Consider the following 115,343-nt stretch of genomic DNA (forward strand, 5'->3'; position numbering starts at 1 on the left):
GTTTCCTGTGAGTCCAGATCTGTTTCGTCCTGTAAGCAGGAATACAGCATCAGACCAAAGGCAAGAAGTCCGACAAGGTAACAAACAGGTCGTTTGATTTTTTTTGTTTTCATGTTCTTAGATTCTAGTGAATAATTATTGTAGCTGATCTTCGAAAATCCTTCGTAATTCTCTATGCATTTCATAGGTTTCAAAACCGTATACTTTTACTTTTTCAGTAAGCACTTCATTGGCAAGTCGGTTTGCTTCAGAGATACGCTTTTGCTGATAGTACATGAGAGCTAACTTGTATCGTGCTTTCTGTCGGGAGGGTACCATAAAGTGAGCTGCCCAATAAGCTGTTTCAGCCTCTTTTATTTTGTCTGTACGTTGTAGAGCGTCGCCTTTAAGAATATAGGTATGTGTGCTTGGATATAATTGTTCCCAATAAGTGATCTTATCCAGTAAGATGCTGTCTCTCTGTGATTTGTAAAGAGTATGACAATAGTATGGCCAAAATATTGTTTCATTCTTCATTGCTGTTTCCAGCTGTGAAAGGCTCGTTATAATTTCTTCCGGTGATTGGCTGGAAGTACGATGGGATATTTGATATAACTCCCGGTGGCATTGAAATATTTTTATTAGTAGAGCTCCCTGTCCTGCTATGACAAGGAAAATGACTGCTTTCAGAAATATATATTTGTGAGGAAGTTGTTTAATTACACATTCTCTTTGTCTGTTGGACATTTCTGCCAGTGCTATAGTCATAACAGCCAGAATCGGGAAAGTCTGATCGGGATAAGAAAATAATCCACAGACAAGTCCGGCTATGTATATCGCCTGGGCGGATAAAGATTGTATCTCGCTTTTCTTATACGAGAAAATGCAATATAATATTCCAATATAAAGTAGCAATCCTGCAACTCCATATTCTACTGTCCAGCGTAAAGGTTCGTTGTAGACATAGTGGTTATTATCTGCTAACTGTTTTTCATATATGTTTCCTTCTTTTTTCAGATATTCACCTTGATAATGCATATAGTTGGCAGTAAAGCCATGAGGACCAAAGCCGGTAAAAGGCTTCTCTTTTATCATTTGTGCGGTAACTTTCCAGATCAGTATTCTTCCATCAGCTGAGGCCGGTTTGAACTGATATAGCAAGCACGAGAGTAGCGCAATTGTAATCAAGGTTGATATACCCCATCGAAAAGAGATTGAAAAGCGACAATAAATGGAATAGCTGATGATAGCCAATACTGCTATCCAGGCAGAACGACAGTGAGTAAGCCACAATATGGGCAGAGCTACAATACATGTAAGAAAACTTACTAAATAAGTATATTTATGGATGGTATCTGACTTGAAATGAGATAATACCACAATAGGAGCACTCAGTAACAAGCATAATATTCCGGCATAAATCGTAGGGTTTCCATAAGGACCTGTTAAATCAAAATGAGGATGATGGGAGGGAAGTATATGCAGTATTTGCATATAACCGATCATTGACAGAACTAAAATAGTTATGAGAATGATAGTATATAAGAGAGTGCCATTTAATCCTCCTGTCTGACGTATGCTCCAATATAGTATGATCAGAGCAAAACGGGCTAATCCGAGAAGGTTAGAGTTAGGAGGATAAAAGTATATGCTCCCTACCGCTATTAGAATGACTAACAAGTCTATAATAGTTAGTCGTTGAATGAATGGCTTAGTGGGATAGAAAGCTGCAATACCTATTACTGTCGCCAGGAACGTACAGGTAAACAAGAATGATTGATGAGGAACATCAGGTATTTCTTTGATCGGATGGAATAGCAAGCCTAATAAAAGGAAGCCGATAAGTAAGGATACTATATTTTTTCTGGTTACTGCCATCTTTGTTTTTAGGCTTAATTTTCATCATATTATATCAAATACTTCCTAACAATGGAATTGGTGTCAATAAAGCGAAAAGAGGAGACTATGTAAACCTCCTCTTTTCTTTAGAAGTTCCTAAAAACCTTGGCTCCTACCTTAAAACCTATTTATCTAACTTGGTTATTTTTACCCAGTCAATTTCCATGATGGCAGGTAAGTTGGCATCATCGATAGGACCTGCCCATGAGCCCGGTCTGTCTCCTCCTAATCCCATGTTCAGGATGAGATAGAATGAAGAATCTTTTGTGAACGGCCATTGCTTCATTTCTGCTTCATTCTCCAGTTTCAGGTTTGAGTAAGAGAAAGTCTCCTGTCCATTGACGAAGAAAGTCAGTTTGTCTTCGCTCCATTCTAAAGCGTAGATGTTCCAATCCTGATAATTGCAAGTTACTTGTGCGGTGTTGGACGGATCTTTGATGTTCAAATCATACGTGTAGTGAGTATGTATCGTATGATGGATCGCGGATTCCTGTTTCACATGTTCCATGATATCGATTTCTCCGCAATTCGGCCATCCGTCATAGATATATTTCTTCGGCATCATCCAGATAGCGGGGAATGCGCCATTGGGGTAACTGGTGATTTTGGCTTTTACTTCCACCCGTCCGAAGGTGAAGTCAAACTTACCTTGCGTTTCGATACCGCCGGCTTTGTATTCATCACCTATTTTTTCGGCTTTCAGTATAAGTCTGCCGTCTTTTACGTAAGCCTGGTCATAACTTTCGGACATTTCGTCGTTCCAGTCGGAGCCTGCTTTCTGGCAGAGTACCCATTTGGTCGGGTCCGGATTGCCGTCCACATCGAACTCGTCCATGAAGAGAACGTCCTTCATGGTGTCGTCAAACTTGGTCAGTACGATAGTATAGGTCGTTGTTTGATTGTCTTCGGTGGTGACGGTCACTGTCTGCTCTTTTTTCCAGTTGTGTACAAATGTTGCCGGGTCCGGTGAGATGGTGGCTCCATCGCTCATTAGCGTATAGTCTACGCCGGTGATGGTATTGGCATCCTCGATCGTACCGATTTCCACTCTGTGGGTTGTCTGGTCTATCTTCCCATGATAATAGGAAGTCGTATTCGCTGACACATTATTTACTGCTACGGCAAAATCAGTGAGCGGATATTTCTTTTCCGGAGTGATGTAATTGGTCTCATCATCCGAACAGGCAGCAGTGGAAAATCCGATGATTGCCATGTTCAGTATAAGTAATATTTTTCTTTTCATCATACTCTTTTCTTTTTATTGATTTTTGAGTTTGTTAGAAGCGATTGCCTGATTGGGGGAGTTCAGGCAATCACTATCCTTAGAGAATTAGTCTCCCCATACTAGTGGAGCGATGTATTCCCATTTAGTCAGTGTGGCACTGCCGCCAGAAATTGTCATCGAGAAATTACCACCATCTTTGGTATCCGAGAATGGTACTTTGTAAGTATCACTTGTACCATTAGCGTCTATCACACCGTCGCTGGTTGCTTTTCCTATGACTGTACCGTTGAGAATCCATTCCGAGTAAATCCATGATTGAGTTGGATCATTGGCATCTATAGCTTCGCGTATCTCGAATGATAATACGTTTGGCTTGCTGGTATCTACATCACGGCCGCTGTTCTCATTGTATACGTCACCGTTCCACGGTCTTGTACTTAATTGAGTCCGTTTGCTCAGAATATGGAAGCGAAGTTCTACGTCTCCTCCGTCAAATGCTTTTCCGCTCCAAGAGAAGAAAGTAGTCAGACTGGCGTCGCCAAGCGGTTCCCAATAGAAGCTGTAATGACCCGGCATTAAACCACCCGGTCCGTAGTAAGCACCGCTGATGGATCTGTTTACTTCAGTAACCACAGGTCTTTGTGGATTCGCTTGTTTAATCTTGATTGTCTTCATAAGCGGAGTAGCGCCTTCGGCAGCTTTGGTGCTCAGTACGATAATTCCGGTACGGACAGAAGAGCCTTCGTGTGCGTCTACGTTAATCACGATGTCGGCAGAACCGTCGAATGAAGTCTTTTCGAAGTGATACCAGGTATCATCCGCTTCGTTTTCTTTGGATACTTCCCATTCTGCATTCGATTCTACGTGGATGGTGAGTTGCTGAGCCTGTTCATACATAGCAAACCACTTACCGTTTTCCGGTGTATCTGGTGTCAGCAATACACCGTCTTGTATACATTGTACTTCTCTGGCTATTTTCCCGTGTCGGTCATAGATGGTTACAATACCGGTACGTTGTTCGCCTGTATTCGGTGAAGCGGTGACAGTAATTTCTCCGTTCATTTCGCCCGATGCTCCGGATTGGATGGAGAGCCAAACATCACCGTCTGTTACTTTAGCAGTCCATTTCTGATTGCTGAGTACGCTGAATGTTTCGCTGTTTCCTTCCTGGTCGATCATATCCACGCCTTCTACATTCAGGTAAGCAGTACCTTTCTGGGTCAGAACGAATCTTTTTCCGGTCCAGTAGTCACTTTTAATGTTGAGCGTGTCTATACGGTCGTCCAATTCAGTGTTTTCTTTGCAGGTAACAGTTACGGTGTAGGTCTCACCTGCCTCACCTGTACTGGGTGAGATGGTGTACCAATCATATTTTCCGAATACTTCCCACGGGTCAGTTGACTTGACCTGGAAGGAGACTGGTTCCGGATTTTTCGCTTCAACCAGATAGGAGTCTTCTACTCTATAGCGCAGGTCTACCCATTTCTCTGCTTCACTGTCATCGCAGCCCTGCAATAAAGAGAATGCAGGTAGCAATGTAGCGAGAGAAATGCCTGTAATTATTGATTTTCTGATATTTAATCTCATACTCTTGAATTTTAGGGTTCGGTTATTATTCTACTGGTTCCCATGTGATAGACTTCACGGTGAAATTGGAAGCTTTATTTGTGGTATGCATCCTGAAGTATACAGGTGCTCCCGGTTCGGTTGCATAAGGATCGGTTATGTTATTATCTAATACGGCAACCTCAACACCATCAATAATCAGTTTAAGAACTAATGCATTCGAATCTTCTTCTTTGTTGACAACAAGGAATTCAATCTTCTTCACTACATTCGTTTGTTCCGATGTCCAGGTAAATGTTTTCTGAGTCCAGTTTAAGCCTGAACCTCCACAAGTGAAGTTACTTTCTTTATTTGCGTAGAAATGCAAATGGAAGTTTGTATTTCCTGAGTTGGGCCACATATTAAACTCAATCCAATCTTCTCCGGTTAAATTGATAGATTCGAAATCGAATGCGAGACGTCCTTTTTTGAATAAATAGTTGGTGACTATTCCACTGCCATAGAGTGTCATGTAACCGGTTTCCTCATCCACAACATAGTTATCTGCTCCTCCTTCTTTCCAGAAAGCAGTACCCTGACTGATGTCGAACGTAATGCCGTCAAATCCGTCGATGACTTCTTTGGTCTTCATAATGATGTGGCCGACACGGTTTACCATCAGATTATTAGTCGTTGTTGTCGTTATTTTCAACTCTGTTTCACTCAGTGCCTCAGCTTTCAGCCAACTCTGATATTCCTTAGGAACTTCAACTTTCCATTCTTTGTTTGCGCGAATCAGTACAGTCTTTTCCATACCACTGCCTGTTCCGGGCATGCTGATTGTTGTACTTTCGGGATCTTCTTCCAGTTCAATGATCACTCCATTTTGAGTAATGGTAAAGGTGTATTCTTCAAACTCAGTTTTTATAGTCAGCGTGCCTGCTCTCTTGGCGCCTGCATTGGCGGGCAGCGTCACAGTTACGGTTTCTGCTATGGCATCTTCATTACCTGTACCGGATGTTTTGTCGATATTGGAAAGGAAAGCGGTGGAAGGAATGATTTCCCAAGCTTTGTTGGAAGCAATGGTAAAGGTGATGCTGCCGCCTTCTGTCGGTACCAGTTCATCGTAAGGAACCACCACCAGGTCTTCTTTCGAAGCCTGCTCGATAGTAACTACCTTGGTGCCTTCAACGCCTTCTGCCTTGATAGTCAGTTTGGCTGTACGTGCTTTCTTTCCTGTATTGTTTTCCATTGTCACCACAATCTCCGACACAAGTGAGCTGGCTGCACTCATCGAAGGAGTCGGCTTGCACCACTGCTGGTCACTTTCGATCGTCCAGGGAGTGTTGGAGCTGATGTTGAACACTACATTGCTTGGAGAAGTTGCCAAAGCAGTATAAGACTCCAGAGCATCTATCTGGATATTGAGAGGACCTTCCGGCTGTGAGTCGATGTCGAACTCCTGGCATGCTACAAAACTGAATGTGCACAGTGCAAGAATCAGTTGCATTAACGTGTTGCTATATAACTTTTTCATATATCTTTTAAATATTAGATTAGACAATTAATTACCATCCTGTGTTTTGAGGATTTAAGTTTGTATTCTTGTATAGTTCGCTTTGAGGGATCGGATACAGATACATGCAATCTCTCCAGTTACGGGTTTCGTAAAGGTTCTTGTAGAAGTTGAACGTACCGTCCGCCTGCTTCTCGATCTTTACTCCGTATAGTTCCCGCTGGGTAGTATCGGCAATCTTCCATCTCCGTACATCCCAGAAACGATGATCTTCGAAAGCAAACTCTACACGCCATTCATTGTACAGGCGTTCCATGAATTCATCTTTTCCCATGGAAGGAATCAACGGCATATCGGCATTCTTTCTCACTTCATTGATAGCCCACAGAGCAGAATACTTATAAGTCTCATCTGTGTAATTGACATCATTGAAAGCGTTGACCATAGATTCCGCATACGTTAGTAATGTTTCCGCATAGCGGTAAATCACCCAATGATGCTTGCTGACAGCTTCTTTACCCGGTTCAAAGCTAGTAGCTTCCTGAATGTACTTGCGCAGGAAGTATCCTGTCGGTGAACCGCCTTGTGATACGATTCCGTCGTCGGCGCCACCTTTGAAGGTTTCAATGGTGTAGTCTTTAAACGACATTCCGTTGGCAAGAATAGCGCGGTAGAAACGTTTGTCACGATTCTCATAAGGTGATTGCGGGTCAAATGCAGGGTCTTCGCAAACCCATCCTGTGTTTTCTAGGGTTACTTTGTAACCGTTGACTGTCTCGAATGCGTCCACAAGGTTTTGTGATGGGTAATTGCTGTATGGGATAAGACTGGAAGTGCGTGTTCCCGCAGTCATGCGAAGCGGGAGATTAAACATTTCGAAGTCCGAGTCATCACCATTGATCCTCATCAGTACAACTTCTTTTGAGTCGAGGTTGTTGGCACTCTCCTGGGGGTCGAGAGAGTAAAGCCCTGTGTTGATAATATCTATTGCTGCTTTGGCAGACTTTTTCCACAATTCGGTATCCATAGAAGGATTATGTAGCTTACTGGCAGCATATAGCAGTGCTTTTGACTTTACTGCCATTGCAAAGCCTTTGGTCACTCTGCCGATTTCTGCTCCCGGTTCGTTTACATAGCTGTCCGGCAAGTTATTGGCAGCGTCGTCGCATTCACTGACAATGAAGCTGATAACTTCGCTGAATGGTGTCTTGCCGATTGTATTGGCTTCCTCTTCAGTCAGTACTTCCAATGGCATGGCGATGTCACCGTAGCGGCGTGCCAGTTCAAAGAAGTAGTGTGCCCGCAGCACTCTGGCTTCGTAAGGGAAATATTTCAGCTGCTTCATCCAGTTTGTATATTGTCCGTCGTGCTCGTAGCGTGTGAAGTCCACTTGGGCAATCTCTGCTATAAAGCTGTTGGCAGCACGTATACCGCGATACAGGGTCCATGAATCGTCATAAGTTTTAATAGGCGACCAGTTACCGTTATTGGTATTCTGGATATTATCTGCATAGGCTCCGAATTCGCCGTCATCACTGGCACAGTCGCGCATGGAATATCTGTCTTCGGTGAAAATTCCGCCGGAGGTCGCAAACAGTTGGTAGCCTTGTGGCATGTATGAGTATACGTGGGTAAGCATTGATTTGCTTGTACCGAAATACTTGTACATGTCTTCTTTTGTCTTCAGGTTGTTCGTTTCATCGAAGTCAAGGTAGTTGCACGAAGCAAAGACCAACGAAGACAAAATGGTTAAGAGTATGTATTTGGTTCTCATAATGTTCATTTGTTACTTTGCATTAAAAATTAAGTTTGATACCTGCCCAATAACTTCTTGTCGACGGATAAGCGATGCCAAGTTGTTCCGGATCGGCAAAATGGATATTGTCTAATGAGAACAGATTGGTGCCTTGTACGAATACTTTCAGGTCGGCAAAGCGAGTCTGCGATTTCGGGAAAGTATAAGCTACCAATAGGTTACGCAGTTTCAGGAATGAACCGTCACGGTACCACAGTGAGCTGGCGCGATAGTTATTCAAGTTTTCTTGAGTAGTCAGTCTCGGCATGGTTGCATTGGTCTTATTCTCCGGTGTCCAGCTTATTTCTTCATTCAGGAATGTATTTGAAATGTTGCCATTGCTTACAAGTGGACTATAAAGCGGACTGTTGAGCAATGAAACAGTGACTCCGGTCATTCCCTGGAAATCAGCGGAAAGCTCCAGTCTCTTGTATGAGAAGTTCAGATTGAATCCGAAATAGAAGCGTGGAACAGATGAACCGAACATTTTCACAACGTCTTTCTCGTCGATGCGGTTGTCACCGTTCTGATCTTTGTATTTCACGTCACCGGGAGCTACGTCCGAGAAGGTTTGTTGCGGACTGTTGTTGATTTCCTGCTGGCTGTTGAAGAAGCCGATAGCTTCCAGGCCGTACATCTGTCCGATACGGTTGCCCTTGGTATACAAGTAGTCGTATTCTTGATATGCCTGGTTTACATTGACTACCTCTGTATTCAGATATGACATGCTAGCACCAATACCATAATGGAAATCACCGATCTTATCATTCCAACTCAAAGAAGCATCCACTCCTTTGTATTTATAGATTCCTTCGTTCACCTGACCTACTGTGATACCGATAATACCGGAAGTAGAATTGGCACCTGACACAAGTATATCCGAACGTTTTTCGTAGAAACCTTCTACTGTTGCATTCAAACGATTATCAAAAGCAGCGAGATCAAATCCGAAAGTCGCTTTCTGTGATTTTTCCGCTACCAGGCCGATAACCGGCAGATCGCCTTCACTGCCACCGGACTGTCCTCCGGCATTCACTCCGAAGTTATAACCGGCACCGCCGCTGCCATAAGACTGACGCCATAGTTCGTGGCTCAGATTGCCGTCCCATCCGGACAGACCGTAAGAGGCGCGAATCTTAAAGAGATTGATCGGTGTCACCTTTTCCATAAATGCTTCGTTGGAGACGATCCATGCAGCAGAAACGGCAGGATAGTTCGAGTATTTGTCTCCGTCGGGCAGGTAAGCTGATCCCGAGCGGTTGAATACGGCATTGAGGCTGTAACGGTTGTCGTAAGTATATGTGGCGTTCACCAGCACAGACTGATTCTTCTGAGAGTTGTTTCTGCCGTTTTTGACAACAGACTGCATATCATAAATCAATGCTCCTCCCACCTGATGTTTGCCAAAAGTGCGGTTATAATCCACCTTTGCCTGGAAATCGCTGCGTAGCATCAGTCTTTCGAAAGGTTGTGTATGTCCCAGTGTTTCGGAGTCTGTACCATAAATGGCAGGAGTTGTCACCAGTGTACCATCGCTGGTGATACTTGCATTGCTGTTCATGTAACGATACTCTTTATTGGTGGTTTCATTCATTCCTCCGATATTATCGAAAGAGACGGATGCTTCGGCTGCCAGCCCTTTGGTCAACGCACTTAAATCCTGACGGATGCTCAGGTCGGCGAGTAATGTTCCGTATACGTTACGGATGTGTCCGTAGTCTTTCAACAGAGCTACCGGATTACCGGTTCCGTACACAGAACTACCTCCATAAATGCCATTCTCATAACGAATGGGGAATGCAGCGGATGGAATGCCATAGATTTTGTTGAAAATAGCGCTGCGTCCATAGCGGGTACCTCTGAATTCTTTCAGTCTGCCTACAATGCCGGCTTTCAGCAATGTACTTTCCGTCACTTTTACGTCCAGATTGGTACGCACGGTCAGACGTGTGTCTGTCGGAGTAGTGTCGAAACGTGTATCTTCCGTGTTCTTCTTTAGCATAGAACGATCCCGGTAGTAGTCTACTACCGTGTAAAAACGGAACTTATCACTACCTCCGCTGAAAGACATTTTCAGGTTGTGTGTGAATCCGGTGTCGTTCAGTGTTTCATTCCACCAGTCTACATTCGGATAATCATACGGATAGATCCCTGTCCGGAAAGCATTCAGTTCCTGTGCATTGTAGCGTGCAGGCAGACCGTCTCCGCTTAATGCTGTATTGAGGGAATTCGCGTACGTATAGGCATCTGCAAAGTCCGGAGAGCGGAATTGGGTATTGACACCGAAATTATAGTCCACATTTACCTTCAGGCCATTGCTTATTCCGCGTTTGGTCGTGATCAGTACTACTCCATTCGCACCACGCATACCGTAGAGAGCTGCTGCCGCCGCATCTTTCAGAACGTAGCATGATTCGATTTCCATCGAAGTGATGTCACTGATATCACGTGGGAAACCATCAATTAATACTAGCGGGGCATTTCCGTGTATAGAGAGGGTGGATACGTTATCGGCTGACGAGCCTGTACCCTGATATACATTCAGACCTGCCACTTTTCCATACAAAGCTTTGCTGATATCTATGTACGGGGATTTTTCGAATGCGGAAGCATTGACTCCGTTGATAGAGTAACTGCTGGTCCGGGAAGATACGTTCATCTGGTAGCCGATGCTCAGTGTATCTGCCAGCTGCATTTCCGAAGCAGCTTTGGATGTCTGTGCATTCAGGGATACCGAACCTCCCAGGAGCAGAGTGATTAATATATAATTTATTTTATTCATTGTTCAAACGATATTAGTTAACGTGTCATTTACCAGCCCGGGTTTTGGGTCATTCCATATTGCTTGTTGATTTCCTCCTGAGGAATCGGAGCCAGATACCACTTGGTATCCCAGTTGGTAGCCCAGTAATGGTCTCCCAGTTCGATCTTCTCGAAGGTGAACTCAGTCGGATTGTTCAGGTCGTTACCTCTGCTTCTGAGTCCGTACAACTTCTTCTTGAAGTCGCTCTGACGGTCTCTGCGAACGAGGTCGAACCAGCGTACTTCTTCAAATCCTAATTCGAGTGCTCTTTCTCTCAGTACGGCTTCGAGGAACTGATCGTGATTCATCGTCTTGGAAAGTTCCGGCAGACCTACTCTCTTTCGTACATCGTTTACCATTTTGTAAGCTTCGTCGGTAGGGCGTCCGTTGACTTCGTTGAGTACTTCCGCATATCCCAGCATGATTTCCGCCAGACGGGTGTGTGACCATTGTACCGGACCTTCGCGGTCGTTGTTTTCCTGTAAAATGTACTTCATGATCAGGAATCCGCTACCGTCTTTGTAGTCGGCGTGGTTGATATAAACAGGAGCGGTTGTTCCGTTACAGTAGGTGTCTCCGGGACAAGCTACATTTTCATACAGACGCGGGTCGCGGGTGGGCACCATTTCGCCTTTTGTAAAGAACGGTTGCTTGGAGGGGGACTTCCAGTCGAAATTTGCCGGAAAATCAGTTCCGTCTTCCCACGGAAACATATCTACATAGTTCAATGTAGGGCCGCTGTAATAACGTTGGCCGATAAAGCTGCTGTGAACATCGGAGCCATATCCTTGCCGGGTAGAGATTAATATTTCTGTTCCGCCGCGGTTGTAGTAGGACTGACGATAGGCCAGACGTCTTGCCCGGTGCGTCTCTTCCGTAGGTTGAATCAGTTCGTATTCGTGCCGTTTTTGTAATTCTGTGAAAAAGGCTGCGCCTGCTTCGGCGGCATCTTTCCATCGTTGGTCGCTGTAATTTCCGTAACAGGTATATTCGTCTGCTTCCGGATGCCATTTGGTGTTTGAGTTGAAAGTCGGACTGGCTGCCCATTGCAATACCTTGAACTTTAATGCCATCGCTCCTGCCAGGGTCATACGTCCGTCATCTGCTTTCTCGGCTTTCCAGGCCAGATTGGAGTTGATGGCTTCGTTGAGCAATCCTACGATCTTCTCTACCGTTTCGGCAAAAGTGATACGGGGGAAATTCATTGTCTCGTTTACGTCTACATAGTGGTCCAGCCATGTCACACCGCCTACATATCTCAGCATTTCGAAATAGCAGAGGGAGATCAAAACTTTGGCTTCCGCGATCCGTTCACTTTTCTCGCTGGCTGTCATGTCGGGCACTTTCTCTACGTTCTCGATATATAACCAAGCGTAACGGATGGTGGTCCAGTCAGACTTGCTTCCATAACGGTAAGCAGAATTCTTTGGGACGTTGTTGGCACTGAGTGCTCCGTTGTAATAGAGCTTGACAGGCCCATCACTGATATTGTCACGGAAACTGTAACATAAGTCTGTGATTGATTCAAGTATGTTCACACCCAATTTGTAGTCAGAGCCGGTCGGTAGCCCATAAGGTAATCCGGTATATGCTTTGGTCAGCACCTTTTCGGCATTTATTTTCGAAGAGAACATTTCTTCGGTAGTCGCTCCGGAACTCTCAGGCTGGTCGCCCAGAAATTTATCCCCGAAGCTGATTTCAGAACAGGAGGAGGCTATCAGTACGCAACCCAATGCTATTCCGAGTCCTTTTATTATTCTATTCATACAGTCGTTTTTTAGAAGTTAAGATTTAAACCGAAGCTATATACTTTGATCAGCGGATAATCTCCGAATCGGTTAGGATCACTTTCCGGATCAAGATATTTAAGCGGTGAGAAGGTCAGCAGGTTGTAGCCGCTGAAGTTTAATCCGAGTGAGCTGAGGCCCAGTTTCTTCAGGAATTTCTTTCCGGTGATGGTATAACCGAAGCTCAGGCTCTTCAAGCGGAGATAGGAAGCATCCACCAACCAGAGGGTAGAGGGTTCGGAGTTCCAACTTTCCGATTCTTCCGACGGACGTGGATAAACAGCTCCCAGTTGGTTTTCCGGAGTCCAGCAACCGTCGTAGAAGTAAGTCAGCAAACCACGCTTTCCGGCATTCGTATAAGGGATACGGTATTCGATGTCATACATTCTGTTAACGTTCTTGGAACCCACCCATTGCATGGTGAAGTTGAATCCTTTCCAGTCGAATCCCATGTTCATGCCGAAAACGTATTCCGGACGGGTAGCATAACCTGCTACGCTCTTGTCATTACCGTCCACGATGTGGTCTCCGTTGAGGTCGGCGTACATGGCGTCACCCGGATATACCTTCTGATAAGGCTGAGGCAGTTCCGGCTTTAAGGTCAGTTCGCCGTCGGCTCCGGTGATGAAGTCGCTGTACTGATAGAGACGGATGTAGTTGTATACTCCGGTCTGGCGTCCGGTAGAGCCACCGGTCTGGTTCATATAAGAGAATTGCTTGGGCACTTCGTCCATATAGAGGATTTTGTTGCGTGCGAAAGAGACGTTGGCATCCACATTATAGGTGAAATCCTTTCCGATCTTATCGCGCCAGCCGAGAGAAACTTCGTAACCGTGGTTGTCTACCTTACCAATGTTCAGGTTAGGCAGTGCAGTTGCGATGATGCTTGGGGTCGATTCCGGAGAGATCAGAATGCCTGTGCGGTGTTCGATAAAGTAGTCGAAGGTAGCGGACAGGCGGCTGTTGAAGAACTTAAGATCAATACCGTAGTTCTGCTTGTCGGCTGTTTCCCAGGTTACTGCCGGGTTACCCATACGTGAGATGGCTGCTGCCGATTGGGAAATCGGATTGTCCACACCGAAGCTGTAACTGCCCGATGATCCCCATACGGCAGGCATGTACATAAAGCGTGAGTCTACTCCCTTGTCGTTACCTACACGTCCCCAAGATGCTCTGAGTTTTAGGTAGTCTACGATTTTCTGGTTTTCCATAAACTTCTCGGCAGTTGCGATCCATCCGGCAGAGAAGGAAGGGAATACACCGAAACGTGTGCTGCCCGGAGCAAAGTTCTCCGAACCGTTGTAGCCGACGTTTACGTCGAGCAGATATTTACTTTGATAGGCATAAGTAGCACGTCCTACCAATCCTACGTAGTTACGGGGCAGATAAGTGTAGCTGTCCGGATAATAGTTACGCGACTGATTGTAAAGGAACAGACCGGATATTCTGTGGTCGCCGAATGTACGGTCATAGTTGATACGTCCTTCCAGATACCAGTTCTGTCCGCGTCCGCTGCTTTCCGAGTAAGTGAGCGGAGTATCGCTGCCGCTGGGTACATAGATAAGTGATTTATCGTAGTCGGGATCGGTCTGCGACATCGTACCGTTGGTGTCAAAGTATGATTTGTAGTACACAGTCTGCGCTTCGATGGCGCCTCCCGTACGTACTTTTTCCAGTTTGAATTTATTGTCGTAAGCACCTTTCACGGAAACGCTCAGTCCCGGAGTGATAAAGTCCAGTTTCTGTGTGATGTCCAAATCCAGATTCAATGTCGTGTCATACGTTTGATTGTAACCTTGTCCGTAGAATACGAACATACCGTCACGCATCACTTCTCCCAGCGGAACCATATCTTTAGGAATCAGTGTACGTACTCCGTTGATAAATCCCGGTCCGGCAAACGGATGTGACCAGATCTGTGCGATTACCCAGGGGTTTTGGTCTTCTCCTGTACCCGAAACGACGCTGCGCGGTTCCTGTATCTTACCTAAAACACCACCGACACCGAGTTTCATCGAAGTGGTCTTGGTCAGATTGGCATCGATATTGGCGCGGTAGTTATAGCGGTTGTAACGATAGTTATTGTCGTACATTTGTCCGGGAAGTTCTTTCAGAAGTCCGTTCTGATAAGTATAACCTACTGAGATGAAGTATCGTACATTATCGCTACCGCCGGAGATATTTAGGTTGTTCTGGCTTTGAAGATAGATATTATTAAAAATATACTTCTTCCAGTCCATACTGGGATACATGATGGGGTCTGAGCCGGTGCGATAGGCTTCTACCTGTTCCGGAGTGAAGTATAACTTAGGATTCGTAACGTGGTCCATCTCCTGCTTCATATTCCAGAAGCGTGCAAACTCGTAACTTCCGGTCTGCTCTACCAGTGAGATGGGTTGTTGCAGACCCAGTTTGGTGCTGGCGGAAATCTGCGTTTTGCCTGCTTTACCTCTTCGGGTGGTGATCAATACAACGCCATTAGCACCTCTTACTCCGAATACAGCGGTGGAAGAGGCGTCTTTCAATACTGAAATACTTTCGATTTCGTTCGGGTCGATTTGTGAAAACTCACGTTCTATTCCGTCTACTAAAACCAGGGGCTTGGATTGTGAATCATTTAATGAACCGACACCACGTACGTAGATGGCAGCAGCATCTTTACCAGGCTGTCCGGTAGTCTGTACGGAAGATACACCCGGCAATGCTCCTGCGAGGAGGTTCGTGATACTTGTTGCCGGAGATTTGATCAGCTCTTTGTTGTCAATGGAGGAGACGGCACTGGTAAGCATGCGCTTGTCCTGATTACCGTAGGCGATAGCTACAACTTCCACTTCACCGAGGTTCTGTGCATCTTCTTTTAAGGAAACATTGATGATTGTTCTGTCTCCGACCACGATCTCCTGGGTTACATACCCGATAAAGGAAATGTTCAATACGGATTTTTTGCTTGGGGCGACGATCGTAAAGTTACCGTCAAAGTCTGTGATTGTCCCAATGCTCGTGCCTTTCACAGTCACATTAGCTCCGGGAACGCCTTCTTTGAGTGTTTCATCCGTTACTCTACCCTTAATTGTGATACCTTCCGGGGGCAAGGCATACATCAACGGTATGAATAAAAGAAACGTAACAAGAAAGCAGAATCTTAAATTGAGCGCGTTTCTCATACTGTTTAATTTGATAGGTTAATAATATATTTAGTTTATAGTTAGGTCAACCGGGTTGGGGGTGACTTTTATTCTCTTTATTCTCTCTTCAGTTTCTAAATATATCCTTTGCTTATGTGCAATAAGGTTAACTTCATTTATCTTTTAATGATGATGCAAAATTAGGGGTGATGTGAAAAATGGACGTGCAATATTCACCAAATTAGGTGCACAAATAGCTAGAAACACTATCTGTAACAAATGGGTAGACCTTGATACAAAATTATAGACGGAATGGAAAAGGAGGCTTTGTAAGGAACAATAAAAAAGCCCATCCTGTTATGTTGCACATAGGCAATAACAGGATGGGCATCTGATTGGTTCTTCTCTTTGGAGAATATGTCTTGTCTAGAAGCTGAAGCTTAATCCTCCCAGGAAGTTAAGACCTTCTGTAGGATAGCCCAGATAATACTGGTATTTCTTATTGAGGATATTATTAATCCGGGCATACACGGATACTCCTTTGAACACATTATAGCTGGCTCCGGCATGCAGGTCGCTGACTGCTGCGGCTTTAATGCCTTCTACCTTTGTGCGTCCGATATAATCGTAACCGAGATTGATATTCAGTCCTGTGATCGGGCGGAAGTCTGCGCTGAAATTAATTTCGCAGGCGGGTTTCATATACAGGCTGTATTTTTCTTTCGCATCCCAGTTACGGTAAGTTCCAGCAGCGGACAATGCAATGAGGTCTTTGTATTCATAGCTGATCTTCATACCAGCGTAGAAGTTGTTGGCATTGCTAAATTCCAGATTCAGATATTGATGTGCTGTGACCGGGGACGAGGAATTCCCTTCCTGAGCATCACCAGCAAGTGAGGGATCATAGTTGACAAATGTTTCTTCCTGCACCTCAAAGAAATCGTCTTTCAAATCCTGATAACCGCCATACAGATTAATCCATAATCCGGGATAAGGACTCGCTTTAAATCCTATTGCTGCATTCAGCTGTTCGTACGTATCGAGAATAGGGGCTGCCGGCAAGGCATAAGGACAGATCGTTTCCAGTCTGCGGAAATCGTTGACCAGTTTGCCTCCGGTAGCTTGCGCATAGAGTACGTAGCTGTCGGAGAAGATATACTGTGCTGTTACATCCGGAGACACGCGGAATGATTTACCGCTGCCGAATGAGAGATCTACATTGGCTCCTGCACGCAGATTCCAGCTGTCGCTGCTAAGTTTATAATGCGGATTCAGTGCCAGAGCGGTACGGTTCTCATATACCTGGAGGTCGTCAGCAAGTTTCAGGTCTTTATTGTAGATGAGATTACGCATGTCCAATCCGATGTTGATGCTCTGTTCGTCGCTGATAGCGCCGCTGATCAATCCTTTGGTATGCACTTGTGTTTCTCCGACTTTGTCATTGAAAAAGAAAGTGTTATTGTTCTGACGGTTGTACATCATCAGATTGGTTTCCGCTTCGAACTGTATGGGATAATTTTCATCTGTCGATTTTACTCCCAGATGGAAGTCTCCTGAAGTAAACTTCTGCTTGCCGGGCTGAACCGGAGAAAGGTTGAAATTGCTGAGTCCGAAATTAGCGGCGATGTTGAAATCTACCTTGTTGAACTGGTGGATATAATCGATATTCGCACGGGTACGGTAATAATAAGCGTTCCATTTCGTGTCTGCTTCCGGCATAGTCAGTTTGCCATCCATTCCGTCCATCTGAAAGCGGACGTTCAACTTGTCCCTGTCCGACAGACGGAACAGGTAATTGGCAAGGAGATCCAGATTACCGTAGTTTCCATATCCGGCGCGTATATATCCGGGCTTGCTGCCGGGCTGCACTTCCGTTCCTACATAGGGACGCATTAGGTCGGCAGGAATAGAGGTAGCCGGGAAGAAAGTAGTGGCATATTCCACTTCCTTTTTGCTGACGGTAGGTTCTTCCACTTTGGGCAGCACATTCACTTTGGAAGCATCCAGAATGTCGGGATTATATTCCTGTTCTACGACGACCGTGCGGTTCATGGTCGTATCTTTCGGCTGAGTATTCTGTGCCTGGAGGTTGAACGGCATCAGAAATGCCAGTGTAAAGCCTCCTGCTATATAAAGAGTTCGTTTCATACTTTTCAATCTTTACTTGTTTAGTTTCTTTAGTCTGTCTTCAATCATGCTCTCGATATCGTCATTGCCCTGGTAATTCTGTTGCAGACTCAGCAGATACTGGCGTGCGTCGAGGTCTTTACCCATAGCGACATATACGTCCGACAGGAGGACAAAGCTGCGTGCCAGCCAATAAGCGTGTGGCGTACTCTGTTCGATGTAGTTGAGCAGCTCTTTTTCTGCCGCCGCATATTCTTGGGCATCGTAAAGTGCTTGGGCAACCTGGTATTTAGCTTCGGCACCATAAGAATTGCGGGTATCCTTGGCCAGTTCGCGGAAATCATCCAATGCTTTCTTGTCCGCTTTCTGATTCTTATAAGCCTTCGCACGATAATAAAGAGCTTCGTTTTTCAGTTCCGGACTAAGCTTGGCTTCAGCCAGCACCTCGGTTGCTGCATGAATTGTTTCCACATCGTCTCTCAGCAGGAAGGCACAGCGCAGGATGCCGGTTTCGGCAAGCTGGCGGCGTTCTACATTGGTAGCTTTTTCTTTCAGCATCTTGTAGCTTGCCAGAGCTTCTGCCATCTGTTGCTGGTTGAACTGAACTTCCGCACGCATGATCAGCGCTTCTTCTGCGAATGGATTATTCGGATATTCAAGCAATTTTCCGGAGTGGAGGAGCACCATATCATAATTCTTCTGCTCATTTCCAATTTGGCAGAGGTAATAATGTGCATTCAGGCTAAATGCTCCTTCTGGGAAAGTTTGCAGATATTTATTAAGGCTGCTCTTGGCTTCTTCTGTTCTGCCACGTGCATAAATCTTTTCGGCAGCCGCATACGTAAGTGAGTCCTGTTCGCTGGCGTCAAAGCGGATGTGTCCCGGCATCGCATTGGCTAAAGCCGCAAATTCATCGATACGGTTCAAATCTACATAAATAGATTTCATATCGCGCATTGCCAGGCGGGCTTCTTCGCTGCCCGGATATTTCTCAATCACTTGTTTGTACGCATTGATTGCCTGGTCGAAGTTGCCGTTCTGATAATACAGCAAACCGATTTCAGCCGCAGCTTTCCGGCTGACGGGGCTTTCGGGATATTTCTCCAGCAATTCCTTGAAAGAGGTAATAGCTTGACCGTTGTTATCCATCAGTACATAAGAACGTCCTTTCTCGTAGATGGCATTCACTGCGTATGGAGAAGAAGGATATTTGCCGACCAGTCTGTTCAGAAGAGTGATCTTACCGGTATAGTCTTTCTGTAAACCGGATACCAGTGCCAGCTGATAGAATGAGTAATCGCCGGAAGGAGTATTCATTTGTTCGGCTTGCGAGTAGTAGTGCTTGGCTTCTTCAAAGTTGCGCACATTCAGATGACAGTCTCCGATACGGTTGTAGGCATCTGCAAGCGCTGTTCTGTTTTCGCCTTTTTCCAGTTGAATATACTTTTGGAAGTAATTGCTTGCCTGTGTATAGTCCTTACGATGGAAAGCAATGTATCCTAGGTTGTAGTTGGCGAGCGCATACATTTCATTATTGGGTTGCGTGGTCAGTTGCAGATAAGCGTTGAAATCGCGGGCGGCTTCCATCATCCGGTTGAGGCGGTAGTAAGATTCTCCGCACCAGTAATAAGCGTCCGCCTTTGTCTGGCGGTTGTACTGCCCGATGGCGATGGACTGGTTCAGATATTGGAGAGCCTGTTCAAAATTGGCATTGGCAAATGACTGTGTACCCAGTTGGAAGAGAATCTTTTGTTTGGCTTCCATGATCTGTGCACTCGGCTTGGCGATCCGTTCGATTGACTTTAAAGCAGCTTCGTAGCTGCGGGTATTCATATAAACTTCTACCAGATAGTTGCTTACTTTCTCGGCATACGGAGAAGTCGGGAATTCATTGAGGAATTTTTCAAAAGCAGTAACCGATTCACCGAAAGCGGAGTAGGACGTTTCGTGCAGGCAAAGTGCGTAGTTGTAAGCGGCCTGTTCCTTAATCTGCAGGTTGGCGTTGGAGGCGGCTGCCTGTTCGAACGCCATACGTGCCTTGTTTTTTTCTGCCAGTTGCAGGTAAGAGAGTCCCATGTGCAGGTAAGCATTCTGTGTCAGTGCGTCGTTGGCGGTTGTCACTTGTCCCAGCATTTCGGCTGCTTTGGAGTAGACTTTTGTCTGGTAATAGGAGAGTCCCAGCATATAAAGTGCATCCCGGCGGGGAGCGGAATGATCTCTGTCCAGATAGCCAGTGAATGCTTCCACTGCCTGGTGATATTGTCCGAAATGGTAGTAAGCGTCTCCCAGAATGCGGTACATCTCGGCAGCGTGCTCGTTGTTCGGATAGGCCGACAGGTAGTTTTGTGCTACGATCTGCGCCTTATCATAGTTCTTTTTGATAGCATAGATTTCTGCTATGTAGTAAGGTACGAGTTCTTTGTACTTCGGGTCGTCCTGCAAAGGAAGGAAGTCTTTCAACGCTTCATCATAACGCTTCTGAGTGTAGCGGATATAAGCGAGATAGTAACTACAGTCCTTTGCATATTTGGGGCTGCTGGCACGTAACGTTTCGAACCAGATGGCGGCTTCTTTCAGATTATCAGTCTTCATGTAGCAGGTTGCCAGTTGGTAGGTGCGGTCGTCGCGTTCTTCATTTCCCAGCAGATCGAGCCGGGTAGAATTGAAGAGTGCCAGGGCCTCATCATATTTCCCTTCGTAGAAGTAGCAGGAAGCCAGCAGTGAATAGATTCGGTTGGCGTAGGGAGTATCCGGATAACGGTCGAGGTACTTGCGCAGTAACTCGATGCGGTTTTTGTCTTTCAGTTCATAAGCTGAACTGACTAACATATATTCTGCGTCCTGAAGGAGACTTGCTGTTGGCTTTTGCTTTACAAATGCTTTCAATGCAGGTATGGCAGCTGCATAATTTTTTTCCTGGAAAAGCTCTTTCCCTTCTTTATAAAGGTTGACAGGAGAGGTTATCTTTTCGCTTGTCTGTGCGGAGATGGCAATTGGTGCACAACACAACAAGGTGCAGATAATTCGTGATATTCTTTTCTTCATAATCTAGTGTTTTGACAAAAATACGACTATATCTTCCAACGAAAACCCTTTGAAAGTTATTTTATAATCATTTAAATCTTTATGTAAATTATCTCTCATCCATTTTGAATCCGAAATACTTATTCTTTTGGGACTCTTTTTCATCTTCCTGATGAGAGTAATTAAGTCTGATGTTGAATTTCATGTGATTGTTGTTTTATAATTAATGGCGGTTACAAAGATAATACGAATCTTAGTATTTTCCTCATTTAAAACGTTTTCTGATACCCAAAAGTTTAGTGTCCCTTTTAGTTAACTGTGTTGAGCCAGAAACTGTACAAGTCCCCGCCGAATGGAATCCAGCCCGAAATCTTCCGGACGTATCTCTGATAATGGCAGGAAGAAAGAATCTGCCACGTCATCCATTGCCGAGAAATGGCTCATGTCTTTTACGGTACAGAGAAAGAACATATCGAGCGTATGAACGGGAAAGCCGGAATAGATATAAATGTTCGGCAGGGAGAACTGATAGGTCGCTTTTTCTACCTTCAATCCTGTTTCCTCCCATACTTCCCTGCTTACCCCTTCTTCTCCCGTTTCGTTCATGTCGATAAATCCTCCGGGAAGGTCGAGTGTCCCTTTGGCCGGTTCTTTGGCACGGCGACAGACCAGCAGTTCCTTCTTTTCATTCAGAATCAGTGCCACGGTAGCGGAAGACGGATTGAAATAATAAACAAAGCCGCAGGCTGTGCATTTCTTAGACTTCTCGTTGTTCACTTCGAAGTGCGGAGAACCGCATTCGGGACAGTACAGGAATTGGGCAAGAGGATGTTTCATCATAACTGATTTTGTATAATAGATTGTTTGCCGACAAAAATATAAAATCTTTTCTTCAGATATGGAATAATGTGATTACAAAATGCTAAATACCCCGTCTTATTAGTATCATTAATAACAATCATATACAAATTAAAAGAATCAGACTATGAATAACAAAATGAATATTCCTTTATCAGGAATTATTCCTCCGTTGGTAACTCCCTTGTTAGACGATGATGTGTTGGATGTGGAAGGTTTGCAAAGATTGATCGAACATCTGATAGCAGGGGGAGTACATGCTCTTTTTGTGTTGGGAACTACCGGTGAATCACAGAGCCTCAGTTATAAATTGAGGGTAGAAATGATTAAAAATACCTGCCGCATAGCGAAGGGACGGTTGCCGGTATTGGTATGTATTTCCGATACTTCGATTGTGGAGAGTGTGAACCTTGCCTGCCTTGCGGCAGATCATGGAGCCGATGCCGTCGTTTCTGCTCCTCCCTACTACTTTGCGACAGGTCAGCCCGAACTGATCGAGTTTTATGAGCATCTGCTGCCTCAGTTGCCGTTACCCTTGTTTCTGTATAATATGCCGACCCATACAAAGGTAAGCTTTGCACCGGCTACGATTCGGCGGATAGCGGAGAATCCCGGCGTGATCGGTTTTAAAGACAGTTCGGCAAATACGGTTTATTTCCAGTCGGTGATGTATGCCATGAAAGATAATCCGGATTTCTCGATGCTGGTGGGACCGGAAGAAATTATGGCGGAATCCGTACTGCTGGGGGCTCATGGCGGCGTAAACGGTGGTGCGAATATGTTCCCCGAATTGTATGTGAGCTTATACAACGCTGCGAAGAATGCAGATATGGAAGAAGTGAGACGTTTGCAGGAAAAAGTAATGCAAATCAGTGCTACGATATATACGGTAGGGCAACATGGGTCCAGTTACCTGAAAGGTCTGAAATGTGCTCTCAGTCTACTCGGAATATGCAGCGATTATGTGGCTGCGCCTTTCCATAAGTTCGAACAACGGGAAAGAGGAAAAATATGGAAGGCACTTCAAAATTTGGGAGTTGATGTAGTGCTCAGGTAATTAATTAAGAAAAAATGAACGGCTATGTCTATTCTCGACATTATTATCTTTTTATTCTTCACGGGGGGAGTTGTTGTCTTCGGCTGCTCTTTCTTCAACAAGAAACGTTCGTCGGAGGAATTTACTTCGGCAGGACGTTCCCTTCCGGGTTGGGTTGTGGGAATGTCTATTTTCGCAACGTATGTAAGTAGTATCAGTTATCTGGCTTATCCGGGCAAGGCCTATATGTCCGATTGGAATGCTTTTGTATTCAGCTTGTCCATTCCGATAGCCTCGTATTTTGCTGCTAAATACTTTGTACCCTTTTATCGTTCTATCGGAAGCGTATCGGCTTACAGCTTTCTGGAAGAACGCTTTGGACCCTGGGCGCGTGTATATGCGTCATCGTGTTATCTTTTGACGCAGGTTGCCCGGATGGGGTCTATTCTGTATCTGCTCGCGTTGCCTATGAATGCCCTGCTGGGATGGGATATCAAGATGATTATCGCAGTAACCAGCGTTGCCATTATTGCCTATTCAATGCTGGGTGGTCTGAAAGCTGTAATATGGACGGAGGCGATTCAGGGATTTATTCTGATTGGTGGTGCGGTTGTTTGTCTTTGTGTGCTGATGTTTAAGATGCCCGAAGAGCCTGCGCAGGTATTTCAGATAGCCGTTACTGACCAGGAATTCAGTTTGGGAAGTTTCGGCAGCAGCTTGACCGAGTCTACTTTTTGGGTATGCCTTATTTACGGTATATTTATCAATCTACAGAATTATGGTATCGATCAGAACTACGTACAGCGTTATCTGACGGCAAAAAGTGATAAACAGGCTAAGTTTTCCGCTCTCTTCGGAGGTTATTTATTTATTCCGGTTTCTGCGGTATTCTTTATGATAGGTACGGCATTGTATGCATATTACAAGACGTTTCCGGAACTGCTTCCGGCAGGGGTCGAGGGGGATGCGGTCTTTCCCTATTTTATTGTACATGCGCTTCCGACCGGACTTACCGGATTATTGATCGCCTCCATTTTTGCGGCGGGAATGAGTACGGTGGCTACAAGCATTACAAGTTCGGCTACCATCATTCTGACGGACTATTATGCCCGTTATATAAATAAGAAACCGACAGAAAAACAATCAGTGAGAGCCTTGTATGTTTCGAATGTACTGATCGGAATCATCGGTATTTTCGTAGCGCTGGCATTTCTGAATGTAGAGAGTGCGCTGGATGCCTGGTGGGCTTTGTCCTCCATCTTCAGCGGTGGTATGCTGGGACTCTTCCTGTTGGGGTATATTTCAAAGAAGGCGCGGAATGTTGACGCCGTTTTGGGAGTGATCTGTGGAATTATCGTTGTCGTCTGGATGAGCTTGTCTCCTATCTTCTTTAAGGATGGTTTCATGAGCGAATATGCAAGCCCGTTTCATGCTAACCTGACCATTGTCTTCGGAACCATCGTTATCTTTCTGGCAGGCTTTCTCAGTATGCGTTTGCTGAAAACAAAGAAGTAGAAGAAGGCAGCTTCACTGACAGGCATATTGGTTTCATCTATTATCCGATAGAATTATTCGATTGGACTTTTTTTGCAAAGGCGGGGTTTCCGCCTTTATCTTTGCATCAGAAACAAAAAACAAAACGATGTTTCTGACGTTATAAGTCAAATCAATTAATAACAATAAAAGCAATAAAGAGTATGGAACCAATTTTAAATTCTCAACTTCCTGAATTCAGTGTTCAGGCTTTTCAAAACGGAGCTTTCAAGACAGTAACCAACAACGACCTGAAAGGTAAATGGGCAATCCTTTTCTTCTACCCTGCAGACTTTACATTTGTATGTCCGACAGAATTGGTAGATATGGCTGACAAATATGCTCAGTTCCAGGAAATGGGTGTGGAAATCTACTCGGTAAGTACTGACTCGCATTTCGTACACAAAGCCTGGCATGATGCTTCCGAAAGTATCCGTAAGATCAAATACCCGATGCTGGCAGACCCGACAGGCGCTTTGAGCCGTGCACTGGGTGTATATATCGAAGAAGAAGGTATGGCTTACCGCGGTACATTCGTAGTAAACCCGGAAGGAAAGATTAAAGTGGTGGAACTGAATGATAACAATATTGGTCGTGACGCCAGCGAATTGCTTCGCAAAGTAGAAGCCGCACAGTTTGTGGCTACTCACGACGGAGAAGTTTGCCCGGCTAAATGGAAGAAGGGCGAATCTACTCTGAAGCCAAGCATTGACCTTGTCGGTAAGATTTGATAGATCTTGATAATGTGTGTGAAGGGCCGGTAACGGAGACGCTGCCGGCCCTTCTTTTAAAAGAATGAAAGGAGAAAGAGAGATGTTAGAACCTGCATTAAAAGAACAACTGAAGGGTATTTTTGCCGGATTGGAGGCTGACTTTACCTTTGATATATCCGTATCAGCCAGTCATGAAAGCCGTGCCGAATTGCTGGAATTGCTGAGCGATGTAGCCGAATGTTCCGATCACATCACTTGTATGGTAAATGAAGGAAGCGGACTTAAATTTACGATAGGAAAGAATGGTAAACCTACAGGAATTACTTTCCGTGCTATCCCCAACGGACATGAGTTTACTTCTTTATTACTCGCCATCCTGAATCTGGACGGTAAGGGAAAGAATTTTCCGGATGAGGCTGTCTGCAACCGTGTGAAAGCCTTGAAGGGTCCGATACACTTAGTGACCTATGTCTCACTGACTTGCACCAACTGTCCGGATGTAGTTCAGGCATTGAATGCAATGACCACACTGAATCCTTCCATTACTCATGAAATGGTTGACGGTGCACTGTATCAGGATGAAGTGGATGCCTTGAAGATACAAGGCGTGCCTTCTGTATTTGCCGATGGGAAACTGCTTCATGTAGGTCGTGGCGAATTTGGCGAATTGCTTGCTAAACTGGAAGCGCAATACGGTATTGATGAAACCAAGGTGGAGACGGAAGTGAAGGAATACGATGTTATCGTAGCCGGTGGCGGTCCTGCCGGAGTATCAGCAGCCATCTATTCTGCCCGTAAAGGCTTGCGCGTGGCGATTGTTGCCGAGCGTGTCGGCGGACAGGTGAAAGAGACGGTAGGCATTGAGAATCTGATTTCGGTTCCCGAAACAACAGGAAGCGAACTTGCCGATAATCTGAAAACGCATCTTCTGCGTTATCCTGTTGATTTGTTGGAACAGCGTAAGATAGAAAAGGTAGAACTTGCCGGAAAAGATAAACTGGTAACTACTTTCGTAGGAGAGAAATTCATTGCTCCTGCATTGATTATCGCTACAGGTGCAAGCTGGCGAAAACTGAATGTTCCCGGCGAGAACGATTATATCGGGCGTGGAGTCGCTTTCTGTCCTCATTGCGACGGTCCTTTCTATAAAGGAAAGCAGGTTGCGGTAGTGGGCGGTGGAAACTCCGGCATCGAGGCAGCCATTGACTTGGCAGGTATCTGTTCTAAAGTCACCGTCTTTGAATTTATGGATGAACTGAAAGCGGATAATGTCCTTCAGGAAAGACTTAAATCTCTGCCGAATGTGGAAGTATTCGTGAGTTCGCAAACGACAGAAGTAATCGGTAATGGCGATAAACTGACAGCCTTGCGCATCAAAGACCGTAAGACGGAAGAAGAACGTTTGGTAGAACTGGACGGAGTATTCGTGCAGATCGGACTTTCCGCCAATAGCAGCGTTTTCCGTGATATTGTGGAAACAAACCGACCGGGTGAAATCGTTATCGATGCGCATTGCCGTACCAATGTGACGGGAATCTATGCAGCCGGAGACGTATCGACCGTACCTTACAAACAGATTATTATTTCTATGGGCGAAGGTGCGAAAGCTGCCCTTTCTGCCTTTGATGACCGCGTGCGGGGCATCATCTGATAAAATAGATTATTTATACATTTCCCCTCATGTATAAGTAATGGCCACAGAGATTGTAAAAAGTCTCTTGTGGCTTTTATTTTTTTCTTACCTTTGTGATTCTAATATTTAACCCCCAATGAGAAACATGAAAAAGATATTCTTACTGATTTCCGCGATCTTGTTAATTGTTCCGGTGCAGGCTCAGCATACGTTGAGACTGATGACCTATAACATCAAAAATGCAACAGGCATGGATGGTGTCTGTGACTTCCAGCGTATTGCAAATGTGATTAATAACGCTTCTCCCGATGTGGTAGCTGTGCAGGAAGTAGACAGCGTGACCAATCGGAGTAATCAGAAATATGTATTAGGTGAGATAGCCGAGCGGACACAGATGTATGCCTGCTTTGCTCCAGCTATAGATTATGATGGCGGAAAATACGGAATCGGTCTGCTGTCAAAGAAAGCTCCGCTTCACTTGCAGGCTATAGCTTTGCCCGGCAGGGAAGAAGCCCGTGCATTGATCTTAGCGGAGTTTGAAGATTATATTTACTGTTGCACTCATTTATCCCTTACGGAAGAAGACCGGATGAAGTCATTGGAGATTCTGAAAACTTTTGCTGCTTCCTATAAAAAGCCTCTTTTTTTGGCAGGAGACATGAATGCGGAGCCGGAATCGGATTTTATCAAAGAGTTGCAGAAAGAATTTCGGATACTCTCTAATCCCAAACAACACACTTTTCCTGCTCCCGCCCCAAAGGAGACTATTGATTACGTGGCGGCTTTTAAGCAGAATGATAAAGGATTTGCCGTCGTCTCTTCGGAAGTGGTGAATGAACCTGTAGCATCCGATCATCGCCCTATTGTTGTGGAACTGCGCACTGCCGAAAAGGCGGATAAGATATTCCGTACTAAACCCTATTTGCAGAATCCGGTTGGAAATGGAATGACCGTGATGTGGGAAACCACTGTTCCTGCTTATTGTTGGGTAGAATACGGTACGGATACGACTCAATTAAAGCGTGCGCGTACTATTGTTGACGGACAGGTAGTCTGCAATAACAAGTTACATAAAATACGGCTGGATGATTTGCAGCCCGGTCAAAAGTATTATTATCGTGTCTGTTCACAAGAAATGTTGCTTTATCAGGCATATAAGAAAGTTTTCGGAAATACTGCCCGTTCTGCTTTCAGTGAATTTACTCTGCCTGTAACCGGTACGGATTCTTTTACTGCTGTTGTGTTCAATGACCTGCATCAGCATACCCATACCTTCCGGGCTTTGTGCAGGCAAATTCAGGATATTGACTATGATTTTGTTGTTTTCAACGGTGATTGTGTAGACGACCCGGCAAGTCATGATCAGGCAACTGCCTTTATCAGTGAACTGACCGAAGGAATGAACGGAGATTGTATCCCGACTTTCTTTATGCGGGGGAATCACGAAATCCGGAACGCCTATTCTATCGGTTTGCGTGACCATTTTGATTATGTAGGTGACAAGACTTATGGCTCTTTCAACTGGGGAGATACCCGTATTGTCATGCTGGACTGTGGAGAAGACAAAACAGACGATCATTGGGTCTATTATGATTTGAATGATTTCACCCAGTTACGTAATGAACAGGTCGGTTTTCTGAAGAAAGAACTGGCTGCCAAAGAATTTAAGAAAGCGAAGAAACGTATCCTTCTGCACCATATCCCTCTTTATGGTAATGATGGAAAGAATCTTTGTACTGAACTATGGACTAAGCTGCTGGAAAAAGCTCCTTTTGATATCTGTCTGAATGCTCATACTCATAAGTATGCTTATCACCCGAAAGGTGAATTGGGGAATCATTTTCCGGTTGTTATAGGTGGAGGATATAAGATGGAGGGTGCTACCGTGATGATTCTTGAGAAGAGGAAAGAAGAACTCAGAGTCAGGGTGTTGGATGCAAAGGGAGAAACTTTGCTGGATATAACGGTCTGAATAATGTATATGATAGTTTGAATCATAGAATTGAATTTCACCCCAAAAGTTTAGTTTCTAACTTTTGGGGTGATTCTTTTTATATTGATAATACCTAATAGTTCCTTTACCTCTTTTTTATTTTAGCTTCCTCCTGAGATGACAATGAATGTCAGGCCCAAAATGAATAATATAAACATGACTCCCAAAAGTCTGTTTGTCGCTTTGGAGCTACCGGTAAATTCTTTCCAGATGAAAACACCCCAAAGGGCAGCAATCATCGGTGCTCCTTGTCCAAGTGCATAAGAAATGGCTGCTCCCGCTTTTCCTGCGGCAATGTAGCTTAATGCCGTACCTAATCCCCAGATGCATCCTCCGAGAATTCCGACCATGTGTGTACTTGCTTTTCCGGCAAAGTATTCCTTGTAAGTGACGGGTAGACCAACGAACGGACGCTTCATCACAAGTGTATTGAAGAGGAAGTTGCTTAGGAAGATTCCGATAGCAAAGATGAAGAATGCAGTATAAGGAGTTGCCATTCCGGTTGTCGGTGATTCAAAGTTGTTCAAATCCATGGCAGCGGCGACAAACCGGTAAAAGAATGACATCAGTATACCGGCAATAGCAGCAAGAATAATTCCCTTTTTGCTGTTATTGGTTCCCGCCTTTTGATTCTTACCGGCTGCAATACCGTTGCAAATGATGGCGATAACAATCAGTACGACTCCTGTGAATAGCCAGAACGGATCTCCTTTGGGGGAGCTGAAATAATTAATGAATACTCCTAATACCAATGCCAGTCCTACTCCCAATGGAAAAGCTACTGCCATTCCGGCAATGGATACTGAGGCGGAAAGGAGAATATTGGAAGCATTGAAAATAGCTCCTCCGATAAGTGCACTGGCAATATATGCCGCTTCCACTTGTTGGATGTCTTCCAGAAAACCTCTTCCCGAATCTCCGAAACTTCCTAGTGTGAATACCAGAAGTAGGGCGAACAGCAAGATGCCGATGGTGTAGTCCCAATAATAAAGTTCATAACGCCAATTCTTACTGGCCAGTTTTTGGGTATTTCCCCACGATCCCCAGCATATCATTGTGATAAAGCAGAAGATAATAGCTAAGGTGTAACTATTGACTATATACATAATGATTTTTTTTTAAGATTTCAATTCTCTTTTCCTGTCACTTGTCTTATAAGTGCGTTGCGGGTTGCCCGAATATTTTCTTCCCCTTGAATAGTGAGATATTGGTGTTTACCGCTTTCAGAAGGAGAAAAAATACTTTGTCCGATACTGTCTATGGTGATTGTTCCCTTCTCGGATAAATTGAAATAATTATTCCCCGGTTCTATGGCTTGTAGCACGGATGTCAAATCCCATGTTTCTCTGTCATATGGCATTTCCTGATATATTTTATATGATACGCACAGAGGATGTTTATAACTGCCGGCAAAATCATTTAATATACTTTGATGAGGATATCGAATTTTGTTTCCTAGTTCCCATCCGCTGGCAATAATTGGAGTAGGCCATTCTTTGAAAGTAATTTGGGCTGCATTCAGATCATTAACAATGTTCCATTCAGGGAAGTCGAATTCATTACCATAGAGTCCTCCCATGACAGATAGTAATTTTACCTTTTGTGCTACCAAGGCTTTTCCATCCAGCTCGCTGTATTCATCTGCTTCCGAGATAAGCAAACGGGCTAGATTTGTTTCCGGGCCTAAGGCTATAAATACCACAGAATGATCTTCTTGCTCTGCCAGCAATTTACGCAACAGTTTATATCCTTCCGGAATATGATCTTTTAGGCTTCTTTTTGGATGTAATATTTTATTGTTGTCAATAATAGTATCCAGCGTTTGGCGGAGATAATGTCCGTCGTCTGTATTCATCCCATTATAAGCATAACCTAAAGGTATGTCGTATTTGTCGTTGAAACGACAATAAGCGTCAATATATTCCAGTGAATAAGGATTACACTTGCTTATAGTGATACCTAGCAAATCAATTTTTCCTTTTTTCTCATAATTAAGCAGCATTTGCATGGCTAAAACATCATCGATATCATTTCCAACATCCGTGTCGAGTATGACAGGAATTGCAGAAGTAGTCTCTTTTTGTTGTGCACAGGAACAGAATAAAGAGACGGTTATTAGAATGATTGCTATATATTTGAACATATCTTGGGTTTTTATAAGTTATTTCCAATATTCTCAATTGTATTGCTGGTTAATGATTGTTGCGAGGAATAATTTACTTTATAAAGTACGCCTCCTTTAGCATGGAGAGTCTGATTTTCTAAAGTTGCAGTTCCTTCTTTGGTAAATGTGCCATTTACATCATATCTTCCGGAAATGGTTTCTCCAAATTTACCATTCTCTAGTTTGAATTGAGAGTCATTCAAACTATAAATCAGTAAATAATTGTGCATATCTAATACGAAACCTAAAGAAGCATTATTTGTCTGGAATGTGATTTGTGCTCCAGTAGTACATATTAGTTGTTCTAATTTGTCTTTTGGCTGATTATCGTTAATATTAAATGCTGCAAAGTTCTCCGGTTTTACTTTGGCAACATCTATATAAGCTGCCGCCAAGCCTTTTATGAGACTACGAGTAGGAGGTGTAAAATCTTTTTCTTGTAAATCCCATGTATAAATTCCGTGGTCAATTTGGTCCGGTTCGGTGGTGTTGTTGATAAAGAAGTTACTGGTAGCCAAATCGTAAATATCATAGCCTCCTCCTAATGCGAAAGATGTCAAGATAAGACTCGGACTGTTTGCATAACTACCTTTGTTCTCGGCAACCAGCGCATAATTTCCTGCAATTGATGCGTATGCCATGACTTCATTTTTGAGATGTTTAACATTATCTTTATAAGCATCAACGCCAATGAAATCAATGCCTTGAAGATCGAATACATCTTTGGGGCGAGCATTAGTTGCCTCTGGAAATGGATTAATACCATCACCGTAAATTAGATTGACACGAGTTACTACTCTGTAAGAACTGTTTTTTACAGCTTTTCCTACAGTATTTAATGCATTTGTGATCATTGTCCAGGCCTTCTCTTTGCTTAGAGGGGTCCCATCCCGATATTTTAAATCTTTTTGGTCGATTCTCCAGCGCATTAACGCATCAGGTTCATTATGGATCTGAGCTGATATAACGGGGTGCTTGTCTCCATTTTGAGAATCCCAGTATCGGATGTGGTTAAATAAGGCGGTGATGGCTTTGGTTTCTCTCTCCAGTATCCATTCATCATCAAGAATCATGGTGTATTGATAACCATAATAGTTCCAAAAATTTCCTTCATCATTCCGGCTGAGCCTTTTGTTATATTCTTGAAGCACATATTGAGGTATCAGGTAGGAGAATGAATCTCCTACCATATTCGTACTGAACCAAAGTAATTCCATTTTCAAATTATACTTGTTGACGAACTGCAAGATTGAGTTTACGATACTATAATCGTACTTGTTTTCTTTAGGCTCTACCATATTCCATGAAATTGGAATTTGCACACAATTTAGTCCCAGTTCCTGAGCTTTCTTGAAGTAGTTTTCCACTTCATTAATAGTCATCTTGTCACAATTGAGAAGGGCATCAAGGCGTATTTGTGCACCAAGAAACGGAAAAGGTTTACCGTCAACAGAAACATATGTTTTGTTGTTTTCAGTCACTAGTTTACTTACTTCTATTTGAGAAAGTATTGGTTCGACGTATGTTTCATTATTATTGTCAGAACAAGCTGTTGCGAATAATGAAAAGAAAACCAGTGCGTAAGTTAGTATTATCATTCTTTTATACATAATTGGTCTTTGTTAAATTAGTAGATTATTGGATTATTGCGGGGTTCCTCCTCCTGTCATAGGCCAGCCCGGATTCTGATAGATAGGAGAAGAATCCAAATCACCTCCGGATGAAGTAACCAGAAAATGTTCTGCTGCTATCGGATCGAGATAGTGTGCCATATTCCATTTATAGCCGTTGTAAACAATGTTATTGGCTGTGATGTGATAAGGAGCAAGATAAGTACTGAAGCTACGTGGTGAAACATTTTCTCCTTCTTTAAGAATGGAGTTGCCGTTAGAATCTTTATACCAGTCCCAGCCATACATTTCCTGCCATAAATTCATTCCTAGGATATGGTAGGGTTTGGTAATCATCTGGTCCATTGAACGCCATCTATGTAAGTCCATGCTACGTAAACCTTCCGCCATCAACTCACATCTTCGTTCACGGCGGATATTATAACGTGTGGCATCAATAATTTCTCCGCCGGAATATGCCCCCCAATCAGTTTCTGCTTCTTTTGACATATCTGTAAGCCTGATTGTTTTGGTATAGTCCTCATCAATGCCGGCTCTGCGACGAATCGCTTTCCAGTACTTTTCTGCATAGGAGTCGAGTGAACCATGCAATTCATAATAAGCTTCTATATAGTTGAGATAGGCTTCGGCTGTACGGAATATGATAGAACCGACAATACTTTGAGTGTTATTTGTGTATTTCCCGTCAGGGTTTAATCCTTTGCGTAAGGCATAGCCTGTATTGTACTTTTCTGTAACAGAAGAGGCGGTTATATTGGGTCCCCATTCTTCTACTACCCCATGATCTCCTGCCTGAGTATGCAAATTTTTCTGTCCTGGCTTTTTGATGAAGATGTCTGCACGGGTATCCCTGTTTTTAGTGATATGAATGATATTATTATCTCCCCAATAAGATGAGTTTTCATCTGCCCACATCAGGGATGCATAAATAGGTTCTCCATTTTTAAGAATAAAGGCGTCAATCATGCTTTTAGTAGTGCCTACTCCATTGTTGCCGACACATCCGTATTGACAAACTTCATTTGCCACTCCTAATCCTGTGTTGTAGCGCCTCCATAAAAGTACTTCATTGTATTTCTCCATGTCAATATCGCAGAACATACTGAAATAAGGATTTTCAGGTTCCGAAGAAGTTTGTGGGAATACTCCTGTATTGGCAGTTAATATATTATATTTTTCTGCTATGATTTGTGCCGCTTTAATAGCTTCATCAAAGAAGAACTCTGATTCTTTTTCAATACTTCCGGATTTAAATGAGTAATTAGCATTATAATCTTTATTTGCTCCCGGCCATCCCGGTCCATTGGGTACAAAAGCTGTTCCTTTAAAATTCTTCAGCCATGAGCCTTCGTAAAGTGCGACCCTTGACTTGAGAAGGATAGCGCAGTCTTTGCTTAGCCGGTTCTTACCTCCGGAAGGAGCTATGTTTTGCATCATTTCTATAGCTTTGTCCAGATCAGATAAGATAAATCTGGCTACTTCATTTCGGGGGGCTCGTTTGCTGATTTCTATCAGAGCTTCACGTTCATTAGGATAAGTTTTAGTAATAATAGGAAAGTCGCCTAATGATTTTAATCTTTCAAAATACATGAAAGCTCTGAAGAAATACATTTCTCCGATATAGTGTTTGATATTGGTCGTGTTTCCGACAATGGCATTGTTTTCATACGATGGAAGCACATTTTCAAAGAAATAATTGCATCGGTAAATATCAGCGAAATACCATGAGCCTCCTTCTTGTCCTACTTTCCAGTATCCGGGTGCATACATTACGTTAGGTTGCATACCGGCCATATTATCTGTGTTATTGTCAATTTCAAAAGTTCCATATCCATAGGTGCCATGAGTAGGTAGCACTTGATATTGATCAGTAGCAAAAGCTGCAATATTACTTTCTGTTGTCAGATATTCATTTGGAGAAAGTTGATCAAGAGGTTCTTGATTTAGGAAATCATTGCAACTTGTCAAAAAGAGCACTCCGCTCAATAAGGTTGATATCGTAAGTCTTTTCATAATATCCTGTTTTTAGAATGTGACATTTAATCCAAAAGAGAATGTTCGGGATAGTGGGTAAACGTTTCCGTGTCCCCAACTACCGCCTTCGATTGATTCGGGGTCGAAGAAGTCAATAAGGCTCGTAATGGTGAACAAGTTTTCACCGGATGCGAATATCCTAAGGTGCTGCATTCCCATTTTTTGTACGATGTTGTGTGGCAAGCTATATCCTATCTGCAGATTCTTCAGACGTAGATAAGATGCATCTTGTAAATATTTAGTTTGTGATTGCTGGTTTTTATCGGTGTTGAATAAGGGTCTTGGATAGTAGGAATTCAGATTCGTTCCCAATGGACTGGCTTCGTCATTTCGGAAATAATCATCGTGTCCTTTTAGTGCTGTGGAAAACCAGGGCCCTTGTCTACCGTTTGCACCCCAGAAGTAGTAACTACCCTGAAAATAATCTCTTTTCAATGTTCCTTGCCAGAACATTCTGATATCGAATCCTTTCCAATCGGCGGCTAATTCCAGTCCTACATTATATCGGGGCGTGGAGTTACCTATTCTTTTTAAATCACCGTGATCTTGTAAGGTGCGGCTTCCGGCATCAATTTTTCCGTCTTCATTCAGATCTTTATACATAATGTCTCCGGCTTTCCAGTCTTGTCCGAGATTACTTTGTCCACCGTTGATTAATCTTCCGATGTGTTCGGCCATTTCCTGGTCAGATTGTGCAATGCCTATCGTTTCATATCCCCATATTTCACCCACGTATTTTCCGGCATAAAATCCATCTATCAGTCCGGAAGGATTTGAATAACGAGTAATCTTGGTACGACTGTCGGCAAGTGTAAAGCGGGCACTATAATTCAATCCATTATTTAACCGGTCTTTCCACATTAGTTCCAGTTCCCATCCGAATGTTTTAAGATTTGTATTATTGGAACTGGGAACGGCTGTTCCAAGGACTACAGGCAATTTCTCCGAAGGGCCGACCATATCGTCAGTTTTACGAATGTAATAATCAAAAGAGCCGGTTAGCCGATTGTTAAACAGGCCAAAGTCAACTCCGGCATTCCATGTACGGATTTTCTCCCAGGAGAGATTATAGCTGACGAGTGAAGGTGCCCAGGCAATATTGGCTAATGTTCCGTCAATGATCCATGATCCTGTTCCTGTACCGATTGTAGAATAAGTCGGATATAAAGAAGATGTATTTTGGTTACCCAAACTACCATAAGAGGCTCTGACCTTAAATGTGTTGACAACTTTGCTGACAGGCAGGAAGAATTTTTCTCTGGCTATGTTCCAGCCTACTGATGCGGAAGGGAAAAATCCCCAACGACTGTCACTACGAAATCGTGAGGAACCGTCATAGCGTAGATTTACTTCCAGAAGATATTTTTCCAGGTAATCATAATTCAATCTGCCGAAGAATCCGGCGGTAGCCCATCTGTTGTGTCCACCTGCTACATTCGGAGCAACTTTTTGGTTATTTGAATCCATTCCGGTAGAAGTGTTGATAGTCGGTTTTCCCGGATAAATGACTCCTAGCTTCTCAGCAGCTATATCTTTATAATTATTTTGTTCGGCTTGAAACCCGAAAAGAACTTTCATATTATGTGATTTTGCAAAGGTCTTTGCATAATCTGTATAGAGATTTACATTAAAATAATCGCTGGCATAAGTGCCTTCATGTACTTGGGAATCGTTATTCCATGTATTGCCCTTAGTCTTTCCGTCAACACCTGTCTGATGAACAGTTAAGTAATCCCAGTGTGAATATTGTGTATTGTATCGATAGCTTAAATCTCCAATCAGTCGCCACCCTTTGATAGGTTCTACCGTTATATTCAGTTGTTGGTAGAGCCAAGTGTTTCGTTCTTGTTTTTCACCTCCGTTTTGCATTTGGAGCACATGGTCGTCATATAGAATACCATTTGGGTCATAGAGAGGTTTGGTAGGCCAACATTGGCGTCCGATTTCGGCAAAAAAACTTTCATTAAGATGTGTCGGCTGTACATAGTCACTTCTGATAAAGCGAGTATTGAATCCGACTGATACTATTTTTGATAATTGTGCGTTGATTTTTGCAGATGCAGTATATCTGTTTGAGTATTCATCTCCGATTCTGAGCTCTCCATCCTGACCTAAATAGTTCGCTGATAAATAGTATTGTATTTTGTCTGTCCCGCCAGTAACGCTGATATTGTGCTCGTGTGCAAAGACATTGTCTTTGAAAAAATAGTCATAATAATCAATATTATCATTTCCTTGTGAATATCCGTCTGCCCATAACGAAGGATTATTGGGCACGGGGATGGTAGAATCGGTAATCTTGCCGGCCATATAGTCTTTGATGCGGTTTATCCTTTCTTCCGAGACCCAGTTGTAAGGTCCCCATCCGGAATTGGCAGCTGCATCATTATAGTATAAGGAGAACGTGTAAGAGTCTAATGAAGAAGGCATGTTGATAGGGCTACTTACACGAAAACTGTTGTTGTAGTTAACTTGCGCTTTACCGGCCTTTCCTTTCTTGGTCGTTACTAAGATTACTCCGAATGGCGCTCTGGAACCATAAATAGAAGAAGCTGCCGCATCTTTCAGAACTGAAATAGATTCTATATCCTGCGGATTAATGGAATAAATATCTCCTTCCATACCATCTATCAAGACTAGGGCACTTCCTGTAGAACCTTCTCCGATAGTTCCGACTCCACGTACATTGATCGATTGTTTCTGATTGAGACCTCCTCCCTGATTGCTATAAATATTCAAACCGGGAACCTGTCCTTGTAATGCCTGGACTGCATTGGATACAGGGATTGCTTCGAAGGCTTTCGAGTCAATGACTCCGACAGAACCGGTTAAATTAATCTTCTTTTGGGTACCATAACCTACAACGATCACTTCATCCAATAAATTGTCGTCAACTCCCAGTGTTACGTTTATCATTTTTCTATCACCTACTGTAAACTGGACTGTTTTAAATCCGATGTAACTGAATTCAATAGTTGAACTTGGATCCGCTTTCACTTGGTAGTGTCCGTTAAAGTCAGTGACGGTTCCGGATACTATATTCCCATCTTTTACTTTTATGGAAACTCCCAGTAGAGGTTCTCCATTATTATCTTTTACTGTTCCGGATACATAATTCTGAGCATATGTATTCATTGAACATAAAAGTAGGTAGCCCAGCAGGCAGATAAGCTTATGACTTGAGTTATAAGTTATCAGGTGGACAGCTTTCTTTAAGAGAGTAGAGTGTCGATTAGTTTTCATAATCCATGAAATTTAAAAGTTGAATGATAAGGCTAATTCTTTTTCTAACATGAAGTGTTTTACTTCATCGAGAGTAGGAATAGACGGTTGGGCACCAGAACGTGTAACAGCGATAGCTGCCGCGGCATTCGCAAAACTCAATGCATCTCGGTCTATTTCCCTTTGGGCACAAATTACAGCCAATGCACCACAGAACGTGTCACCTGCTGCAATAGTATCAATCGCATTTACTTTGTATCCGGGAAGCTGAATGATTTCTTTGTCGTTTTTCATATATACACCTTGACTTCCTAATGTGATCACAGCATTGCGTGCACCTGCCTGTAATAAGCTTAGAGCGATTTCTTCAAGATTATTTCCTGTATATTCAATTCCTGAGATGAAGGCTGCTTCCAGTTCATTGACGACTAGTATATCAATGGCTTTCATCAGCTCCTCATCAATCAGGCAGGCGGGTGCGGGATTAAACAATACCTTTTTACCTTTTTGTTTAGCCAGAAGAGCTATTCTTTTAATCGTTTCGTAAGGAATCTCGGCTTGCATAACTATGATATCTGCTTCGTCAATTACCTTTGAAAAATGAATAATTGAACCGGGTAATAAAGAATAGTTAGCTCCGGGAGCTACTGCTATGCAGTTTTCACCACTGTCGGCAACAAAAATGAGTGCAGTCCCTGTGGGCTGATTAACATCATCTATGATATAATCAGTAGTGATACCTTCTTTCTTAAAGTGTTTTTTTAGAATTTCTGCATACATATCATTTCCCAAAGAGGTAATGAACGTTACAGATCCCCCGAGTCTTGCTGCTGCTACAGCCTGATTGGCGCCTTTCCCCCCGAGGGATTGCATGAAACTGGCATCTCCGACTGTTTCGCCAGGCGCCGGGAGATGGTTGACTTGTGCAACCATGTCGATGTTTGAACTTCCAATAACTACTACTTTCATTTGAACAGATTTATGTGTTTAACCTAGGTCTTATCTCGTTTATAGCACAACTTCTCTTTTATAAGGAATCGCACTCTGTGCACCGATTCGCGTGACTGCTATAGCTGCCGCCGCATTGGCAAATTTCACAGATTTAGCGAGTGAATGCCCTTCAGACAGGCAGACGCTGAATGCTCCGCAAAATACATCTCCGGCACCTGTTGTGTCAATCGTCTCTACTTCCTTTGCGGGAATCATGGTATATTCATCTTTCTCTTTTACGTAAGCCCCGTCTTTACCTAAAGTAATGACAACATTCTCTATACCTTTCTCTCCGATAGCCTGAGCGGCACGATGAGCGCTTTCTATATTCATCACTTTGATTCCGGATAACATTTCCGCTTCAATGCGGTTGGGGAGTATGGTGTGCACGTTCATTAAGAATGAGTTGCTCAGGCTGGACGCGGGAGCCGGATTGAGGATTACCTTTTTCCCATATTTGCAAGCAATAGTAGCTGCATATTCCACTGTGTCTATGGGAATCTCAAGTTGCATGAGAATAATATCAGCTTCCTTGATTTTTTCTTCGGCTTTATTGATATCCTCAATAGAAAGCGAACGGCTTGCTCCCGGTGCTACGATAATGCTATTTTCACCGAAAGAATCTACGGAGATAAGTGCAACTCCGGACGGACTTTTCTGGTCGGTAAATATATATTCCGTATTAATTTTCTCTGATCTGTATATTTCCAATGCTTGCAGGCCGAACAAATCATATCCGATTTTGGATATGAAGGTGACTTCAGCTCCCAGTCGGGCGGCTGCAATCGCCTGATTAGCTCCTTTGCCACCGGGATTCATGTAGAAGGTTCCGCCTAGTATGGTTTCTCCGGGAACAGGTAGTCTGTTGGCTTTCACGACCATATCGGTATTGCAACTACCGATGACTACAATTTTGGGTCTATGAATTGATATAGTTTCCATAGTATTAAAAATTAAGACTATGCAAATGAAAGCAATAATCATGCATAGTTTTCTACATTAATAATTGGTTTATATAATCTCAAAAATGATATCTTATATTGGATTTTCCTTGTATAGAGGAGAGAATATAGAGGTAATGTGAAGCGAATTTATATAATTACAAAGAGAAAATGGAGATTTGAAAAGAGTGTTTTTATCGTCTGAAATACGAATCAGACACCTTACTCTTTAACATTCTTTTGCGCTAGCACGTGCTCTGAGGACTTCAGACAGTTTTTCTTTCCGAATTTTGGATTCCATCCACGCCGTAAAGTCAAAGAGGCGTAAAAGCTGACTTTCATATTTATTATTATATAATTCATGAATCTCAGGAGACAACTTTTCCCAAAATGCTTCTCTGTCTTTTTTCAGGATGGGAATATTTCTTTTATTCAGAAACCATAAAATGATACGTTCTGTTTTAAAAGTCTGCTCTTTGGGCGAAGATAGACTTCGGGTGATGGAACGGGATTCATACTGGATTAGCTCATGCTCCTGCACTTCATAAAAGACGATGAGGCGGACCAGACGAATAGTTCTCATTAAAGGCAGATACTTTATGTTATGGTCTATGATAGCGTTGCTGATATACTTTTTAGCAGTTTTATATTCTTGGTTACCAATGTGTACGAGTGTGGTGTAAAGCAATAATTCACTTTTTCGAATAGGGCCTAACCAGGCTTCTTTATCATAAAGTATTTCCTGGTAGTCTGCCATAAGTTGGGTACATTTCGAAAAATCTCCTTTATCCAGATAGGGAAATAGTTCGTATTGGAAGAGAAGGCAAGTTGCATTTACTTTAAATTCGAGCGAAGTGCTGTCTGATATAAGCTTTCTTAATTTATCAAGGAAGTAGGGGATTTCGTCATAGTTGCTCACAGACCGCAGGCTACCGAGTACTCCTTCGAGTACAGATAAATAGTATATAGGAGGATTTGACCAGAACTGCTGATTCTGCTCAAATAATGAGTCTAGTTCTTTGTATGAATTTAAGGCAGCTCTGTAATCGCCTGCTCCCATCAGGTAATTAGCCTGAAAAAGTTTATGGTTTCGTGTTAATTCAAAATTACCTTCGGAGTCTGAAGAAGCGGCTATATAAAGTTCGTTGACCATAAGGTCATTCATATCCTGTTTTTGCTTTACTGTTCTGATGGAGCCAATATGAGATAAACGATATTTCAATAAGTTGTGTAATGAAGATTGCTCTGTGATTTTCCGAATCTTTTTCAAAGCTTCATTTTGGATGAAGTGTTTGTGAAAAAGCTCCTGTTCTGTCATGTTGGGAAAGTTCAGACGGAGCAGATATTCCAGTTCCAGCTTCAAAGCTATCGTCAGAATTTCGTTGTTCTCATAGAATTGTGCTTGTTCTATTGTATTGGATAGTATTTCGAAACACTCTTCAAACAGAGAACGTTCATAAAGCATTCGGGCTTTGCACAAATTATTCAGCAGATCGTAATAGATATCTTTCTTTTTACGCAGGGTGAGTAACGTATCCGTCAGCTTTTCATATAAGTATTGAATGGATACTTCAAATGAGCCATTGGGCTTGCGTCTGTAAAATTCCTCTTTTACAGTATTTCCATTCGGTTGTTTACTCTTTATGATAATATCATAAATCACCAGATAGTCTTTTTCCTCCTTGTCCTTGATAACCTGTAGGGAGAAGTGCTTCTTTTCTGATTTAGATAACGAGTATATCAGGGATATAACGGAATCTACTCTTTTCATAGGGAACTCTTTGCATTAGTATTAGATTGCAATATTCGGGAATTTTTATGTAAAAAGCAAATCTGGCATTCTGTCACTTTGTGTTTTCTGTAGCTCTTTGTTGCGTATATTTGTGGGAAGAGGCCGGGCCTGTTCTGAAAATTGCAGGGAATTCTCATTTCCTCAGATCAGAAAAATATATTATAATGTGATTGAATGTTTTTCTGCCTTGAAAATTGAATGTTTGATAGTCTATCTGAAAATAATACTCATTTTGGATGGTTTTTCATAAGAAAAGCTATACCTTCGATGTACTTTTTAATAATAAAGATGAAATGTTGGATTTAAAGCAACTTACAGTTGAAGTATGCCGCATAGCTACCGAAGCTGGGCATTTTCTGAAAGAAGAGCGGAAAAACTTCCGTCGTGAGCGTGTTATGGAAAAACATGCGCATGATTATGTGTCGTATGTGGATAAAGAGTCTGAAGTACGGTTGGTAAAAGCGCTTTCTGCCTTGTTGCCCGAAGCAGGATTTATTACGGAAGAAGGCTCTGCTACTTATCAGGACGAACCTTACTGCTGGGTCATTGATCCGTTGGACGGAACTACGAATTATATTCATGATGAGGCTCCTTATTGTGTATGCATCGCTCTGCGCAGTCGTACCGAATTGCTTTTGGGAGTTGTGTATGAAGTCTGCCGGAATGAATGTTTCTATGCCTGGAAAGGAGGAAAGGCTTTCATGAATGGTGAGGAAATTCATGTTTCGGATGTCCGGGATATCAAGAATGCATTTGTGTTTACTGAATTACCTTATAATTATGATCAGTATAAACCGACGGCTCTCCATCTGATTGATAACCTTTATGGAGCCGTGGGAGGCATTCGCATGAACGGTTCGGCTGCGGCTGCAATCTGTTATATAGCTAATGGTCGTTTTGATGCATGGGCCGAAGCGTTTATCGGTAAGTGGGATTATTCGGCGGCTGCCCTGATTGTGTTGGAAGCAGGCGGTCGCGTGACTAATTTCTATGGTGACGACCATTTTATAGAAGGTCATCATATTATTGCAACCAATGGATACCTGCATCCTTTATTTTTGAAACTCTTAGCAGAAGTTCCTCCGTTGGATATGTAAGACTGCTGCGATTGTATAAATAGCTACTACTATGAAACACACATTACTTATAAAAGATTGGCTTTATTCTTTTTTGTCCCTTTGGTTTCCCCGTTGCTGCGTCGTTTGTGGCGGATCGTTGGCTAAAGGAGAAGAGTGTATTTGCACCATGTGCAATATAAACTTGCCTCGTACCGATTATCATCTTCGGAAAGACAATCCGGTAGAAAAACTCTTTTGGGGTAAGTTTCCTCTGGAACGTGCCACTTCTTTTTTCTTTTATCGCAAAGGAAGTGATTTTCGGCAAGTTCTCCACCAACTCAAATATGGAGGACAAAAAGAAATTGGTGCTATTATGGGACGATATATGGCATCCGAATTGCAGGCTTCCGACTTCTTTCATGGAGTTGATGTAATCATTCCCATCCCTTTGCATAAGAAGAAACAGCAGATACGTGGCTACAATCAAAGTGAATGGATATCGCGCGGGATTATGGCCGTAACAGGTATTCCGGTGGATACCGAAGCAATCATACGCCGGAAGAATACGGAAACGCAAACACAAAAGTCAGCTTTAGAACGTTGGGAGAATGTAGATGGAATCTTCGAATTGCATCGTTCGGAGTATTTGGCAGGAAAGCATATATTAATAGTAGATGATGTGTTGACGACTGGAGCAACTACCGTAGCGTGCGCTTCTCGGCTGGCAGAGATTGAAGGAGTACGGATTAGTGTGTTGACGTTGGCTATGGCAGAATAGGGTAGCTTGTCGTCTTCCCGAAGACTCTCTTTAATATATAAACTATAATGAATGCCAATGCTTACATTATGTTGTTGCTGTTCTACAAATAAGTACTTTCTCTTCATAAATTAATTCGTCCGCCTATGGGCAAACGCAACGTTGCCTATAGGCAAACTTTCGTCCGGCTATAGGCGGACGAAAGAATGCCTATAGCCGGACGAATTAATTCATGTACCCAAAGAACTTACTTTATTCAGATGGAAAGTTTATTGTTAACCTTTGAATCTTTAAAGTTTTATAGACCATCAAAAGACAAGAATGTTTTTGTGAATAAAAGAAGGGGATGAGAGTTTCGGTTTTCGGACTGACCCTCTATTTTCGAAGCAGGGGGGAGAAGAGCAGAAACAAAAAAGAGGTCTATCTTTCGATACACCTCTTTTTGCTCTTCCTCTTGGACTTGAACCAAGGACCCTCTGATTAACAGTCAGATGCTCTAACCGACTGAGCTAAGGAAGAATGTTGCAATCAAGAATTTCAGTTTTGCTCTTCCTCTTGGACTTGAACCAAGGACCCTCTGATTAACAGTCAGATGCTCTAACCGACTGAGCTAAGGAAGAATGTTTTTCTCAATTGCGATGCAAAAGTAGTAGGTTTTTTTGAAATATGCAATATCTTTGCAAAAAAAATATTGAGAATGGACAAAATAATAGGATTGGGCAACGCCCTGATAGACGTACTTGCAACCCTGAAAGACGATACACTCTTGGATGAACTGGAATTACCCAAGGGAAGCATGCAACTCATCGATGACGCTAAGTTACAGCAGATTAACACAAAATTTTCACAAATGAAAACGCATCTGGCAACAGGCGGATCGGCAGGAAATGCCATACTTGGACTCGCTTGTCTGGGTGCCGGAACAGGTTTTATCGGAAAAGTAGGAAATGATCATTATGGCGATTTTTTTCGGAAAAATCTGCAGAAAAATAATATTGAAGACAATTTATTGACCTCCGAACATCTTCCTTCGGGAGTGGCATCCGCTTTTATTTCTCCAGATGGAGAGCGTACTTTTGGTACCTATCTGGGAGCAGCTGCTTCTTTGAAAGCCGAAGATCTGACATTGGAGATGTTCAAAGGATATGCATACCTATTTATAGAAGGATACCTTGTTCAGGATCACGAAATGATTCTTCATGCCATTGAACTGGCTAAAGAGGCCGGTCTGCAGATCTGTCTCGACATGGCAAGTTATAATATCGTGGAGAATGACCTGGAATTTTTCTCCTTATTAATAAATAAGTATGTGGATATCGTTTTTGCAAACGAGGAAGAAGCGAAAGCATTTACCGGCGAAGAACCAGAGGAAGCTCTGAGAGTGATAGCCAAGAAATGCAGCATTGCTATTGTGAAAGTTGGAGCAAACGGATCTTATATCCGTAAAGGTACGGAAGAAATTAAAGTGTCGGCTATTCCTGTAGAAAAAGTTCTGGATACCACCGGCGCAGGCGATTATTTCGCTGCCGGATTTCTGTATGGTCTGACGTGCGGATACTCGCTCGAAAAATGTGCAAAAATTGGTTCTATTCTCTCGGGAAATGTTATTCAGGTGATTGGAACAACAATCTCTCCGGAGCGCTGGGATGAAATTAAGTTAAATATTAACAAGGTTCTGGCGGAATAACCAAGGTTTGAGTTACTTTTACGTCTCATTTTAATGAAAGATATATGAAAAAATTGCTGAATAGGCGGATAGCTCTTGTTTTGGTGGCTGTAATAGCTACTGTAGCTTTCTTTAGTTTTAAGAGTGGAGACGACCGCAATTTCCAGATTGCCAAGAATCTGGATACATTTAATGCGATTGTGAAAGAACTGGATATGTTCTACGTGGATACCATTGATCCGAACAAGACCATTCGCGAAGGAATCGACAATATGCTTTTCTCGCTGGATCCTTATACAGAATATTACCCGGAGGAAGATCAAAGCGAACTGGAACAGATGGTGAAAGGAAGCTTTGGAGGTATCGGTTCTCTTATTACCTATAATACGAAGTTGAAACGTTCCATGATTGCCGAACCGTTCGAAGGAACTCCGGCGGCCAAAGCGGGACTGAAGGCGGGAGATATCCTGATGGAAATAGACGGAAAAGATCTGGCAGGAAAGAATAATTCGGAAGTCAGCCAGATGTTGCGCGGACAGGCGGGTACGAGCTTTAAACTGAAAGTGGAGCGTCCTAATGAGAAAGGCGGACAAACCCCGATGGAGTTTACTATCGTACGTGAATCTATTCAGACCCCTGCCATCCCATATGCTACCGTGATGGATAATAAGGTGGGATATATCAGCCTGAGCACATTCTCCGGCAACCCTTCCAAGGATTTCAAAAAAGCATTGCTGGATCTGAAGAAACAGGGAGCTACTTCTTTGGTCATCGACCTCCGTAATAACGGTGGCGGTCTGTTGGATGAAGCAGTGGAAATAGCCAATTACTTCCTGCCCCGTGGAAAAGTAATCGTAACAACCAAGGGAAAGACGAAACAGGCAAGCAACACATACAAGACTTTGCGTGAACCGCTGGATCTGGATATTCCGATTGCCGTATTGGTAAACAGTGGTACGGCTTCTGCTTCAGAAATCCTGTCGGGCTCATTGCAAGACCTTGATCGTGCCATTATTGTTGGTAACCGTACATTTGGAAAGGGACTTGTACAAGTTCCCCGTTCTTTACCTTATGGAGGAATGATGAAAGTGACTACTTCCAAATATTATATCCCAAGCGGACGTTGTGTGCAGGCGATCGACTATAAGCACCGGAACGAAGATGGAAGTGTGGGAACGATCCCCGACAGTCTGACTAACGTATTCTATACTGCTGCCGGACGTGAAGTACGTGACGGAGGTGGTGTTATGCCTGATATTACTGTCAAGCAGGAAAAACTGCCGAATATCTTGTTCTATCTGGTACGTGATAATCTGATTTTTGACTATGCGACTCAATACTGCTTGAAGCATCCTACTGTGGCTGCTCCTGAAAAGTTTGTAGTGACGGATGCTGACTACAATGATTTCAAGGAATTGGTGAAGAAGGCCGATTTTAAATATGACCAGCAAAGTGAGAAGATTCTGAAAACACTGAAAGAGGCTGCTGAGTTCGAGGGCTATATGACAGATGCTGCCGAAGAGTTCAAGGCACTGGAAAAGAAGTTGAATCATAATCTCGACCGTGACCTGGATTATTTCTCTAAGGATATAAAGAGAATGATTGCTAATGAAATTATCAAGCGTTATTATTTCCAGAGAGGTGGTATTATCGAGCAGCTGAAGGATGATGATGATTTGCAGGAAGCAATAAAGGTATTGAATGATCCTGCGAAGTATAAGGAAATGCTAAGTGCAAAAGTACAGAAGGAAGAAAAGAAGTAACAGCTATCTTCATAAATACAAAAGCGGTGGACATTGTAAAGATGTCCACCGCTTTTGTATATGACGCATATAATTTACCGGTTGGCTAGCGGAAGTGTGAAATAAAAGGTGGTACCTTCGTCTTCTTTTGAGCATACCCGGATGTGACCACCCATTTTTTCCACCAGCATCTTACAGAGGGTGAGCCCCAGTCCGGTGCCTTGAACGAAGTCGTCTACTTTGCCGAAACGCTGAAAAATGCTAGCGGCTCTTTCGGCAGGAATACCGATGCCGGTATCTCTCACATAGAACTCTACAAAATTCTCTTTATTGAGAAATCCGAAATGAATCTCTCCTTGCGAGGTAAACTTTACGGCATTGCTGAGCAGGTTGCTTACGATTTGTATCGTCCGGTTCCAGTCTGCGAAAACAAATGTATTGGCGTCTCCATTATCCAGAATCAGCTTTGCGCCAGCCTGCGTTTTGTGACAATACTGCTGTTCTAATTGCAGGCAGATATCCAGTATTTTGACCGGCTGAATGTTGAATTTAAGAGAGCCGGCTTCCAGGCTGGATAAATCGAGAATATCATTGAAAAGATTCAGCAGCATATCAGAATTTCTTTCAATGATTTCGGCATACTGATTCTTCTCGTTTTCATTATTTGTGCTGGATATCAGTTTGGAGAATCCCACAATCGCATTAAGCGGGGTACGGATTTCGTGGCTCATGTTTGCCAGGAAAGCCGATTTTAACCGGTCCGCTTCTTCGGCTTTGATACGGGCTGCATCCAGTGCTTTCTCTGTTTTCTTAATTTCGGTGATATCCCAGGAGATACCGATAATATAAGGATGTTCGTCACTGGATGGGACGAGGCGCTTCATGGTAGTTATCGTGCGGATTTCTCCGGAAGCAGCCATATATTCCTCGAAATAGTCCAGTTTTCCTTCTTTTAGCACTCTGATATCGTCAAGGCGGAATTTCTCCATATCCTCCGTCCGTTTGAAGATCTCGAAATCATTTCTGCCGATAGCTTTCTCGATGGGGATGCCGGAGTAATCGGCAAAAGTCTTATTCCAGTATAAGTATCTGAAATCATTTCCGGAGTCTTTGACGAATAGATATACAGGAACATTATTCACTATGGCTTCCATCAATGAATTGAGCCGCATAATTTCATTTTGTTGTTCGGCATTGGTCTGCTCTGTTTCCCAAAGTTGCGAAACATCCCGACACATACATAGCAGGTATTCTTTGTCGAGCAGGGAAAGCCAGTGTTCGTAATGATGCGGTACACCGTCCATCATTAAGTCATGCCTGGCGATGGCGCTCTTTCCGGAACGGAAAACTTGCTCCATATTCTTGCGTATGTTCTTGTACGCATCTTCCGGAAGAATATCTTTTATGTTGGATTGGGTAATGCTGTCTGCTGTAGTACCTTCTACGTGATTGGTTGACGGGGAGGAAACCAGTTCCACGATATTGGCATCGCGGTCGAGCACGGTAAGCATATCGGGCAGATTATCTAATATCCGATTGGAATACCTGTCGCGAAAGCGTTCTTTTCTGCCGGAGACTGATTCGGAGGAAAGCTGCTCTACTTCTTTTTCGAGATTTTGTATAATTTCTAACAGCTCCGCTTTTGTTTTGTTGTTGTAATCCTCCATAGAAGATGAATAATAACTATTTTATTGTTGTAGAAAATGCATTTTTATGTTGCAAATATAGAATAAAAATTCAAGAAACAGGCGAACTCCCAAGTTATTATAATATAAAAAAGAAGGATAGCTTTTGCCCTACTAATCAGAATGTTCTATCTTTGCACCAATTACATTTTAAATGATTTACAATATGTCTACAGAATTATTCTCTACTCTGCCTTATAAAGTGGCAGATATTACACTTGCTGATTTCGGACGCAAGGAAATCGATTTGGCAGAAAAAGAAATGCCCGGCCTGATGGCTCTACGCGAAAAGTATGGAGAATCCAAACCGTTAAAAGGTGCCCGTATCATGGGATCATTACATATGACCATCCAGACCGCCGTACTGATTGAAACACTGGTTGCATTGGGAGCTGAAGTCCGCTGGTGTTCTTGTAATATATATTCAACGCAGGATCATGCTGCTGCTGCGATTGCTGCTTCCGGTGTTGCGGTATTTGCATGGAAAGGCGAGAATCTTGCCGACTACTGGTGGTGCACATTGCAGGCATTGAACTTCCCCGGCGGAAAAGGTCCGAACGTGATTGTAGACGATGGTGGTGACGCTACCATGATGATTCATGTCGGTTATGATGCTGAGAATGATGCTGCCGTATTGGACAAGGAAGTGCATGCGGAAGATGAAATCGAACTGAATGCCATTCTGAAAAAAGTATTGGCTGAGGATAAGACCCGCTGGCATCGTGTGGCTGAAGAAATGCGCGGTGTATCGGAAGAGACAACGACTGGTGTACACCGTTTGTATCAGATGCAGGAAGAAGGCAAATTGCTGTTCCCGGCATTTAATGTGAACGATTCGGTTACCAAGTCTAAGTTTGATAATCTCTACGGATGTCGTGAGTCACTGGCTGACGGTATCAAGAGAGCGACCGATGTGATGATTGCCGGTAAGGTAGTGGTTGTATGTGGTTACGGTGATGTGGGCAAGGGATGTTCGCATTCAATGCGCTCTTATGGTGCACGTGTGCTTGTGACGGAAGTCGATCCGATTTGTGCATTACAGGCTGCAATGGAAGGTTTCGAAGTCGTAACGATGGAAGATGCCTGCGCCGAAGGTAATATCTTCGTGACTACTACGGGTAATATCGATATTATTCGTATTGACCACATGGAGAAAATGAAAGATCAGGCGATCGTATGTAACATCGGACACTTCGATAATGAAATCCAGGTGGATGCGTTGAAACATTATCCGGGCATCAAATGTGTAAACATCAAGCCGCAGGTAGACCGCTATTATTTCCCGGATGGTCACAGCATTCTTTTGCTGGCTGACGGTCGTCTGGTGAATTTGGGATGTGCGACAGGCCATCCGTCATTCGTGATGAGTAACTCATTTACCAATCAGACGCTGGCCCAGATCGAGTTGTTCAACAAGAAATACGAAGTAAATGTATACCGCTTGCCGAAGCACCTGGATGAAGAAGTGGCTCGCCTGCATCTCGAAAAGATCGGGGTGAAACTGACGAAGCTGACTCCGGAACAGGCCGCTTATATCGGTGTATCGGTAGACGGACCTTATAAGGCTGAACATTATAGATACTAATTTAATTGACAATTGACAGTTGACAAATGACAATGAACAGCTATATGGAACGAGTGATCTGCCGGGCTGTTATTGTTGACCATCAATTGTCAATTGTCAATTGTCAATTGTCAATTTTATGAAGAAGTTCCTTCCCGACTTAATTGCTATTTTAGCTTTTATCATCCTTTCTTTTGCTTATTTTTTTCCGGCTGATATCGAAAGTCGTATTCTGTTTCAGCACGATACGGTGGCTGGAGTGGGAGCCGGTCAAGAAGCTCAGGAATATCTTGAACGTACAGGAGAACGTACCCGCTGGACAAACTCTCTTTTTGGTGGTATGCCTACCTATCAGATGTCTCCGAGTTATGATTCTACCAAACCGCTGAAGTGGATAGAAAACATCTATCACTTGTATCTTCCATCTTATGTGGTGCTGACCTTCATCATGATGCTCGGGTTTTATATCCTTTTGCGGGCATTCGGGTTGTCTGTCTGGTTATCTGCTTTAGGGGGGATTATCTGGGCTTTCTCCTCCTATTTCTTTATTTTGATATCGGCAGGGCATATCTGGAAATTTGTCACATTGGCTTATATTCCGCCTACGATTGCCGGTATTGTACTGGCTTATCGGAAGAAATATCTGTTGGGAGGGATTGTGACTGCTTTGTTTATCGCGTTTCAGATTCAGTCGAACCATATTCAGATGAGCTACTACTTCATGTTTGTCATCCTGTTTTTTGTAGGAGCTTACTTTGAAGATGCTTATAAGAAGAAGGAGTTGCCGCATTTTTTCAAGGCAAGTGCCGTTCTGGCATTGGCTGCGATGATAGGAGTGTGTGCGAACCTCTCCAATCTATACCATACTTATGAGTATAGTAAGGAGACTATGCGCGGAAAGAGTGAACTGAAACAGGAAGGACCTGCTGCCAATCAGACCAGCAGCGGACTGGACCGTAACTATATAACGAACTGGAGTTATGGAATTGGTGAAACGCTTACTTTGCTGGTTCCGAATGTAAAGGGAGGGGCATCGGTTCCTTTATCCAAGAATGAGACTGCCATGGCAAAGGCGAATCCGATGTATAGTAACATCTATTCGCAGCTGACACAGTATTTTGGCGATCAGCCCATGACTTCCGGACCGGTCTATGTGGGAGCTTTTGTTTTATTTCTGTTTATATTGGGGTGCTTTATTGTTAAAGGACCGCTGAAATGGGCTTTACTGGGAGCTACTATCTTCTCTATTCTACTTTCGTGGGGAAAGAATTTTATGGGACTTACGGACTTTTTTATCGATTATGTACCGATGTATAACAAGTTCCGTGCCGTATCTTCTATCCTAGTTATAGCTGAATTTACGATACCTTTATTAGCGGTCTTTGCCTTAAAAGAAGTGCTGGCTAAACCGGAAATATTAAAGTTGAAAGAAAATCGGACAGGAGTAATTATCACTTTGGTATTAACAGCCGGTGTTTCACTGATTCTGGCTGTTGCCCCGGGAGTTTTCTTCTCTAGTTATATTCCGGCACAAGAGATGGCAGCTCTGCAGCAAGGACTGCCTGCCGAGTATTTATCTCCGATCATTACGAATCTGGCCGAAATGCGCAAGGCAATGCTGACTTCGGATGCATGGCGCAGTTTCTTTATTATAGTAGTAGGATGCTTCTTATTATTCCTTTATCAGCAGAAAAAGTTGAAGGCTTCTTTTACTATGACAGGTATCGTGCTTCTGTGTCTGATTGATATGTGGACTGTCAATAAGCGCTATTTGAATGATGAACAATTTGTATCGAAGTCAAACCAGACAGGAGCATTCGTTAAAACTCAGACGGATGAGATAATTCTTCAGGATACGGCTTTGAATTATAGGGTGTTGAATTTCGTAGGATTTCCCGGTAATACTTTCAATGAAAATAATACCTCATATTGGCATAAGAGTGTGGGTGGTTATCATGCGGCCAAGTTGCGTCGTTATCAGGAAATGATCGATCATCATATAACTCCGGAAATGAAGGATGCCTATCAGGAAGTTGCCGGCGCAGGCGGTGCGATGGATAGTGTGGACGCTTCCAAATTCCGTGTGCTGAATATGCTGAATACGAAGTACTTTATTTTCCCTGCCGGACAGCAAGGACAGACGGTTCCTGTTGAAAACCCTTATGCGTATGGTAACGCTTGGTTTGTGGATAAGGTGCAGTATGTCAATAATGCAAATGAAGAGATTGATGCGCTGAATGATATTCTTCCAACGGAAACAGCAGTGGTTGATGCGAAATTTAAAGATCAGTTGAAGGGTGTGACGAAGGGTTACAAAGACTCCTTATCTACCATTCGTCTGACCAGCTATGAACCGAATCGCCTGGTATATGAAACTTCTTCTGCTAAAGATGGAGTGGCTGTTTTCTCTGAGATTTATTATCCGGGCTGGCAGGCCAAGATTGACGGACAGCCGGTGGACATTGCCCGTGCTGACTATATCTTGCGTGTGATGAATGTTCCCGCAGGCCAGCATACGATTGAGATGTGGTTTGACCCGCAGAGCTTGCATGTTACGGAAAGCATAGCTTATGCGTCACTGGCTTTATTGCTGATCGGGGTGATGATTCTGATTTGGTTCAGCAAGAAGAAGTTAATAACTCCGAAAAAAAAGGAGGCTGAGAACTCTTAAACTTTTTTCTGATCTTGTACTATATTGTACTCTATATACCTTAAGCGGCTCTCTTCATCCCGAAGAGAGCCGCTTATGCATTCACTAAAAAATTATGAAAAACAAACGCTGTTTTGCTGTTAATTGATTTTATATTCCAAAGTTAAGTGGTTCTTTAAACAGAAGAAAAGGAAATCGACAAAGGGCGAAGATTTGTCTATTAAATATAGTGATATTATAATAATTAAGGTGGATATCAGGACTGAAAAAGGAAAATATGAACATAAACAGTCGATATATGGATAGTCCCATTTTGTCGCAACCCATTAAATTTGTGCCTGAATATAGAGCGATTATTATGAAAAGACTATTGTTCATTTTTACCTTTTTTTGCCTCCTTGCCATTCATGGAGGCGCACAGAATATTCTGACTCTGGAGAACTGCCTTCGTATAGGGATTGAGAACAATCTCTCTTTACAGGGAAAACGAAAAGCGATGCAGAAAAGTAAGTATGGCATTTCGGAGAATCGGGTGAAGCTGTTGCCGCAAATCAATGGCTTTGCCAACTTTAATGATAATATCGATCCGCCTGTCTCAGTAACTGACGGTTCTTCCTATGGAGTACCTTATAATATTACCCGAACGTTGCAATATAGTGCCAATGCCGGGATAGAATTGCAGATGCCACTTTATAATCAGACTCTCTATACTTCGATTTCCATAGCAGAGATTGTGGATGAGATGAGCCGGCTTTCGTATGAAAAGGCACGGGAAGATTTGATCTTGCAGATCAGTAAAATGTACTATCTGGGACAGGTTACTGCGGAACAGATTGCATTGATAAAAGCCAATATCACCCGATTGGAAGAACTGAGAGATATCACACAGGCTTTCTTTGATAATGGAATGGCAATGGAAGTTGATCTGAAGCGGGTGAATATTAATCTGGAAAATCTGAAAGTGCAGTATGACAATGCACAGGCGATGATGACACAACAACTTAATATGTTGAAGTATATCATGGATTATCCGGCGGAAAAAGAAATCGGTTTATTGCCGGTAAACACGGACAGTATCGCTACGGTTGCTTTGACCGGACTGTCGGAAAACCTCTATGAGCTTCAGTTGCTCCAATCACAGGTGCAGCTGGCAGAGCGGCAGAAACGATTGATTAGTAATGGCTATATTCCTTCTCTCAATCTGACGGGAAACTGGAGGTTTGCCGCTTATACTGATGAGGCTTATCATTGGTTTCATTCCGGTCCGTCCAATCATTGGTTCCGTTCTTATGGAGTGGGACTGACTTTGCGTATTCCTATTTTTGATGGCTTGGATAAGAAGTATAAGATCCGGAAAGCAATGATCGATATCGAAACCATGAAACTTTCACGGTTGGATACACGGAAGAATCTGCAAACACAGTATTTGAATGCTGTAAATGACTTGATGAATAACCAGCGGAACTTTAAAAAACAGAAAGACAATTATCTGCTTGCCGAAGAAGTGTATACGGTTACTACCGACCGCTATCGGGAAGGAATCACTTCAATGACTGAAGTTCTGCAGGATGAAATGCGGATGAGCGAGGCACAGAACAACTACATTAGTGCACATTATAATTATCGGGTGACCAACCTGATGTTACTGAAACTAACCGGACAGATCTCATCCTTGTTCAAATAACAGATAACTAATTGAATCATTCATATGGAAACAATGGAAAATAATACAGTCTCCAGTACGCATCAGGAGAAAGCTAAGAAAATGAGAAAATTACGCCGCTGGCAGATTATAGTAAGTCTGTTTGGAGTTGCTGTGATTGTTTGGGGAGTAATTGAAATTGTTTTTCTCTTTCTGGGCTATAAGCAGACGGAAACCAGCAATGATGCGCAGATAGAGCAATATGTGTCACCTGTCAATCTGCGTGCATCGGGCTATATTAATAAGATTTATTTTACGGAACATCAGCAGGTACGCAAAGGTGATACCTTGCTGGTGCTGGACGACCGCGAATATAAAATCCGGGTGATGGAAGCTGAGGCTGCATTGAAGGATGCGCAGGCAGGCGCCACTGTGATAAATGCTACCTTGCAGACTACACAAACGACTGCATCTGTGTATGATGCGTCTATAGCTGAAATAGAAATCCGGCTAGCAAAACTGGAGAAAGACCGTCAGCGGTATGAAAATCTGGTCAAACGAAATGCGGCGACACCTATCCAGTTGGAACAGATTACAACAGAGTATGAAGCTACCTTTAAGAAGCTGGAAGCAACCAGGCGCCAGCGGGAGGCGGCTCTTTCGGGAGTGAATGAAGTATCTCACCGTCGTGAGAATACGGAAGCTGCCATCCAGCGTGCTACGGCTGCGCTTGAAATGGCACGGCTGAATCTTTCGTATACGGTTGTACTGGCTCCTTGCGATGGCAAGTTAGGCAGACGTTCTCTGGAAGAAGGGCAGTTCATTACAGCAGGGCAATGCATTACATATATTTTGCCCGATACACAAAAATGGATTATTGCTAATTATAAAGAAACGCAGATAGAGAATCTCCGCATCGGGCAGAAGGTGGCTATCACGGTAGATGCTATCAGTAAGAAAGAGTTTACAGGCAAAGTGACTGCTATTTCCGGAGCGACAGGTTCTAAATATTCGTTGGTGCCGACTGACAATTCTGCCGGAAACTTTGTGAAAATACAGCAGCGTATCCCTGTCCGTATTGATTTTACGGATTTATCGAAGGAAGATAATGATAAGCTGGCGGCGGGTATGATGGTAGTAGTAAAAGCTAAACTCTGATAGCCATGCCTTCATGTCCTAGAAATTATCCTTTTTACAATTGGGTGCCCAAACCGATAGGTATTATTATTCTGCTGTTCTTTTTCCTGCCGATTCTTTCGGTGGGCGGGGTATACTCCGTGAACAGTACCGAGATGATGAGCGGCTTGGGTATTATTTCCGAGCATATTCAGTTTGCCAATTTTGTGACTTCCATCGGTATGGCGGCATTTGCTCCCTTCTTGTATGAACTGGTTTGTATACGACGGGAGAAACTGATGTGTATCGCAGGTTTTGCACTGATGTATGTATTCAGCTATGTATCTGCCAAAACCGACAGTATCTTTTTGCTGGCACTCTGCAGCCTGCTGACAGGGTTCCTGCGTATGGTACTGATGATGGTCAATCTGTTTACGCTGATCAAATATGCTTTTGGCATGGAGGCAACGCGTAATATTACTCCCGGCATGGAACCGAAAGACGCGACGGGATGGAATAAACTGGATATCGAAAAATGTGTCAGCCAGCCGGTAGTTTATCTGTTTTTTATGATCCTGGGGCAAATGGGTACGGCGCTAACGGCTTGGCTGGCTTTCGAATACGAATGGAAATATGTATATTATTTTATGATGGGTATTCTGCTGCTGTCCATTCTGATACTGTTCATTACGATGCCTAATCATGGTTTTGCCGGACGTTTCCCTATCAACTTCCGCAAATTCGGCAATGTGACCGCATTTTGCATATCATTGACGTGCATCACTTATGTGCTGGTTTATGGCAAGGTGCTGGATTGGTATGATGATCCATCTATTTGCTGGGCAACGGCGATCAGTATCCTTTTTGCTGGGATTTTTCTTTATATGGATGTTACCCGGCGGTCTTCCTACTTTATTTTGGGGGCGTTGAGGCTGCGTACCATTCGTATGGGGGCTTTGCTTTATTTATTGCTGATGATCATCAATTCCAGCGCGATGTTTGTCAATGTGTATGCAGGAGTCGGGATGCACCTGGATAATTTGCAGAATGCATCGCTGGCAAACTGGTGTATGGTCGGTTATTTTATCGGTGCCTTGATTTCCATTGTATTGGGGTCTAAAGGGGTGCATCTGAAATATCTTTTTGCTCTTGGCTTTTTCTTTCTGGCATTGTCGGCAGGATTCATGTACTTCGAAGTGCAGACAGCCGGACTTTACGAACGAATGAAGTATCCCGTAATTATTCGTACCATCGGAATGATGATTTTATATGCATTGACGGCAGCATATGCCAATCAGCGGATGCCTTTCAAATATCTTTCGACCTGGATTTGCATCATGCTTACCGTCCGTATGGTACTGGGACCGGGTATCGGAGGGGCTATTTATTCAAATGTACTGCAGGAGCGCCAGCAACATTATATTACCCGTTATGCACAAAATGTTGATTTGGTAAACCCCGAAGCTTCTGCTTCGTATACCAATACCGTGCAGGGAATGCAATATCAGGGAAAGAGTGAAACGGAAGCGCATAACATGGCTGCCATGTCCGTCAAGGGGCGGATACAGGTGCAGGCTACGCTCTCTGCTGTGAAAGAAATGGCAGGGTGGACTATTTATGCAGGCGTTATTTGTATGATTTTTGTGCTCGTAGTGCCTTATCCCAAACGAAAATTGCTAACTTAGTATCGTTTTTCAATAGTAATTTATCAGTGAGTCAGTGTTATGGATACTCAGCAGGAACGTTTATTACAGCTTGACCGCGATCTGAAAAGCGGGAAGAATATATGCAGTTCGGGAGGTGTGCTCAGTTGTTTTCCATCTTCTTTGAAAGAACCTTTTCTGATGCAGGGGCTTGGTTTGATTGTCTGTCGGCAAGGTAGTTTCCAGTTTTCTCTTGATAATAAGTGCGCTTCTGCCAAGGCGGGTGAGACTTTGTTTATCCATGAGGAGTCTTGGTTTCAAGTGTTTCAAGAGACCGAAGATATGGAAATTCTTATTCTTGCCTATCAGATAGAACCTATACGTGACATTATCGGTAACTCAGTGGTTTCCATGTATATGTATTCGAAGCTTACCCCTGAACTTTCCTGTGTATGGAATACCGGCGAGGAAGATGAGATTATGAAGTATATGTCTTTGATAGACAGTGTGCTGGAAATGGAGGAGAGTGCGTTTAGCCTTTATGAGCAGAAACTTCTTCTGCTGGCACTGACCTATCGTATTTGTTCGGTCTATAACCGTAAATTGATTAGTGCCGGACAGGAAACGGGCGGGCGGAAAAATGAGATATTTGTCCGTCTCATCCAGTTGATAGAGCAATATTATATGCAGGAAAGGAGTGTGGAATTCTATGCGGATAAACTCTGTCTGTCTCCGAAATACCTTTCGGCTCTTTCCAAAAGCATTTGTGGGTATACGGTGCAGGAACTTGTATTCAAGGCGATTATCCGTAAGTGTATCTCTTTGTTGAAGAATACGCAAAAAAATATTCAGGAGATTTCCAATGAATTCGGCTTCCCCAATGCTTCTTATTTTGGCACATTCTTCAAGAAGCAAATGGGGATGTCGCCGCAGCAATATCGAAGGAATCTTTAATCGATATTACTCTTTTTCTCCATAAGCCAGATCGCCTGCGTCGCCCAGCCCCGGTACAATATAGGAATGTTCATTGATTTCAGGATCGATGGCAGCACACCAAATGGTTGTTTTGTCTTCGGGAAATACGCTCTTGATATGATCGATTGCATGTTGGCTGGCAATGATCGAAGCTACGTGAATTTCGGCGGGATGCCCTTTGGTAAGCATGGCCTGATAACTCAGTTCCATACTGCCGCCTGTAGCCAGCATCGGATCGGTGATAATCAGCGTTTTGTCGTCAATACGCGGAGATGCGATATATTCTATATGTATATCAAATTTCAGGGTATCTTTATATTTTCGATAGGCGGACACAAATGCATTTTCTGCTCCGTCGAAATAGCTTAGGAAGCCTTGGTGAAAAGGAAGGCCGGCGCGGAGAATGGTGCTGATGACAAGCTGGTTGTCCGGTGTGCTGACGGGAGCAATGCCCAGTGGTGTCCGGATGTTTTTTACTGAATATCGGAACTCTTTGCTCATTTCGTAAGCCATGATTTCTCCGATCCGTTCAATGTTACGGCGGAAACGTAGGCGGTCATTCTGAACTTCTACATTTCTGATTTCGGATATGTACTGGTTTAGAATCGAATTTGTTTGGCTAAAATCAATTACTTTCATATTATAGTTTAATCATAATTTAATCTCATTTTCATCGTATTGAGAACGTTCTGGCTTGCAAAGTAAACGATAATCTTTCAAATTGCAATATTCAGTTTGCAGATATTGTTAGGAATTTATAAAAGAGATTCAATTAGGGAAAAATTTCTCTAATCCCTTCTTCCTTTTCAAAGAAAGTATTACTTTTGTACCCGGATTTACAAGGAGGCACCCAAAGCTCCTCATGTTCAGGTGAAAAGAGATAATAAAACGAAATACCAATTTTAATTAATTCAAAAAAAATGGCAAATTTAGATTTAAGCAAGTACGGTATCACAGGTGTGACCGAGATTGTGCACAATCCGTCTTATGACGTTTTGTTCGCTGAAGAAACAAAACCAGGTTTGGAAGGTTTTGAAAAAGGCCAGGTAACTAACATGGGCGCTGTAAACGTAATGACTGGCGTTTATACAGGACGTTCTCCTAAAGATAAATTCTTCGTAAAAGACGAAACCAGCGAAAATACAGTATGGTGGACTTCTGAAGAATACAAAAACGACAACAAACCAGTTGACGCTAAATGTTGGGCAGCTGTGAAAGATTTGGCAACTAAAGAACTTTCTAACAAAAGACTGTTCGTTGTTGACGCTTTCTGCGGAGCTAACGAAAACTCTCGCCTGAAACTGCGCTTCATCATGGAAGTAGCATGGCAAGCTCACTTCGTAACAAACATGTTCATCCGTCCGACAGCTGAAGAACTGGCTAACTTCGGTGAACCTGATTTCGTTATCATGAACGCTTCTAAAGCTAAAGTTGAAAACTACAAAGAACTGGGCTTGAACTCAGAAACTGCAGTTGTATTCAACTTGACTGAAAAGATCCAGGTTATCCTGAATACTTGGTACGGTGGTGAAATGAAGAAAGGTATGTTCTCTTACATGAACTACTTGTTGCCTTTGAACGGTATGGCTTCTATGCACTGCTCTGCTAACACAGATAAAGAAGGCAAGAGCTCAGCTATCTTCTTCGGTCTGTCAGGTACAGGTAAGACTACTTTGTCTACTGACCCGAAACGTCTGTTGATCGGTGATGACGAACACGGATGGGATGACGAAGGTGTATTCAACTTCGAAGGTGGTTGCTACGCTAAAGTTATCAACTTGGATAAAGAAAGCGAACCGGACATCTGGAATGCTATCAAACGCGATGCTTTGTTGGAAAACTGTACAGTTAACGCTGAAGGCGAAATCAACTTCGCTGACAAGTCAGTAACTGAGAACACTCGTGTTTCTTATCCTATCTATCACATCGAAAACATCGTTAAACCGGTGTCTAAAGGTCCTCACGCTAAACAAGTTATCTTCTTGTCAGCTGACGCATTCGGTGTATTGCCTCCGGTATCTATCTTGAACGCAGAACAAACTAAATATTACTTCTTGTCTGGTTTCACAGCTAAATTGGCTGGTACAGAACGTGGTATCACTGAACCGACTCCGACATTCTCGGCTTGTTTCGGCGCTGCTTTCTTGTCACTGCACCCAACTAAATACGGTGAAGAACTGGTGAAGAAGATGGAAAAAACTGGTGCTAAGGCATACTTGGTTAACACTGGTTGGAATGGTTCTGGCAAACGTATCTCTATCAAAGATACTCGTGGTATCATCGACGCTATCCTTGACGGTTCTATCGACAAAGCTCCTACTAAGGTTATGCCTTACTTCGACTTCGTTGTTCCTACAGAACTTCCGGGTGTTGATCCGAAGATCCTTGACCCACGCGACACTTACGAATGTGCTTGCCAATGGGAAGAAAAAGCAAAAGATTTGGCTGGACGTTTTATCAAGAACTTCGCTAAATTTACAGGTAACGAAGCTGGTAAGGCTTTAGTTGCTGCTGGTCCGAAACTCTAGGGCTCTTAGGCAATAGATATTGTAATGCAAGAAGGGGGCGGTTCCGAAAGGAGCCGCCTTTTTTTGTTTATATGAAGGTGATTTTGTATCTTTGTTAATCTGAATTATGTTCGATAAAACGCTGACAAATACATGATTATTACTTATTTAAAACTCTTTTATACATTCGCAAAAATTGGTATGTTTACCATTGGCGGGGGATATGCCATGATTCCTTTGATAGAACGGGAAATAGTAAAGAAAAACTGGATGAGCAAGGAAGAATTTATGGAAATGTTTGCCCTGACTCAGTCGCTGCCCGGTGTTTTTGCGGTAAATATATCCATTTTCGTCGGTTATAAACTTCATAAGGTGAGTGGAAGTCTGGTGTGTGCACTGGCAACGATTCTGCCTTCCTTCGTCATCATGATGCTGATTGCCATGTTCTTTGCCCGTTTTCAGGACAATGAGGTGATGATCCGTATTTTTAATGGGATACGTCCGGCAGTAGTGGCGCTGATTCTGTTCCCTTGTATATCTGTGGTCAGAGCTTTGAAATTGAGGTATGTGCAACTGATAGCTCCTGTGATTGCCACAGTACTGATCTGGCAATTCGGGCTTTCTCCTATTTATGTGGTGTTGGCGGGAATTGCCGGTGGATTGGTATATACTCTGTGGCTGAAAGATAAGATTAAAGATATAAAGGCATGATATATTTACAGTTACTTTGGGTGTATCTGAAGATAGGTACGTTTGGTTTCGGAGGTGGCTATGCGATGCTTTCGCTGATTCAGCATGAAATTGTGGATCTCCATCATTGGCTGACTCCCCAACAATTTACGGATGTAGTGGCAATTTCGCAGATGACTCCGGGCCCGATTGGAATTAATAGTGCTACATATGTAGGCTATGCAGTGACACACAGCGTATGGGGTGCGGTACTCGCTACCGTGGCGGTGTGTCTGCCTTCTTTTATTCTCGTATTGCTCATTTCCTATTTCTTTGCGAAATGCAAGGATAATAAATACATAAAAGCGGCAATGTCCGGTTTGCTGCCCATGTCGGTGGCATTAATTGCTTCGGCTGCCTTGTTGATGATGAACAGGGAGAATTTTATCGATTATAAAAGTATAGGAATCTTTGCTGGGGCATTCCTTATCACCTGGAAATGGGATTTGCATCCTATTCTGCTGATTTGTCTGGCAGGTCTGGTGGGGGTGATCTTGTATTAAAAAAACTTTTTATAAAGCTAGGGTTGGCTACTGGATCGTAAAGAAGTTGCTTAATATGCATGAACTGGAAATAGAAAAAGCCCGCTAAATAAAATCCGGCGGGCTTTCTGCATTATCTCGGGCTATTGCTTATGATTTGTTCGCGCGTTTACGCTCGATTTCGTCCAGAATGACTTTGCGCATACGCATTGCTTTCGGAGTTACCTCTACGTATTCATCTTCTTTGATGTATTCCAATGCCTCTTCGAGTGAGAACTGAACAGGCGGAATCAGACGAACTTTGTCATCAGATCCGGAAGCACGCATGTTGGTAAGCTTTTTGGATTTTGTAACGTTGATAACCAGATCGTTGTCATGGGAGTGTTCTCCTACTACCTGGCCTGCATATACTTCGTCCTGCGGGAAGATGAAGAACTTACCGCGATCCTGCAATTTATCGATGGCATAGGCAAAAGCAGTTCCGCTTTCCATTGCGATCATGGAACCATTGGTACGGCGTTCGATTTCTCCCTTGTGCGGCTGATATTCTTTAAAACGGTGTGCCATGATAGCTTCACCGGCAGAAGCAGTCAGTACGTTGGTACGAAGACCGATGATACCACGTGAAGGCATGTCAAATTCAAGGTTGATACGTTCGCCCGTATTTTCCATCTTCACCATTTCACCTTTGCGGCGGGTAACCATATCGATAATCTTGCTTGAATATTCTTCCGGTACGTTGATTGTCAGTTCTTCGATCGGTTCGCACTTGACGCCGTCGATTTCTTTAAAGATAACCTGTGGCTGACCTACCTGCAGTTCGTATCCTTCACGACGCATGGTCTCGATCAATACAGAAAGGTGAAGTACGCCACGGCCGGAAACAATCCATTTGCCGTCTTCCTCACTCTTTCTTACACGGAGTGCCAGATTCTTATCAAGTTCTTTCATCAGACGGTCGTGGATGTGGCGTGAAGTCACGAACTTACCGTCTTTTCCGAAGAATGGAGAGTCATTGATGGCAAATAGCATGCTCATCGTCGGCTCGTCGATAGCGATTGGCGGTAATGCTTCCGGATTTTCGAAATCGCAGACCGTATCTCCGATCTCAAAACCCTCGATACCTACCAATGCACAGATATCTCCTGATGAAACTTCGTTTGTTTTTACACGTCCCAAACCTTCAAATACATGAAGCTCTTTAATTTTAGATTTGAACATATCGCCATTACGTTTTACCAGCGTGATGTTCATTCCTTCTTTCAAGGTACCGCGATGTACGCGACCTACGGCAATACGACCGGTATAAGAAGAATAATCCAGAGAAGTAATCAGCATCTGCGGAGTACCTTCCAGTTGTTCGGGAGCAGGAATATTTTCAATAATACAATCCAGTAGCGGGGTAATGGTATCTGTCGGCTTTTGCCAGTCTGTGCTCATCCAGTTATTTTTGGCGGAACCGTAAATAACGGGGAAGTCCAGTTGGTCTTCTGTTGCGTTGAGGCTGAACATCAGGTCGAAAACCATTTCGTAAACTTCTTCAGGGCGGCAGTTAGGCTTATCTACCTTATTTACTACCACGATTGGTTTCAAACCGATTTCCAGTGCCTTCTGAAGTACGAAACGTGTTTGGGGCATCGGACCTTCGAAAGCGTCGACTAACAGAATGCAGCCATCTGCCATATTCAATACGCGTTCTACTTCACCACCGAAGTCGCTGTGTCCCGGAGTATCAATGATGTTAATTTTAGTACCGTTGTAATTGATGGATACATTTTTAGAAAGGATCGTTATACCACGTTCACGTTCCAGGTCGTTGTTATCCAGGATAAGTTCACCACTATTTTGATTGCTGCGGAATAGATTTCCGGCCAGCAACATCTTGTCAACCAGCGTTGTTTTCCCATGGTCAACATGGGCAATGATTGCAATGTTTCGAATATTTTGCATATAATACCTATTATTTGGCTGCAAAGGTACGAAAATAGGATTAGAAATAAATGCAATAGCCCCATTTTTTCTTGTAAAACGTTGTGAGATATAAAGATAATGTCTATCTTTGCACGCTCAAAAGAATAATTTACTATATCAAAATTCTAAAAATTATGTATTTAGACGCAGCTGAAAAGCAAGAAATCTTTGGAAAGTACGGGAAGTCTAACTCTGATACTGGCTCAACTGAAGCGCAGATAGCTTTGTTTTCCTACCGTATTTCTCACCTGACTGAGCACATGAAGCTCAACAGAAAAGATTATAGTACAGAGAGAGCTTTAACAATGTTGGTAGCTAAACGTCGCCGTTTGCTGAATTACCTGAAGGACAAAGATATCACAAGATATCGTTCTATTGTTAAAGAACTTGGTTTGCGTAAGTAATCTACTTGCCGCGAAAAGATTAAAAACCGTTTCTCACATTGAGAACGGTTTTTTTATTGGCTTTCAATGAAGGATTAGTATTTTATGCTGTGCACATTGATTGCAGCCGGCTGTCCGTTGTATAGTGCTTCACAACTAATTGTCAGGAATGTAGACGAGTTCGCATTATTACAGCGAATGATGGCTACTCCATTTTCGTCGGTGGTAACTTTAGGGTTCCAATAGATTGTACGGCGGTGGTCATTGCCTTGTCCTTTACTGATATCCGGGTAATAGGGTGAATAAAATTCAATGGGCTGGGAGTAACCTTGGATCTGTGTGTTTCGGATACCACGTGATTGGTACTTCTTTTCCGGGTCCCAATTGTCGATGGTAGTGATATAGCAAATTGCAAATTGATTTCCCGGTTGATTATTGGGAGTTGTGTTGTTCAGATAACTTTTGAGAGCTTTTTCTTCAAAGGGAGAGAGTCTGGAAGTTTCCATGTGATTTTTTAGACTTTCGTCGCTCAGGTGATAAGCGCTGTCGTCATCAATTCCGGCACTTGCTGTCGTGCCGTCGCAAATCATAACAGATTTTATCGCATCGATATTTTTATCTATAAAAAGCTCCCGATCAAATGTTGAGTAAAGAACTCCATTTATGACGCATAGTATATAATGATTCTTGTATTTCATGGTTATAAATGGTGGATCTCCCTTCCACTTAGACTTCACTTGAATATTGGGATTTAATGTGGTCATTAGCCAAGGGAAATAGTCCATGAATTTTCCTTCATCGCGCATTCGATCCAGTTCCTTAGGGATATCATAATAAGCTCTTACAGATTGCTCGAAAGCTAGAATTTTTTTGTATTTCGTACGTTTGGCTTTAATCGTTACCTGATCCAACAAATGAGTGTCGTGTCCCATAATTGAATCTAGATAAAGAGAGTCGGAGAGACTGCTCCACCAACTGAGTCCGCTAATATCTTCCCATTTAGGATGTAGCTCTTCGTAAGCGTATTTGCGTAGTTCGGGTGTAAAGTTACGGAAAAGTGATATGTTTGTTTTCCGGTTCAGCTTTTTTCCTTTACGGCGAGTTTGAATAGCCGCACTCATGGAACCATTGAAGGCATCCATTGGAATGTGGAAGAATCCCAAAGAGTCTGTGACCGTAGTACCTGCTGCTGATATCGTATCTCTCCGGGCAATGACGCTTACAGAGATATCTTTTTGCTCTTTGTTTCTCAGAAAAGATGTTACCTGCCCATGCAGGGTCAGTCTCGTTTCCGGCAGATAGATTGGTATTTCTGGAGTGGCACTGATGGCTTGGCTTATATCATATTTTCTCCATCCGTGAATCATCAACAGATTATCTAATGCCACTCTTCGTCTGGGAGAATTGTTTGCGAAATAATATCCAGGTTGATGAATGTATCCTTTCAGATCTGATGTAAGTAAAAGGTCTGTGTAAATTGTCTGATCGAACCGTTGGAAGTCTGATTTTAAAGCATCCCGGACCGCTACGGAGAAATGTCCTTGTATTGGTTGACCTGTATGGTCTTTCATTGAGATATGATACTCAATTGGTTCAAAAGGATAGTATAATGCATTGGTGGATGTGGCTGTTAATTGTAAAGATGGAGAAGGCATTACATAGCAAAAGCGCTCGCATAACGTTGCCCCATTGCTATTCATTAAAGAGAGTTGTATGACTCCTCTCGGCAATCCCTGAGTGGATAACGGGAGATGATATACTGTTTGATCTTTAAAATCAATGGTCTGATACATGAGCGGACGTCCTTGATGTGATATGAATAAAGCCAGTGTATCTTTGAGACTTGTCGAATTTCTGAGAACTTTGATGACTAATGCTTTTTCTTTAGACGCCACATTTAGCACATATCCTTGGGGTAAAGCCTTCGGTAGCTGAAATGAGTATTTTTTATCTTGATAGGTCACTACAGCTTTGGCTTGTTTGTCTGTAGGGGTGTATGTAAAGCATCCCATACCGTCGTGGAGAGTTGTAAATTGTGTAAGTTCTACATCATCTGGCCCATAAACAGTTCCTGAAATGCCTACTGTACCTTCTTCTTTACTTGTCGCTTCGAATGCAACGACTGAAGGCACTCCCTCTACTAATTGTCCACCTTCCGGGAAGAATCGAATCATGAAATCTTTTTCTTTTGAACGCGGACGTTGCTTCATAGATTCATCCATTCGGTAAGTGATGATGCTCCGGTTTTCGTCTACTTCGCTTCTCCGTTTTCTATATACAGGGATCGTACGCGAGAAATATTGCTTTTCACTGAATGCCAACATCCACTTCGTATAGGCCCTAATCTCATAAAAACCGGAGAATAAGGCTTTGGTCAGTATGAATTGCCCTTCTCCTTCTCCATCCCGCAACTGTATGATTTGTCGGTCGCTAGTATTTCCCAGTTGGTCTAATAGTTCTACATAAAGGGGGGTACTGATTGGGCTAGGCTGGTGTTGCTCGGCCGTTACTACGTATGCCTTATACCATATCGTGTCTCCGATGTAGTAACTGGTGTTGTCCAAGTGCAGATAGGCTTTCTCGCGTGGATATGCATCGGCGTAGGCTTGAGAACGGGCAAAGTAAGTTGCGAATATAGAATCCGCAACTTGCTGGCTATGGATTTGCACGGCTATACTTGATAGGAGGCAGAAAGTGATGATTATGGAGCGTATTCTCATTACATTTTGAATGATCAGTAACTTGAAGGTTGGGGAACGTCAAGTGTTAGCATAACTATACTTGTTTGATTACTAACTGTTGCGAAATGAACAGTTGAGCCATCGTAATGACTGGAGTTGGAATAATTTGTGCGATAAGCAAATGATACTTCATCTCCTTTTGTATCATAAGAAAAGTATCCCCATTGAATAGGGGAGTCTTTATTCCAAGGATCATAGACTGCAGAGACCGTAATGGGTTCCCAATAGCCACTGCCTGTAATGAGTACATCGCATGCCATAGGGAAAGGTATATCGGGTGGAAAACGAAAACAAATAGAACCATACATTGAATTAACTTTAGAGAAAGTGTACTCTTGCTTATCAAAATCATATCCGACGAAGTTTGCATAGGGATTCCATGGGCCTTTATCAGGATATGGTCGATCATACACTAACTCTGAGCAGGTAGCACGAACCGCAATATATCCTCCCCCTTCGGGAAGTTGTAGATCGGTTACAGGTATTTGGATTGTTTCATAGGTTCCTTCTTGAACCAAAACTTCACGGACAGGAAAGAAGGAATATTCAACTGGATTAGGATCAAAATCACGACTTGCTCCTAATTGAATCTGATCATATTTCCCTTGACCTTGTCGTATCTGAATATTTAGCAAAGGTGGAAATGGAATATATTGACTCCATTCTATTTTAATAATCTGAGGTAATTTTGCATGCTCAAAATACTCGTCCTGGCTCGTTCTTGTTGTTACCACTTTACTGGTCGCTTCTATACTAACAGGGCTGTCTTCCTTCGTACAACTGCAAAAAATGATTGAGAGGAATAATACTAATAGTAAATGGATTCTTTCCTTACTACTTGTGAATTGATTGTGTGTGTTCATAAGCTATATATTTTAGAGGCTTAACAATAACTACTTATGATCTATGATTATGCAAGAAAGGAAAAAATAATGATAATATGAAAATTCCGAGTTTAATTAGTGTTAATCTCCAGTCTATATATTACTTAATCCATTTTCAAGGCAGGTAGGTGAAAAGAGATATATTATGGGAGATATTTTAGGATTATAATTGTGTTCATCTAAAGATTTTGCTATTTTTGCAACCTAATTATTCTAATTTATCACCTTTGCTAACTAAAAAACTTTCAATATGGATACGAGTAAGATTGTTGGAGAGAAAATTAAAGCGCTCCGGGAAGATAAATCAATAAGTATAGAGGAATTGGCACAGCGTTCGGGTTTGGCTATCGAGCAGATCGAACGAATTGAAAATAACATCGATATACCGTCTCTTGCACCGCTGATTAAAATAGCGCGTGTGCTGGGGGGACGTCTGGGCACTTTCCTGGATGATCAGGATGAAATCGGGCCTGTGGTATGCCGTAAAAAAGAGGCTAAAGATGCCATCAGCTTTTCCAATAATGCGATTCATTCACGCAAGCACATGGAATATCATTCATTGTCTAAATCGAAAGCGGATCGTCACATGGAGCCGTTTATCATTGACGTGATGCCGACAGAGGACAGCGACTTTGTGCTTTCTTCGCATGAAGGAGAAGAGTTTATCATGGTTATGGAAGGGGTTATGGAAATCAGCTATGGTAAGAATACCTATTTGCTGGAAGAAGGTGATAGTATTTACTATGACTCCATCGTTCCTCATCATGTACATGCTTACGAAGGGCAGGCTGCTAAAATATTGGCTGTAGTCTACACTCCGATTTAATAAAATCTGATACCAAATATTAAGAATAATCGCATGCAATTATTTGAACGTACTCTTGGGCAATGGCTGGAACATTGGGCTGAAGAGACTCCCGATAAGGAATATATCGTTTATTCCGACCGTAATCTTCGTTTTACATGGAGCCAGCTAAACCAGCGTGTGGATGATATGGCGAAAGGACTGATCGCTGTTGGTGTGGAACGTGGTACTCATGTCGGTATTTGGGCGGCGAACGTGCCCGATTGGCTGACATTGCTGTATGCTTGTGCCAAGATTGGTGCGGTATACGTCACGGTGAATACGAATTATAAGCAGGCCGAGCTGGAGTATCTTTGCCAGAATTCCGATATGCATACACTTTGTATCGTCAATGGTGAAAAGGACAGTGATTTTGTGCAAATGACGTATACGATGCTTCCTGAACTGAAAACCTGCGAACGCGGTCATTTGAAGAGTGAACGCTTTCCGTATATGAAGAATGTGATATACGTCGGTCAGGAGAAACATCGGGGAATGTATAATACTGCGGAAATCTTGCTGCTAGGGAATAATGTGGAAGATGATCGCCTGACTGAACTTAAAAGTAAAGTGGACTGTCATGATGTGGTAAATATGCAATATACATCAGGAACTACCGGTTTCCCGAAAGGAGTGATGCTGACTCATTATAATATTGCCAACAACGGTTTTCTGACCGGCGAACACATGAAGTTTACGGCGGATGACAAACTCTGTTGTTGTGTGCCGCTATTCCATTGTTTTGGAGTGGTGTTGGCTACGATGAACTGTCTGACTCATGGGTGTACACAGGTGATGGTAGAGCGGTTTGATCCGTTGGTCGTGTTGGCTTCCATTCATAAAGAACGCTGTACGGCTCTTTACGGAGTGCCTACGATGTTTATTGCCGAGTTGCATCATCCGATGTTCGACTTGTTTGATATGTCTTGTCTGCGTACCGGTATAATGGCAGGTTCGTTGTGTCCGGTTGAACTGATGAAACAGGTAGAAGAAAAGATGTACATGAAGGTTACCAGTGTATACGGACTGACTGAAGCCGCTCCCGGTATGACCGCTACCCGCATCGATGATTCGTTTGATGTACGTTGTAATACGGTAGGACGCGACTTTGAATTTACAGAAGTCAGAGTGATTGATCCTGAAACCGGCGAAGAATGTCCGGTAGGCGTACAAGGCGAAATGTGCAATCGTGGATATAATACGATGAAAGGGTATTATAAGAATCCGGAAGCTACGGCTGAAGTGATTGATAAAGATAACTTCCTGCATTCGGGCGACTTAGGCATTAAAGATGAGGACGGAAATTACCGGATCACAGGACGTATCAAGGATATGATTATTCGTGGTGGTGAAAATATCTATCCACGTGAAATCGAAGAATTCCTTTATAAACTTGATGGAGTAAAGGATGTTCAGGTAGCAGGGATTCCCTCTAAGAAATATGGTGAAGCGGTTGGTGCTTTTATCATCTTGCAGGAAGGGGTGAAAATGCATGAATCGGACGTTCGTGACTTCTGTAAGAATAAGATTTCCCGTTATAAGATACCGAAATATGTCTTCTTTGTGAAGGAGTTTCCGATGACAGGCAGTGGTAAAATTCAGAAATTCAGACTGAAAGATCTTGGATTGCAGCTTTGTAAGGAGCAGGGGATAGAAATTATTTAAATAAAGAATTAAAAAAGAAGAATGAAGAATTAGCTGCGCTGTATGCTGCATAGCAATTCTTCATTCTTCTTTTTTAGTTCTTCATTCTTAAATGAAATCGTCTCCCAGTTGCATCTGGGCATCATTCACGTATTTGCGGATAGAATGTTCTTCGTCTTTACGGCAGATTAGCAGGACATTGTCCGATTCGGCTATCAGATAGCCTTCCAAGCCATCGATCACGGCGAGCTTTCCTTTGGGGAGTACGATCATATTATCTTTTCCATTATAGATCAAAGAATGACTTTTTAAGGTCACATTGCCTTCCCGGTCTCTTTCTGATAAGTCGTAGAGTGATCCCCATGTGCCCAGGTCAGACCAACCAAAATCGCCTAAAGATACATATACATTGTCCGCTTTTTCCATGATACCGAAGTCAATGGATACATTGGGACATGCGGGAAAGTTTTCTTCAATGAATGCTTTCTCTTTATCTGTAGCATAGATGTTTTTTCCCGGTGCCAGTTTGGATACTAATTCGGGAAGCAGGATTTCTGCAGCTTTAATAATGGTATTGACGTTCCACATAAATAATCCGGAGTTCCAGTAGAATTCACCGCTTTCTACGAATACTTTGGCTAATTCCAGTTCCGGTTTTTCGGTGAATGTCTTTACTTTGTAGAAGCCATCACTGGTTGGTTCGTCAATTTGTATATAGCCATATCCGGTCTCAGGACGGTTGGGCTTGATGCCTAGTGTCAGTAACTTTTCAGAGTGAGAAACGAATTCCAGTCCTTTAATGATTGCCGCACGGAATTCTTCTTCTTTCAAAATCAGATGATCTGAGGGAGCAACGACGATATTCGCATTCGGGTTTAAAGCGCGGATGTGATAGGCAGCCCATGCGATGCATGGAGCGGTATTTCTTCTTGCGGGTTCCAATAAAATCTGTTTCTCATCCAATTCGGGAAGTTGTTCCTTCACCAGATCGGCGTACATTGCATTGGTGACAATAAGAATATTTTCGGTTGGGATTACCTTTTGAAAGCGGTCGAAGGTCTGTTGTAGGAGTGAACGACCGGTTCCGAAGAAGTCAAGAAATTGTTTGGGCAATGTTTTGCGGCTAAACGGCCAGAAGCGGCTACCGATACCACCACCCATAATCACGCAATAATTATCCATGTTTGTCATGATAGTGACTCTATTTTTAAATGTTTTTGCTAATGTACGGTTTATTCTCTAAATACAGAAGCCTTTGGGACATGTTTTATTATTTTTTGCTCCTTTTTTTTCTCAAACTATTGTGGAATCAAAATATTGTCGTATCTTTGCACCGCAATTGAGAAATCAAGCATGCCCAGATGGCGGAATCGGTAGACGCGCTGGTCTCAAACACCAGTGGATTCACTTCCATCCCGGTTCGACCCCGGGTCTGGGTACCACGAAAAGCTAAGAATTGAGCAATCAATTACTTAGCTTTTTTGTTATAGGGTATTTCTTTCTAATGTGCACTACCAGAAGGTTTTCGATATTTTCTATAGACTGTGTTATTTGCAGCAAAAATACTAAAAAGGTGCAATTCACTTTTACGATGAATTGCACCTTTTCTTATCTCTCAGTATCATTTATCCCTTGCCTACCTTTATCCAGGTTGCTTTCTTCCATAGCCATTCTAATGGACCCTGGCGATGTGAACGAAGCCACCAGTTACAAAAAAAGTATTGTAAAAAGAATACGCTTACACCAATAAGGATACACGCTGTAATGCCTGTATGCAGATAAAGTCCTAATCCCCAGTTGTAAAACAAGAATCCTCCGATTAAAGATTGTGACAGGTAGTTGGTCAAGCTCATGCGTCCATAAGGTGCAAATTTATGAAGAACATTCTTAAGGGTTGTCAGGTAATAAACCAGTATGATACCTGCAAACATGATTCCTGTAAATGCAATATTTGACAGTGACTTGCATAGAAGGACAGAAGGTACAAGTAGTGCTTCGCGACTTATAAAGTCGGGGAGTATATTTATCAAACCATAAATGGGGAAAAAGGCGGTAACGGCTATGATGAATACTTTAATCCAGATTTTTATATTCTTTTCTGAATAGAGAAACGCGTTGCTACGCCCAATTATCATACCTACCATAAACAGACCGGCGGTTTGAGTAACTCTTCCGTGTAATAGCATCCAACCCATGTTGGCAACATTACCCGTCCATATGGCAGTTTTGCACATTTCGAGGAAAGAATCTTCTTTCTGAGCTGTATTGACTAACTCCCAGTATGGAGCATCAAGATCAGCATTAATAACATAGTCGGGGTTGATAAGTGCATAAATTATTTGTCCCAATTCAATAGGTTGAAGTAGAAGAATGACTGCTATGATCGTGACTGTTCGGGTAGAGAGTCGGCAGACTGCGATCAGTACATAACCAAGCAAGGCGTAGAGTACCAATATTTCACCCGGAAATAAAGCCGAATTAATACAAGCTATAAAAAGAAGTAATACTAACCGCCAGGCAAACCGCCCACGAAAATCTTTCCCTTTAAGTTTTTGTGAATTGTCTTGAATAAAAAAACTAAATCCAAAAAGCAATGCAAAGATGCAGTATGCCTTACCGGAAAAGGTGAAAAATACACTATCCCAAATTACCCTATCCGTAAATATCAGAAAGTTACAGGTCTCTTCCGGAAAGCTATTGAGGCTAAACCGTTCGATAAAATGGATAAGTGTAATTCCCATTACAGCGAACCCACGTAGCACATCAGCTATTTCTATACGATTATTATGGGGCAATGTGTTAGATAAATGCATGCTTTTTAGAATTTAAAATGTTAACGTACTTTTTCAGATGCAAATTTAACGCAGCCCTTTTATAGTTTTGGAAAAATACTGTTCAATAAAGAACAAAATATGACTTTTGTGTGCTTTGTATGATTGATGATGCTGTTTGTCTTTTATAGTTAGCTTGTTGATAACTTCCTGAATATTAATGTAAATAATGAAATAAAATGCTATGTTGGTCTTATTAAATAGAAACAACTTGTACTGAATACATTTCTAATGAAAGGTATACATGCTATTGTTTTGTTTAATTTGTGAGGGGTTAGTCCAAATTTAATTTTGTAGTGTGGGTTAATAAAGTATAACTGTTCATTGACGATTTGATAATCAGTCTGTTTTACTACTCTTCGAAACATTTCTATTGTACATCGGGTGTATTTGATAGTTAATAACTCTTTGACTGTACTTTCTTGTTCGCTGAATAATTCCAATATCCATTTATACAAAATACGAGGTAGTAAATGTATAAATGGCATATGAGAGATAATCTTACTTCTTGCAATCTGCTGATGTCCGCCGAATGGCATTTGCCAGGCTGGAAAAGCAATGAAGATCATTCCGTTAGGCGATAGATATTTTTTTAAGTTGCGCAGAAATTGCTCCTTGTTGTCGATATGTTCTATTACATCATGTATGAGAATAAGCGGGAAATGTTTCTGTAAATCTTCTAATAAGAAGATATCAGAAGCGATGAAAGTTCCTTTTTGCCTTTTAGTGATGAAGAAGTTTTGTGCCTGTTCAATTCGGGATGCGGCAATATCAATTCCAATGACATCACAACCTAGCTCGGCAAAGGGAAGCAGATTCCCTCCTTCGCCACACCCTACTTCCAATACTTTGTTTGGCAGATTTCCAGTATATTCTTTAATATAAGGAATATAATAATTTCTCGTAGTCTGAGCTTGTTCCTCAAAATAACGTTCACGGTTTGTATGTCGTTTCTGCATCAGATTTGTCTATTGTTTCTAACTGTTCTATAGTTATGATAAACTATCAGCCGGAAGACTGCATGGCAGAATGATTTTTTTACCAAGAGAAACGAATGCCTACAGGAACAGAGAACGTAACCGGATGTTCTTTTCGGATTGTGCGCAATGAACTTCCATCGGGAATATAGTAATTAATGGTTGGCTCTATATAGATGCTGGTGTGAGGTGTAAAGTGGTATTGTACACCTGTACTCGCATTGATTGACCATTGCAAAGGTACATCTAATGACTGGTAACCCAAATTAATGGGGACACTATCTGTGACATGAGAAGTATGCAGAGTTCCTTTTATCGGGATTTCCATTTGTAAACCGGCTGTTGAGTAAAATGAGAATTGTTTATAATTCCCAAAACGGTAGGAAATACGGAGAGGAATACCTATGTAATGGAGCTTCTGGGTTTCCTGAATCCGATATTCCTTTCCTGTGGTGAACTCTGATTTTAAATGAATATATTGTAATCCGGTTTCTATACTCCAGTGGTTATTCAACTTTTTGTTCAATGCTAGTCCGATAGTGATGGGGTTATCATGGTGTTGATGTTCTATAATTCTTCCACTGTTGTTCTTGGCAATTGTCATTAGCGTAAGCGAGTCTCCTAAGGTTCCTTCCTGATTGCGGGTGTTTAAATAGTCATAATATTCTTCCCAAGTATTGACTTGCTGGGGGAGACCGCTTTCCAAACCGTCAGAGTGTGGTGTTGTCATCAACTTGTATAGGTTTTGTGCCAGTTGTGGTCCGACTGACCCTGCCAACATCATTTTCCATTTCCCTATTTTCTTTTTGGGGAGTGAAGTGAATTCTTGGCTTGAATATGAGAATGTAATAATTTTCTCTGCATGCTCCCATATAAAAGATGGTTTGGCAACAGGCTGTTTCTCTACTGAGTCTTTTATTTCAGAAGTGGTAGATAATCCTGTTGCACTTGTGTCTAATGCTAACCGGGGGAGGTTTGCTAAAGTAGTATTAAAAGGGGGGGCTTCTTTGTAGTGAGAGATATGTCCGGAAGAGGTAATGCTCTCATTTTCTTCTTTCTTATCTAATTTCACTTTCCGAATGACATTGTTAGACCAATGATTATCTTTAGTCTCTTTTCTTTTCCAGTATAGATAGTCGTGTATCGTTGGGAAAAAAAATAAAATCACTAGTATAAGAATCAGCCTGTAATCAGAAATCATCTTTTTAAGTAAGACTTTTGCCCTGAATAATTGAGAAGAGGAGGAGTGGGGAGCTATATTCAACAGTTTACCTATTTCCTTGTGAGATAATCCCTCCAATACAACTAACTTGAAGATTTTGCTGTATCCTTCTGGCAATTTCTCTACCATTTCTGTTATTTTATCATAAGGAATAGAATCAGATGATAGCGAATTGTCAATAGGCTCCTCGTTTTCAGGGATATCAGATAAGGGAATTGCAGAGTTTGTACTCTTTTGGTTGAGATACCTTAATGAAATATTCTTCATAATTATTCCCATCCAGCTTTCCAGTTTTTCGGGGGTACGTAATGTCTCAATCGAAGTGAAAATGACAATGAATCCGTCGTGTAGGAGATCTTGTGCGATTTGTTTATCAGGTATATAATGAAGGCATATTCTCATCATCTTTTTCGAATAGGTTTTATAAAGTAGACTTAATGCCTGCTCATTCCCTTTTTTACATAAATCTACAAGTTCTTTTATATCCATGTGCGTGTATTATTTTAATATGATGAATAGAAACCGAAAAGACTGCATGCTTTTTCGGTTTTTAACATCTTGTTTTTTGGGGATATGAAGAAACTTTTTGTTGATAAATTGAACTTGAATCCATAAAACTTTGACGAACTTTCAATTATTATGCAATCTTTGTGCTCTATACATTTTTTATTTCCCGACAAACTGCTAACTTTATCATCATTATTATAATGACATGTGAATAGTCGGTTGTACCATTATTTAAATCTCGTTTATGGGTAAATACAAATTTATAGAAGAAAGAGTGGAAACAATGTCTTCGTCGGAGCTTAAGATATTCTTGAATATACTGAAGAGCAGATCTAAGGAACTGATGTCAACTCTGGAGTCAGTAAGGGAAATAAAAGATTTGGAGGCTGTTTGTAAATCAACTCAGAAACTAAACAATCGTGTTTCTGAGTTTGACGGAGGATCTTTTCTTATATTAGTGGTTGGACCCGTGAAATCGGGAAAATCTACTTTAGTAAATCTCATAGCACATGCTCACGTCAGCCCCACTCATTTCTTGGAGTGTACGGTGCGTCCGTCCATTATTTCAAAAGGACAGGAGGAATCCATTACCCGTATTTTTTCTGTTGCTGATAAAGCCAGAAAGGTAGAACAGTTTGATTCGGTTATTGATAGCCTGCGCGGATTTGAAAAACTGGAAAACATTTCCGAGATAAGCATTGAAAAGAAAGAATTGAATGATACTAATCTGGAGGAGTGTGTTTCGTTAGCTTTGGAAGAAAGCGTGATAAATACAGATCATACGCTGGTGACATCCATAACAACTTCCGGTGGGGAGCTTTTGAAAGATAATATATTTCTGGTGGATATGCCCGGGCTGGATGGCGGGTATGCGAATTTGGATAATCCTATTTATGAAACGATCTCTCAAAGGGCAGATTTCGTGATATTTGTGCAAAGTTCAAATTCTGCTATATCGAAGGTTTCCAATCGTTTTCTGAAGTTGCTGCAGGAGAATAATCCGAAAGTTCCGGTTTGTCTTCTACATAATGTGTTTGAAGCGGCTTACTGGCATTCGGAAGAGGAGAAGCAGGCTGTAATTAAGGCACAGGTAGAATTTGCCGAGAATGAAATGGGCAGACGTAACTTCCAGTTGAAGGAGAATATATATAGTTTGAACTTGGGAAAAGTGGCGGATGCTGCCAGCTATGAGGGAATGGAGGATCTTCAGGAAGAAGCTGCGAAATTTCAGAGATTTGAGAAGGATTTGTATGGCAAGGTGATCTCCAATAGTACTGATATACGTCTGAGAAGCGTAATCGGAAGAACGCTGAATCAGTTGGAAAAACTGGATAATTTAGTTGGAGAATCAATTGGTCAACAGGAAGCAATCGATATAGAATATCAGGCTGCGGCAACTTCGTTTGACGAGTTACTCCGTCAGGCGAGTGAACTTAGTTACGATGGGAGCGATTTTAGAAAAATGGTGCAAGTCTATATTGATGATGATTTGAAAGAGTTTACTGAAATCGTTAGGGAGTATTATGATTCCGGATGTAATTCCGCATTTGCCGGTGGAGCGAAGGGGAAAGATGCGACACGCAGCCTTGTTACAAAGTTTATGACTGATTCGTCAGCGGCGATAAAAAGTAAATTCCTTGATTCCCATGAACATAGCCTGGCCCGGCAGTATTTGCGGAAACTCTCTAACTTGAAAGATGATGTGGCTTTTATAGAGAAGATGAATACTTTTCTGAAGCAAAAAGGTTGTGTACCTTTTGACTCAGTGCCACAAGTGACAGACTTTCCGGCGGTCGATTTTGATTTGCAGGGAGCTTTTGATGTGAAGAATATTAATAATCCGACTGTTCCGCATATCGGAATACCCAATCCGTTCGGGACTTATTCGACAATGGAAATTCAGAGTTTCCTGAGAAAAGCGATGGAATGTATCACTGGAATCGATCATACGCATACCGGAAAAACGATCAAAGGATATCTTCAGCTGACTGTCGGTAAGAGTATATATAAGGCGGCTAATGACCTTTACGATCAGTATGTGCCTGTACGCAAACAAAGTATCATTGATTTTTTGGAACAACAAAAAACAATGTATCTGAATGCGCTGGTGTCTGATAAAGAAGAATTTGACAGGAAGGATGCGTTGCTTCGGTCAATAAATGCACAAGTTCAGAGTTTTAAGGATTCAATAAGATAAGAATAAGCCAATGAAACGAAATTTATTAATTATCACACTCCTGTTTTTGGGCTCTTTTGTGATTTTATTGTTGGGTAACATCATTATTATTGGTGAGAAAATAGCCTCCTTATCGCAGGTTGCGTGGGCAGAGTATGCTTTTTACACCTTGATTCTGGTTGTATTTTATGCCGTCGTTATACATCCGGTCGTTCGGGTGCATCGTGCTCCGCAGTTTCCGGCTTTGTCTATTGATGGGGAGTGGAATACTGCACAACTTGTTGCGTTTGGACATAAACTGGCGGATAACTGCAATTATATACCTAAAGATAAGTCCTGTCCCGAGTTGAGAAAACTGCATCAGCAAAGATTGCGTGAAGATTTGGAACGCTATGCAACGAGTAAGGAAGAACTGGTGCAAATCATAAGCAAAGAGTTGAAATTGCGCATTGAAGGGGGAGAACTGAAAGAAACTTCAGGTCCGCGTATAGAGGATATGTATTCGGTTCGTATCATCGGTATCAATCGTCGTATTATAGAATGGGCAAAATCTGTCTTTATGATTACGGCTATTTCGCAGAATGGAAAGCTGGACACGGTATCCGTGCTTTATATGAATTATAAAATGATAGAGGATGTGATTGTTGCTTCCGGCTTCCGACCTACAAGGCAACAGTTGTTCCGGCAGTATGTCAATATTCTGGTTACTTCATTAATGACTTTCGTCGCATCGGAGGTCTTTAGAGATATGGGTTCGGTTGCCCCCTTCGGTTCATTGGCAGACCAGTCTTCGGATGCAGCGTCCGATATCGACGTTTCCGATGCTGCCGCCGATGGTGCCGATGTGGATGTGGATTTGGACGACATAGGAGATACAGTTTCAGGAGATACCGGCTTTTTGAGCATTCTGTCTAACGTGAAAATTCCGGGAGTAGTCATCGGTTCGATATGCGATGGCATCGTGAATTCGCTGATGACTTTACGTATCGGTTACGTGACGCGTAACTATCTGATAGATGGAATGAATTCGTTAAATGGAATCAAAGCTAAAAGAAAAGCCAAGCGTGCAGCCGTGAAAGAGGCACTGAAATCTTTGCCCAAAGTTGTCGTAGTCGGTACTTCTTTCGTGGGAAAGGGGGCTATGAACATTATTCTGAATATTATTGGCGGGAAGAAAGTGAAGGAAACTAATGAAGCGAATGTGGCTGACTAAAAGGTCGATTCTATCTCCAATCTCCTCTTCCCGAAGGAGGAGGCTTGAGGTGCTACCGCCCTTTTAGCCAGCCTCCCCCGTATTCATTTATCTTCTTCCCGGCTTTATCCGAACAACTTTATAGAAATTGCCACGTTTGGTATGCACGCAAGGCACTTTATTCTTTTGTAGGATTCTTCCGAATTCAACAATACTGCAGACAGATACACGAATCTTGCTGTCATGTTGTACTTGCTCCAGTATTTCGATGGCAAGAAGTTGCTCATATTCCTCTTCTTCCTCTTTTGCAGCCCGGAAATATTCATGGAATAATTGCTCTGCAACTGGCATGACTTGAAATTCCTGATTGTTTTCAGTGATGATTTTTTCGTCTTCCGTATCGAACCAGTATCGTTCTCCTTTGTACAAATCATGTATGGCTTGTGTATAAAGTTGTTCATAATCAATAGGAGAGCAATCAATCGGTCCTGTCACATTGATGACAATATAGCGTCGGCTGCCGGAAGTATCGGTCAGCAAATCTTTATGATTACTGGTTCCGATGAAAGAAGCGTACCGACGCATCTCTTGAGTAGCTGTACCGCGTGGTCGTCGGATGTTGACAATCGGTTTTTGGAGAATATGTTTCAGAAATGCCTGTTGATTTGCCTTGTTCTGATCAAATTCGTCCATATTGATAAGCAGGAAACGATTGAGAGACAACTCTGCATCCCGTTTGTTACTGAAATCAATTCGGTCGGTATAGTATGCCTGCAATTCGGGTGGAATCAGACTCCGGCAAAAAGTAGATTTTCTGTATGCCTGCGGACCGACAAGTAGCGGAACTGTGCAGTTTGCATATTTCCGGTCTATCTGCCGCCAATGTGCCACCATATTCAGGAACCAACGATAAAACAAATCGGGCCAGTGAGGATTGTTGCAAGGTATCCGGGATGCCAGTTCACGTATTCGGTCGTGTCCGTCCCAGTGAATATCCAATCCGAAAAGGAAGTCTTCGACAGGATTGAAAACCGGGACGCGATCCGAATCTAGATAGCGGATTACATCCCTGTCCCAAAGATTGAGTCCTTCCAGTCTTGCATTCATGGCAATGCTGTTCCGGATGCGGCTGCTTAAAGGACGAAAACAGAAGCAAAACGTATTTCGTTCCCGATACTCCGTTACCGTCGTCATTGTATTGTATCGGAACTCGTACCGTCGCTGCATAAATTCCCCTGTTCGGAATTCCAGTTCCTGCTCTGCTGTCAAGGAAGATTTCTTTCCGAAGCCTTTCTCACTTGTATATACATTCTGTACCGTTTGGCGAACGAGGTATTCCTTCCTTTGGGTATAGAAATGAGCGATTGCCCAGCGAGCGGTTTCTTCCTCCGGTATACCTGCCTGAAAGCAATTCCTGGCTACTTGAACCAGTAAAGGCTTCAAATCCTCATTAGAGCGAGTGTGCACACGCGGCTGAAGTTCGCTTAATGATCGGTATGCTTTATTCAGAGCTGCTTCGAAGAGTGCCGAGAGCGTATCGAAACTGTCGTATCCCGGTATCAGTCGTTTGAATGGGGATGTTTCTGCCTGCACTGTTTCCTTGTAAGTCGTATCTGAAGGCATTTCCAGTGGCTGGCGCATATAAATGATGGTAGAATCGGGGTTGTAATAAAGTTCCGGATCATACGTTTGCCGACAGAATTGTTCCGGTGTCGGATTTTTCAGTTCAATGGGGTAGGAGAGTGCAGGCTGATAGAGGCTGAACGCTTTTCGGTACGCATGTGCCTGAAAGATCTCAGCTTCTTCCCGCTTCTGAGGGAGTGATTGGTCCGGACGTGTGAATCTTATCCATATTTTTACGGAATGCCCGCCGGAGCCCATGAAGGCAAGGAAAGTTTGTGAAAGTTCTGCCGCTTCCTGCTTCACCCGGTTCACTTCTGCGCGGTTTGCCAGATGGTTTATTTCTATTTGGATGATTCCGTTGTATCCGGTCATCTGTATTCCATTGACCGTTTTCCGGAAAGTTGCTGCCGGGATTACTTTGGCTAGTTTCTTGGCTTCGTCCAGCCTGTAGTCCGGTGATGCGTAACGTATGCTCGTGCGTAGATTAGTAACCGGCTGGGCTTTCGTTTCATGCTTCATCGCCTCTATTTGTAGGTTTATATCTAACGTCCGCATGGTTGTTGCCCCATCGTTATCCCGCATCAAAGTAATTTTCATGATAAATTTGTTATTGTTTATGTCGTTCTTATAAAAGCGTGGTAAAGGTATGTTTTATTGTTTACCTCTCCAAATATATAGGTTATATTCTTTATATGAGGTTGTTGTCTGCTACTTCTAGTGTCATCTATTAATAGTAAAGTTCTACTCTTCCTTTAGCAAAGTTCCTTTCTTCTAATAGATAAGTTGTTTTTGACTAGGAGCAATCTATAAATGCAACTTTCGTTTATAAAAATAAAAGCTTTGATTTTATAAATGAAGCTTTCATTTATAAAAACAGAACCTGCATTTATAGTTTACTTCTGATAAAGAGGAAGTTTGTTGTTAGAGGAACGGAAGTTTATGTCTAATAGACTGGAACTTACCTACTAATACTTTTGGAGACAAGTAATATAGGACTGGTGTGAAATGATACGATGTGAGGTGAAAGATGCGGTGAAAGATGAAAGATGAGGTGAAAGATAGAAAAGGGATCTTTCACCAGTTAAAAGTACTATGAATAAGTGGATTAGTGGATGTTGGTGAAAGATGAAAGATTAAAAAGCAATTTTTGATATATATGATAGTCTTGTTGTAGAAAGATTGAAAATAAAAAAACACTGCAATAAACATGTTTATCGAAGTAATAATCTTGCTTTTTGCCTGTTTAGACACAAATATACCTTTTTGTACTTTTTTTCTATAACATAAATCCCTACATTTGAAAATCTGTAACGATATAGTGGATGGAAAATAAAGAAAGATATTTGTCCTAGTCCCCTAAAATCGCCAAATTTTAAGATTGCGCTAGGACAAATCTTAGCAGCATGGTATATCGTTTTCGTTAAAAGTAACTATCGATTATCGTGCTGCTTTTTTATTTTATTTAGATAAATGGCGAATTTATTTGCATAATTCTTTTTTCCCTTTATCTTTGCAGATGATGAGTCTAAAGTGACTTATCTTTTATTAAAATGAAATATTAGTTATTGAGCGTAAGCTAATTCCGGTTCCCTGAAATCGCCAATTTTAAGAACTGCCAGGATGAAGTAAAACGATCGTAACTGCTATTATTATAACCTGTATATCTAAGGGCTTTTTCCATTTTGTAAGAAGTGGAAGAAGTACTATGACTCTTCTTATAATTTTAGGAGCGTAGACGAATTTGTTCATTTGTGCAGTGGGTGTTTGGCGATACCTGGGGACGGATGGCGATTGGGTCTACGCTTTTCTTATATCTAGACCCTTCCGCAAAAATGCAATACGTCAATACTTTTGAATGGAAGAGTACTAAGATGTATATGAAAGACAAATACGACAAACTTTCGGATCAGGAGATTATTTCTTTGGTCGTTGAGAAAGGTAATGAGGAAGTGCTTACTTTCTTATTATATGAAAAATATTATAATCGATTTTGCTTTCTGGCATATCGGTATTACAGGACTTTGTATTATCTGGATGATCTTATAGATGAATTGTATATACATTTAAAAGGTGATGATAGAGGATGGAAAGTATTGAGATCTTTTCAATTTAAATCTAAATTAGAAACTTGGACTTGTAGGGTTGCTTCAAATTTATTTCAAGAAAAACGTGCTGAATTGATAGGTTTTCAAGAGAAAACCGTCAGTATAAATGTGTCGGATATGAAAGACGTCATGGATTTGCCGGAATCGGAGCCTGATTATGATCCGTTGGATGCAGTACTATTGCTTGAAGCTATCTCTTGTTTAGAGGATGAAGATGACAGATTTATTCTGTTGAAAGAGTTGGAAGGATATTCTCCTAAAGAGCTATCTCAGATGTTGGCTGAGAAATGGAGAAAGAGAGGGCAGATAAAAATACGAAAAGTACCAAATACATCTGATGGTAGTGTAAAAGAAGTAATTCCTACTGTAGGGTATATATACACAAGAAAGTCGCGCGTCTTGAAAGAAGTTTCAACTATTATGAATGAATTGAAAAAAGAATGTTTATGAAACTAAGTGATGAATTGATTGCTCGTTATGTGGAGGGAAAAACGACGTTAGAAGAACGGCGTGAAGTGAGACGGTATTTATGTCTGCATCCAGAGGAAATGGAGAATATTTTGTTTTTGATGGATGATGATGCAAATGATTACCTTGGTGAATGGAGTAAAGAGGCTGAAAAGTCTTCAACTGAAATTGATGTGTCGTTTTCTGATATTTCATTATCTGCTGCTGCATTTGCACCAAAACAAAACATGAATCAACCTTCTGATGTGGATCGAATAGAGGCTATGCAAGGTAGTCGGTTTGTTCAAAGTCGATTGAAACAAATGTTAAGGGAAATAAACAATCACTAGAATGGCTATATTAGAACAAAAAATAATAAGATTAAAAGAATTGACGATTGATTGGGGTTATTCAAAGCGTAATATTGAGCCTTCTATAAATGAAAAGAAAAAGGTTCTGCCTTACGCTTATCCATGTGATAATTATATTAATGTTATTATGTCCAACTCCTTTGTGCGTAAGAGCTTGCATCTTGTTGTTGATCGATATTATAAGAACCGGATAGATAAGATTCGGTTAAATAGTCAGAAAGTTACTGAGATGAATTATCCATATTTATTTTTGATTGTGCAAGAATGCTATCAATCACTGAATGTTACTAACTATCCGGAGATAATGGTGACGAATCAACTGAAGGGCATTAATGCATTGAGTGTCGGAACGGATAAATCACCTGTTATTTTGCTTAGTAAAAAATCGGTGGCTTGTCTCACTGATGATGAGTTGAAGTTTATGATAGGACATGAATTGGGACACATTCTTCAGAAAAATATGATTTGTCACATAGTAAAGGGATTTCTGGATAACTTAAATAACTCTTCTGAGGTTTTAGGTCCGATAATTTCAGATATGATTGATGTGCCATTAAATCTGTGGCATCGTTGTGCTGAATACACAGCAGACAGAGCCGGTTTATTATGCTGTAAAGATATCAATGTTATAAAGCGACTCTTTTATCGTATAAATAAAAACTATATGAAAAAGACTGGTATGTTGATGGAATATTATGAATTGAGTAATATTCATCCTGTTTATGCCAAGCGCATCTCGGAACTGGAAATATATTATAATCATTTTGTGGCTGCGGAGATAAAGAAGAACATTAATCGGGGTTTTTGATAAAGAATAAGAAATAAATAAGATATGATTAGGAACAAGAAAATTCTCACAGGTTTAGATCATTCCCAATATGAGCATCCCTTCGATCAAAAAGCATTGAAGGCTTTAAAAGCTACCCCGGGATTGAGTATGGTTGGTAATTTCATAGCCAAACATATGATAGAGAAAGTATACACAGTTCAGTATACTGGTAGTAACTTGAAGGTGACAAAAGATAATTATCCTAAAATTTATGAGTATTTGCAGTATGCTTGTGAGATATTGGATATGAAAAAGGTGCCGGACTTATATATTCAATGGGGATATGATATTAATGCTTGTACTGTGGGAGCTGAAAATCCTATTATAATATTAAATTCCGGGCTCATAGATCTTTGCGATGATGATGAAATAATGTTTGTAATTGGTCATGAATGCGGACATGTAAAGAGTAATCATATGCTTTATCATATGATGGGGCAAGTGATAAATTACATTATTGATTCTATCCCATTCGGAAGTATTGCTGCTGCTCCATTACAGTATGCTTTGTTTTATTGGGATCGTATGTCTGAGTTTACTGCTGACCGTGCAGGGTTGTTATGTTGTCAGAATAAGGATGCAACGATCAGGGCATTTATGAAAATGGCAGGTATGCCGATCAAACAATATAATGAGATGAACTATCAGACTTTCATCCAACAGGCTACTGCTTTCAAACAATTAGATTATGAAGCATTGAATAAAGTTATAAAGTTTATATCAATTGCAGATGCTTCACATCCGTGGACGGTTATGAGGGCTGCTGAATTACTGAACTGGATAAATTCCGGTGCATATGCTAATTACGTGCAAGAACAAAGAAAAACGTCTGATTTAGAAGATTTGTTTAACAACTTAAACTAAAATTATATGACTCCAATTGTCCCTATTTCGAATTCTCACTATTTAGGTGTTGACCTTGGTACAACAAACTCATGTGTCTCAATTTGTGTAAATGGTGCTATCAAGGTCTTAGACGTGGAAGGTATTGATAAGAAAACGATTCCTTCTGTTGTGCGCTTTCCCGATCGGAAATTAGATGCTGCTGTAGTAGGTAGCGCAGCCAAAAGATATATTATTATCAAACCTAATGAAGTGTTTAGTTCTATTAAATCGTTAATGCAAAGTGACGGTTGGTCACAGAATGAGGATATAAAAAACAAATTTACTTTTGAGGATAAAACTATTACTCCAACTGACATTGCTACGCATATACTTCAAGCTCTACGTGATCATGCCCAGAACTCTGAGTATGGGAAGGATGGGAATTTTGATAAAATAGTTCTTTGCGTTCCTGCGAATTCCACAGCGATATATAAGAAGCAAATAGTGGAGGCTGCATTAGCGGCAGGTTTTGGCGTGCGTAATCCTCAAACAAATGAACTTGAAACAGAGGCGAATGGCACTCCTGTGGGGATTATCATTTTACCGGAGCCAACGGCGGCAGCTCTGGCTTATGGTTTTAAATCCGGGTATTTTGAAATAGAAAAGTCGAAAGAGGCAAATATTCTGGTTTATGATTTTGGTGGAGGAACTTTCGATGTTACGATTCTTCATATTGTGTCGGAGAGGGGAGTCCAACCAAAATTCTCAGTGTTAAATACTCGCGGTATAGCCAAGCTGGGTGGGGATGATATTGATTATGCTTTGATGAAGATTGTTGCGGAGCAATTCTATCAAGAGACGGGTATTGATTTATTAGATCCGCGAAAAGATAATAAAGGTAATCGTCCGAAATTTATTTATGAGGCGCAAGCTGTTCTAAAAGAGTTGGCGGAGAATAATAAGATAGAGTTTTCCAATCCTTCAGTAGAACAAGTTCTGTTTGAACATCTGAATCTTATTGAAGACAAAGATGCTGAAGTGCCTTGCAATTTGGATTGTACGATTACAAGAGAACAGTTTATGCAGGCTATTACACCGATTATTGATAAGAGCTTGGATTGTGTCGAAGAATCTTTGAAAGAAGCCAATTTGTCAATTGATGATATTGACCGGATAGTGTTGGTCGGTGGGTCAAGCAAGGGATGTTGGGTAAAAGATGCTATTTCAAAACGCTTTAAAGAGGCTTATGTTGCAGATAATGTTGATACTATAGTATCTCAAGGAGCCGCTATATTCGGGGGATATGCCACGGGCGATTTTCCACCACCGATAGGTGACCCGAATCAATCAGAGGTGGGAGTACCTTCCGTCATTAAGCCTACACCTTCTGATAGTATTATTAATAATGTAACGACTCATCATATAGGAATTGAGGTAAATGGTGGCTATTTTTCTCCTATGATTGAAAAAGGGCTTAAATTTGACGAAGATCATAAGGAGTATTCATATATGGCTCGTTTCACCAATCCGGATGACAGTGGGCAAGTGTTTATCATTGGGTGGTCAACGCAAAAAGATGTTGATATAAAAGTTGATACTAATGGAAAGAAAACATCTTCTGTCTCTGTCCATAAAGAAGAGAATGGAGAGAAATATTTCAATTATATAGGAGAGTTTGTATTGTCATTTGAGAAAGCAGCAGCACATTCTCTTAATATCGAAGTAACATTAACTGTTTTTAATGATAATCGAATTGCTATTTCTGCCAAATTAGAGAATGGCACTCCGGTAACTGCAGATTGGAATTACTAAAAAATATATATAGAAAGGGAATCTGAAATGATAGTAAGAAAGTCAAGAAAAATATTAGGTATAGATCTTGGAACAACCAATTCGAGTGTATCTATTTATGAGAAAGGATCACTGCCTGTGATTCCGATAGATGGGGCCGGGAATCTTTCTATGCCTTCTGTGGTACGCTTCGTCGGAAGAAAATTAGATGAAGTAAAGGTTGGTAGTATTGCTAAACGTCATATTATACTGAAACCAAATGAAGTGTTTTCTTCAACCAAATCTTTGATGAAAAGTGAAGACTGGAAAGATGATCCTTTTATGCGAGATAAATTCAATATTGAGACAGAGCAGCTTTCTCCTGTAGATATTGCAGCTAAAATCCTTGAAGAGTTGCGTGATAAAGCTCATAATTCTTCATATTGTGATGGCAATTTTGAACGTGTGGTTATATGTGTGCCTGCTAATTCCGGAGCTATTTATAAGCAACATGTATTAGAAGCTGCGGAATTAGCGGGATTCGGTGAGACCAATGATAATGGGGATTTAATTCGTACTGATAATGGTCGTGCATCAGGTATTTATTTGTTGGAAGAACCAACAGCTGCTGCTTTGTCTTATGGTTTAAAGATGGGCTTCTTTGACCCCGAGAAGAAAAAAGAGCAGAATATTCTAGTATATGATTTTGGTGGTGGAACTTTTGATGTAACGATTTTAAATATTGTATCTAAGGTTGGAGAACTTCCTGATTTTAATGTGTTGTCGACAAAAGGCATTGCTCAGTTGGGTGGGGATGATTTAGATTGGGCTCTGGCAAAAATCGTAGCACAACATATTGAAGCGGAAAGTGGTATCAATGTTTTGACTGATCCTAAAACTGTTGAAGCTAAAGCGATGCTTAAGGAATTGGCCGAAGAAAAGAAAATAGATTTTTCTTTAGGGGAAACAGAAATAAATTTCTCTATAAACCATATGCCGATAGGAGATAATGATTATAATGGAGATTTTATCGTGTCAAAAGATGAATTTATAAAAGCGATTACTCCCCTTTTGGATAAATCTATCGCATGTGCCAAAGAAGCGATAAAACAAGCTAATATCACAATTGATGATATTGATCGGATCATTTTGGTTGGTGGTTCAAGCAAGGGACCTTGGGTTAAAGATTCTATTGTAGCAGGTTTGGGAAAGGAACCTTTTCAATCGGATAATATGGATACTATTGTATCTCAAGGTGCTGCTTATTATGGAGCTGCACTGCCGGGGGAGGGACCTGAGATTATTCGGAAGTTATCTCATCATTATGGTATTGAGATAGAGAATGGTATTTTTGCTCCGATGCTGATCAAGGGAACCGAAATCCCTAAAGAAACACATTCACTCTCGTTCAAAACAACGTTTACAAACTCCAATGAAAGTGGTTCGGCGACCATTACCGGCTGGATTACTCAGGAGGCGATAGAGATTACTACTCTTGAAAATGGAGCACATGTCTCTTCTGCGTATGTTCATCAACAGGATGAAGAAGAAACTCCTTTATTTACATGGATTGGTGAATATGAAATGCGTATTCCCAGAGTCCCACGTGGTACATTGAAAATAGAAACGACGATGACGGTATTTGATGATAATACAGTAGTTGTGGAAGCTCAATTAGAGAATGGAGAGGCGGTAGAAATCAATTGGAAGTATTAACTTAAAAATAAAGAAATGGGTGTACCTATTGGTATAGATTTGGGCACGACATATAGTGCAATTGCAAAATGGGAAAATACTCCCGGACACGTTGGTGCTAATGTTTATCATGTACCCTTGGAAGGTGGATATACGATGGCATCTAAGGTGTTTATGCAAGATGTGAATGACAGAACAAAATACATTGTTGGGCAGGCTGCTTTGAATAAGGGTGCATTATTGCCGGATATGTATTTCTCTGCTTTTAAGCGTGGAATGGACCAAAATGCGACCATACGAAGAGGGGATTTTTCCACAACCCCTGTTGAGTTGTCTTCTATAATACTTCGTGAATTACTAAAAGTGGCAGAGGACGTAGAATCTCCTAAAACATTCGTTCCGGAAGGGTTAGTTGTATCTGTGCCTTATTATTTTACTGAAGTACAGAATCAGCATACTGTTGAGGCGGTTCGTCTAGCCTTGGATAGTTTATATAAAGGGAGGCCCGGCTATTCGGATAAAATATTTTTAAGATTGATTCCAGAGCCGGTTGCAGCAGGTTTAGATTACGTTTTTGAGCATCCTAATGACATAAAAGATGCCAAGGTTCTGATTTTCGATTTGGGAGGTGGGACATTTGACGTTACGGTATTCCACATACTAAATGATCTAGATAAAAGAACAGTTAAATTTAAAGTACTTTCTACCGGAGGGGATGCCCGCTTAGGCGGTGAAGACTTTGATGAATCTCTAAAGGAGTATGTTATCGCGTCCGAGGGTATTGATATTGACAGTTGTCCTGAAAAAGGCAGTATTAAAGATCGAATACTTTTAGCACTTAGTAAAGAAAGTACACGTTGTAAATGTGCTTTGTCTGTTGCTCCGGACGACACAATGATTGTTGCACCATTTTTTTATGATTCCAAAGCTTTAGATAAAGTAATACAACAAAGTGAATTCACGGATTGCGTTAAGGGAAATTTAGGTTTAAAAGTTGACTTCTGCGCTAAAATAGATGATGTAATAACTGAAACAGTTGACGCTTCTGGTCTAAGACTTAGCGATATTGATCGTGTTGTGCTCATTGGAGGCTCAAGTCGTATACCTTGCATCAAGAAACTTCTTAGCCGAAAGTTTTCGGATAATAAGATATTCGAAGGTAATATAAGTGAAGGTGTTGCAAGAGGTGCAGCTCTATTGGCTGCCAGTATCTTGGATAAGAATCATAACGCGAATAATCATCTTGCCAGATGGGATAGTGTTGAAATAATTGAGAATACGGCTCATTCGATTGGTGTTGTTACGTCCAATGGTCGGGTGGACCAGATAATAGGACGGAATGTTATGACTCCGGCTAGGGGAACTAAATTGTATCAACCGCAATCTTTATCTGCTGATGGGCAGTTTGTTGAACTGAATAAGATTGATATACGTCAGGGAACAGCTAATGTCGGCTATGTGGAATTTCCCAGGATTTGGGCTCATGGTCGTAAGCCAAGTGACATAATTATCAAAGTTGAGTTGATTGCTGAGTCGACTTCAATTAAAGCTTTGATTACTGTCAAAGGTGGAAATGAAGACGGGTCAGATCTTTTCGTAGAGAAAACATTGGATTTTTATCAGAGTGGTAATAATGTAACAACTTTATTATGAGTGAAGAAAATAAGAATGAAATATTGATGCGCACACCAAATGCTGTTCCGGTAGAAGGTTCGGAAGCGAACATTAATGAGGCTTCTGTAACAACATCGGAAGAAAAAATAGTTGAATCTGGTCAAGAAATGGTTTCTGAGAATCAAATAGAAGAAACCAATGAAGAATCTCTCAATCCTCTTTCAAAAGAGCAAATGGTTTTGTTGCAAAATATGAAGGATGAAATAGATAAGATGTCATTGGATTTTGAAGAAGTGAGAAAGCGAGAGTGTTTCTATAAAGAACAATTCTCGTTGATTAATCGTCTTGAGGATCAAATGCAGTATATGAAAGATACTATTATTAAGGCCAATTTTGACTTTGAGAAATCTTTCAAAGAATTTTCGAATGCAATTTTACAGACAGAATTATTGTCGAAATATTTTGATTGTATTTGTTTGCCAAATCATATTAATGATTCAGAAGAAACTAAGCGTTGGGGAGATATTTTAAAACAAGTAATTGAGGAAGATGCCCAAAGTGTGACACCTATGGCTATTAAAGTTCAGTTAAATAAACTTGAACCGAATACTTCTTTTCCATTACCTTTAAATATTCCTTATTGGAGGATCAAAACCAGTGTTTTTACAAATCCTCTGTTTAACAAGCTTGCAAATACTCAGACAAAGCAGTTTTTTCTCTATTTTAAATATTTGGATGGTGTTGAATTGAAACTTAAATCTTTGCTGCTTAAAATTTTGCAAATGGATAAATATGGTCCTCTTTATGATAAGAGAGCAGAGGTGTTTTCTGTTTTGGAGAGTGAATCACTGATATTAGTCTCATTGACAAAAGATGAAGATATTTCAGAAGAAAGCATTAAAGAAATTCAGTCTTCTTTAGTACACCGTATGGATGTTGGAAATGATGATGATTTTGCACTACAGTGTATTATTGATGCTGCTCAGGCATTGATTGATAAATTGAAGGTTTTGACTGGAAAAGATTCTATGATTGATAATCTGTTGTATGATTATACGAATCTGTTCCAAGATGAGGTGGATGGTTTGATTAAGTTATTATATAAGAATGTATTTGCTGATTTATATCGCCTTGTGAATGCCATAAGAAGTGATCTTAATAAGGTTTCCGGACTTATAACAGAAGATATTGCAGAGATGCGTTGGAGCGAAATGTTGTGTTCAATGCGTACTATATGGATGAACTACTTGTTAACTCTTAATGTATCGATACATAACGAAGTAACACATGGGACTAAGTATGATGATGTGGAAGAATTTTGTGATATAGTAGCGACAGAGCCACAATCAGAATATGAAACCGGAATCATTCAAGAGGCAACCGCACTTGGTTTTGATTTAAATCTTCCGGGATGCCCGAAGGTTATTCTTGAAAAAACTAAAGTTGTAGCATATTGTAAGATCTAATTTGTTATCTCATGTTAATTCTTCCGTCACATAGTAAACCAATCACAGGATTGAGATTAAATCCTCCTATAGGGTTGGATTTTGGAACTTCTAATTCTGTAATTTCGTCTTTTGCAGATGAACTGCATCGAAGGGGAAGTTTCGTTTATAGCTTACCTGTTACTGGATCTTTTATGTACCCATCTTTGGTATACCACGAATCTAAATCAGGAATATTGAAGGGTGGGGTATTGGCTTACAATCGTCGCAACTTAGAACCCGAAAATATAATCCATTCAATAAAACGACGGATTCTTGAGGAGGAAGTGGAGGTCGGTGGACGAAATTTTGATGTAAAAAGAATTATATCGGAGATTTTGATAGGACTTTTACGAGAAGTCAAATCTACGGAGCTGGAGATGCTGCCTCAAATGGTTACGCTGACAGTGCCATATTATTTTAAGCAGTTACAGAATCAGATCATTAAAGAAGCGGCTAATATTGCTTTTAAAGAGGTTTTTGGTTTAATTCCGAAAATTGAATTATTGCCAGAACCAGTTGCTGCGGCAATCTATGTTTTATTTCAAAACAAGTCATTGAATATCAGTGAAAGGACGTTATTGGTTTATGACATCGGAGGAGGGACGTGTGATTTGACATTGGTTAGGTTTTCTATTAATCGTGTTAATGTGGAGTTTGAGGTGTTGGCCAATGATGGTGTATCTGATTTAGGTGGTGATGATATTGATAATTTGCTTTGTGAATATGTGATTCAGAGTGAAGGTATTGATTACCATGCATTATCAAAGTGTGATCAGAAAAGGCTGAGAGGATTACTTTTAAACGAAGTAGAAAAGGCAAAGAAGATATTGTCGTCATCTGATATCGCGAGTGTGATAGTCACGAATTTACCTTCTTCTGCGGGAAGAACTTTTATAGATACTGAAATCAGTCGAGACACATTAGAGTCGTTGATGTCTATGGGAAACAATAGCATAATAGGAAGAATTCAGTGCTGTTTAGACCGATTGATTTCCAAAGCCGGTACTCATGCTGTCAACATAGATACAATTGTTCCTGTTGGAGGTACTTCTAGAATTCCGTTGATACAGAGATTATTTAAAGACTCCTTTTCGTGTGCTGAGTTTTTAGAAAGTGATGATGAGGATATATTTTTAAATGTATCGAAAGGTGCGGCGATATATTCGGCTCTTCTTGTAGAAGGCATCAACCCTTTTGGTCCTTCTATAAAAGCTTTTTCTGTGGTTACTCGAGTACCTCATGCTATAGGTGTTGAGAAATATAATCATCAAATAGAACAAATGATTAAAGAAAATTCTGTAACACCATCAATAGGGAGACAGGTATATTACCCAACAAGGTATAATGAAGATTGTAGTTTGGTTTTGTTAGATAAATTATCTATTTATCAAGGAAATGGAACACATACTAATGATTCGGATATTTTACATGTCGGAGATGTTGATTTGTCGAAATACTCTATTTATGCACATGGTAGATCATTAGAAAAAATACCGATTGAACTGGAATTGGAAGCAGATTCTACAACTGTTAAAGTGAATGGTTGTATTCGTAACAGTCAATTGGACGGTTCGGATATTATATTTAATGAAACGTTAAAAATGAGTTAATAATGAAATCAACATATCTTATAATTATAGGTTTATATTTCTGGACTTCCTTTTTGTTTGCTCAGCAGTCTAAGGAACAGCAGACTCACGTCATAGTTGCTCTAGATATGAGGTCCGGTATTCAAGATTTCTGGACAGGTGAGGTTCGTAATGCAAATAAGGACTTAATTCCTTTGTATATTAATTCTTTGCTTAATGAGGAAGGGGTAGAAAAAGGTGTTATGTCTTGGGGTAACTATTGTTTGAATCAACAGTCATCTAGAATAGATGATTATGTGAAAAAATGTTTTGTAATGAAACCGTTTGCAGATAAGAGGGATATTGCTTTATTATGGAACTCTGTACAGAATACCCGATTTTCAGGTGTCTACTATTCTGTAACAAGTATTGCAAAACCTTACTCTTTTCTTGCTTTTCAAGCGAAAGCTGATGATAATAATTATGTGAATAGAACTTACTTGATTCTTATATCAGATTTTAAGTATAATGGTAATAATGATTATTATGATGAGTTGAAGCATGTTGAGGGATTTACAGTGGCAAAACGATCAGAAATCATTAAAACTGTCGAAAAAGTGGCTCATAATTATTTTTGCCGTTGGATTGCAGAAAAAACACTAGATGGTGGGTATATGGATCTATACGAATTTGTTCCCCTTCAGCAATATTTCTCACTTGAAGCAATTGCTGACTTTCCACATGAAGTTACGGCTAAAAGAACGAAGTCTGGCTATCGTGTAAATTTTGGTTTGTCTCATTCTTATGATAACCCCAACTATGAGTTGATGAAAACAGAGGTACAGCTCTTAAATTATGATATTATAACATTGAATGGATATGAATCATTTGAGTTGGATTTGCCGCGAGAACAAAACTCTCCTGATATTAATTTGTCTCTTAAATCTTGGGTACGACTGAAGGATGGTGTTTATAACCGTACAGTGCTTCATCCGGATGGTTCTGAATTGCAAGGGGCAAAAGGACTTAATCGGGAAATTCATGTCATTTTTGAATCAGATACAAAGATCTTGGGCTTTATTCCTTTAAGCCAAGTTTTGTATAAAGCTTCTTTTTGGACTGATAACCAGGATGTAGCTGCAAGCGTGTGGGGTTGGATTTTTATAATCGTTTTTGTAATCATTGCGATAGCTATTGTCTTGTTAATAGTCAAAAATAATTTGGAGTATAAAGATAATGGTACATTTAAAATATAAATTATGATGCTATTAACAAAATATTTCGGAGGGCAAAATGGGGAAACCATCATTGCTTCTAAATCATTGGATTTTCCAGAACAGAAATCGTTTTTTGGCCATTTGAAGCATATCGAACTTTCATTCTATAAAATGTGGGTTGAAATATCAGGAATACCAGATAGTGTTACTTATGACCCATTAAATCTTGTAAGAATTCGTTTTACAGGTATCTTGGAGGGCATTGAGGGGGCACAACTTAACAATCTAAGTATCAAAAGTTATAATAACCCTTATCTGATTATTCTTGATGATTCAGCAATACATGATTGTAGTGATTTAAATTTGACGCAGTTTACTGTTCGAATTAAAGTCTATGCACAAAAAACGGTATCTGATACTATTGTTAATGAAGAGTTTGATGTTCTGATTATGTTGCAAAAGGCTATACCTGTTCCTTCCTATCGGATGGAACTGAGTTATCCTAGTATCACTTATCAACATCAAATTGTTAATATTGGAGAATTTGTTGTAGAAAACAAATGCTTCTTGCGTTATGCCATGATGTTGGATCTTAAGATTGATTTACGTTTTAATCGTGTGTTTAATGAGAACCTTGCGTTGTGGGGGGATTTGACCGAGATAATTGAAAGTAATCCCTATTTTGACGTTGGTGTCGGTGTTCGCTGTGCATCGGATCAGATACAATCCGTTTTGGAAAAAACAATTGATCAGCAATCTTTGTTGCTGAAAAGTATCGTCGCGCAAAATGAGATAAGAATCCCTATTTATCTTGACATGACACAGCTTTGTAATCCTGTGTCTGATTTTGAAGAATATAGTTTTACGTTATCCATCCAAAATTTGAATAATCGCATTATTGAATCAAAGGCTGAAACATTTACGGTATTTCGTGATCGGCAACTGACACAACTGGCTGTAAAGGTGAATGGATGTGAACTGAAACTTGGAGACCATTTGAATATTGGAAAAGCCAAATGGATCCAGTATATACCAGGGGGGAAAGTGCGATTTGCAGGAACAACTGATTTGTTTCATGTGACAATTGGAAATCTGGCGGAAAATGAGTCCGAAAACCTCGGAGCTGCTGTGTATGTGAGAAACTTGGTTGTAAAACATCAATTGTCAAATATGGCGGAACTTTCAAGGAATAGTACTTTGGTCGATGCGGTAGAAGTACGAGTTCAGGGTGAACTGGAGGATAATATGAAATTTGTTAATGCCCCTGGTTCAAATATAGAGTTGGTATATACTCTCCTTCATTCCAAGGTTTTAGATATGGATGATTGTGTGTCTGTGAGCACTACGATTGATTTTGATTATATTGAGGATATAGAAGGAACAGGGGTTGATTCTGGGATTTTGATGCACTTTGTAGGAACTATTGAACAAATAATAGAAAAGGACCCGGGTACAAATTGGCTGTGTATAGATTTTGGTACTTCTGCTACTGTTGCTGCTTATGGTGACGGTAGCAACCGTGGATCTAAAGTTCTGAACTTAGATCAACGTTCAGAGGCACTCCTGTCAGTGTTTGCGCAAAAATTAAGAGGTCCAAGGTTTGAACAAGGTTCTCCATTTTTGTCTTCTAATGTTCTCTTATACAATCACGGTGTCTTGCAAACTGCTGAATATCGAAATGCTTTTGTACGGTTATCACCATCCGAACCACAGTTTTATGGAAGTAGCGCTGTATTGCCTTATGTAAAGTCATTGGTCGGTTATAAACAGTTACCCCTATCATTTGATTTTTCCTCATTACAATATAAACAGCTGAATACCGATAAGAAGGAGATTAATTTTGCGGAAAAACCGTTATCTGTAGATGAGATATTTGTAGCAGTCTATCGTAGTTTATTTTTAGACTTTATTGTTCCTGAAATAGGTACTACATCAGAGCCTGTTAATAAACTTATATTGTCAATTCCTAATACTTATACTCCTCGGCATGTTGATCATTTACGGAATGTAATTATTCAGAACTTTCCGCAAATACGTAAAGATTACATATGGTTTGTTAGTGAGTCTGATGCTATTGCCAGTTATTATTTAAGTAAATGGCATTCGCTAAATATAGACCGTGATGAAGTGTGCAAGCAGAAGATTCTTGATAACATTGAACATATATTGGTTTATGACATGGGAGCAGGAACATTGGATCTCACCTATCTTTCGATAAAGAAAGATAGTGATAGTGAACGTACGGTCAACATTGAAGCTAAAATCGGTCTTAATAAAGCTGGGAACTATCTCGACTATATTTTGGCTACTGCATTGATTGAGACACACCCTCAGTTTCCGAGAATACTTATTGAATCTTCTGTTGATGCAAATTTGATGCGTTTATCTGGAATATTGAAGCATTTTATCAAGAACTTTGTGAAACCATTGCTGTTTACGGATGATTTAATCATTTGTGATGATTTTAATGGAGAACAAATATTGGTAGGTGATCAGAATATATCATTTAGTGATGTTGAGATTGATTTGAAGAAGCTCCGGGAACATCATGCTGTGCAAGAATTCATCAATGAATGTACAGGTCGATTATTAGATAACTTTTTTACGATTTATAATAAAGAAGAGGGCAATGTACCGATTGATACTGTTGTCCTTTCTGGACGAAGCGTGCAGTTTGGTGATTCTTCTAGAGGAATAGAACATTCTTTGATGGAGGCTGTATATCGTTGGAATAATAGTTCATCTGATGTTTATGTAATTCGTATTAAAGGTGATGATCTTAAAAAGATTGTGGTTAATGGTGCTTTAAGTTTTGCAACTACCTATTGTGGTGAAGGTAGTTCTGTAAAGATAATAAATAAAAATATATATGCATCATACGGTCTGATTTACACGAAACCGGATGGACGAACAACTTACGTTGAATTATTGTCTCCTACTACAAAGCCTACAAAAGAGCCCAACTTGGAATTTAATTCTACGAATGGGGTATTTATTTATCAATATGATACGGACATATATCGTGCGGATGGTAGTACTCGGGGAACAAAGATAAACCTATCCGGCAGTCCAATGGCGTATTTTGTACAGTCATATTCAACTGATCCTGCAAAAGATTGGGATGAAGAGAATAGGGAATTGATTTCTGTCATGTTTGAGTTTAGCCCTCGTTCTGTAGTTGTGAATCCGCGTATCGATTTAGTTCAGGTACCAGTTCGGATCGTTGTTAATGAACATAACGAAATGGTATTCCATGCGGGAATTATCACAAACGAAGCTTCTGCTCCGATGGTGATTGATATTCAGGATAATGAGTCGTTTCGTCGTAGTATGTGGCCATATATGTAAACTAATATAATGAAGAATATGAAAAATAAAACTTTGATAATTCTCTGTGTTTTCTTAGGCTTTTTGCCGGAGACTAATTTATTTGCACAAGAGCAGAATATTAATTTAGGAACAAGCAACTTCTTTTCCAATATAGAACATTCATTTGTTTTGAAAGGTAAAGATGGTAGAGATTCAGTATTAGTATTGGGGAATAAGTTTGAAAAGACTGCATTAGTTATTGGGAGGACAGGACAGAAATGTAAATTTAACAGGATGGTAGTGTCTTGGGTGACTAAAAATGGCGAAAAGACTAGCTCACATACTGGGTATGACTATACTGCTCAGTATAGTAGTACTAAAATTATATTAGAAAAAGATAGTCTACCGATCATTGCAACTTTGGTTAATAAAGAATATTTCCGCATAGAGCCACTTGATGATCAAAATGAGCTTCATTTGAAGTATTTACGTTCAAATTTTGCACATAGATTTTCGCTGATTGATGATCATTCTAAACAGCAAAGAGATACCACTGTTCGTACGATAAAAATACAAATGAAACTATCTAATATAAATTGGAAATATGAAGACCTACATGTGATTCTAAGAGATTCTTTATCTAAAGAAATAGAATTGTCATCTGATCGTTCTGATTCTACTAAATGGATTATCCCAAGTAATTTATCCGCTGGATCTTATAAGATACTAATAAAAGCAAAATTTATTCATGATGATTATAATTATTGTGATGAATTAGGCAATTCTCAAGTTATTCAAATTGAAAAAGTGCCGGATGATAATATTATTTTGCGTTTTTTACAGGAGTGCTGGGAATGGAAATGGATTATAGGAGGAACACTTGGTGCTTTGGCAATAATTTTCTTCGCATGCAAAATAAAACATAAACAGGAGGCTGAAGGAGGATTAATATCTAAAATAAAAGGATTTGTGTGCAAAATTGGTAGGCTAGGAAAAGAAACGTCCTCAAAGTCGGCTTTAAAAGAGGAAATCCTCAAACTTAAAGAGAAAGAAAAACATTATGTTTCACAGGTTAAAGAATTAGAGTATTTAAATAATTTGCAGAAAGAAGATGTAGGTGCACTTAAGGAACAGGTAGAGAAAGTACAATCAGAGTTGCAAGGTACACAGGATAAAATAAATGATGCAGAGGAAAGAGCGACACAATGGCAGAAAAAAACAGTAGAGGCTGAGAAAGCACGAGATGATATAAAGAGTAAGCTTCGAGAATTGAACACAAAAGCTCAAAAGCAGATATTCGATCTTAATCATAATTTTAAAGACTTAACTGCCGAGATTCAAAAACTGAATAAAGAAAAAAGTATTCAAGTAAGAAAGGTTGAGGCATTGACTGGTCATTTAGCCACAAAAGATAATATAATTAAAGAAGTTAGTGCTGAAAAAGATAAATTGATAAATCAACAAATGCAATTTCAAGTTCAATTGAATAAAACTGAAAAGCGTTTTGAACAGATCAGTAAACAACAATATTTGATAACTAAAATAGATACTACTTTATGTGTGGTTTGTTCGGAATTGCGAGCTGCATTTGCTAATGTCTCATCTGAGCAAATGATGAAGCGAATAGTGAATCCATTGATGTCCGGCATTGGATTAGACAATGGAGTTGAGTCATACTATGAACAATGGGAGTCTCATGTTTTGAACGATATTAAAGGTTATTTTGGGGTTGATAGCATTTATGATTTAAAGGATGAGGAACTTGCGGCTAGACTAACTTCCGGATTTCTTAAAGAAATCGCTAAAACGGATAGTTTTAGTAAATTGACGCGTTTGTATTTGTATGCTCAAGTGGATTGGATTCATCCTCAACTTATTTCCATGGGATTTGATATTTGCACTATTGAAGATGCCTTTATGCGTATGAAGGCACTATTTGCCGACTATAATATCATTCTGATATACCCGGGACTTTTTGTAGATGAGATGGATGATGCCAAATTCATGTTCAATGCCAAGTGTGATGTATTTGACCTTTTTACACCTGATGAACATACGAGAAAGCTATATACGAACTCATCTCTAATTGCAGATGTACTTCAAGTTGGCATTTCAATAGCACCGGATCATTATAATCGGAAAGCAATTGTTTCAATACCTAATATTTAATATATTTTCAATCTATAATATTAAAAAATATGGCAAGAATTATTGGAATTGACTTAGGCACTACAAATAGTGCTGTAAGTTTGTACGAAAATGGTCGTACAAAAGTAATCCCTATAAAGGGATATGAGACGACGCCTTCTGTAATCATGTTTGAAGACAATGGCGGAGTCACTGTAGGCCATGAAGCAAAACGGCGTATTCCACTTTCTCCTGAGAAAATTCTTAAATCGACTAAACGTGATATGGGTACTGATGTTACTTATCATATGTCAGGAAAAGAAATAACTCCTGTTATGGCGGCTAGTCTAATTCTCAAGTATCTAAAGAAAGGAGCTGAAGAATATCTTAACGATACATTGACAGACGTCGTTATCACTGTCCCCGCATATTTCGGATTCAGAGAACGGAATGCTACTCGTGAAGCTGCTATCAATGCTGGATGGAATCCGATAGCGCTTCTTGACGAACCAACTGCGGCTGCCATTATGTATGGGCAAAATCGTAACCAAAGTAGCCTTTTGACTGTTGTCGATCTGGGTGGTGGTACATTTGATGTGACTGTACTTGAATATACATGTAAAGATGGTAAAGCGAAATATAATCCACTTATACCTGATGGTAATCATAAATTAGGTGGTGATGATTTTGATAATGCTATTGTTAAATATATGATAGAGCAAGGGGCTACTGGATACCGTTCTGAATTGGAACTCAAAGAAATCGCAGAAAAAGTGAAAATAGAACTCTCTGTAAGCGATACCGCAGCTATTTCATGTCAGTACATAAACACCACAATCGATAGATCAACTTATGAGCGTATTATCCATACGTATATAACAGAGATTACTGATAAAATAGTCAGTACTGTTAAGAAGAATAATAAAGAAATTGATGATATTGACCGTTTTATTTTAGTTGGTGGTTCATGCAAGCATCCGGTTGTAAAAGAAGCGGTAAGAAATTGTGTTGGCAGAGAGCCCTTTTTAGCTCCTAATATGGATACGGCAGTTGTTCTAGGGGCTGCTTTATATCATCATATGTTGAAACAATGTGTTATTGACCCTGATGATGACACGGTTGTACCGCTATGTCCTAAGACATTAGGTACAGATCTCCGTGTAGATTCCGATTCTATCAATGCGATATTGGTGAAAGAGGGAACAAAACTTCCTATCAAAGCCGCGAACTTCGCGACAGTTAATGTAGGACAGCCGAAATTAATTTCTAAAGTACTTCAAGGTAACGAAAGGTTGGCTGATAATAATGTTTGTTTGGGCGATGTGGAAATCTCACTACAGCATACAAAGAATAATATGGCTGTTGTTATTACGGTGTTCGATATTAATATATCTGGTAATTTAGATTTCGAAACTTACGAGATACCAGTGACTTCTTCAACACAAGATGAGCTAATTGCATTATCTGAGAGTTGTAAAGATGGAGAATATGTTGTAGATTGGAATATGTGGAATACTTTTAAATCTCATTATCCGCAGTACTGTGCTCCTACAACATTAACATTGAAAGTTTAATAATAAAAAATGTCGGCATGGTATTTTACTTTGCCGACATTACACATTTTTTTATTGAGTTATAAATATGACATTATCATCCTTTTATCTATTAGACTTTCCAAATACATTTAACGGAATTATTCCCATTTATGATAGTAAACATTTAGATATGGGAGTTAAGGAAGCGTTGTGTACTCTTAATACTTTGGGTATACAAATAAATGAAGATAAGGTTCGATATTTTATAAAAACTCATCAAGAAATGGAAGAACTACACGAATCTGCATCAGGTCTTTGTATACCCACTGTGTTTAAAACTTATGATATATGGGTGTTAGAAGATCTTCCTTATGTATATTTCAAGTCGGTTCTTGCTCACGAATTAGGCCATGTATGGCTCTTTGAAAATGAGATTAAACTAAATGATATGGAATGTGAAGGTTTTTGTCAACTACTTTCGCACCAAATTTTATTTTCAGATTTTGCTCTTAATAGTAACAGTGAAGCGAGAATTGTTGCTGCAAGAACTGATGAAATCTATGGTGATGGCTTTCGACTTATGAAGCGTAAACTTGATACTTTAGGTTGGCAACAGCTACTAATATTATTAAAATATGACATATGAGCAAGTGTCCATACTGTAATACAGTCCTTTTGTCTTGGTCTAAATTTAAAGATTTAAAAGAGAAAGAAGGTCTTGGCTTGGCTGTTTGTGGTTTCATTTTAAATGGTCTTGATCATTTTATGAGTGGCGAATCTCGTTCTCAAAAACAAGATTCTGATTATCGAACACTTAATTTGTTTTATTGTGAACAATGTAAGACTTACTATCTGAAATGTCCTCATTGTAATACTTATATATATTTAAAAGAGATGCCTAATGAAACAAGAACATTAGTCACTTGTTCCAAATGTTTTAAACGTGTTCTTTACGCATCGAATGATTATCAATTAGGAGGTGGTTAAATAACTAATTTTGAATTTTATGATAAGCTTAATAAGTACGATATTTGCAACAAAGAATCTTGCTATTTCAATTGCAACTTATTTCAAAATAGTGGAAAGTGTGGATGGCAAAATTGATAAATTAGTTAAAAAGGAGTTTGAATCAGGTTTAGCTTTATTAGAACAGGCTAAACAGATTAGTTCTTCATATACTTATAGGCAGGTTCTGTTGACGGCAGTAGATCGTTTTAACCAAGCGATTATACTAGAAAAAAGAGAACGGTTATTATTGGCATATTTAGGTTTAATGACTTGCTATTTTTATTTAGGTGAAATTGAAGTTGTTAAACAGATACAAAAGACTATTGGTGATCTTAAATTTAGCAAGAGTTTTTGGGAAAAAAATGGCGGAGATATTGAGCATGTAGGTGTAAGCCTGTTTGGGGTAGTAATGTCTATTGCTTCTCTTGGGCGTCCTTTGCCAATGGGAAACTCTACAGGACAGGATCTTAAGAAGGATTTTGAGGCAAATGTTCAAGCTAAGGAAAACTCTTTTAATAAGCTCAAAACTGCAATTTTGGATATAAAATTTTATTAGTATTGTAGATGTGAAGAACGAATTTAAAACGATCTAGAGAGTTTATAGTAATATATGAAAATGAACTCTATGATTATCTTCTTTTAAATACAGAGCATAAAATGCCTCTGTATTTAATTGTTCATATAGTTAATAATTATCATGTTTTACGTCTGTAAATTGATGCTGAGCATTTGATATTGTGTCCTTTGCGGGGATAATCGGATACTGGTTTATATCAAATTTTGAAACAGTTAGGTGTGATATTGATAAAAATGATATAGATGTTCGTCCTTCATTTCTCCCCCTCCTAATCTATCAAGTGCAGATGCCGTTCTACATTCATTCATCTATTTGGGTGATATCCACTTCCTCAATGCCTAATTGTTTAAATAACTTAAATGTGCCACTTGATTTATAGAACTTACTCCCATTTTTTATCAGTATAGTCAAACAGTAAAATAGAAAGAATATGGGACTTTTTAAATCTACACAGTTATTTTATGATGTATCGGGTTACGCTGACGATGTAGCTAGTAGTTTGATGTCTACTTTGCGCTATGATGGTTATGAAGTTGATGGTGTAAAGTTACCGTCAGGTGAATGGGATATTTCAGTTAAGAAGGGAAATCTTTTTAAAGCAGTATTAGGACTTCAGACAGCTTTAAAGATTTTAATCTCACCTGCGAATCCTCATGTGTATGTAAAAGCTGGCGTTGGTATTTTCGGTCAACAGGCTATACCAGCTATATTAACTTTCTGCGTTTGGTGGCCTTTTGCGATCCCTCAGATCTGGGGAGTAATAAAACAAGTGAAGTTGGATAATGTTGTAATGTCGCATATTCAAACTGAATTTGATCGGTTGGCTGGTCGAAAGGTGTCTTCTAAAGTTATTGATTAGGTATGTTTTCTTTTGCGTAATAATCTAAAGTTCAATAGGTAAATATTTATATTATGGATATTATAACAAGGGAAGAATTTACTATGGGGTATTCTGCTGATATAGCAAAAGATCAGAATAAGATCTTTTTATCAACCACTATGACAGGGAATCTACAATTGCTTCGTTTGGAGCATATCGGTTATTTTCGATACAATTCCAGAAGTAATCAATGGGAAGCTGTGTTATGTAATCAACATACTTTAATGTTGAAACGGAGTACGAATTCTCAGAAAATTTTGAGCTATCATCCCTGTTTTATTCAGGTTAATCAATCTTTTATAGTTAATGTAAGCTATCTGGATCAGATAAGGGATAAGAGATGTGTATTGCTTCCACCGTTTGATGGAATGGAGACTTTACGGATAAGTACTCCGTTTATGAGGAAACTAAAGGAAAAATATCCGAGTATTTAAAATGTAAACAGTCATGAAAGAAGTAGTATATGAAGTGTGGGGCGAGGATACCTTTGCTCGGGAAGAATATTTGGTAGGTGTATATGATACTCAGGAAGAGGCAAATAAGATTTTGAGAGAGAGTGAGCAATCTGCACTACAAATATGCGAAGAATTGAGGGACACTTATTGGATTTGTGAATTAACTCCTAAACGGAAACAAGAAAGGGAGGAGCGGGAAGCTAGACGGGAGGAACGTCGTAGAAAGAGGAGTGACTTTAATTATATACACCTTTGTGAGATTGTGTCCCGGCTGAATAAAAGGCTTTTAGATACTGTGGCGCGGGATAAAAAGGGGCTTATAGCTGACGAGGAAATAAAGTTGACCGAGAAAAACGAAGAAACTAATGACTGTTATAGTTCTCTTTCGCTGCAATATATAAGAGGAGTGAAAAGTAAAGGCGGTTGTTTAGTATATATTGAAATCGAATTCAAAGATGAAGGCATGGCCTCTTCAAGCAGTTTTGTTGGTACCCCTGATCGGATCAGAAGACAATTTTCTTATAAAAAGGGCGAGAAATTTGTGACGGAAATAGTCGACAGAATGATTGTGGAGTTTTTCCGTTAGCAAATAAATGTTTAATCAATAAATATTATAATTATGGATACAAATAGTGTTTTTTGTGATTTGAATCAATTATTTGAGAATATAAAGAGTATAGGTAAGAGTGTTGGCCGTGAATCTATACGACCAGCGTTATGCCTTTACTATGTGTTGAAAAGTCCGGATACTCCATCTTCTGATAAAATTATGATTGTTTCGGCTCTTTCTTATCTGATCCTTCCGGTTAGTTTAATATCAGCAAAGCGTTTTTCTGTTTTAGGATGGGTGGATGAGATTGCGGCGATAATGCTCGCCTACAATAAAGTGAAAAAACACATAACTCCTGAAATAGAGTCGGAAGTTGAAAATACGTTGGAAAAATGGTTTCCAAAGGCAAAATGTGAGATAGTGCCATAAACATGTCTTTAAAAAATAAATTGCGATATGAAAACTATTATTACACACCAACCTTGTAACAAGGGTATTGAGATTCTTGGACATGTATATCATGGCATTCAAGATATTAAGAATCAGTGCCAAAGGGATAGCGGACCATTAGTTATTCTACAAAACAGTGAACTGTTTCCTTGTTTTGATGAAGAAGATTATGCTACTGAAACACGTTTCTTCAGAAACTTTCTATTCTGTAAGTCTAATGAAGAGGCTGCTAGAAAAGGGGATATTTTCCGTAAAGGAGAGGTTAGAGGCGTGAATTATTGTCTGATTGGAGAGGATATGCCTGAAGAAATGCTGCCGATGGTATATTATGAGGATGGGGCGAAAGAGGTGATTATTGCCAGGAAAGGATAGCATCTGATTGAAAAGAAATTAATGTAATAACAGAGAAAGGAAAAAATAAATATGAAAACTGTGGAAGAATTAATAATAGTAAAGTCTTTGCGCTTACATATCCAAGAATTTTTGGATCGTGCAGAAGCCAAGTATACGTCTGATGAAGAACATAATCTGTTCTCTTTCAATATGGAAAATAATGGAATGGGAATCAATGTCTATATTATTTACAATGAAGAAGGAGCGTGGATGCGTTGCCATATGTCATTACCGGTGAAAGTACCTCAGGAGAAGAGGGAAGCTGTATTATGGAAAATCAATAATTTCAATTATGATAATCCTGGAGTTTGTATGAGTATGGATGCGAATGATGGAGAAGTGGTGGCTGTGATGCTTGTAAATACAGACGATGGAGCTATAAATGACAGGATTATTAATGCTATGATATTCTCTTGTTATAATGCTTTGGATGTTTGTATTCCGGACATCATGTGTATTGTTTACCAACGCCCAGAGAATATTCTATTACAGGTGGCAAATAAGAATATTGTGGTTGGTGAAGTGAACTAAAATGATAATCTGATTGGAGGGGTGAAATAAAGACAAAATGAAAAAGATAACTTTTGGAAAAGCTTTGGCCGCAATTGCAGTATTGTGCCTGCTTTGGGTTAGCACTATGTTAACTATCGGCTTCTGTGAACATTATGAGAGTGACGAGCAATTGGCTGATATCTACAGCAGTGAGTGTTGTTCTTTTATCAGCGACGAGAAATATAGTATACGTAATATGACTACCGGAAAAACCACGATTGACGGTATTGACTGGCTGTTTGCAGCGGATGCATATACCGATTCATTAGTTGTTTATTCCAAGAACTTCAAACGTGGATATTTTGACCGTTATACAGGAGCGAATGTGATACCGGCACAATATACACATGCCTGGATCTTCTCCGAAGGCTTGGCAGCTGTAGTACTGAATAATAAGGTTGGATTTATTGATCATCAAGGAAAGACTGTGATTGATTTTCAGTTTCCTTATGCTAAAGATAATAAGAAGCAAGTTGGGCTTGTGTTTCACGATGGGCATAGTAGTATGTATGATGCAACCGGGAAATGTGGCATCATCAATAAAAAAGGGGAATGGGTGCTGAAACCGTCTTATGAGTATATACAAAATCCGCAATATGGGAAAAGAGTTTTTAATGACGGAAAGATGTATGGAGTGTTGGATGATTCCTTGCAGGTGCTTGTTCCCGCAGAATATAGAAGCATTGAACTATTAGATGACTATTTGGTGGCAGACAGACCGGATGGATTTCAGTTGCAAATCGCCTATGATGGGAAGATACTGAATAAGAATGTTTATCACGATGTGACTTCACTGGATTACGATACGATGGAAAGGACGGAAGACGGCGAAGGAACAATCATGAAGCCTACCGGAATTTATAGTTATGGTAGCTACAATCTATACGGGTTGATGGATGAAAAGGGGAAGCCTCTTACTGCACCTGTTTATCATAACATTACTGTACTTAGCAAAGATTTATTCTTGTGTGCCTTGAAAGACATGTATTCGAGGGTAATTGTTGACAGGAGGGGGCAGGTCGTCCGATATGAGGATTAATTCATAAATTTTATCCAAAAGAAGGAAAAAGAATAAAATAAACAAGAAGCAAAGTTACATCCTATCCATAAAAATACTATATTTATTGCAGCTAGAGAGCACTTTAAGTAATGCTTAAGACAGAAAACGAAAAGTAGTGTATATACTATATATTTTCTATTATTAATTACTTAAACACATTTTTTATGGAAGCCAAAAAATCAAAAAAGGCTGCAATTGAGAATCAAAGAGGTTCTTGGTTGTTGATGGGTTTGGTTGTTGCGCTTGCTTTCATGTTCGTATCGTTCGAATGGACACAGCATGATGTAAGAGTTGCGGCAGTATCATCTGATGATGAATCCATCTTTGTAACGGAGCTCGTTCCAATCACATTCCCTGAAGAGAAACTGGAACCGCCTCCTCCACCGGAAACTAAAGTAACAGAATTGTTCGAAATAGTAGATGATACCGAAGAGGTGACGGATAACGTTTCAGTAGTACCAGACAATGTGAATGAACCTTACAAGGTTGTTTGGGTACCGCCAGTAGTGGAAACTAAAGAAGTTGAGGAAGATGTTATTCACGTAAGTGTAGAAGTCATGCCCGAATTTCCCGGTGGTTCAGCTGAATTGCTGAAATATTTGAGTACTCATATCAAATATCCGACAATGTCTCAGGAGATGGGCTCACAAGGACGTGTAATTGTTCAGTTTGTCGTAGACAAAGACGGATCGATTACTAATCCGACAGTTGTACGAGGGGTAGATGCTTACCTGGATAAAGAAGCTATCCGTGTGATAAGTGGAATGCCAAAGTGGAAGCCCGGAGTGCAGAACGGTAAGAAAGTTCGAGTAAAATATACTGTACCTGTAGTATTCAGACTGCAGTAGTTACTTGAAATAAATGATTAAAAGGGTCGGTCCACCGCGGGAGCCGGCCCTTTTTTCAATAAAATAATATATCTTTGCGTCACGAACAAAAAAAATGAAAGACTGGTTTATGAATCTTCTGTATTACCTAAAAAGACCTTTTATCCGGCTCTCCCGTTTCCGCTACCGTTGTGGATATGGTGTGCACTCTCCTTTTGCTTTCAGTCTGATCACAGATGTGATTTATGAGAAGATGCCTTATTATGCATACGACCTGCTGAAGGTGGAACAGAAAAAGCGGATCACAACACAGAGATGGGAGAAAGGAATACCAAGAATCAACCGTCTGTTGTTCCGCCTGGTGAATAAAGTGCAACCGGCCACTATCATAGAAGTAGGAAAGCCCTCGGCAGCCTCCTTATATTTACAATCAGCCAAACCTTCTGCCGGGTATCTTTTTGCTTCTGACTTATCAGAGCTCTTTCTGGATGCCGATACTCCGGTAGACTTTCTGTATCTGAATGACTATCGGAATCCGGCTTTGCTGGAAGAAGTTTTTAACATCTGTTCCCGTCGGACTACTCCGAATAGTTTGTTTGTCGTTCATGGGATCTGCTATTCAAAGGCAATGAAAAATCTTTGGAAACAGTTACAGAATGATGAGCGGGTGGGAATCACTTTTGACTTGTATGATGCAGGCTTGCTTTTTTTTGATACAACAAAGATTAAACAGCATTATATCGTCAACTTCTGATCACCTTTATACGTTAATCTTATATATAGTAATGATGAAAAATAGACGTTTATGAAAAAAAGCCTTGTATATACAAAGACCGGTGACAAAGGAACTACCAGTCTTGTTGGCGGAAGCCGCGTTCCGAAGACCCATATTCGTTTGGAAGCATACGGAACAATTGACGAACTTAATTCCCATCTGGGATGGCTGAATACGTATTTGCTGGATGAGGCAGACTGGGATTTTATCCTGAGTATACAGCATAAGCTATTCTCTATCGGTTCACATCTGGCAACTGACCAGGAAAAAACACAACTGAAAGCCGCCAGTATCCTTACTCCGGAAGATGTGGAACGCATCGAGCGCGAGATTGATAAGCTGGATGAACAACTGCCCGAACTTTGTGCCTTTATCATACCCGGAGGTAGCCGTGGAGCGGCTGTTTGTCATGTGTGCCGTACGATTTGTCGAAGAGCCGAACGTCGCATTCTGACTCTGTCCGAAACTTGTACAATTTCTCCCGAAGTGTTAGCTTTTGTCAACAGATTATCAGATTATTTGTTTGTTTTATCCCGAAAAATTAATTTTGATGAACAAAATAGTGAAATATTCTGGGATAATAGTTGGAAATGATAGATTTTATTATACTTTTGCCGAAAAATAGAAAATAAGTATTCACTTTTTAATACTCAAGATTATGTATTGGACATTGGAATTAGCATCGAAACTGGAAGATGCTCCCTGGCCGGCGACCAAGGACGAATTGATTGATTACGCTATGCGTTCGGGTGCTCCTCTTGAAGTGATAGAGAATCTGCAAGAGATGGAAGATGAAGGCGAAATCTATGAGAGTATCGAAGATATTTGGCCGGATTATCCTAGTAAAGAAGATTTCTTTTTTAACGAGGAAGAGTATTGATTTAGAAAAAGAAACCGAACATATAAAAATACCCGATAGCTTTCACACGGCTATCGGGTATTTTTTATTCTCATACAATATTAAAAGACCGGCATCTGCCAGATGAATCCTACCGAAATCCGGTTGGTACTGTAATTCTCTTGTCCCAGCACTTTGGCACGGGAGGTGAAGTCATAAGAACGTCCTACATAGGTCACGAAGAAATGCAGGTTGGTTTCCATCGGATAAAATTCGATACCTGCCAGATACCCCCAGGAGGTACGGTAGTTACCTTTTTCTATCCCTTCGGAGGCTTTGGTTACGGAAGCCGTTTCATACATTCCTTTCACGAAGACATTCCATTTCGGGAGGAAACGGTAGTTACACTTGGCTACTACGGATAAATAACCTGTATCAAACGCATTGTGTCCGCCCGGGCGACCGACGATGCCGGTGATAATCCCTTTACGGTCAATCTCTTCTTTTGAGTACATGAAGTCGACAAAGGCGTTCCACTTTCCGAGATTCAGTTCATTTCCTACAGCATAGTAATACATATTATGATCTTTGGCTTCGTTCATCACAGAGGCCGACCAGCGGGTTTTAAATACATTATTAAAATTGCCAATCCAGTTTAAGGTATAGACCAGCGGCATTTTTCCGGATTTCAGATCGGGGAGATTACCCTCCGCATCCTCTGTGATTCCGTAAGTGTTGTCGAAAGAGCTATTGCGGCTGTTCAATATCTGCAGATTAAGTTGCTGATCGGGAGTAATGTTATAACTTGCATTCAGACCGGTCAGGAAGTTACTCATGTAATCGATCATATCACAATATTGATAGACATCGATCGGGTTGAGGTCAAACTCGAAGCCGCCATAGTTGGCACTTTGTTTACCGGCAAACAGGTTGAACTTATCGTTGAGCTTGATACCGATGCCTGCCCAGTCGATGGAGGTCGGGAGGTTGTCTATCATATTGTTTCCGTCGTTCGAGCGGTTGAGACGCTGGCGGTAACGGTAAGAAAGCCAGTTGTTGATATTTCCTTTCGCTTCGATGCGGAGCTGGTGCATATTGAAGTCACCTTCCTGAAATCCATTCTGGAAATGAGCGTCAAAACTTCCTTGCATATTCAGGTATAAGTTGAACTTATCCGTTTTCTTTTTTACGTCTGTCAGTTCCTCGAAAAGAGGAGTGTTGGGGGAGAACTTTTGGGCATACATTGCCTGTATGCTACCCGCAAGGAGTAGCATAAACATTAATTTTTTCATAAGTAGGTCCGGTTTTTAGTATTCGTTAAAGTATTCCTGAATTTGTTTCCAGTCCGTGGTTTTGGTCAGCGCAAGCATCAATAGTACACGTGACTTTTGTGGATTCAATTCCTGAGAGGCTACAAACTGATACTTGGCGTCATCCACTTCCGCATCAAGAGTGGTAGGACCAGTCGGTACGCGGGAAGAACGAACGACTACAATGCCTTTTCTGCGGGCGTCTATCAATGACGGAAATATGTTTTTATGGATATTACCGTTTCCGACTCCTGCATGAATGATTCCTTTATATCCGTTGTTGAGCAACGGAGTCATCATATCGGCTTCAATATTGGAATAGCTGTATACGATGCCGACTTTGGGCAATGAAGTCAGTTTGGTGACATCAAATACGGATTGGGTGGTATGTTTCTTCAGTGTGATCTGATTATAACATACTTTACCGTTCAGTACATATCCCAATGCGCCGGAGTTGGGAGCCTGGAAAGTCTGTACATCGACCGTGTTCATTTTAACTACGCTTTCTGCACCTAGAATCAGACCGTTCATGGCAACCAGTACACCTTTGTCTTTTGATTCTTTAGCTGCAGCGGTAACTACTGCATTATAAAGATTCAGCGGACCGTCGGCACTTAATGCTGTAGAGGGGCGCATGGCACCTACCAATACAACAGGCTTGTCACTTTTGACAGTCAGATTCAGAAAGTAAGCAGTCTCTTCCATCGTATCCGTTCCATGAGTAATCACGATTCCGTCGATATCCGGTCGTTTTAATAACTCGTTGATTTTCTTGGCAAGTGTCAGCCAGACTTCGTCATTCATGTCCTGTGAACCGATTCTCACAATCTGTTCGCCGGTTACATTGGCGATATCTTTGATTTCGGGGACTGCATCCAGCAATGCACCGATAGCAACTTGTCCTGCCGTATAGCTGGTGCCCGTAGCCGAGCTTCCTGTTCCGGCAATGGTTCCTCCGGTAGCAAGGATGTGGATATTCGGTTTTGCGGCAAATGCCATTGTTGCGGATAATAGTAGTGTTACTACTACCAGGCCTAATTTCTTAATTTGTTTCATAACTGAAATGAGTTTAGGTTAATAATATATTAGAATATTTGAATAAAGAGCAGTCCTAAAACAATAGCGACTACGGTAGATACCAGTCCGGGCATCATAAACGAATGATTCAACACATATTTACCGATTTTTGTTGTCCCGGTGCGGTCAAAATTAATGGCGGCTACGACAGTCGGGTAATTCGGGATAAAGAAATATCCGTTCACTGCGGGGAATAAGGCAATCAGCATATACGGAGAAATACCTAACGCGATGCCCAGCGGCATCAATGCCCGCACCGTGGCTGCCTGGCTATACAACAGGATAGACATGACGAACAGCGCAATACCGAACAGCCATGGCATCTGCCGCACGATTCCTTCGATGGAAAGAGTGAGCTGTGCCATATTGCCCTGAAGGAAAGTATCACCCATCCACGCAATACCGAAGATGGCGATAACAGCCTGCATCCCGGCAGGGAATACAGAACCCTGCGTTGCTTTGATTCCATCCGTCTTGGTTACTATAAGGATGATAGCGGCTGCCGACAACATTACGATCTCGATAATGGAGGATATACCGAGCGTGACGATTTCTCCATCGATCAGGAAACTGGGACGCATACCTTCAAAAGATCCGAAAAGGACGATAAAAGCAGTTGCCAATATAAAGATGAGTACGGAAAGCATGGCGGAACGTTTGTTCTTGACATCTTTAATCTCTATCTTCTTGTCATTGAAAAGACCTTCTTTCAAGCGTTTCTGATATTCGGGATCCTCTATCAGTTCCTTGCCGACTTTCATGGAGAATAAAGCGCCGACCAATACTCCGATGATAGTGGCGGGAATCGTAATTTTAAGAATATCGAATAATGTAATGTCGAAACCTGCCAGTAACCCGAGCAAAGCTACCGTTGCAGCAGAGATGGGACTGGCTGTAATAGCCTGTTGCGAAGCAATCACAGCAATACCCAGCGGACGTTCCGGACGAATCTTTGTTTCGGTAGCTACCTCAGCAATCACGGGCAATACGGAATAAGCTACATGCCCGGTTCCGGCAATAAAGGTGAACAGATAAGTCACCAATGGGCTGAGCAACGTGACGTGCGAAGGATTTTTGCGTAGCAAATGTTCTGCCAGTTTCACCATATAGTCCAGTCCGCCGGCTGCTTGCATACAGGAGGCAGCGGAAATAACGGCGGCAATCATCAACATAACGTCGATAGGTGGTGCGGTGGGTTGTAAACCAAAAACAAACGTGAGTATTCCCAATCCTACTCCTCCCATGACACCGAGTCCGATGCCTCCCAAACGTGCGCCAATAATAATGGCTGTCAGAACAAATGCTAATTGTAATATCATTGGTTGTTGTTTTATAAGTTCCTAACAAAGATAAAGGATTTATCTTCGTTTTTTCTCTGTTTCTAAGATAAACAACAAAAAAGTTATTGAATAGTTTTTGCATATTTATTAAAACAATAACATCTCTGACTGGTTATTATATCAACTAACGAATGTGTTATTGTTATAAAACAACCGATATGGAACAGAAATTATCAAAAAAAACTCGTACAGAGAGCGACTTGATAGGTAGTCGTGAAGTGCCGGAAAGTGCATTGTATGGAGTACAGACACTCCGTGGTATTGAAAACTTTCGCATCAGCAAGTTTCATTTGAATGAGTATCCCCTGTTTATTCAGGCATTGGCCATCACTAAAATGGGAGCTGCCGTTGCCAACCGTGAACTGGATTTACTGACTGAGGAACAGACGGATGCCATACTGAAGGCTTGTAAAGAAATACTGGAAGGAAAACATCATGACCAGTTCCCTGTAGATATGATTCAGGGAGGGGCCGGAACCACTACCAACATGAATGCCAATGAAGTGATTGCCAACCGTGCACTGGAACTGATGGGACACGCACGCGGAGAGTACCAATACTGCTCGCCCAACGATCACGTCAATCGTTCGCAATCTACCAATGACGCGTATCCTACAGCCATTCACATTGGTCTGTATTATACCCATCTTAAATTGGTGAAACACTTTGCAACACTGATCGAGGCTTTCCGAAAGAAAGGAGCGGAGTTTGCACACATTATTAAGATGGGACGTACCCAACTGGAAGATGCCGTACCAATGACACTTGGACAAACTTTTAATGGATTCGCCAGCATTCTGGAACACGAACTGAAGAATCTCGATTTTGCCGCACAGGATTTTCTGACGGTCAACATGGGGGCGACAGCCATCGGAACCGGAATTACCGCCGAACCGGAATATGCGGAAAAGTGCATTGCTGCCCTGCGCAAGATTACCGGACTGGATATCAAACTGGCAGATGACCTGATAGGCGCTACTTCGGATACTTCCTGCATGGTAGGATATTCTTCGGCCATGCGGCGTGTAGCTGTCAAGATGAACAAGATCTGTAATGATCTGAGGCTATTGGCTTCCGGTCCTCGTTGCGGACTGGGAGAAATCAATCTGCCTGCCATGCAGCCGGGGTCTTCCATTATGCCGGGAAAGGTGAACCCTGTTATTCCCGAAGTCATGAATCAGGTTTCTTATAAAGTGATAGGAAACGACCTTTGTGTAGCTATGAGTGGAGAGGCTGCACAGATGGAACTGAATGCGATGGAACCTGTCATGGCACAATGCTGTTTTGAATCTGCGGATTTGTTGATGAACGGTTTTGATACATTGCGTACCTTATGTATTGATGGCATCACAGCCAATGAAGAAAAATGCCGTCGGGATGTACACAACAGTATCGGAGTAGTGACCGCACTGAATCCCGTAATTGGCTATAAACATTCTACAAAGATAGCGAAGGAGGCTCTGGAAACGGGTAAAGGAGTGTATGAGCTGGTGCTGGAACATAACATTCTTTCCAAAGAAGACCTGGATACGATCTTGAAACCGGAAAATATGATTAAACCGGTGAAACTGGATATTCATCCGAATCATTGATTCATAGGGGTAAAAAGAGAGGCCAGCCTGTTAATATAGGCTGGTCTCTGTGTTTTGTATCATTAGTGTATTTTATATATTTAATCTTGGATTCTTTTTCATCTACTCGTAAAAAAAACGAAATAAATAAAGGAAATAAATTGATAATGTCTGTTTTTTAGTATATTCGTAAAAAGTAGTGTAC

The 115,343-nt window shown here is 41.1% G+C and carries 83 protein-coding genes and 3 tRNA genes; 52 read left to right on the forward strand and 34 right to left on the reverse strand.

Annotation, left to right across the window (positions count from 1 at the left end; genetic code table 11):
* Positions 1-135: 135 nt before the first annotated feature.
* The 11 genes from DW640_RS08950 to DW640_RS09000 form a co-directional block, all read right to left on the reverse strand.
* Positions 136-1,857: an O-antigen ligase family protein gene (locus DW640_RS08950; RefSeq protein WP_117577864.1), complete on the reverse strand. Its 1,722-nt coding sequence runs from the start codon at positions 1,855-1,857 to the stop codon at positions 136-138.
* Between the two features lie 145 nt (positions 1,858-2,002).
* Entirely contained in the window at positions 2,003-3,124 is a 1,122-nt protein-coding gene (locus DW640_RS08955; protein ID WP_225011825.1) for a DUF4971 domain-containing protein, read from the reverse strand.
* Positions 3,125-3,208: 84 nt separating this feature from the next.
* Entirely contained in the window at positions 3,209-4,690 is a 1,482-nt protein-coding gene (locus DW640_RS08960) for a BACON domain-containing protein (protein ID WP_055221564.1), read from the reverse strand.
* 25 nt (positions 4,691-4,715) lie between these two features.
* Positions 4,716-6,185, reverse strand: coding sequence for a BACON domain-containing protein (locus tag DW640_RS08965; protein WP_117577866.1), 1,470 nt, complete (start codon positions 6,183-6,185; stop codon positions 4,716-4,718).
* Positions 6,186-6,216: 31 nt separating this feature from the next.
* Positions 6,217-7,938, reverse strand: coding sequence for a RagB/SusD family nutrient uptake outer membrane protein (locus DW640_RS08970; RefSeq protein ID WP_008761942.1), 1,722 nt, complete (start codon positions 7,936-7,938; stop codon positions 6,217-6,219).
* A gap of 22 nt (positions 7,939-7,960) precedes the next feature.
* Positions 7,961-10,741 (reverse strand): SusC/RagA family TonB-linked outer membrane protein, encoded by a 2,781-nt coding sequence (locus tag DW640_RS08975; RefSeq protein WP_117577868.1) that lies wholly within the window; start codon positions 10,739-10,741, stop codon positions 7,961-7,963.
* A 29-nt stretch (positions 10,742-10,770) separates the two neighbouring features.
* Complete coding sequence (locus tag DW640_RS08980; protein WP_072066486.1) at positions 10,771-12,528, reverse strand: RagB/SusD family nutrient uptake outer membrane protein; 1,758 nt, start codon at positions 12,526-12,528, stop codon at positions 10,771-10,773.
* 11 nt (positions 12,529-12,539) lie between these two features.
* Positions 12,540-15,713 carry a TonB-dependent receptor gene (locus DW640_RS08985; protein ID WP_022471962.1) on the reverse strand — a complete coding sequence of 1,058 codons (3,174 nt, stop codon included), beginning with the start codon at positions 15,711-15,713 and terminating at the stop codon, positions 12,540-12,542.
* A gap of 387 nt (positions 15,714-16,100) precedes the next feature.
* Complete coding sequence (locus DW640_RS08990) at positions 16,101-17,822, reverse strand: hypothetical protein (protein ID WP_016268917.1); 1,722 nt, start codon at positions 17,820-17,822, stop codon at positions 16,101-16,103.
* Between the two features lie 12 nt (positions 17,823-17,834).
* Entirely contained in the window at positions 17,835-20,846 is a 3,012-nt protein-coding gene (locus DW640_RS08995) for a tetratricopeptide repeat protein (protein ID WP_016268916.1), read from the reverse strand.
* A 291-nt stretch (positions 20,847-21,137) separates the two neighbouring features.
* Complete coding sequence (locus tag DW640_RS09000) at positions 21,138-21,662, reverse strand: NUDIX domain-containing protein (protein ID WP_117577974.1); 525 nt, start codon at positions 21,660-21,662, stop codon at positions 21,138-21,140.
* A gap of 148 nt (positions 21,663-21,810) precedes the next feature.
* Between DW640_RS09000 and DW640_RS09005 the strand changes: the two genes are divergently transcribed.
* The 5 genes from DW640_RS09005 (at position 21,811) to DW640_RS09025 (ending at position 28,570) form a co-directional block, all read left to right on the forward strand.
* The gene (locus DW640_RS09005; protein WP_048692648.1) at positions 21,811-22,740 is read left to right on the forward strand and encodes a dihydrodipicolinate synthase family protein; all 930 of its coding nucleotides are present in this window, start codon (positions 21,811-21,813) and stop codon (positions 22,738-22,740) included.
* A gap of 24 nt (positions 22,741-22,764) precedes the next feature.
* On the forward strand, positions 22,765-24,234 hold the full coding sequence (locus DW640_RS09010) for a sodium:solute symporter (protein WP_117577870.1): 1,470 nt from the start codon (positions 22,765-22,767) through the stop codon (positions 24,232-24,234).
* A 182-nt stretch (positions 24,235-24,416) separates the two neighbouring features.
* Entirely contained in the window at positions 24,417-24,983 is a 567-nt protein-coding gene (gene ahpC / locus DW640_RS09015; RefSeq protein ID WP_008761950.1) for an alkyl hydroperoxide reductase subunit C, read from the forward strand.
* 82 nt (positions 24,984-25,065) lie between these two features.
* Positions 25,066-26,616 carry an alkyl hydroperoxide reductase subunit F gene (ahpF, locus tag DW640_RS09020; protein WP_199610311.1) on the forward strand — a complete coding sequence of 517 codons (1,551 nt, stop codon included), beginning with the start codon at positions 25,066-25,068 and terminating at the stop codon, positions 26,614-26,616.
* Between the two features lie 127 nt (positions 26,617-26,743).
* On the forward strand, positions 26,744-28,570 hold the full coding sequence (locus tag DW640_RS09025) for an endonuclease/exonuclease/phosphatase family protein (RefSeq protein WP_199610308.1): 1,827 nt from the start codon (positions 26,744-26,746) through the stop codon (positions 28,568-28,570).
* A 122-nt stretch (positions 28,571-28,692) separates the two neighbouring features.
* Here DW640_RS09025 and DW640_RS09030 read toward each other — a convergent pair whose 3' ends face one another.
* The 8 genes from DW640_RS09030 to DW640_RS09065 all read right to left on the reverse strand — a co-directional run bounded on the left by DW640_RS09030 (position 28,693) and on the right by DW640_RS09065 (position 41,344).
* Positions 28,693-29,697: a GRP family sugar transporter gene (locus DW640_RS09030; RefSeq protein ID WP_011108492.1), complete on the reverse strand. Its 1,005-nt coding sequence runs from the start codon at positions 29,695-29,697 to the stop codon at positions 28,693-28,695.
* Between the two features lie 20 nt (positions 29,698-29,717).
* Positions 29,718-30,734 carry a nucleoside hydrolase gene (locus DW640_RS09035; RefSeq protein ID WP_022471969.1) on the reverse strand — a complete coding sequence of 339 codons (1,017 nt, stop codon included), beginning with the start codon at positions 30,732-30,734 and terminating at the stop codon, positions 29,718-29,720.
* Between the two features lie 11 nt (positions 30,735-30,745).
* Complete coding sequence (locus DW640_RS09040) at positions 30,746-32,353, reverse strand: DUF4969 domain-containing protein (protein WP_225629641.1); 1,608 nt, start codon at positions 32,351-32,353, stop codon at positions 30,746-30,748.
* Between the two features lie 45 nt (positions 32,354-32,398).
* Positions 32,399-34,399: a RagB/SusD family nutrient uptake outer membrane protein gene (locus DW640_RS09045; RefSeq protein ID WP_117577876.1), complete on the reverse strand. Its 2,001-nt coding sequence runs from the start codon at positions 34,397-34,399 to the stop codon at positions 32,399-32,401.
* Positions 34,400-34,411: 12 nt separating this feature from the next.
* On the reverse strand, positions 34,412-37,663 hold the full coding sequence (locus DW640_RS09050; protein WP_008761957.1) for a TonB-dependent receptor: 3,252 nt from the start codon (positions 37,661-37,663) through the stop codon (positions 34,412-34,414).
* Between the two features lie 12 nt (positions 37,664-37,675).
* Positions 37,676-38,611: a ribokinase gene (gene rbsK, locus DW640_RS09055; RefSeq protein ID WP_011108490.1), complete on the reverse strand. Its 936-nt coding sequence runs from the start codon at positions 38,609-38,611 to the stop codon at positions 37,676-37,678.
* 39 nt (positions 38,612-38,650) lie between these two features.
* A complete protein-coding gene (gene rbsK / locus DW640_RS09060; protein ID WP_008761960.1) occupies positions 38,651-39,574 on the reverse strand; it encodes a ribokinase in 924 nt (307 codons plus the stop codon).
* A gap of 228 nt (positions 39,575-39,802) precedes the next feature.
* The gene (locus tag DW640_RS09065; RefSeq protein WP_008761961.1) at positions 39,803-41,344 is read right to left on the reverse strand and encodes a hypothetical protein; all 1,542 of its coding nucleotides are present in this window, start codon (positions 41,342-41,344) and stop codon (positions 39,803-39,805) included.
* Positions 41,345-41,658: 314 nt separating this feature from the next.
* Between DW640_RS09065 and DW640_RS09070 the strand changes: the two genes are divergently transcribed.
* Together DW640_RS09070 and DW640_RS09075 are read left to right on the forward strand one after the other, a co-directional pair.
* On the forward strand, positions 41,659-42,462 hold the full coding sequence (locus DW640_RS09070) for an inositol monophosphatase family protein (RefSeq protein WP_011108488.1): 804 nt from the start codon (positions 41,659-41,661) through the stop codon (positions 42,460-42,462).
* 31 nt (positions 42,463-42,493) lie between these two features.
* Positions 42,494-43,201: a ComF family protein gene (locus DW640_RS09075; RefSeq protein WP_011108487.1), complete on the forward strand. Its 708-nt coding sequence runs from the start codon at positions 42,494-42,496 to the stop codon at positions 43,199-43,201.
* Positions 43,202-43,625: 424 nt separating this feature from the next.
* Here the strand turns inward: DW640_RS09075 and DW640_RS09080 are convergent.
* Both DW640_RS09080 and DW640_RS09085 read right to left on the reverse strand, forming a co-directional pair.
* Positions 43,626-43,699: transfer RNA gene (locus DW640_RS09080), tRNA-Asn, on the reverse strand.
* A 27-nt stretch (positions 43,700-43,726) separates the two neighbouring features.
* Positions 43,727-43,800: transfer RNA gene (locus DW640_RS09085), tRNA-Asn, on the reverse strand.
* Between the two features lie 77 nt (positions 43,801-43,877).
* Here DW640_RS09085 and DW640_RS09090 point away from each other — a divergent pair.
* A complete protein-coding gene (locus DW640_RS09090) occupies positions 43,878-44,867 on the forward strand; it encodes an adenosine kinase (RefSeq protein WP_117577878.1) in 990 nt (329 codons plus the stop codon).
* 44 nt (positions 44,868-44,911) lie between these two features.
* Positions 44,912-46,609 carry a S41 family peptidase gene (locus tag DW640_RS09095; protein ID WP_117577880.1) on the forward strand — a complete coding sequence of 566 codons (1,698 nt, stop codon included), beginning with the start codon at positions 44,912-44,914 and terminating at the stop codon, positions 46,607-46,609.
* A 74-nt stretch (positions 46,610-46,683) separates the two neighbouring features.
* On the opposite strand, the gene DW640_RS09100 is transcribed toward DW640_RS09095, so the two are convergent.
* The gene (locus DW640_RS09100; RefSeq protein WP_117577882.1) at positions 46,684-48,255 is read right to left on the reverse strand and encodes a PAS domain-containing sensor histidine kinase; all 1,572 of its coding nucleotides are present in this window, start codon (positions 48,253-48,255) and stop codon (positions 46,684-46,686) included.
* A 184-nt stretch (positions 48,256-48,439) separates the two neighbouring features.
* Between DW640_RS09100 and ahcY the strand changes: the two genes are divergently transcribed.
* From ahcY to DW640_RS09130, 6 genes are all read left to right on the forward strand, one after another.
* A complete protein-coding gene (gene ahcY / locus DW640_RS09105; protein WP_008765354.1) occupies positions 48,440-49,858 on the forward strand; it encodes an adenosylhomocysteinase in 1,419 nt (472 codons plus the stop codon).
* Positions 49,859-49,976: 118 nt separating this feature from the next.
* Positions 49,977-52,508 carry a YfhO family protein gene (locus tag DW640_RS09110; protein WP_117577884.1) on the forward strand — a complete coding sequence of 844 codons (2,532 nt, stop codon included), beginning with the start codon at positions 49,977-49,979 and terminating at the stop codon, positions 52,506-52,508.
* A 337-nt stretch (positions 52,509-52,845) separates the two neighbouring features.
* Positions 52,846-54,171 (forward strand): TolC family protein, encoded by a 1,326-nt coding sequence (locus DW640_RS09115; protein WP_008761968.1) that lies wholly within the window; start codon positions 52,846-52,848, stop codon positions 54,169-54,171.
* Between the two features lie 24 nt (positions 54,172-54,195).
* Positions 54,196-55,287 (forward strand): HlyD family secretion protein, encoded by a 1,092-nt coding sequence (locus DW640_RS09120; protein ID WP_008761969.1) that lies wholly within the window; start codon positions 54,196-54,198, stop codon positions 55,285-55,287.
* A 5-nt stretch (positions 55,288-55,292) separates the two neighbouring features.
* A complete protein-coding gene (locus tag DW640_RS09125; RefSeq protein ID WP_117577886.1) occupies positions 55,293-56,930 on the forward strand; it encodes an MFS transporter in 1,638 nt (545 codons plus the stop codon).
* 39 nt (positions 56,931-56,969) lie between these two features.
* Positions 56,970-57,842 (forward strand): AraC family transcriptional regulator, encoded by an 873-nt coding sequence (locus DW640_RS09130; RefSeq protein ID WP_117577888.1) that lies wholly within the window; start codon positions 56,970-56,972, stop codon positions 57,840-57,842.
* A gap of 6 nt (positions 57,843-57,848) precedes the next feature.
* Here the strand turns inward: DW640_RS09130 and upp are convergent, their stop codons facing one another.
* Positions 57,849-58,502, reverse strand: coding sequence for a uracil phosphoribosyltransferase (gene upp, locus DW640_RS09135; RefSeq protein WP_008761972.1), 654 nt, complete (start codon positions 58,500-58,502; stop codon positions 57,849-57,851).
* Positions 58,503-58,783: 281 nt separating this feature from the next.
* On the opposite strand from upp, the gene pckA reads away from it, so the two are divergent.
* From pckA to DW640_RS09150, 3 genes are all read left to right on the forward strand, one after another.
* On the forward strand, positions 58,784-60,391 hold the full coding sequence (pckA, locus tag DW640_RS09140; RefSeq protein WP_117577890.1) for a phosphoenolpyruvate carboxykinase (ATP): 1,608 nt from the start codon (positions 58,784-58,786) through the stop codon (positions 60,389-60,391).
* Between the two features lie 132 nt (positions 60,392-60,523).
* Positions 60,524-61,081 carry a chromate transporter gene (locus DW640_RS09145; protein ID WP_117577892.1) on the forward strand — a complete coding sequence of 186 codons (558 nt, stop codon included), beginning with the start codon at positions 60,524-60,526 and terminating at the stop codon, positions 61,079-61,081.
* Positions 61,078-61,602: a chromate transporter gene (locus DW640_RS09150; RefSeq protein ID WP_008761975.1), complete on the forward strand. Its 525-nt coding sequence runs from the start codon at positions 61,078-61,080 to the stop codon at positions 61,600-61,602. Before DW640_RS09145 ends, DW640_RS09150 begins: the two co-directional genes overlap by 4 nt.
* A gap of 129 nt (positions 61,603-61,731) precedes the next feature.
* Here DW640_RS09150 and typA read toward each other — a convergent pair whose 3' ends face one another.
* Complete coding sequence (gene typA / locus DW640_RS09155) at positions 61,732-63,531, reverse strand: translational GTPase TypA (protein WP_008761977.1); 1,800 nt, start codon at positions 63,529-63,531, stop codon at positions 61,732-61,734.
* A 155-nt stretch (positions 63,532-63,686) separates the two neighbouring features.
* Between typA and rpsO the strand changes: the two genes are divergently transcribed.
* A complete protein-coding gene (rpsO, locus tag DW640_RS09160) occupies positions 63,687-63,956 on the forward strand; it encodes a 30S ribosomal protein S15 (protein WP_008761978.1) in 270 nt (89 codons plus the stop codon).
* Between the two features lie 74 nt (positions 63,957-64,030).
* On the opposite strand, the gene DW640_RS09165 is transcribed toward rpsO, so the two are convergent.
* Positions 64,031-66,655, reverse strand: a complete 2,625-nt coding sequence (locus DW640_RS09165) for a hypothetical protein (protein WP_074857966.1) — start codon at positions 66,653-66,655, stop codon at positions 64,031-64,033.
* Between the two features lie 14 nt (positions 66,656-66,669).
* Complete coding sequence (locus DW640_RS09170; protein WP_011108478.1) at positions 66,670-67,539, reverse strand: hypothetical protein; 870 nt, start codon at positions 67,537-67,539, stop codon at positions 66,670-66,672.
* Between the two features lie 271 nt (positions 67,540-67,810).
* On the opposite strand from DW640_RS09170, the gene DW640_RS09175 reads away from it, so the two are divergent.
* Positions 67,811-68,386, forward strand: coding sequence for a helix-turn-helix domain-containing protein (locus DW640_RS09175; protein WP_117577894.1), 576 nt, complete (start codon positions 67,811-67,813; stop codon positions 68,384-68,386).
* 33 nt (positions 68,387-68,419) lie between these two features.
* On the forward strand, positions 68,420-70,069 hold the full coding sequence (locus tag DW640_RS09180) for an AMP-binding protein (RefSeq protein WP_048693374.1): 1,650 nt from the start codon (positions 68,420-68,422) through the stop codon (positions 70,067-70,069).
* An 87-nt stretch (positions 70,070-70,156) separates the two neighbouring features.
* On the opposite strand, the gene DW640_RS09185 is transcribed toward DW640_RS09180, so the two are convergent.
* A complete protein-coding gene (locus DW640_RS09185; protein WP_117577896.1) occupies positions 70,157-71,239 on the reverse strand; it encodes a mannose-1-phosphate guanylyltransferase in 1,083 nt (360 codons plus the stop codon).
* A 164-nt stretch (positions 71,240-71,403) separates the two neighbouring features.
* Between DW640_RS09185 and DW640_RS09190 the strand changes: the two genes are divergently transcribed.
* Positions 71,404-71,490 (forward strand) — tRNA-Leu (locus DW640_RS09190).
* A 183-nt stretch (positions 71,491-71,673) separates the two neighbouring features.
* Here the strand turns inward: DW640_RS09190 and DW640_RS09195 are convergent.
* The 3 genes from DW640_RS09195 to DW640_RS09205 all read right to left on the reverse strand — a co-directional run bounded on the left by DW640_RS09195 (position 71,674) and on the right by DW640_RS09205 (position 75,567).
* The gene (locus DW640_RS09195) at positions 71,674-72,861 is read right to left on the reverse strand and encodes a DUF418 domain-containing protein (protein WP_117577898.1); all 1,188 of its coding nucleotides are present in this window, start codon (positions 72,859-72,861) and stop codon (positions 71,674-71,676) included.
* 200 nt (positions 72,862-73,061) lie between these two features.
* Positions 73,062-73,838 (reverse strand): bifunctional 2-polyprenyl-6-hydroxyphenol methylase/3-demethylubiquinol 3-O-methyltransferase UbiG, encoded by a 777-nt coding sequence (locus DW640_RS09200; protein WP_117577900.1) that lies wholly within the window; start codon positions 73,836-73,838, stop codon positions 73,062-73,064.
* Positions 73,839-73,917: 79 nt separating this feature from the next.
* The gene (locus DW640_RS09205) at positions 73,918-75,567 is read right to left on the reverse strand and encodes a sigma-70 family RNA polymerase sigma factor (protein ID WP_117577901.1); all 1,650 of its coding nucleotides are present in this window, start codon (positions 75,565-75,567) and stop codon (positions 73,918-73,920) included.
* Between the two features lie 262 nt (positions 75,568-75,829).
* Here DW640_RS09205 and DW640_RS09210 point away from each other — a divergent pair, with 262 nt between their 5' ends.
* Together DW640_RS09210 and DW640_RS09215 are read left to right on the forward strand one after the other, a co-directional pair.
* Positions 75,830-77,782: a dynamin family protein gene (locus DW640_RS09210; RefSeq protein WP_117577903.1), complete on the forward strand. Its 1,953-nt coding sequence runs from the start codon at positions 75,830-75,832 to the stop codon at positions 77,780-77,782.
* 10 nt (positions 77,783-77,792) lie between these two features.
* Entirely contained in the window at positions 77,793-78,974 is a 1,182-nt protein-coding gene (locus tag DW640_RS09215; protein WP_117577905.1) for a hypothetical protein, read from the forward strand.
* An 87-nt stretch (positions 78,975-79,061) separates the two neighbouring features.
* On the opposite strand, the gene DW640_RS09220 is transcribed toward DW640_RS09215, so the two are convergent.
* On the reverse strand, positions 79,062-81,173 hold the full coding sequence (locus tag DW640_RS09220; protein ID WP_117577907.1) for a BT4734/BF3469 family protein: 2,112 nt from the start codon (positions 81,171-81,173) through the stop codon (positions 79,062-79,064).
* A 1,280-nt stretch (positions 81,174-82,453) separates the two neighbouring features.
* Between DW640_RS09220 and DW640_RS09225 the strand changes: the two genes are divergently transcribed.
* From DW640_RS09225 to DW640_RS09355, 27 genes are all read left to right on the forward strand, one after another.
* Complete coding sequence (locus DW640_RS09225) at positions 82,454-83,131, forward strand: RNA polymerase sigma factor (RefSeq protein WP_147326377.1); 678 nt, start codon at positions 82,454-82,456, stop codon at positions 83,129-83,131.
* Entirely contained in the window at positions 83,128-83,478 is a 351-nt protein-coding gene (locus DW640_RS09230; protein ID WP_147326378.1) for a hypothetical protein, read from the forward strand. Before DW640_RS09225 ends, DW640_RS09230 begins: the two co-directional genes overlap by 4 nt.
* Before the next feature lies 1 nt (position 83,479).
* Positions 83,480-84,307: a M48 family metallopeptidase gene (locus DW640_RS09235; protein WP_117577913.1), complete on the forward strand. Its 828-nt coding sequence runs from the start codon at positions 83,480-83,482 to the stop codon at positions 84,305-84,307.
* A gap of 24 nt (positions 84,308-84,331) precedes the next feature.
* A complete protein-coding gene (locus DW640_RS09240) occupies positions 84,332-85,192 on the forward strand; it encodes a M48 family metallopeptidase (protein WP_117577915.1) in 861 nt (286 codons plus the stop codon).
* Positions 85,193-85,198: 6 nt separating this feature from the next.
* On the forward strand, positions 85,199-86,965 hold the full coding sequence (locus tag DW640_RS09245) for an Hsp70 family protein (protein ID WP_117577917.1): 1,767 nt from the start codon (positions 85,199-85,201) through the stop codon (positions 86,963-86,965).
* A gap of 27 nt (positions 86,966-86,992) precedes the next feature.
* The gene (locus DW640_RS09250) at positions 86,993-88,639 is read left to right on the forward strand and encodes an Hsp70 family protein (protein WP_117577919.1); all 1,647 of its coding nucleotides are present in this window, start codon (positions 86,993-86,995) and stop codon (positions 88,637-88,639) included.
* Positions 88,640-88,654: 15 nt separating this feature from the next.
* A complete protein-coding gene (locus tag DW640_RS09255) occupies positions 88,655-90,271 on the forward strand; it encodes an Hsp70 family protein (protein ID WP_117577921.1) in 1,617 nt (538 codons plus the stop codon).
* Entirely contained in the window at positions 90,268-91,698 is a 1,431-nt protein-coding gene (locus DW640_RS09260) for a hypothetical protein (protein WP_117577923.1), read from the forward strand. The genes DW640_RS09255 and DW640_RS09260 overlap by 4 nt, the downstream gene beginning before the upstream one ends.
* A 50-nt stretch (positions 91,699-91,748) precedes the next feature.
* Positions 91,749-93,329 (forward strand): Hsp70 family protein, encoded by a 1,581-nt coding sequence (locus DW640_RS09265; protein ID WP_158562593.1) that lies wholly within the window; start codon positions 91,749-91,751, stop codon positions 93,327-93,329.
* 2 nt (positions 93,330-93,331) lie between these two features.
* Positions 93,332-94,543, forward strand: coding sequence for a hypothetical protein (locus DW640_RS09270; protein ID WP_117577927.1), 1,212 nt, complete (start codon positions 93,332-93,334; stop codon positions 94,541-94,543).
* A 3-nt stretch (positions 94,544-94,546) separates the two neighbouring features.
* Positions 94,547-97,852, forward strand: a complete 3,306-nt coding sequence (locus tag DW640_RS09275) for a hypothetical protein (RefSeq protein ID WP_117577929.1) — start codon at positions 94,547-94,549, stop codon at positions 97,850-97,852.
* An 18-nt stretch (positions 97,853-97,870) separates the two neighbouring features.
* On the forward strand, positions 97,871-99,982 hold the full coding sequence (locus DW640_RS09280; protein WP_117577931.1) for a hypothetical protein: 2,112 nt from the start codon (positions 97,871-97,873) through the stop codon (positions 99,980-99,982).
* A 29-nt stretch (positions 99,983-100,011) separates the two neighbouring features.
* Positions 100,012-101,514, forward strand: a complete 1,503-nt coding sequence (locus DW640_RS09285; RefSeq protein ID WP_117577933.1) for an Hsp70 family protein — start codon at positions 100,012-100,014, stop codon at positions 101,512-101,514.
* Between the two features lie 151 nt (positions 101,515-101,665).
* Positions 101,666-102,121: a protein DA1 gene (locus DW640_RS09290; RefSeq protein WP_158562594.1), complete on the forward strand. Its 456-nt coding sequence runs from the start codon at positions 101,666-101,668 to the stop codon at positions 102,119-102,121.
* Complete coding sequence (locus tag DW640_RS09295; protein WP_117577936.1) at positions 102,118-102,462, forward strand: hypothetical protein; 345 nt, start codon at positions 102,118-102,120, stop codon at positions 102,460-102,462. Before DW640_RS09290 ends, DW640_RS09295 begins: the two co-directional genes overlap by 4 nt.
* Positions 102,463-102,481: 19 nt before the next feature.
* Positions 102,482-103,039 (forward strand): hypothetical protein, encoded by a 558-nt coding sequence (locus DW640_RS09300; RefSeq protein ID WP_117577938.1) that lies wholly within the window; start codon positions 102,482-102,484, stop codon positions 103,037-103,039.
* Positions 103,040-103,490: 451 nt separating this feature from the next.
* Positions 103,491-103,919: a hypothetical protein gene (locus DW640_RS09305; protein ID WP_117577940.1), complete on the forward strand. Its 429-nt coding sequence runs from the start codon at positions 103,491-103,493 to the stop codon at positions 103,917-103,919.
* An 83-nt stretch (positions 103,920-104,002) separates the two neighbouring features.
* On the forward strand, positions 104,003-104,374 hold the full coding sequence (locus DW640_RS23710; RefSeq protein ID WP_117577976.1) for a LytTR family transcriptional regulator DNA-binding domain-containing protein: 372 nt from the start codon (positions 104,003-104,005) through the stop codon (positions 104,372-104,374).
* A gap of 13 nt (positions 104,375-104,387) precedes the next feature.
* On the forward strand, positions 104,388-104,981 hold the full coding sequence (locus tag DW640_RS23950; protein WP_225722196.1) for a hypothetical protein: 594 nt from the start codon (positions 104,388-104,390) through the stop codon (positions 104,979-104,981).
* A 33-nt stretch (positions 104,982-105,014) separates the two neighbouring features.
* Positions 105,015-105,374: a YkvA family protein gene (locus DW640_RS09320; RefSeq protein ID WP_117577942.1), complete on the forward strand. Its 360-nt coding sequence runs from the start codon at positions 105,015-105,017 to the stop codon at positions 105,372-105,374.
* A gap of 27 nt (positions 105,375-105,401) precedes the next feature.
* Entirely contained in the window at positions 105,402-105,767 is a 366-nt protein-coding gene (locus tag DW640_RS09325) for a hypothetical protein (RefSeq protein WP_117577944.1), read from the forward strand.
* A 51-nt stretch (positions 105,768-105,818) separates the two neighbouring features.
* Positions 105,819-106,319, forward strand: a complete 501-nt coding sequence (locus DW640_RS09330) for a YbjN domain-containing protein (protein ID WP_117577946.1) — start codon at positions 105,819-105,821, stop codon at positions 106,317-106,319.
* A 37-nt stretch (positions 106,320-106,356) separates the two neighbouring features.
* Positions 106,357-107,379, forward strand: coding sequence for a WG repeat-containing protein (locus DW640_RS09335; protein WP_117577948.1), 1,023 nt, complete (start codon positions 106,357-106,359; stop codon positions 107,377-107,379).
* A 185-nt stretch (positions 107,380-107,564) separates the two neighbouring features.
* Complete coding sequence (locus DW640_RS09340; RefSeq protein WP_011108463.1) at positions 107,565-108,248, forward strand: energy transducer TonB; 684 nt, start codon at positions 107,565-107,567, stop codon at positions 108,246-108,248.
* 109 nt (positions 108,249-108,357) lie between these two features.
* Positions 108,358-108,981 (forward strand): hypothetical protein, encoded by a 624-nt coding sequence (locus tag DW640_RS09345; protein WP_199610312.1) that lies wholly within the window; start codon positions 108,358-108,360, stop codon positions 108,979-108,981.
* A 51-nt stretch (positions 108,982-109,032) separates the two neighbouring features.
* Positions 109,033-109,596 (forward strand): cob(I)yrinic acid a,c-diamide adenosyltransferase, encoded by a 564-nt coding sequence (locus tag DW640_RS09350; protein WP_117577952.1) that lies wholly within the window; start codon positions 109,033-109,035, stop codon positions 109,594-109,596.
* Positions 109,597-109,660: 64 nt separating this feature from the next.
* Positions 109,661-109,882: a DUF2795 domain-containing protein gene (locus DW640_RS09355; protein WP_002558131.1), complete on the forward strand. Its 222-nt coding sequence runs from the start codon at positions 109,661-109,663 to the stop codon at positions 109,880-109,882.
* A gap of 80 nt (positions 109,883-109,962) precedes the next feature.
* Here the strand turns inward: DW640_RS09355 and DW640_RS09360 are convergent, their stop codons facing one another.
* The 3 genes from DW640_RS09360 to DW640_RS09370 are packed head-to-tail and all read right to left on the reverse strand — an operon-like array spanning position 109,963 to position 113,546.
* Positions 109,963-111,132 (reverse strand): porin, encoded by a 1,170-nt coding sequence (locus DW640_RS09360; protein WP_117577954.1) that lies wholly within the window; start codon positions 111,130-111,132, stop codon positions 109,963-109,965.
* Positions 111,133-111,147: 15 nt separating this feature from the next.
* Complete coding sequence (ansB, locus tag DW640_RS09365; protein ID WP_008762008.1) at positions 111,148-112,206, reverse strand: L-asparaginase 2; 1,059 nt, start codon at positions 112,204-112,206, stop codon at positions 111,148-111,150.
* A gap of 29 nt (positions 112,207-112,235) precedes the next feature.
* On the reverse strand, positions 112,236-113,546 hold the full coding sequence (locus tag DW640_RS09370; RefSeq protein WP_072066474.1) for an anaerobic C4-dicarboxylate transporter family protein: 1,311 nt from the start codon (positions 113,544-113,546) through the stop codon (positions 112,236-112,238).
* 179 nt (positions 113,547-113,725) lie between these two features.
* Between DW640_RS09370 and DW640_RS09375 the strand changes: the two genes are divergently transcribed.
* Positions 113,726-115,159: an aspartate ammonia-lyase gene (locus tag DW640_RS09375; protein WP_008762010.1), complete on the forward strand. Its 1,434-nt coding sequence runs from the start codon at positions 113,726-113,728 to the stop codon at positions 115,157-115,159.
* Positions 115,160-115,343 lie beyond the last annotated feature (184 nt).

Source organism: Bacteroides sp. AM23-12, from assembly GCF_003434395.1.
Taxonomy (GTDB): domain Bacteria; phylum Bacteroidota; class Bacteroidia; order Bacteroidales; family Bacteroidaceae; genus Bacteroides; species Bacteroides thetaiotaomicron.

Coding starts and splice junctions, on each gene's coding strand:
- pckA (WP_117577890.1), top strand. CDS start 58,784: ATGGCAAATTTAGATTTAAGCAAGTACGGTATCACAGGTGTGACCGAG.
- DW640_RS09000 (WP_117577974.1), bottom strand. CDS start 21,662: ATGAAACATCCTCTTGCCCAATTCCTGTACTGTCCCGAATGCGGTTCT.
- DW640_RS09330 (WP_117577946.1), top strand. CDS start 105,819: ATGAAAACTGTGGAAGAATTAATAATAGTAAAGTCTTTGCGCTTACAT.
- DW640_RS09275 (WP_117577929.1), top strand. CDS start 94,547: ATGATGCTATTAACAAAATATTTCGGAGGGCAAAATGGGGAAACCATC.
- DW640_RS09175 (WP_117577894.1), top strand. CDS start 67,811: ATGGATACGAGTAAGATTGTTGGAGAGAAAATTAAAGCGCTCCGGGAA.
- DW640_RS08975 (WP_117577868.1), bottom strand. CDS start 10,741: ATGAATAAAATAAATTATATATTAATCACTCTGCTCCTGGGAGGTTCG.
- DW640_RS09065 (WP_008761961.1), bottom strand. CDS start 41,344: ATGAAAAGAGTAGATTCCGTTATATCCCTGATATACTCGTTATCTAAA.
- DW640_RS09325 (WP_117577944.1), top strand. CDS start 105,402: ATGAAAACTATTATTACACACCAACCTTGTAACAAGGGTATTGAGATT.
- DW640_RS09165 (WP_074857966.1), bottom strand. CDS start 66,655: ATGAGAATACGCTCCATAATCATCACTTTCTGCCTCCTATCAAGTATA.
- DW640_RS09240 (WP_117577915.1), top strand. CDS start 84,332: ATGATTAGGAACAAGAAAATTCTCACAGGTTTAGATCATTCCCAATAT.
- DW640_RS09120 (WP_008761969.1), top strand. CDS start 54,196: ATGGAAACAATGGAAAATAATACAGTCTCCAGTACGCATCAGGAGAAA.
- typA (WP_008761977.1), bottom strand. CDS start 63,531: ATGCAAAATATTCGAAACATTGCAATCATTGCCCATGTTGACCATGGG.
- DW640_RS09095 (WP_117577880.1), top strand. CDS start 44,912: ATGAAAAAATTGCTGAATAGGCGGATAGCTCTTGTTTTGGTGGCTGTA.
- DW640_RS09025 (WP_199610308.1), top strand. CDS start 26,744: ATGAAAAAGATATTCTTACTGATTTCCGCGATCTTGTTAATTGTTCCG.
- DW640_RS23950 (WP_225722196.1), top strand. CDS start 104,388: ATGAAAGAAGTAGTATATGAAGTGTGGGGCGAGGATACCTTTGCTCGG.
- DW640_RS08955 (WP_225011825.1), bottom strand. CDS start 3,124: ATGATGAAAAGAAAAATATTACTTATACTGAACATGGCAATCATCGGA.
- DW640_RS09125 (WP_117577886.1), top strand. CDS start 55,293: ATGCCTTCATGTCCTAGAAATTATCCTTTTTACAATTGGGTGCCCAAA.
- DW640_RS09245 (WP_117577917.1), top strand. CDS start 85,199: ATGACTCCAATTGTCCCTATTTCGAATTCTCACTATTTAGGTGTTGAC.
- DW640_RS08970 (WP_008761942.1), bottom strand. CDS start 7,938: ATGAGAACCAAATACATACTCTTAACCATTTTGTCTTCGTTGGTCTTT.
- DW640_RS08960 (WP_055221564.1), bottom strand. CDS start 4,690: ATGAGATTAAATATCAGAAAATCAATAATTACAGGCATTTCTCTCGCT.
- rbsK (WP_008761960.1), bottom strand. CDS start 39,574: ATGGAAACTATATCAATTCATAGACCCAAAATTGTAGTCATCGGTAGT.
- DW640_RS09030 (WP_011108492.1), bottom strand. CDS start 29,697: ATGTATATAGTCAATAGTTACACCTTAGCTATTATCTTCTGCTTTATC.
- DW640_RS09045 (WP_117577876.1), bottom strand. CDS start 34,399: ATGAAAAGACTTACGATATCAACCTTATTGAGCGGAGTGCTCTTTTTG.
- DW640_RS09250 (WP_117577919.1), top strand. CDS start 86,993: ATGATAGTAAGAAAGTCAAGAAAAATATTAGGTATAGATCTTGGAACA.
- DW640_RS09110 (WP_117577884.1), top strand. CDS start 49,977: ATGAAGAAGTTCCTTCCCGACTTAATTGCTATTTTAGCTTTTATCATC.
- DW640_RS09040 (WP_225629641.1), bottom strand. CDS start 32,353: ATGATAATACTAACTTACGCACTGGTTTTCTTTTCATTATTCGCAACA.
- DW640_RS09375 (WP_008762010.1), top strand. CDS start 113,726: ATGGAACAGAAATTATCAAAAAAAACTCGTACAGAGAGCGACTTGATA.
- DW640_RS09185 (WP_117577896.1), bottom strand. CDS start 71,239: ATGACAAACATGGATAATTATTGCGTGATTATGGGTGGTGGTATCGGT.
- DW640_RS08990 (WP_016268917.1), bottom strand. CDS start 17,822: ATGAAACGAACTCTTTATATAGCAGGAGGCTTTACACTGGCATTTCTG.
- DW640_RS09305 (WP_117577940.1), top strand. CDS start 103,491: ATGGGACTTTTTAAATCTACACAGTTATTTTATGATGTATCGGGTTAC.
- DW640_RS09350 (WP_117577952.1), top strand. CDS start 109,033: ATGAAAAAAAGCCTTGTATATACAAAGACCGGTGACAAAGGAACTACC.
- DW640_RS09370 (WP_072066474.1), bottom strand. CDS start 113,546: ATGATATTACAATTAGCATTTGTTCTGACAGCCATTATTATTGGCGCA.
- DW640_RS09210 (WP_117577903.1), top strand. CDS start 75,830: ATGGGTAAATACAAATTTATAGAAGAAAGAGTGGAAACAATGTCTTCG.
- DW640_RS08995 (WP_016268916.1), bottom strand. CDS start 20,846: ATGAAGAAAAGAATATCACGAATTATCTGCACCTTGTTGTGTTGTGCA.
- DW640_RS09280 (WP_117577931.1), top strand. CDS start 97,871: ATGAAAAATAAAACTTTGATAATTCTCTGTGTTTTCTTAGGCTTTTTG.
- ahpC (WP_008761950.1), top strand. CDS start 24,417: ATGGAACCAATTTTAAATTCTCAACTTCCTGAATTCAGTGTTCAGGCT.
- DW640_RS09235 (WP_117577913.1), top strand. CDS start 83,480: ATGGCTATATTAGAACAAAAAATAATAAGATTAAAAGAATTGACGATT.
- DW640_RS09215 (WP_117577905.1), top strand. CDS start 77,793: ATGAAACGAAATTTATTAATTATCACACTCCTGTTTTTGGGCTCTTTT.
- DW640_RS09340 (WP_011108463.1), top strand. CDS start 107,565: ATGGAAGCCAAAAAATCAAAAAAGGCTGCAATTGAGAATCAAAGAGGT.
- DW640_RS23710 (WP_117577976.1), top strand. CDS start 104,003: ATGGGGTATTCTGCTGATATAGCAAAAGATCAGAATAAGATCTTTTTA.
- upp (WP_008761972.1), bottom strand. CDS start 58,502: ATGAAAGTAATTGATTTTAGCCAAACAAATTCGATTCTAAACCAGTAC.
- DW640_RS08985 (WP_022471962.1), bottom strand. CDS start 15,713: ATGAGAAACGCGCTCAATTTAAGATTCTGCTTTCTTGTTACGTTTCTT.
- rbsK (WP_011108490.1), bottom strand. CDS start 38,611: ATGAAAGTAGTAGTTATTGGAAGTTCAAACATCGACATGGTTGCACAA.
- DW640_RS09285 (WP_117577933.1), top strand. CDS start 100,012: ATGGCAAGAATTATTGGAATTGACTTAGGCACTACAAATAGTGCTGTA.
- DW640_RS09260 (WP_117577923.1), top strand. CDS start 90,268: ATGAGTGAAGAAAATAAGAATGAAATATTGATGCGCACACCAAATGCT.
- DW640_RS09130 (WP_117577888.1), top strand. CDS start 56,970: ATGGATACTCAGCAGGAACGTTTATTACAGCTTGACCGCGATCTGAAA.
- DW640_RS09300 (WP_117577938.1), top strand. CDS start 102,482: ATGATAAGCTTAATAAGTACGATATTTGCAACAAAGAATCTTGCTATT.
- DW640_RS09230 (WP_147326378.1), top strand. CDS start 83,128: ATGAAACTAAGTGATGAATTGATTGCTCGTTATGTGGAGGGAAAAACG.
- DW640_RS09355 (WP_002558131.1), top strand. CDS start 109,661: ATGTATTGGACATTGGAATTAGCATCGAAACTGGAAGATGCTCCCTGG.
- DW640_RS09320 (WP_117577942.1), top strand. CDS start 105,015: ATGGATACAAATAGTGTTTTTTGTGATTTGAATCAATTATTTGAGAAT.
- DW640_RS09200 (WP_117577900.1), bottom strand. CDS start 73,838: ATGCAGAAACGACATACAAACCGTGAACGTTATTTTGAGGAACAAGCT.
- DW640_RS09005 (WP_048692648.1), top strand. CDS start 21,811: ATGAATAACAAAATGAATATTCCTTTATCAGGAATTATTCCTCCGTTG.
- DW640_RS09035 (WP_022471969.1), bottom strand. CDS start 30,734: ATGTTCAAATATATAGCAATCATTCTAATAACCGTCTCTTTATTCTGT.
- DW640_RS09270 (WP_117577927.1), top strand. CDS start 93,332: ATGAAATCAACATATCTTATAATTATAGGTTTATATTTCTGGACTTCC.
- DW640_RS09150 (WP_008761975.1), top strand. CDS start 61,078: ATGATATATTTACAGTTACTTTGGGTGTATCTGAAGATAGGTACGTTT.
- DW640_RS09115 (WP_008761968.1), top strand. CDS start 52,846: ATGAAAAGACTATTGTTCATTTTTACCTTTTTTTGCCTCCTTGCCATT.
- DW640_RS09255 (WP_117577921.1), top strand. CDS start 88,655: ATGGGTGTACCTATTGGTATAGATTTGGGCACGACATATAGTGCAATT.
- DW640_RS09070 (WP_011108488.1), top strand. CDS start 41,659: ATGTTGGATTTAAAGCAACTTACAGTTGAAGTATGCCGCATAGCTACC.
- DW640_RS09145 (WP_117577892.1), top strand. CDS start 60,524: ATGATTATTACTTATTTAAAACTCTTTTATACATTCGCAAAAATTGGT.
- rpsO (WP_008761978.1), top strand. CDS start 63,687: ATGTATTTAGACGCAGCTGAAAAGCAAGAAATCTTTGGAAAGTACGGG.
- ansB (WP_008762008.1), bottom strand. CDS start 112,206: ATGAAACAAATTAAGAAATTAGGCCTGGTAGTAGTAACACTACTATTA.
- DW640_RS09225 (WP_147326377.1), top strand. CDS start 82,454: ATGAAAGACAAATACGACAAACTTTCGGATCAGGAGATTATTTCTTTG.
- ahcY (WP_008765354.1), top strand. CDS start 48,440: ATGTCTACAGAATTATTCTCTACTCTGCCTTATAAAGTGGCAGATATT.
- DW640_RS09195 (WP_117577898.1), bottom strand. CDS start 72,861: ATGCATTTATCTAACACATTGCCCCATAATAATCGTATAGAAATAGCT.
- DW640_RS09360 (WP_117577954.1), bottom strand. CDS start 111,132: ATGAAAAAATTAATGTTTATGCTACTCCTTGCGGGTAGCATACAGGCA.
- ahpF (WP_199610311.1), top strand. CDS start 25,066: ATGTTAGAACCTGCATTAAAAGAACAACTGAAGGGTATTTTTGCCGGA.
- DW640_RS09205 (WP_117577901.1), bottom strand. CDS start 75,567: ATGGATATAAAAGAACTTGTAGATTTATGTAAAAAAGGGAATGAGCAG.
- DW640_RS08980 (WP_072066486.1), bottom strand. CDS start 12,528: ATGAATAGAATAATAAAAGGACTCGGAATAGCATTGGGTTGCGTACTG.
- DW640_RS09050 (WP_008761957.1), bottom strand. CDS start 37,663: ATGAAAACTAATCGACACTCTACTCTCTTAAAGAAAGCTGTCCACCTG.
- DW640_RS08950 (WP_117577864.1), bottom strand. CDS start 1,857: ATGGCAGTAACCAGAAAAAATATAGTATCCTTACTTATCGGCTTCCTT.
- DW640_RS09075 (WP_011108487.1), top strand. CDS start 42,494: ATGAAACACACATTACTTATAAAAGATTGGCTTTATTCTTTTTTGTCC.
- DW640_RS09090 (WP_117577878.1), top strand. CDS start 43,878: ATGGACAAAATAATAGGATTGGGCAACGCCCTGATAGACGTACTTGCA.
- DW640_RS09180 (WP_048693374.1), top strand. CDS start 68,420: ATGCAATTATTTGAACGTACTCTTGGGCAATGGCTGGAACATTGGGCT.
- DW640_RS09335 (WP_117577948.1), top strand. CDS start 106,357: ATGAAAAAGATAACTTTTGGAAAAGCTTTGGCCGCAATTGCAGTATTG.
- DW640_RS08965 (WP_117577866.1), bottom strand. CDS start 6,185: ATGAAAAAGTTATATAGCAACACGTTAATGCAACTGATTCTTGCACTG.
- DW640_RS09345 (WP_199610312.1), top strand. CDS start 108,358: ATGAATCTTCTGTATTACCTAAAAAGACCTTTTATCCGGCTCTCCCGT.
- DW640_RS09220 (WP_117577907.1), bottom strand. CDS start 81,173: ATGAAAATTACTTTGATGCGGGATAACGATGGGGCAACAACCATGCGG.
- DW640_RS09170 (WP_011108478.1), bottom strand. CDS start 67,539: ATGAACACACACAATCAATTCACAAGTAGTAAGGAAAGAATCCATTTA.
- DW640_RS09010 (WP_117577870.1), top strand. CDS start 22,765: ATGTCTATTCTCGACATTATTATCTTTTTATTCTTCACGGGGGGAGTT.
- DW640_RS09100 (WP_117577882.1), bottom strand. CDS start 48,255: ATGGAGGATTACAACAACAAAACAAAAGCGGAGCTGTTAGAAATTATA.
- DW640_RS09295 (WP_117577936.1), top strand. CDS start 102,118: ATGAGCAAGTGTCCATACTGTAATACAGTCCTTTTGTCTTGGTCTAAA.
- DW640_RS09290 (WP_158562594.1), top strand. CDS start 101,666: ATGGGAGTTAAGGAAGCGTTGTGTACTCTTAATACTTTGGGTATACAA.